The organism is Nocardia sp. NPDC055165, assembly GCF_053606985.1.
Map to the genome: position 1 here is coordinate 111371 of NZ_JBSGSS010000010.1, position 111460 is coordinate 222830.

The window sequence follows — 111460 nt, forward strand, 5'->3', positions numbered from 1 at the left end:
GTCGGCATCCATGACCTGCTCGCTTCGGTGTTGGCGATAGAACACCGCCTTGTCCTGTTCCACTACGACTCCGATTTCGAAACGGTCGCATCGGTAGTGGACCTCGATCACCGCTGGGTCGCGCCTCGGGGGAGTCTCGAGACATCGTGACCAGGTGATGTCACACTCCGGTCGCCTACGTCGTCGTCTTTGTGAACCCGCAAGAAGCGATGAAGGAGTGGATCATGGTGGAGCAGAAGAAGATCGCGGTGGCGGGGGCAACCGGGCGGCTGGGTCGGCACGTGGTGGATGTGCTGGTCGAGCGTGGGTATGACGTTGTCGCTTTCTCGCGCGCCGACGGTGTCGACATCGAGACCGGTGCGGGTCTCGACGAGGCGTTGACCGGGGTCGACATCGTTATCGACGCGTCGAGTACGCCGTCGGCCGATCAGCAGGTGGCGACCGAGTTCTTCACCGCTTCCGCGCGGAATCTGCATGCGGCGGGGGAGCGGGCCGGGGTCGAGCGGCTGGTGGTGGTGTCCATCATCGGGATCGACGGTTCGCTCGCCGGGTACAACGCCGCCAAGCTGGCCCATGAGCAGGAACTGCTCAAAGGTGCACTGCCGGTGCAGATTCTGCGTGCGGCGCAGTTCCACGAACTCGTCGAGGTGATGGTCGGGTGGGGCACGCAAGGCTCCGTCGCCTACGTTGCGGGTATGCGTACCCAGCTGGTCGCCGCTCGAACAGTCGCCGAGGCGCTGGTCGATCTCGCCGCGAATCCGATTGCCGCCGAAGATATTCCGTTTCCCGAGATCGCAGGCCCGCAGCCGGAGACCATGGCCGGTGCGGCCGCCGTTCTGGTCGAGACCCGCGGGGACGCGCTACAGATCATCGAAACCTCCGACTCGGCCAACCCCGACCGCGAGCAATTCGAAAACGGCACCCTCCTGCCGTCCCCGCACGCCACCCTGGCCGGTCCCTCCTTCGCCGAGTGGGTCGCCGCTGCGCTCTAACGCTGCTCGGCGCTCCGGTGCTGCTCGGCACATCAACGACGCTCGCCTGTCCGATGTCGCTTCCCCGGGGAGCTCGTGCAAAGGCTGCTGCTCCCGTTCTCCGACGTCGGGCCGAATTGTGATTGCGTGGTGGACGAAATCTGGGCGGCAACGCAGGGTGCCGGCGGCGCGATGGGGTGAGGCGACACGAAGGCTGGGCCCGGCGGATCGGGGTGATCCGCCGGGCCTAGCCTGTCGTCGAGACGGCTACGACTTCGGTTGGGTGAGGTCGTAGAGCGTTACCCCGTCGACCGTCGTCGCCGAGTAGTTCGCCGTCACCCATGCGGTGATCGCCGAGCTGGTCGATGCGCTGTTCCCGCCGGGACCACCGCGCCCACCGGCGACGAAGTAGTGGATCTTTCCGTCGGCTACGTACTGCTGGAACTGTTCGAGGGTGGGCGACGGGTCGCTGCCGTTGAACCCGCCGACCGGCATCACCGGCAGTTCGGTGGCCAACTGATACCCGGCGGCGCTGTTGGAACCGACGGCCGCCGCGACCCAGGTGTAGTCGGTGCCGTTCGACTCGAGCAGGGTGACGATCTGATCGCTCGGCCGTGATCCGCCCAGCAATCCGCCGGCGCCACCCATTCGCTGGTCGCCGTTCGTTCCCTGCGCGGCACCGTCCGGCGTCGCCGCGCCGTCCTGCCCCAGCGCGGCACCGTCCGGCGCACCCGTGGCTGCACCGTCCGGGGCCGTCCCGCCAGGTGCGGCACCGCCCCTGGCGGATCCGTCGGCGCCGGGCCTGCCACCGTCGCCACCGGGACGCATGCCGGGTCCCCCCATGCCGTGCATCCCGCCGGAACTCGGTCCGGCGGAAGGGATCGCACCGGAATGCGCGGACGCGAGGGTGTCGATCGAGTAGGCGATCGGTCCGGCGAGGCCGAGGAAGGCAGCGGCGAGCGCCACGATCACCGACTGCTTGCGAGCCAGTGGGAACACGAACGCGACGGTGGCGACGACACCGACGACAAGGATCGTCCAGCGCAACCACGGCTGGAAGGAAGCGCTGCGTGACAACAACATCCACGCGGTCGCCGTGGTGAGCGCAATGGCCACCGCGCCCGCGCACCGCGCCCACAGCCGATCACGCGAACCCCAGATCTGCACGGCGCCGGTCCCGACCAGCGCCGCCACGGCGGGCGCGAGCGCCACCGTGTAGTACTGGTGGAAGATCCCCGCCATGAAGCTGAACACCAGCCCGGTGACGAGAAGCCAACCGCCCCAGAGGATCAGCGCGGCCCGTCGAGCATCGGTGCGCGGCGCTCGTCCGCGCAAGGCGAGCCCGACCACGAGCGCGAGCAACGCCGCCGGAATCAGCCACGCGATCTGACCGCCCTGCGCGGGTTCGAACATCCGGGTGATCCCGGTGCTTCCCCACATCCCGTTGCCGCCGGCGGGCAGTTCCCCGCCGGGTCCGACACTGCCGGTCTCGTTGCCGTTCAACCGGCCGAGACCGTTGTATCCGAGAGTGAGCTCGATGATCGAATTGTTCTGCGACCCACCGATCCACGGCCGCGAATCCGACGGCCACAGCTCCACCGCCACTATCCACCACCCCGCGCCTGCCACCATCGCCGCTCCGGCGGCGAACAATTGCGCGACCCGCTTTCCCAGCCTCGGGGGTCCGGCGATCAGATACATCAGGGCCAACGGTGGCACCACCAACAGCACCTGCAACTGCTTGGCCAGGAATCCGAATCCGATGAACGCGCCGGTGAGCAGCAACCATCGCCACCGTCCGTCCGCGACCGCTCGTGTCATCGCCCACGCGGCGGCGATCATCAGCAAGACGAGCAGCGCGTCGGGATTGTTGAACCGGAACATCAGCACCGCGACGGGAGTCACCGCGAGCACCGTGCCCGCGATCAACCCCGCCGCGGGTCCGAACGGCCTGCGCACCGTCGCCCACAACAGTGCGACGCTCGCGACGCCGAGCAGCACCTGCGGCACCAGCATGCTCCAGCTGTTGAGCCCGAACAGCCGGACCGACAGTTCCATCACCCACAGCGAAGCGGGCGGTTTGTCGACGGTGATCGAGTTCGCGGCGTCGGACGAGCCGAAGAAGAACGCCTCCCACGATTGCGAACCTGCCTGTACCGCAGCGGCATAGAAGTCATTGGCCCAGCCGTTGGCGCTCAGATTGATGAGATAGGCGATCAGTGTGCCGAGCAGCAACGCCGCCAATGCGGGTCGCTCCCAACGCTTTCGGGTCGGCGTGGACTGCGCGATGCCGGCGGGTGGGGTGGGTGCGATGGTCGTGGTCATCGACGGACCTCCACCGCGTGCGTGCGCGCTGCCGACTCCGCGCTCTCGGTGGCTGCGAACACCGGCGAGACGCTCGTTGTCCGGTCGGCGCCCGCGTGGCGGAACACCCAGCGCAGGCCGACGAAACGAGCGAGTGTCGCCACGAGATTGGCGGTGATCAGGACGGTGAGTTCCACCGCCACGGGTGCGTCGGGTGCCCAGCGGTGCAGGGCGAACAGGGACCCGCTGGTGACCGCCAGCCCGAACGCGAAGATGGCCAAGCCCTGGAACTGGTGCGAGATCGCGTTGCCGCGTCCGCGCACGCCGAAGGTGAATGCCCGGTTGGCGGCCGTATTGCCCACCGCGGTGACCAGCAGCGATATCAGATTGGCGCCCTGACTGCCGAGCAGCGGCTGCAACAGCAGATACAGGACGATGTAGGCGAGGGTCGAGCTCACCCCGACGATCGCGAACCGCACCAGCTGCCCGACCATGCCGAGGGGTACTCCGGCGACCAGCGGTTCCCGCCCGACAGCGGCCCGCAGCTCGTCCAGCGGGAGGGCGCCGGTGGTCAGCGCCCTGGTCAACCGCCAGATTCCGCGCAGGTCCTTGCGTGCGGTATCGATGATGTCGACCCGGCTGTCGGGATCGTCGATCCAGTCGACGGGCACCTCGTGAATCCGCAGACCCGCCCGCTCGGCCAGCACCAGCAGCTCGGTATCGAAGAACCACTCGCCATCCCGAACCAGCGGCAGCAGTTCGCGCGCGACCTCGGTGCGCACGGCTTTGAATCCGCACTGCGCATCCGAAAAGCCCGCCCGCAGAGTGGTTTTCAGCAGCAGGTTGTAGCAGCGGGAGATGATCTCACGCTTGGGTCCGCGCACCACGCGAGCCGACGCGTCGAGCCTGGTGCCGATCGCGAGATCGGAATGCCCGGACACCAGCGGCGCGATCAGCGGCAGCAGCGCGTCCAGGTCGGTCGACAGGTCGACATCCATGTACGCGACCACCGCCGCGTCCGAGGCTTCCCACGCGGCCCGCAGGGCCCGCCCACGCCCTTTGGCGTCCAGGTGCAGCACCTCGACGCCGTCGAGTTCGGCGGCCAGCAACTCCGCCACCGCGAGGGTGGCGTCGGTGCTGGCATTGTCGGCGATGGTGATGCGGGCTGTGAACGGGAATCCGGCGCGCAGATAGGCATGTAACCTCCGCACGCACAGGCCGAGATCGACCTCTTCGTTGTACACGGGTATCACTACGTCGAGCACCGGCGCGCGGCTGCTCTGCATGGCCTTCTGCTCGGCCTCGGTCTGAGTCATGACACCCAGACTCGATGGCCGCGCTGCCACCGAGCTGGGACCGAGCTGGGAGGTTGCTGGGGATCGTGGTCAGCCGCGACGCAGGCGCAGCACGCTGTCGGCGCGCTCGCCGACCACACCGTCGGGGCTGGTCGAGGGGGTGTGGACCAGCTCGGCGGTCTCGACCTGCCACTCGGGCCCGAGCTCGAGCTGCTCGAGCACCTGCTCGATGGTCGGGAACACATGAGCGTGCATCTGGCTGGAGGCCCAGCTCGGCGCGGCCGCGTGCGCGCCGACCACCAGTACGCCACCCGGCGCGACGGCGGCCGCCGCGCTGCGCAGAATCCCGGCCCGCTCGTCCGGCAGTTCCACCGGGGAGTGCAGGAACTGCGCCGACACCAGGTCGAAGGTGCCTGCCGGGAAGCTCGCCTGGAGGTCGTGGCGCTCCCACACGATCGTCACGCCTACCTCGGCGGCCCGGCGCGCGCCACGCTCCATCGCGGTCGCGGAGATGTCGGCGGCGGTGACCTGCCAGCCGCCCTCCGCCAGCCAGATCGCGTCGGCACCCTCGCCGCAGCCCAGGTCGAGGGCGGTCCCGGGGGTCAGCTCGGAGACCTCGCGCACCAGGAGGGGGTTCGGGTTACCGGTCCAGATCTGCGCACGTTCGCGGTAGAAGTCTTCCCAGAACTCTTCGGCGTTCGCCACGGTCTCGGTCATCGATGCTCCTGGTCAGTCAGGGTGAAAGGATCATCCGATAGTGCATCGGCGGCTCCGACGGGCGCCAGAAATCTTGCTGTTTCAGCAAATGTGTTCCCGCTCTCGGTGGGGTGCGTAACCCGCGGTACGGCCCGCCCTAGTATTACTACCGTGACGCGCGGTTACCCCAAGACGGACGAGGCGCCGCGGCGTCGTGTCGACGCGCGGACCGAACGCTGGCGTGAGCATCGCGTGCAGGTGCGGATCGAATTCGTCGACGCCGCGTTCCGGGCGCTCGATCAGGTCGGGCCCGATGTGAGCATGGGCGATATCGCCAAGGAAGCCGGTGCGGCCAAGCCGAAGCTGTATCGCCATTTCGAGGACAAGACCGACCTCTACAACGCGATCGTCGACCGGGTACGTGACATGCTTTGGGAGCGCGTGCTCACCAGCGTGAATCTCACCGACGATTCGATCAGCGAACTCGTCCATACCGCGGCCACCGAATACGTGGCGGTCGTGTCGGCGCATCCGAACGTCTTCCGGTTCATGCTGCACAGCCATTTCAGCCAGCAGGCCAAGGAAACCGAACGCGCTCTGGTCGCGGCCCGCCAATCGGCGCGGCGGGCGGCGGAATTCTTCGCGGGCCTGCTGCCGACCGAATCGATCGACGTGACCGGGATCGAATTGGTGAACTATTCGATTTTCGGCGCGGTCGCCTCGGCCACGGACTGGTGGCTCGGCGCGAACCAGCGCGAAGTATCGGCGATGCCGGTCGAGCGCTTCGTCGACTATCTGGCCGAGAGCATCTCGGCGCTGGCGCAGGCGCACGCTCGCTTCAACGGGGTCAAGATCGACCCGTCGGAACCGCTGCGCTCGGCTTTCGGTCTCGACTGAGATCTCGCGCCCGACACGAACTCCGTTGTTCTCGTCGATCACGTCGTTGGGGTCGACGGGGGTGCGATGGGTTCAGTATGAACCTGGGTACCGACATGTTCGGGACGCCACGCTAGGCATACCTCGGCCGTGCGCGGCCGCGCCGATCATGCGTCGACGTGAAGTCTCCAGAGCGGTGATACGGGGCCGTGGCCTGCGCCGAGATCGTAGGAGGCGGCGAGGCATCGGTAGGTCCACTCCTTGGCGAACTCCACCGCGTCGGGAACCGGGTAGCCGTTGGCGAGCGCGCTGGCGATCGCCGCGGCCAGGGTGTCGCCGCCGCCGTGATCGTTGCCGGTGGCGATGCGCGGTGCGCTGAACTCGCGGAAGGTGTCGCCGTCGTAGAGCAGGTCGGTGCTGAATTCCGAGGCGCGCAGGTGGCCGCCCTTCACGATCGCCCACTGCGCGCCCAGCGCGTGCAATGCCTCGGCGGCCTTGCGCGCGGTGGCGTCGTCGACCACCTCGATGCCGGTGATCAGACGCACCTCGTCGAGGTTGGGGGTAACGACGGTCGCCAGCGGAATCAGCGTGTTGCGCACTGCCTCCAGGGCCTCCGCGTGCAGCAGTGGATCCCCGTGCATGGAAGCCGCGACGGGGTCGACCACCAGGGGGATGGTGCCCTCGCGCCCGATTCCGAGCTCGCGGCACACCCCGGCGACGGCCTCGATGATCGCGGTGGAGGCGAGCATGCCGGTCTTGGCCGCGCCGATGCCGATATCGCGCACGACCGCCCGTACCTGATCGGCCACGACCTGCGGCGGAATCTCGTGAAACCCGCTGACGCCCACCGTGTTCTGCACGGTCACGGCGGCCACCGCCACGCACGCGTGCACGCCGCACAGCGCCATGGTGCGCGAATCGGCCTGGATGCCCGCGCCGCCACCGGAGTCGGTGCCCGCGATGGTGAGCGCGCGAACGGGGGTCTGGCCATCGGGGGTCAGCGGCAACATCTTCACGCCCCAACCCTACGACCGCACTCGCCGTCGCGAGACCCCACCTGGGCACTGCAAATGAAAACCATTATCATTAACTCGTGACCAACACCCTGACACCTCTGCCCGTCACCGTCCTGTCCGGCTTCCTCGGCGCAGGCAAGACCACACTGCTCGATCACATCCTCGCCAACCGCGACGGCCGCCGGGTCGCGGTGATCGTCAACGACATGAGCGAGGTCAATATCGACGCCGCGCTGATCGCGGGTCAGGGGCACCTCGACCGCACCCAGGAGAAGCTGGTCGAACTCACCAACGGCTGCATCTGCTGCACCCTGCGCGAGGACCTGATCGAAGCCGTCGCGCGTCTGGCACGCGAGGGCCGCTTCGACCAGCTGGTGATCGAGTCCACCGGCATCTCCGAACCCATGCCGGTGGCCGCCACCTTCGACTGGGAGTTCGACGACGGGTTCCGCCTCGGCGACATCGCCCGCCTCGACACCATGGTCACCGTCGTCGACGCCTCGACCTTCCTGGCCGAACTCGTCCGCGGACAGGCGCTCACGGAACGCGACCTCGAAGCCGGCGAGGGTGATGCCCGCTCGATCGCCGATCTGCTGGTCGATCAGGTGGAGTTCGCCGACGTGCTGTTGATCAACAAGACCGACCTGGTCAGCGTGAACGCCGCGGCCACGGTGGAGGCGACCGTACGAAGGCTCAACCCGCGAGCGCACGTGCTGCGAACCGAAAAGGGCGTCGTGGATCTGCGCGAAGTGCTTGCCACGGGACGCTACAACCCGGTGGTCGCGGCCGAATCCGAAGGCTGGGCAGAGGAATTGGCGGGGGGACACGCTCCCGAGACCGAGGAATACGGAATCAGCAGCATCACCTTTCTCGCCGACCGGCCCTTCCATCCGCAACGCCTCGCCGCCGTGCTGGAGCGATTGCGGGGGATGTTGCGCAGCAAGGGATTCTGCTGGATCGCGAGCCGTCCCGAGCTGGCGGCGATCTGGTCGCAGGCGGGCCCGAATCTGACCTTCGAACCCGGCGCGTGGTGGTCGGAACTGGAAGTGCCTGCCGGACAGGAGCTCGTGTTCATCGGAGTGCGCCTCGACGCCCCCGCCGTGCGGCGCGAACTCGACGCCGCGCTGCTCACCGACGCGGAGTTCGCGGCGGGCCCGAGCGCGTGGACCGGCTACGCCGATCCGTTTCCGGCCTGGGCCGACCTGCACGAGCATCACTGATTGGCATCTTTGCTGCGCGTATCACACTGCGCTGGTGCATGATTCGAATGGGTCGCGACCCACGCACCGATGAGGGGAGCGTGGGCCGCGGCACCTGGACGAATCAGGCCAGCCCGGCGAAGAACTCGCGAATGTCGCCGACCAGCACCGCGGGCGCCTCGTGCGCGGCATAGTGCCCGGCCGCGTCGTTCGCGCCGCCCGTACCCGCGCTGGTGTCGTAGGAATTCCAGCTGACGATCTTGCTGTGGTCGCGCTCGGCGAACCGGCGGATCGACTGGAAATCGCCGGCGAACATGGCCAGCCCGGTCGGGACTGTGGTCGGCTCGGTCGGCTGCTCGGTGGCGTGCGCGTCCTCGTAGTAGAAGCGCAGCGACGAACCCGCTGTCCCGGTGAGCCAGTACAGCGCCACATTCGCGATCACGAACTGCGCGTCGAGCGACTCGCCGAACAGCTGCGCGTTCCAGCCGAGCAGACCCACCGGGGAATCGGCGAGCGCGTAGGCCAGCGTCTGCGGCTGCTGGCTGTGCAGGGTATTGAAGGCCATCTTGTTCTCGTGGAACCACTGGAGATGCTGCAGCGCGGCCATATCCGCCTCGGACAGGCCCTCGAACTCGGCCGGGTCGCCGGACGGGAACGAGAACAGCTGGGTGACGTGCACGCCGATCACCGTGTCGGGCGCGATCCGGCCGATCTCCGGGGAGACCATCGAGCCGCCGTCGTTGCCGATGGCGCCGTAGCGCTGGTAGCCCAGGCGCGCCATCAGCTCGGCCCAGGCGCGGGCGGTGCGGTAGCGGTTCCAGCCGGTGCTGCGGGTGGGGCCGGAGAAGCCGAAACCGGGCAGCGAGGGGATGACGAGGTGGAAGGCGGGCGCGTCGGCCGATTCCGGCTCGGTGAGGGGCGCGATCACGTCGAGGTATTCGAGGATCGAACCGGGCCAGCCATGGGTGAGGATCACCGGCGTCGCATCGGCGCGCGAGGAGCGGATGTGCAGGAAGTGGATGTCCTCGCCCTCGATCTCGGTGGTGAACTGCGGGTAGGCGTTGAGCTCGGATTCCAGTGCGCGCCAATCGAACTCCTCGAGCCAGTACTCGGCGAGAGTGCGGACGCGACCGGCCGGGACGCCGTAGGCGTCGCCGACGCCGGGCAGTTCGTCGGGGTACAGGGCGCCGCGCAGCCGGTTGGCGAGGTCGTCGAGGCGGGCCTGCGGAACGTCGATTCGGAACGGGGTGATGGTGGCCATGTCGACTCCTCAAATTGAAACGGAATGTTTCGTTCTGTTCCAACCATAACAGAACGGAGCGTTCCGTTTCAAGTGGTAGGCTGATATTCATGGCGAACCAGACCGAAACCGCAGATCAGCCCCGCTTGCCCGGTCGCAAGGCGCAGGCCGCGCGCAACGACGGACTGATCCTCGACGCCGCCCGCGCGGTGTTCCTCGACGATCCGAACGCACCGATCGCCGCCGTGGCCGAACGGGCGGGCGTCGGGATCAGCGCGCTCTACCGGCGGTATCCGAGCAAGGAGGTGCTGCTGCGCACCCTCTGTCACGAAGGGCTACGGCGATTCAACGCGGAAGCCGATGCGGCGCTAATGGATTCGGATGGCTGGCGCGGGTTCGTCGGATTCTTGGAACGGGTCGTCGAGGCCGACGTGCACTCGCTCACCGTGCGTCTGGCGGGCACCTTCACGCCCGACGAGTCGATGCTGCCCGACGTCGTGCACTCGGGGGAGGCCGGCGAGGAGCTGGTCCGCCGCGCCCACGCCAGCGGTCGCCTTCGGCCCGATGTCGACGCCCTCGACCTCGGCTTGATCCTCGAGGCCTGCTCGGCCATCACCATGCCCGACCCGGCGCGCACCACCGAACTGCGCCAACGTGTCCTCGCGCTGATGGTGGACGGGCTCACCGCCGAGGGTGAGCTACCGGGCCCACCCCCTGCGACCGGCGAGTTCGCCTGGCGATGGGAACGCAAGCCCTGACCGCCGCCGATACGGCTCTGCTCCCGAGCGCGCAGCTGGCAGACTTGGCGCATCACCCGGACTGCAACGCGGAGGCGCGTAGTGAACTGGACCCTGGAAGTTGTGATCGTCCCGGTTTCCGATATCGATCGGGCCAAAGATTTCTACGCGCGTCAGCTCGGGTTCGCCGTCGACCACGACACGGTGATCTCCGACGACGTGCGCATCGTGCAACTCACCCCGCCTGGCTCGGGCTGCTCGATCGTCATCGGCAAAGGGGCGGTGCCGCAGATGCCGCCGGGCTCGCTGAAGGGCCTGCAACTCGTGGTTCCCGATATCGAGCAGGCGCACGCGGAGCTGGTGGCGCGGGGAGTCGAGGTCAGCGAGGTGCGCGAGCTCGGCAAGAATCCGCGGCCCGTCCCGCACCCGCTCGACAATGTCGGTTTCGTCTTCTTCAGCGATCCCGACGGGAATAGCTGGGCGGTGCAGCAGATCTCCGGCCGAGCCGACAAATCCTCGAGCTGATTCGAACCCTGTCGGTATACCGGTTCGGGCGGGCACCATGCTCGCATGCTGTTGGAGAGGCCCACCGAAACCGGCGAGCGACGGATCCCGCTGTACCGTCGCCCCGGGTTCCTGCGCGCGCTCTCGCCGCTCGCGGTGTTGGTCATCTGGCAGCTCGCCAGCGCCAGCGGCTCGATCCCGGCCAAGAAACTGCCCGCGCCGTCCGCGGTGCTGGACGCGGGTCTGGAAACCTACCGATCCGGCCAGCTCACCGAGGCACTGCTGGTTTCCGGCCAGCGCGCGCTGTACGGCTTCGCCCTCGGCGCGGTTCTCGCGCTGGTACTCGGCGTGCTCGCCGGCCTGAGCAAGATCGGTGAGTACGCGGTCGACCCGCCGCTGCAGATGATCCGCACCATCCCGCTGTTCGGCCTGATCCCGCTGTTCATCATCTGGTTCGGCATCGGCGAGGAGCCCAAGGTCTACCTGATCGCCCTCGGTGTGTTCTTCCCGCTGTACCTCAATACCTTCTCGGGCATCCGCCAGCTCGACCCGAAACTGCTCGAACTCGGCAGTGCCCTGCACCTCGGACTCGCCGAACGCCTGCGCCTGCTCGTGCTCCCCGGCGCCCTGCCGCAGATCCTGGTCGGCGCCCGGCAGAGTCTCGGCATCGCCTGGCTCTCGCTCATCGTGGCCGAACAGATCAATGCCAGTGCCGGACTCGGCTTCGTCGTCAACAATGCCCGCGAATTCCTGCGAACCGACATCGTGGTGTTCGGACTGGTGGTCTACAGCCTGCTCGGCCTGCTCACCGACTCGATCGTGCGGCTGCTCGAACGCCGCGCACTGCGCTGGCGCCCGGCGGTGCACCGCTGATGTCCGCTTCTTCCGCCGGCTCGAGGACCCACCCCGTCCCGAGAGCAGGCAGGCCCGCTACCCGCCGCCGTTCGATCGCGAGGTTCACCCCATGACCGCTGCCGCCGCCACGACCGTCACCCCCATCTCGTCGCGATCGGCTCGCGTGCCCGCCGCCCGGATCGCCGCTCTCAGCAAGCGATTCGGTGACCGCACCGTGCTCGACGGGATCGATCTCGAGATCGGCGCGGGCGAGATCGTCGCGCTGGTCGGGCGCAGTGGATCGGGCAAGTCCACGCTGTTGCGGATCATCGGCGGCCTCGATACCGCCACTCGCGGTGCGGCTTCCGTCGAAGGCAGGCCGACGATCGTCTTCCAGGAACCCCGCCTGATCCCGTGGCAGCCGGTGGTGCGCAATGTGGCCCTCGGCAGGCCGAAGCCGCGCAATCGACGTGCCGACGAGCAAGCCGCCCGCGACCTGCTCGCCGAGGTCGGCCTCGCCGGTCGCGCCGACGCGTGGCCGCTCACTCTGTCCGGTGGTGAGGCCCAACGTGCCGCGCTGGCACGGGCATTGGTGGCCGAGCCGACGCTGTTGCTGCTCGACGAGCCCTTCGGCGCGCTCGACGCGCTGACCCGGCTGACGATGCACGAGCTGCTCCTCGGCCTGCACGCTCAGCGCGAGTTCGGCGTCCTGCTGGTGACCCACGACGTGCTGGAGGCGATCACCCTGGCCGACCGCGTTCTCGTTCTCGACGACGGCCGCATCGCCGCCGACGTGCCCATCGAGCTACCACGCCCCCGCACCGCCGCCGCGCCGGAAGTCGCCGAGTACGCGACGCACCTGCTCGCGCTGCTCGGCGTGCACTGAACCCTCCGCACCATCGCACGAAAGTTGTTCCCGTGAAACGCACCCCGATGTCCCGTCTGGCAGGCCTTGCCCTCGCCGTCGTCGCAACGCTCGCACTGAGCGCGTGCGGCGACGACACGGCGACCGACGCCGCACCCTCGGGCCCGGTCGACCTGAGCACCGTCACGCTGAAAGTCGGTGACCAGAAGGCGATTTCGATCGAGGTGTTGCTGAAGGCATCGGGTCAGCTGGAGAACCTGCCCTACAAGATCGAATTCTCCACCTTCACCGCCGGTCTGCCGCTGGTCGAGGCGGCGAGTGCGGGCGGCATCGACATCGCCCAAACCGGCAATACCCCGGTGATCTTCGGCGCGGCCGCCGACGCCGACATCAAGATCGTCGGGGCGCTCTCGGCCACCGGCAAGGGTGACGCGATCCTGGTCGGCAAGGACTCCACGATCGGTTCGGTTGCGGCCCTCAAAGGCAAGAAGGTCGCCGTCTACAAGGGCAGTTCGGCCAACGCGAACCTGCTCCTGCAACTGCAGAAGGCGGGCCTGTCGCTGAGCGATGTCGAGCCGGTCTACCTTGCTCCCGGCGACGGCTACACCGCGCTCACCCGCGGTGACGTCGACGCCTGGGCCACCTGGGACCCCTACACTGCCATCGCGGAGAAGGATATCGGCGCCAAGTCGATCGCCACCGCCGACCAGGCCGCCAACGGCTACAACTTCTGGGTGGCAGGCAACAAGACCGTCGCCGACGCGGGCAAGTCCGCCGCTCTCGCCGACTTCTTCCAGCGCTACGCCGCCGCCACCAAGTGGTCCTCGGACAATCTCGACACCTGGTCGACCAAATACGCCGAGCTGACCCAGATCAGCGTCGACGCCTCCCGCACCACCTGGACCCGCTCGATCAAGGAGCCGATCAAACTCACCGACCAGGTCATCGCCTCCGAACAGGAAATCGCGGATGCCTTCACCAAGGCCAAGGCCATCCCCGGCAAGGTCGATTTCAAGTCGTTCGTCGACACCCGCTTCGACAAGGCGTAAGTCGCGCTGAGCCGTCACGGCGCCGTCGATCCCACCGGATCGGCGGCGCCGCTACGCTTTTCCGAACGCGAGCGCGACATTGTGGCCGCCGAATCCGAACGAGTTACTGAGGGCGTAGTCGATCTTGTGCGGTCGTGGGGCCCCGGCGACGATATCGAGATCGATCGCCGGGTCCGCGTTGTCGAAATTCAGTGTGGGCGGGACGATCTGCTCACGCAGGCTCAGGATCGTGAGCACCGCTTCGAGAGCGCCCACCGCGCCGATCGAATGACCGAGTGCTGACTTCGGGGCGTACACCGAGGCATCGGGAGCGACCGCGGTGATCGCCGCCGCTTCGGAAGCATCGCCGATCGATGTCGACGTCGCGTGCGCGTTCACGTGATCGATGTCGCGAACCCGCAGCCCCGCAGTGTGAACGGCCTTGCGCATCGCCCGCGCCGCACCGGTGCCCGCCGGGTCGGAGGCCACGATGTGAAAGGCGTCGGAGGTGATGCCCGCACCGAGCACTCGCGCGTGGATGCGCGCACCACGCGCCTTCGCGTGCCGTTCGGATTCGAGGACGAGCAGCGCGCCGGCCTCGCCGAAGACGAAGCCGTCGCGGTCGCGGTCGAACGGCCGGGAGGCGCGTTCGGGCTCGTCGTTGCGGGTACTCATCGCCCGCATCATCGCGAAGCCCGCGATGGGGACCGGGTCGATATGCCCTTCGACGCCACCGGTGACCACCACATCGGCCTCGCCGGTGCTGATCAGCCGCCATGCGTGCGCGATCGCCTCCGACCCCGACGAGCAGGCCGACACCGGCGCGAAAACCCCACCCTGCGCGCCGATTTCGAGTCCGACGGTGGCGGCGGGTCCATTGGGCATCACCATCGGCACGGCCAGCGGTGAGACCTTGCGGTAGCCGCCCGCCCGCATCGCGTCGACGGCATCGATCAGTGCGTCGCCGCCCCCGAGGCCGGTGCCGATGGCCACGGCGAGCCGCTCACGGTCGACTTCCGGCGCGCCCGCGGCCTGCCAGACCTGTCTGCCGAGGACCAGGGCCATGCGTTCGACGTAGGAATGCCTGCGCTGCTCGATCCGCGTCAGCTCGGCATCGGGCGAGGTGACCAGTGGTCCGCCGATCCGCACCGGCAGATCGTGCTCGGCGAGGAACCGCGTGGGTAGCGCACGGATTCCGCTCTCGCCGCGCAGCAGGCGCGACCAGGTCTCGTCCATGGTGTCGGCCAGTGCGGTGGTCGCCGCGTACGCGGTCACCACCACGCCGCCCCGAGTTTCTGAAGCGATCGGTACAGTCACGATGACATGAATACCTGTAGCACTCGCTACAGTCAACCCATGGCCCGTCCCCTCGACCACCGCAAGCGCGCCGAGATGCTGGCCGGTGTCGTCACCTACATCGCCTCGCACGGCTTGGCCGAACTCTCGCTGCGACCGCTGGCCGCGGCACTCGGGACCAGCTCGCGCATGCTGATCTACTACTTCGGAACCAAGGAAGAACTGCTGGTCCAGGCGTTGGCGACGCAGCGACCCGACCTCGCCGCGGTCTTCGCCGATATCGCCGAGCCCGCGCAGCTACCCGCGCGGCTGATCGGGTTCTTCGACGTGAATTCCGAGGGTGCCGAGGCCGACAGCGTGCGAGTGCTGCTGCAGGTGCTGGGTGCCGCGTGTGCCCCCGGCTCGCCGTACCAGGACTACGCCGAGGCCGCGATCGCCACCTTCGTCGCCGAACTCGCCGCCGCGCTGCGCCGGACCGGGCTGGCCGAAGATCCCGAGGTGGTGTCCACGCTGCTGGTCTCCGGATTGCGCGGCATCATCCAGGACCGCGTGATCACGGGCGACCGGGAACGTACGGGCCGCGCCGCGCGCACCCTCATCGCGGCGGTCCTGCCGGGCTGAGCGCCCGTCGATGATCGGGTCTCATCCGGCCCGGATCGGCCTTCGCGTGCCCGGATCGCGGCTGGACCTGCCGCGAGCATTGCCGGGCGGGCGTCACTGTTGTGGGTAGCTTGTCGTCAACGGACGTCGAGGGCCGAGCGGCCGGTGAGGTGGCCAGGGTGAGCGAAGCGCGGGACGAGTCCTACGGGTCGGTGCGCTGGGTGATGCTCGGGGTGCTGTGCGCCAGTCTGTTGCTGGTGGCGATGGATGCCACGATTCTCAATGTGGCGCTGCCGTCGCTGATCGAGGATTTGCAGGTCGGGCCGATGGAACAGTTGTGGATCATCGATATCTACGGGCTCGTGCTCGGCGGCTTGCTGATCACCACCGGTGCGCTCGGTGATCGGGTGGGGCGAAAGTTGTTGTTCATCAGCGGGTTCGTGCTGTTCGGCATCGCGTCGGTGGTCGCGGCTACCGCCGGGAGCGCGGCGCAGTTGATCGGCGGGCGGGTATTGCTCGGGATCGGCGGTGCGATGGTGATGCCGTCGACGCTGTCGCTGATCCGCAACATCTTCACCGATGTGCGCGAACGCACCATGGCCATCGGGATCTGGGCGGCGGTCGCCGGGGTCGGCGCCACGGTGGGGCCCATCGTCGGTGGGTTCCTCGTCGAGCACTTCGGGTGGTCGTCGGCGTTCTGGCTCAATGTGCCGGTGGTGGTCGTGACGGTGGTGGTGGGGCTGTGGGTGTTGCCGGAATATCGTGCGCCGCAGGCGGGGAGCCTGGACTGGTTCGCCGCCGCGCTGTCGGTGGCAGGCATCGTCTGTCTGGCGTGGGGCGTCAAGCATCTCGCGAAAGGTGAAGCGAGCGAGGTGGACTGGGCGATCCTGCTGATCGGCATCGCCGCGCTGGCCTGGTTCACCCGACGTCAGCTCACTGCCGCCGACCCGCTGCTGGATGTGCGGCTGTTCCGCAACGGCGCGTTCACCGCGGCGGCCGTCGCGACGCTGCTGGCCATGATGGCGATCGGCGCGGCCATGTTCCTGATCTCACTGTGGCTGCAATACGTCCACGGCTACAGCCCGTCGCAGGCGGGCATCCGGATGTTGCCCGCCGCGCTCACGCTGCTCACCGCCTCCCTGCTCACGCCGTTTCTGATGGAGAGGTTCGGTGTCCGCGCGGTGCTCGGTTTCGGCCTCGGTGCGGTCGCCCTCGGGTTCCTGCTGCTGGCGGTGAGTCCGGAACCCACCACCTATCCGGTGGTCGCGCTGGTGCTGGTGTCGTTCGGTCTCGGCGACGGTATGGCCGTGACCGCGGCGGCCGCAGTCCTGGTCGGCGCCGTGCCCGCGGACCGGGCGGGCCAGGCGGGTGCGGTGGAGGAGACCAACTACGAGGTCGGCGTCGGTTTCGGCGTCGCCCTGCTCGGCAGCCTGCACGCCAGGATCTTCAGTCAGCACATGACGGGCCTGTCCGTCCCCGCCGACAAGCTCGATCAGGCGAGCGGTTCGATCGGCGGCGCGGCCGAGGTGGCCACCGACCTACCCGAACCCGCCCGCGACGAACTGGCCCATGCCGCCGGTCATGCCTTCGACGTCGCCCTCACCACCACGTCCTACATCTCGGCCGCCGTCGTCGCGGTGGTTGCTGTCGGCACGGTTTGGCTGGTCCCGAAAGGGTTCCGCGTCACCGGCGGCCACGGATGACCACACCCTTGACGCAACCCAACGGTTGCAATACTCTGAATTGCAACCAGTCGGTTGCAATATATGAGGAGGCATCATGGGATTTCCTGATCAGATCGTCCGGACCGTCGAGCTCGCGCATCCGCCCGCCAAGGTATGGGCGGCCCTCACCACCGCGGAAGGGCTGGGGAGCTGGTTCGGCAATACCGCCGAGATCGACCTGCGACCGGGCGGGGACATGCGAATGACCTGGAAGGAAGGGTTCGCCGCCGACATGCGGGTGGAGCGGGTCGAGGAGCCCTCGGTGTTCGGCTACACCTGGCCGATCAACGGGCTGCCCGACGACGACCCGCGACGCACCTATGTCGAATTCAGCCTCGAGCCGGTCGGCAACGGCACCCGGCTGACGGTCACCGAGACCGGCTTCGCCCAGCTGCCCGAGGAGGCGCACAAGGCGGCGTTCGAGGGCAATGTCGGCGGCTGGAAGAGCGAGCTGGGCGAGCTCGTCGAGTACCTCGATGCGGCCTGAGCAGGAGGCCACCGCCGAACGGGTCTTCGTCGCGCTGGCCGATCCGAGCAGGCGGTCGGTACTCGCCGCACTCGCCGCGCACGGTCCGGCCACCGCGACCGACCTCGCCGATCGGCTGCCCATCACCCGGCAGGCGATCGCCAAACACCTTGCCCTGCTAGCGGATGCGGGCCTGGTGATCGCGGAACCGGGGGAGCGGCGGCGCGTGCGCTACCGCCTCGATTCCGCTCCGATGCACGTGGCACAACAATTTCTGGCCGCCCTGTCCCGTGACTGGGACGGCCCACTCGACGCGCTCCGCCGGCATCTCGACGGCTGAGCCGGAAGGAAACGCAATGAGCGACAACGATTTCACCGCCACCATCACCGTCGACAAGACACCCGACGAGGCCTTCGCGGCCATCAACAACGTGTGGGCCTGGTGGTCGGAGACCATCGAGGGCAGCACCGGCACGGTCGGTGACAGCTACCTCTTCGAGGTTCCCGGCCTGCACCGCTGCACCATGACGACCACCACGTCGATTCCGGGCGAGCGCCTGGTCTGGCACGTCACCGACTCGCACCTGTCCTTCATCGCCGACACCACCGAATGGGAGGGCACCGACGTCGTCTTCGACATCACCGAGAACGCCGACGGCACCGAAATCCGTTTCACCCATGTGGGTTTGGTGCCCGCCGGGGAATGCTACGAGGTGTGCTCCAACGCCTGGGGCGCCTACATCACCACCAGCTTGCGTGGTCTGCTCACCACCGGTGAAGGCGACCCGTTCCGGCACACGAGCACCGGCGAGTCGGAACTGCTCAAGCACGGCAACGCCGACTTGGTGAAGCCGCGTCCCTGATCAGCCCCGGGGCGCGATGAGCAGCGTCTGGGTGCTGCGCCCGATCGGCCCGGTCTCGTCGAACAGCGCGGATTCGGCGAGGCCGATGCCGTGCGGCTGGGGATGGGTGACCGCGTCCAGGCACACCCACTCGCCGACCGGCTGACGATGCAGGGTCACGGTGAGGTCGGTGTTGATGAACAGGTACTTCGACCAGTCGAGGACCGCGCTGACCCCGTTGCCCGAATCGGCGGCGGCCAGCGTGCGCTCCAGCGGGCTCGGGGTGGTCCCCGCGACGATCGGGTACTTCAACCGGATCCAGCAGATCGCGGGCCCCGGCGCGGCGAATGAGCCTGCGGAGAAACGGTATTCGATGCCGGTGTGGAAACCGATCTCCTGATCGGAGGGAAACTGCTCCGGCTCCGTCGCCGCGGGCAGTGGCCTGGTACCGGTCGGCAGGAACTGGGCGGGCAGATCGAGGGCGGGCTCGGCGAGCTTGAGCCGCCACGCGTTGGCCTGCATCACGGGGCCGCGCTCCGACGACAAAGTCGCCTCGATCAGTTCGACACTGCGCCCCGACCGCACCACCTTCGCCTGCGCGGTGAGCGGAGCCAGCGGCACCGGCCCGAGAATCTCGACGGCGACTCGTCCGACCTGGAATCCCGGCCGGGGCTCGCAGCGCTCGATCACATGCCCGAGCAGAGCGGACGGCGGTCCGGCGTGCTGGGCGTCCGGCGACCACGGGCCCCGGGTCAGCTCGGTCGAGAGGTACCGGTTCGGGTCCGCGGGGTCTCGGCGGTAGAAGGCATCGGCCACCCGGCCGACGTTACCCCGCGCGCCCTGTGGCCTAGGCGCTGCCCGTCAGGAGGGCGGTGAACAGGTCGAACAGTGGGCGTAGGGCGCACGGGCTGGTGTCGGAGGTGCAGCCGATGGACGACGAGCCGGAGTCGGCGACCGGGAGGGACGCGGCCTGGGCGGTGCCGAGCGGGGCGGCGACGGACAGGGCGGCGGCCGCGAGGGCCCCGGCGACGATGCGTTTCATTGATTCACTCCAGTGCTCGGCGTGCCGGTAGGTCGACACGATTGCCAATCGTTACCGATCGCCAGGGTGAGCGAAAGCCCCGAAATTCAGGGTGCACGTGCTGCGACGCCCGCCCGATCGCGAAGATCGGACGGGCGTCGGCGAGGGTGGAGCGGGGTCAGGAGACGACCGGGAGGTACACCTTGCTGCCGTGGTCGGCGAACTCGGCGGACTTCTCGGCCATGCCCGCCTCGATGGCGGCCACATCGGTGAGCCCCTGCTTCTCCGCGTATTCGCGTACGTCGGCGGAGATGCGCATCGAGCAGAACTTCGGACCGCACATCGAGCAGAAGTGGGCGGTCTTGGCGGGCTCGGCGGGCATGGTCTCGTCGTGGTACTCGCGGGCGGTGTCGGGATCCAGCGAGAGCGCGAACTGGTCGTGCCAGCGGAATTCGAAACGGGCCTTGGACAATTCGTTGTCCCGGTCCTGGGCGTGCGGGTGACCCTTGGCGAGGTCGGCGGCGTGGGCGGCGATCTTGTAGGTGATCACGCCGACCTTGACGTCGTCGCGGTTGGGCAGACCGAGGTGCTCCTTGGGCGTGACGTAGCAGAGCATCGCGGTGCCCGCCTGGGCGATGATCGCGGCGCCGATGGCCGAGGTGATGTGGTCGTAGGCGGGTGCGATATCGGTGGCCAGCGGGCCGAGGGTGTAGAACGGCGCCTCTTCGCAGAGCTCTTCCTCGAGCCGCACGTTCTCGACGATCTTGTGCATCGGCACGTGGCCTGGGCCTTCGATCATCACCTGCACGCCATAGGATTTCGCGATCTTGGTGAGCTCCCCGAGAGTCCGGAGTTCGGCGAACTGGGCCTCGTCGTTGGCGTCGGCGATGGAGCCGGGACGCAGGCCGTCGCCGAGGGAGAAGGTCACGTCGTAGCGCGCCAGGATCTCGCACAGCTCACGGAAGTGCGTGTACAGGAACGATTCCTGGTGATGCGCCAAACACCAAGCGGCCATGATGGAGCCACCGCGCGAGACGATGCCGGTGACGCGCTTGGCGGTGAGCGGGATGTAGCGCAGCAGCACGCCCGCGTGCACGGTCATGTAGTCGACGCCCTGCTCGCACTGCTCGATCACGGTGTCGCGGTACATCTCCCAGGTGAGCTTGGTGGGATCACCGTTCACCTTCTCCAGCGCCTGATAGATCGGGACGGTGCCGATCGGGACGGGGGAGTTGCGCAGAATCCACTCGCGGGTCTCGTGGATGTTCTTGCCGGTGGACAAGTCCATGATGGTGTCGGCGCCCCAGCGCGCGGCCCACACCATCTTCTCCACCTCTTCGGCGATCGACGACGACACCGCCGAATTGCCGATATTGGCATTGATCTTGACCAGGAACTTCTTGCCGATGATGGTCGGCTCCAGCTCCGGGTGGTTGTGGTTGGCCGGAATCACCGCGCGACCGAGCGCGACCTCGTCGCGCACCAGTTCGGGCGAGACCCCCTCGCGGGCGGCGATGAACCGCATCTCGGGGGTGATGATGCCCTGACGAGCCCAGGCGAGCTGGGTCGGCGGACCGTCGACGGTCGGGGAGTCCCATTCGTCGCGCAGTTTCGGCAGCCCGGCCTCGAGGTCGATCACCGCGTTGTCGTCGGTGTACGGCCCCGAGGTGTCGAAGACATCGAAGTGGTCGCCGTTGGTGAGGTTGATCCGGCGCACCGGGATGCGCAGTCCGTCTACCTCCTGGTAGTGCTTGACGCTGCCCTGGATCGGACCGGTGGTGACGGTGTCGACCGTCCTGTCAGAAGACGTGTTCGAGCCCACGATATTTCCTCCCTACGCCGGCATTACCCGGTCAGGTTCATACGGTCGACGGCCCTGAACGCCCGAGATGGGCTAGCCGTCCTCTCAGCCCGCTGGTGCGAGCCCCCGTGCTTCTTTGAGCGCTGGCGCGCTCGAGTTCGCGGCCCCTGGTGTCCCGCCGATGGGAGGCCGTTGCTTGCTCCTTCGTCGCCTACGCAACGGCCTCCCATCGGCGGGACGGCCGCGAACCGCCGCTTCGCGGCGAGCCCCTCCTCGAGGTCGGGGCATGCGTGACTGGTGTGCAGTCTAGGCGGCGGTCTGATCGTTCGCTATCGGGTGCCGGATTCGGTCAGCTGGCGCTCGACCGAGGCCGGCATGTCGTCGGCTTCTTGCAGCCCGAACTTGTTGTGCAGTGCCACCAGCGGCTTCGGCGCCCACCAGTTCCAGGTGCCCATCATCCGCATGAGCGCGGGGGCGAGCAGGCCGCGGATCACGGTCGCGTCGCTGATCACTGCGAGTGCGCAGCCGAGGCCGAACAGCTTCATCATCGACACGCCGGAGCTGGCGACGCCGAGGAACACGATGCTCATCAGCAGCGCGGCTGCGGTGAAGATGCGTCCCGTGCGGGCCACGCCCATCGCGACCGCCTCGGTATTGCCCTCGGTGGTCTTCGGCCCGGCCAGCCATTCCTCGCGGATCCGCGACAGCAGGAAGACCTCGTAGTCCATGGACGCGCCGAACGCCAGGCTGAACATGAGGATGGGCATGGCCAGGTTGAGGGTGCCGGTCGCGGTGAAGCCGAGCAGCCCCGACAGGTGGCCTTCCTGGAAGATCCACACCATCGCGCCGAACGTCGCCGCCAGCGACAGGATGTTGAGGATCAGTGCCTTCACCGGCAGCACCACGCTGCCGGTGAACAGGAACAGCAGCACCAGCGTGGTGAGCGCGATCAGCGCGCCCGCCAGCGGCAGTTTGCCGGTGATCGCGTTGACCGAGTCCTGGTTCAGCGCGGCCGGGCCGGTGATCAGGGCTTTCGACGGCGCGGGAACGGCGCGCAGGGTGTCGAGTTGGTCGCCACCCGCGTCGGAGTAGGGGTCGACCGTGGTGGCGACCGACAGGTAGGCGCCGTGCTGCGGGTCCGTCATCTCGGGCACGCCAGGGGCCACCCGCAGCCCGTTGCGGTACACCGCCGCGCTGCTGAGCACGGCCGGTACGTCGGGCACCTTGGACAGGTCGCGGGCGTAGGTGTCGAGTTCGGCTGTGCTGCCCCGGAATTCGGGTAGCACGATGGTCGCGCTCGAGGCCAGGTCGGCATCGAATTCGGTACGCAGGATGTCGCCCACTTCGCGACTGGCGACATCGGTGGGCAGCGACCGGTCGTCGGGGTAGCCGAACTGGACACCCAGGAACGGCGAGCCGAGCAGCAGCAGGAACGCGGTGGTGGCCAGGGCGATCGGCAACGGACGCTTCATCACCGCGTTGACCAGGCGATACCAGAAGGTCTGGCGCGGTTCCTTTTCCGTCCTCGGGGCCAGCCGGAACAGCCGGCGCATCGGTGCGCGCAGGTCGCCCGAATCGATGCGGTGACCTACCAGAACGAGCAGGGCGGGCAGCACGATCACCGCGGCGGCCGCCGCGGCGGCGACCACGGCGATACCCGCGTAAGCGAACGACTTGAAGAAGTACTGCGGGAACACCAGCAGCGCCGACAGCGAGAGCGCGACGACCAGCGCCGAGTACACGACCGTACGACCGGCGGTTTGGATCGCACGGGTCACCGCCGCGGTCGGGGTAAGGCCCGCCGCCAGCTCTTCGCGATATCGACTGACGATGAACAGGCTGTAGTCGATCGCCAACGCCAGTCCGAGTGCCGTGGTCATGTTCAGCGCGAAGATCGACACATCGGCGAGCGCGGTCAGCACCCGAAGAATGCCCAGCGACGCCGCGATGGCGAACAGCCCGATCGCGACCGGCAGCGCGGCGGCCATGAGGCTGCCGAACACCAGCGCCAGCAGCAGGCCGGTGATCGGGATCGCGATCGCCTCGGCGATGATCAGGTCTTTGCTGATCTGGGTGTTGATATCGGCGAAGGAGGCGGCGAGCCCACCGGCCTTGACCGTCACCGGACCGCTCTCGACCTGTAGTTCTTCGCTCAGCTGGGCCGCCCGGACGGGCAGTTCGGCGTCGTCGCCCTCGATGCTGGCCAGGATGAGCGCGTGGGTGCGGTCCTTGCTGAGCATCGCCTGTTTGAGATCGGGGCGCGCGGTCCAGTACGACTGGACACCGCTGACGATCTCGGGATGTGCGCCGAGGACGGCGAGCGCGCGGTCGGCGGCGGCGCGTGCGGCGGCGGAGTCGGCCACACCCTCGGCGGTGATCGTCAGGACGTAGTTGGGCTCGCTGCCGGGGAAGTGTTCGCTCAGGTATTGACTGGCCTGGACCGAATCGAGATCGGAGGTGACGAATCCGCCCGATTTCATGTGCGAGTGCACGGTGGCGCCGATCGCGCCGCACAACACCATCAGCACCAGCGCAACCGCGACCACCCATCGTGGTCGGGCAACGGCGGTGCGGGCGATTCTCGTCAACATCGTCGGGTGCCCTCTGCTCGGAAACGTTCGAACCGTCACCGTATCCCGCGTCGAATTATATCCGATACCGCCTCGGGGTGGAGGTCGGCCGAGTACCATCTCCGCCCCTGGGTGGACGCGGAGGACGGCCCACAACCGCTAGCGGTGTCTCAGGTATCGCGTGCCCGCAGGATTCGGCCGCCGACCGCGCCGAGGCCGATCCGCCTGCCCTCGGTGCCCGGCGCGGTGGCGGTGATCGTCACCTCGTCGCCGTCGGCCAGAAATGTGCGGGTCTGATCCTTCACTGTGATGGGTTGTGTTCCACCCCAGGACAATTCGATGAAAGACCCGCGCTGGGACGGCTCCGGCCCGGAGATGGTGCCGGAGGCGTAGAGGTCGCCGGGCCGGATCGAGGCGCCGTTCGCGGTGAGGTGGGCAAGCATCTGCGCGGGTGACCAGTACATGCGTGAGTAGGGCGGATGCGCGACGACCTCGCCGTTCCAGGCGACGGTCAGATCGATGTCGAGGCCGAAGTCGCCGGTACCGCGCAGGTAGGGGAGAGGTTCTGGGTGCTGTGCGGGTAGCGGCACCCGCGCCTGAGTCAGCGCGGCCAGCGGGGTGATCCAGGCCGAGAGCGACGTGGTGAACGACTTGCCGAGGAAGGGGCCGAGCGGCTGGTACTCCCAGGCCTGGATATCGCGGGCCGACCAGTCGTTGACCAGGGCGACGCCGAACACGTGCTCGGTGAACTCGTCGACGGTGACCGGCGCGCCGAGCGTGGATCCGGAGCCGACGACGAAGCCCAGTTCGGCCTCGATGTCCAGCCGCTGCGACGGTCCGAAATCAGGTGTGCCCGCGGCGGTCCGGCGTTGTCCCCGCGGCCTGATGACCGGGGTATCCGAGACGACGACGGTGCCCGCCCGGCCGTGGTACCCCACCGGCAGGTGCCGCCAATTCGGCAGCAGCGGTGCACTGTCCGGACGGAAGAGCCTGCCGAGGTTGGTGGCGTGGTCGATGCTGGCGTAGAAATCGACATAGTCGCCGATCCGTACCGGCAGTGCCATCCGCACAGCGGACAAGGGATACACGGCATCGATCGGCAGCGCCGTGTCCGCGAGCGCGCGCAACCTCGCGCGGACCTCACGCCAGCGGCCGGAACCCTGCGCCAGGAACGCGTTCATCTCGGGGCGAGCGAACACCGGATCATCCAGCAGCACAGCCAGATCGAGCACCATATCGCCCAAGCGGCAACCGACCCGGAGGGCACCGCCGGGGGGTGCGAATACGCCGTAGGGCATATTCTCCGGCCCGAACAGCGAGTCTTCCGGTACCTCCACGCGCAACACCTGCGCGCCCGTCATCGGCCGCCGTCCACGCCGCTGCGCTCACTCATGCGAGCCCCGGCCCGCGACCGGACCAGGTCCACGCGTACGCGGGATCTTCGCAGGCCAGCGCCCCTTCGCCGAGTTGCAGCGGGCGGAACGTATCCACCATCACCGCCAGCTCGTCGAAGAACTCCGCCCCGATACTGCGTTCATAGGCACCTGGCTGTGGGCCGTGCGCGTAACCACCGGGATGCACCGACACCGAACCCTGGGCGATACCGGAACCCTTGCGCGCCTCATAGCTCCCGCCGCAATAGAACATGATCTCGTCGGAATCCACATTCGAGTGGTAGTACGGCACCGGAATCGACAGGGGGTGATAGTCGACCTTGCGCGGCACGAAATTGCAGATGACGAAATTGGTGGCCTCGAAGGCCTGATGCACCGGCGGCGGCTGATGTATGCGGCCGGTCAGTGGCTCGAAATCGGCGATGTTGAACGTGTACGGGTACAGGCAGCCGTCCCAGCCGACCACATCGAACGGATGCGTCGCGTAGGTCATCCTGGTGCCGATCACCTCGGTGCCCGCCCGATGCTTGACCAGCACCTCCACCTCGGTGTCCTCGACGAGCAGCAATTCGAGTGGCCCGTGCAGATCCCGCTCGCAATACGGCGAATTCTCCAGTAGCTGACCGAACTTCGAGAGATAGCGCTTGGGTGGGGTGATGTGGCTCGATGCCTCGATCACATATGCGCGCAACGGTTCCTCACCCATCGGCAGCCAGCGGTGGGTCGTGGCGCGCGGCATGAGCACCTGATCACCCTGGCGAACCGGCACGATCCCGAACACGCTCTCCACCACGGCCGCACCGGATTCCACGTACACCAGCTCGTCGCCGATGGCATTGCGGTACAGCGGGGACGCGCCCTTGGCGACCACATACGAGATCCGCACATCGGCATTGGCCAGCAGCAACCTGCGCCCGGTCACCGGGTCGGTCGTCGTTGCCGTATCGCCGGGAAACAGCAGCGGCAGCCGCAGATGCCGGTGGTGCAGTGGATGATTCGGCGTCAATGTCTGGTCGGGCAGCTCCCAGACCGTAGCGTCGACGATCGCGGGCGGCAGCGCGCGGTGATACAGCAGCGAGGAGTCCCCGGAGAACCCCTCCTCGCCCATCAACTCTTCGTAGTAGAGGTTGCCGCGCGCATCCCGATGCTGCGTATGCCGCTTCGGCGGCACCGTTCCGACCCTGCGATAAAACGACATGAGGCGCGCCTCCCGCTACGTTGCAGGCTGAAACTTCCACCTCCAACGTAACCGAGAACGCGTGGCGGATCCGTCAGAATTCGGCGATCACCGGTGCGTGGTCGCTGGCGCCCTTGCCCTTGCGTTCCTCGCGATCCACCGAAGCGTCGTTGATCTGGTCGGCGAGGGCGGGGGAGGCGAGGATGAAGTCGATGCGCATGCCCTCTTTGCGGGGGAAACGCAGCTGGGTGTAGTCCCAATAGGTGTAGACGCCGGGGCCGGGGGCGAACGGGCGCATCACGTCGCGGAAGCCGATGTCGAGCATGGACTGGAACGCCTCGCGTTCGGGCGCGGACGTGTGGGTCTTGCCGACGAACAGTTCCGGCGCCCAGACATCGTCGTCGGTGGGGGCGATGTTCCAGTCGCCGACCAGCGCGATCTTCGCCTGCGGGTCGTCGGCCAGCCAGCCTGCCGCCTGCGCGCGCAGGGTCGAGAGCCAGTTCAGTTTGTAGGTGTAGTGCGGGTCGGCGAGCGTGCGCCCGTTGGGGACGTAGAGGCTCCACACCCGCACCCCGCCGCAGGTCGCACCGATCGCGCGCGACTCCACCACCGGCGATTCGATCAGCGAATCGCCGGCGTTCTTGTCGAAGCCGGGCTGATCGGGGAACGCGAGCTCGACATCGGTGAGCCCGACCCGCGACACGATCGCGACACCGTTCCACTGATTGATCCCCACGTGCGCTACCTCGTACCCCGCCGCCTCGAACTGCTCGAACGGGAACTGATCGTCACGGCACTTGGTCTCCTGCAACGCCAGCACATCGATGTCGTGACGGTCCAGAAAAGCGATCGCCCGATCGACGCGGGAGCGGATCGAGTTGACGTTCCAGGTGGCGAGACGCACGGTTGTGACGGTCCTTTCGAGGCTAATGGCTCTGCGGGGCGGCGTAGCGATAGGCGTGGTGTTCCATGAAGCCGAGTTCGCGGTAGAGGGCGAGGGCGCCGGAATTGCCCACCTCCACCTGGACGTAGGCGTGGCTCGCGCCCAGCTCGGCACCCCACCGGATCAGTTCGGCGCACAGCAGCGCGCCGAGTCCGTTGCGGCGGTGCGCGGTCGCCACGGCCACACAGGTGAGCCCGACCCAGCGCCGGCCGTCGGGGGCGGTGGTCACCGCGCCGCGGCCGATGGACAGGGGTTCGGGCAGGCCGAGGGACGCGAAACCGAGAGTGCCGTCCAGGACCGAGGTGAGCACGGCACGGTCCGGTTCGCGCACGGAGGGGTCGAGGGGAATCTCGCCGCGGTAGCGGTGCGTCCGCAACCAACCGTCCTCTGGCTCGTCGGTGATGCGCACCATCGACGGTCCCTGCGGCAGCACGAAATTCGCGATGTCGAGACCGAGGACCACGGTCTCGCTCCAGGTGTTCCAGGTCGGCGGGACGGGAGCGAGCCGGTCGGGCAGTTGCAGCAGCAGCGGCAACCCCCGACTCGTGTACCAGTCCGCGATCTTGCGCATGGTGTCGATCGACAACACCGCGGGCACACCCGACTCGCCCAGCGGCACCGCCGAATTCGCGCGCCCGGTGTAGCCGTTGCCCGCTCGTACCAGCCAGCCGTCGATCCACAGGTGCGCGCTGCCCGGCCAGGCCATGGCCGCCGCGGTCTCCAGCGACCGGATCTCCTTGGTCCGAATGGGCCTGGGCCCCAGCGCCTTCAACGCCACAACGCGATCGGCGGACACCGAGACCAGCTCACCCTCGGCGGTCCGCACCGACGGCGGCGTGAGCGACACCAGTTCGCCGATCACGTCGGTGAGTGGCTGGGGATAACCCGCGGGCAGCTGGTACCGCATCACCACCCGGCGGCCGAGGGGGATATCAGTCGTCATGACCGAACGGATCAGGAACCGTTCCCGGGATCCAGCTCAGACCCGGTGTGCCCCAGCCGTTTCGCTTGATCGCCTTCTTGGCGGCGCGGGCATTGCGGCCGATCAGCACGTCGACGTAGAGGAAACCGTCGAGGTGGCCGACCTCGTGCTGGAGCATGCGCGCGAAGAAGCCGGTGCCCTCGAGTTCCACGGGCTCGCCGTTCGCGTCGGTCCCGGTGACCTTCGCCCAGTCCGCGCGACCGGTCGGGAACTGCTCGCCGGGCACCGACAGGCAGCCTTCCTCGTCGTCATCGGGGTCGGGCATGGTCTCGGGGATCGCCGAGGTCTCCAGCACCGGGTTCACCACCACGCCCTTGCGGCGGAGGGGATTGCCGGTGGCGTCGAAGTCGGGGCAGTCGTAGACGAACAGGCGCTTGCCGACGCCGACCTGATTGGCCGCCAGGCCGACACCCTTGGACTCTTCGAGAGTGTCGTACATATCCGCGATGAGCTCGGCCAGCTCCGCGGGGGTCTCCGTCACCTTCGCGGTGGGGTTGTGGAGAACGGGGTCACCGACGATCACGATCGGGAGAATTGCCATGGTCGCCATTATCGCCGCTGGCGCGGGCGGACGATCGGCGGACCCCTGTGGGCCGCGCCACCCCTACTGGCCTTCAGTCAACACGCCGTGACATGGGTCGAAGGATCGGGGGAACCCGTGGTTGAATGACGACGGTATCTACCCATCTCGTGATACTCGGCGAGGGAGCAAGATGGACGGCGCAGCAGCTCGGCACATCGCGCAGGGCCACACTGCGGGCGAACAGGATTCGGCCGCCGACGAGAGCACCGGTCTGAGTCGTCGTGAACTCGACATCCTGGACTTCGAGCGCAAATGGTGGAAATACGCGGGCGCCAAGGAAGACGCGATCCGCGAGCTGTTCGCCATGTCGGCCACCCGGTACTACCAGGTCCTCAACGCTGTCGTCGACTCCGACGCGGCGCTGGCCGCCGACCCGATGCTGGTCAAGCGGCTGCGCAGGCTGCGAGCGAGCAGGCAGAAATCGCGTGCGGCCCGCAAACTCGGTTTCCAGGTCTGACATGACGGCCACACACCCTTCGTTGCGACTAGGGTTGGGCGGGTGAGCAACCCGAACCCCACCCCCGGCGGCCCGCCGTTGCGCGCGCTGGCGATGGTGTTGATCGCGCTGGCCATTGTCTTCGCCGGTCTGGGTGCGATGTCACTGTCGAACTCCGATGCCGTGGCATCGGATACCGAGCAGACCGAGACCACCACCTCCAGCGCGGTCGCGCAGGCGCCTGCCACTACGCCCGCGCCGAAGACCACCAGCGCGGCCGCCGCCCCGACCACCACCACGACTTCCGTCGCACCGACGACCACCACCACGGCACCCGCGACGGGCGGCACGGATCAGACGGTATCGGTGCGGGTGCTGAACAACAGCCTGGTCGCCGGCCTGGCCGCGCGCACCGCGAGCGAACTGACCACCGCGGGCTGGACCAACGTGAGCACCGGCAACTACAGCGGTGAGAACCTGACCACCACCACCGTGTATTACGGCGGCGGCGCGCGCGACAAGGCCGCGGCCACCGAGATCGCCGAGCAGGTCGGCGGGACGGTCGCGCCCAAGTCGGGGGACACCTCGCCGGGTGTCGTCGTCGTACTGACCGGTCGCTGAACCAGGCGCGGCACGCGGTGCCGTAGGCCGTGTCGCCGCTGTGGCATCATCTTGAGCGGTATAGCCCCAGTCCGATAAGGAGTCCCCTGATGGCCACGTCGACAACTCGTCGCCCGTCCTGGCGCATTGTGACCCCGGTGCTCGCGGTCGCCGCGTTCGGGCTCGCAGCCTGCACCAACAGCCAGGAGTCGAGTGACGTCAAGGGCACCACGCCGCCGGTGTGGACCAGCTCGGCGGCACCCGCGGGCGAAAGCGGCGGTCACGGTGGCGGTCACGCCGCACCGTCGGAGACCGCGGCTCCCGGCCACGGCGACGACCACGGTGGCGTGGCGGGCGGCCTGAAGACCTCGCTCAAAAACGGTGCGGGCGCCGAGGTCGGCACCGCGACCATCGTCCAGGAGGGTGGCCACCTGGTCGTCACCGTCGAGGCGCGCGGTCTGACGCCCGGCTTCCACGGCCTGCACTTCCACCAGAACGGCACCTGTGAGGGCGACTTCGCCTCGGCCGGTGGGCATCTGCAGGTCGGCGGTGCCACCGCGCACCCGGCCAGCGGTGACCTCACCTCGCTGCAGGTCGGCGCCGACGGCTCCGCGAAGCTGGTCACCCGGACCGACTCGGTCACCCTCGACAACGTCAAGGGCAAGGCGCTGATCATCCACGGCGGCGCCGACAACTTCGGCAACATCCCGCCGCGCTACACCCGCGAGGGTGGCACCGGGCCGGACGAAACCACGCTGACCACCGGTGATGCGGGCGCCCGGGTGGCGTGCGGCGTCGTCGGTTAGCGAGACACTCCCATGGCCGGGGCATTCGAGTCGGTTTCGTTTCGCGGTTCGCCCCGGCCGACCATCGGCATCGAATGGGAGATCGCGCTCGTCGACAAGGTGACGCGGGATCTGTCCAACACCGCCTCGGCGGTCTTCGACGCGGTCGGTGACCTGCGCGCCCACGACGGCACCCAGCAGGTCACCAAGGAACTGCTGCGCAACACGGTCGAATTGGTGACCGGCGTGCACGACACGGTCGGCGGCGCGGTCGAAGACCTGCACGGCACCATGAACGCGGTGCGGCGCGCGGCCGATCCGCTCGGTGTCGACCTGTTCTGCGCGGGCACCCACCCGTTCGCGGCGTGGTCGGCCCAACAGCTCACGCGCTCACCGCATTACGACGAACTGATCGAACGCACCCAGTGGTGGGGCCGCCAGATGCTCATCTGGGGCGTCCACGTGCATGTGGGAGTGTCGCACCGGGACAAGGTCTTTCCGATCCTGAACTCGCTGCTGCTGTCGTATCCGCATCTGCTCGCGCTGTCGGCGTCGTCGCCGATGTGGTCCGGCGACGACACCGGCTACGCCAGCAACCGGGCGCTGATGTTCCAGCAGTTGCCGACCGCCGGGCTGCCGTTCCAGTTCGAGAACTGGCGCCAGTTCGAAGGTTTCGTGCACGACCAGATGAAAACCGGTGTGTTCGAACAGCTCGGTGGGATGCACTGGGATATCCGGCCCGCGCCCAAGTGGGGCACCATCGAGGTGCGCGTGTGCGACGGGCTGTCCAGCCGCACCGAACTGGCCTCGGTGGCCGCGCTGATCCACTGCCTGATCGTCGACCTGGACCAGCGCCTCGAGAACGGCGAGCAACTGCCGACGCTGCCGCCATGGCATGTGCAGGAGAACAAATGGCGCGCCGCGCGCTACGGGCTCGACGCGATCGTGATCGTCGACGACGCCAGCAATGAGCGTTTGGTCACCGACGATCTGATGGATCTGCTCACCCGGCTGGAGCCGACCGCGAAGCGTCTCGGCTGCGCCGCCGAGCTGGCCGCGGTGGCTGACATTCCCCGTCACGGTGCCTCCTACCAGCGGCAACGCCGGGTCGCCGCGCAGACACAGGGCGACATGGTCGCGGTCGTCGACGCGCTGGTGCGCGAGCTGGACCAGTAGCGTTCAGCTGCCCGGGGAGATCGCGTTCACCCGCCGTTTACGATGGTCGGATGCTTGTCGAACATCCGCGCGACGTTGCGGGGGGTGCCGCCCTCGGTTCGCGTCTGCGTGAACCACGCACACTCGCCGTCGTCGGGGTGGCCGCAGTGCTCGCGCTGCTGGTCGGATTGCAGATCGTCGCGTGGATCATGGGTTTCGACGGACCGCTGGCCAGCCTGGCTCGCGACTTCGTCGGTACGCCCAAGTCGATGTCGGTGCCGTGGGCGGGACTGGTGCTCGCGCTCGTCGGGATCTCCACGCGCCGCCGGGTGTTCGCGCTGGCCGCCGCGATCGGGATCGACGCGGTGTGGGTCGCGCTGCGACTCATCGACGGCAAGCCGTTCACCGTCGGCAACGGGCCGACGATCGTGCTGGCCGCGCTGGCTGTCGTCGCGGCAGTGCGATGGCGGGGTCGTGAACGCCGCGACGCGTTGACGGCCGTCGCGCTCGGTGCGCTGCTGGTGCTGGCCACCAAGGTCGGCGATGTGTGGCTGCACCTGACTTCGGCGGTGCGGCCCACCGTGCTCGACGAATACGTGCTGCTCGCCGATCACGCGCTCGGTGATCCGTCGTGGGTCGTCGGGCGCGTGCTGGATGTGCTCGGGCCCGAGGTGTACGCGGTGCTGCACTGGGTCTACATCGAATTGCCGGTGGCCGCGATCGCGGTGGCCGTGTGGCAGTTGCGCACCGTGGTCACGTCCGGGCAGTGGCCGACCCACTACCTGGTGCGCACCTTCCTGGTGCTCGGTCTGGTCGGGCCGCTGTTCTACGTGCTGTTCCCGGTGGTCGGGCCGATGTTCGCGTTCGGTGCCGACGGGCACGGCTTCCAGGTGGGCAATTTCTGGCCCGCCGCGATGCCGCCGCTCGATTCGAACCCGGCCGCGCTCACCTTCGACGAGTTCACCCCGCGCAACTGCATGCCCTCCATGCACACCGCGTGGGCACTGTCGCTGTTCATCCACACCCGGCGCGATGTCGACGGGTCGCGAGCCCCGGTCTGGATGCGCTGGGGCGGGGCGTTCTGGCTGGCTGCCACGGTCACCGCCACACTGGGTTTCGGGTATCACTACGGCGTCGACCTCGTGGCGGGCGCGGTGCTGTGCCTGACCGTCGAGTCGGCGCTGCGCGCGCCCGAGCGGGGTTGGGGCGGCTTCCGGATCCGGCTGGTCGGCTTCGGGGCGGCGGTGTTCGCGGGGCTGCTGCTGTCCTACCGGTACCTGGCGGTGCCGATGGCGGAGTATCCGGTGGCGGCGGGCGCGATCGTCATCGGGTTGCTGGCCGCGGTCGCGATCGCCTTCCACAACACCTGGTTCGCCACCGCGCCCGCACCGGCCCTCGAGCGAATCGCGACGCCCGCCACCTAGAACAACCCGTCGCGGTGGCGCTGTTCGCGGTAGGCGGTGCGGCCGATGAGATGGGCGATGACCGGCGCGGTGATGATCGTGAACAGGCCGGTGAGCACGAGCATCCAGACATTGACGTCGTCGCGGATGTCGATGCCGGTGCCGACGAGAACCAGCATGAGGCCGACCACCTGTGGTTTGGTGGCCGCGTGCATCCGAGTGAGGGTGTCGGGGAAGCGGACGATGCCGATCGACGCCGTGAACGCGAGTGCGCAGCCGGTGAGGATCAGCACCGCCGACACCCATTCCCAGACGCTCATCGGTCGTCCCTGACCCGGAATCGGGTGACCGCGGCCGAGCCGAGGAAACCGACCAGCGCGAGCGCCACGATCGCCGGGATCACCGTGGTGTCGCCGCTGTAGGCGGCCCACACCGCGAGCCCGGACGCGGCGATGGCCATCAGTGAATCGATACCGACGACGCGATCGAGGGTGCTCGGCCCCGCGAGGACGCGGTAGCTGGTGATCACCGCGGCGGCCGTGAGCAGGACGGCGGCGATGACGGCGACGACAGTCATGGTTGCACCTCCGGTGGTGTTTCGACGCGGCGGCGTTCGCTCGGTCGTTCGAAGGCATTGATCATCAGGTGTTCCAGGCGCCGGGTGGTGCGGTAGAACTTCACCACCGCCTCGTCGCTGCCCACATCGAGCACGTGGACATAGACCACGCAGCGCGCGCGGTCGAGTTCGAGGACCATGGTGCCGGGGATCAGGTTGAGCAGATCGGTGCACATCACCAGCACCAGATCGGACTGGATGCCCAGATGCACGCGCAGCACGCCGGAGACCGGCGGGCCGCTGGGCCGAATCGCGAACCAGGCCACCTGCAAGCTCGATTCGAGCGCGTAATAGGTACCGACAGCGATCAATTCGAGAAACGACAGCGGATGGAAACGCCCGGACACCGGGACCAACGGGAGGGGAAGGGCGAAGACCACGATCAGTGCGACAACGGCCCCGGCGAGGGTGTTGGCCAGACTCAGATCGCCCCACAGCGCGACCCAGACGGCGGTGAGCCAGATCAGCACGGCGACGCGAAGGATATTGTCGCGATTCTCGAATCGGCTCATCGCAGCACCGGGCCGAGGACCGAGTCGATGTAGACCGACGGGTCGTTCAGGTCGCCGGCGGCGCGCTCGGCGATGCCGAGGACCGGCCCGGCGAACACCGTGAGCGCGAGGCCCGCGGAGACGAGCCCGATGGTGGCCAGCACCATCAGGACCGGCATCCGGCCGGGATCGGTGCGATCCTCGTAGTACACATCGGTCGAATCCTCCACCAGTGTCGGTAGATTCGCCGCGGTGAGATGGCCTTCCGGCGCCTCTTCACGTGGTCGCCAGAACGCTTTGCTCCAGACCCGCGCCACCGCGTACAGCGTGAGCAGGCTCGTGATCACCGAACCCGCGACCAGCACCCACGCCAGGACGCTGCCCTCGGCGGCACCGGCTTCCAGGAGTGTGACCTTGCCGATGAATCCCGAGAAGGGCGGGATACCACCGAGATTCAGGGCGGGGACAAGGAACAGCACGCCCAGCAGTGGACTGGCGGTGGCCAGTCCGCCGATCCGGCGCAACGACACCGAACCGGCCTGGCGTTCGATCAGTCCGACAGCGAGGAACAGCGCGGTCTGCACCAGGATGTGGTGGGCCACGTAGAACACCGCGCCGGTGAGGCCGGCGGTGGTGGCGAGACCGATACCGAACACCATGTAGCCGATATGGCTGACCAGTGTGAACGAGAGCAGTCGCCGGATATCGGTCTGCGCGATGGCGCCGAGGATACCGACGATCATCGTCGCCAGTCCGCACACCAGCAGGATGTCGTCGAACGCGCCGTCGGGGAACCAGAGCGTGTGCGTGCGGATGATCGCGTACACACCGACTTTGGTGAGCAGGCCCGCGAACACCGCGGTGACCGGGGCGGGTGCGGTGGGGTAGGAGTCGGGTAGCCAGCTCGACAGCGGGAACACCGCCGCCTTGATCCCGAACGCGACCAGCAGCACCGCGTAGCAGGCGGTGCGCACGCCACTGGGCGTCGCTTCCAGGCGCACGGCCAGTTGCGCGAGATTCAGGGTGCCCGTCGCCGCGTAGGTGAGGCCGATGCCGATCAGGAAGATCAGCGACGACACCATCGACACCATCACATAGGCGATGCCGGTGCGGATCCGTTCCTCGGTGGCGCCCACGGTGAGCAGCACGAACGAGGCGACGAGCAGGACCTCGAACCCGACGAACAGGTTGAACAGGTCACCGGCCAGGAACGCGGTCGACACGCCCGCGGTCAGGACCAGATAGGTGGGCCGGTAGATCGAGGTCGGCTGATGTTCGCCACCATCGGAGATGTTCTGTCCCGCACCGTAGATCGACACCACGAGCAGCACGAAGGCCGAGACCAGCAGCATCGCGGCGCTGAGCCGATCCACCACCAGCGTGATGCCGATCGGGGTCGGCCAGCCACCCACCTGCACCGCGGTGGTGCCGTCGCGGTCGGCGAGATACAGCAGCAGGGCGCTGATCAGCAGCACCACCGACAGTGCCGTCAGCGTGATCATCGCCTGGAGCCGTGGGCGGCGGCCGAACACCAGCGTCGCCGCGGCGGCGAGCAGCGGAACCAGTACGGGCAGTGGGGCGATGGCGGGCAACAGTTCCGGGGACAGGGTCACTGTTCGGGATCCTCCCGTTCGCGGCGGGCGGCGACCTGGGCGTCCTCGGGGTCGTTGGTCACGTCTTCGGTGGTGGTCAGCATGTAGGAGCGATAGGCCAGCGCGAGCACGAAAGCCGCCAGGCCCATGGTGATCACGATCGCGGTGAGCACCATCGCCTGCGCGAGGGGATCGGCCATGCCGTCGGGGGAGGTGTCGGCGCTGCCGAGGATCGGTGGCTTCCCGTCCGGGCCGCCCATCGTGAGGATCAGCAGGTTCACCGCGTTGCCGAGCAGGATCATCCCCAGCAGCATCTTCGACACCACCCGCTCGAGCAGCAGGTAGACACCGCACGCGGTGAGCACGCCGATGGTGATCAGGAGAACGAGGTCGGCACTCATCGGATTTCCTTGTCCAGGCGGGCGCCGAGGCTGCGCAGGACGTCCAGCACCAGCCCGACGATCACCAGGTAGACGCCGAGGTCGAAGAACATGGCGGTGACCAGTTTGAGGTGACCGAGCAGCGGCAGCGTCACCTCGATGATCGCCGAGGACAGCGGCGGTGCGCCGAGCAGCAGCGACGCGGTCGCGGTGCCCGCCGCGAGGGTGAGGCCGGCGCCGAGCAGGTGCCCGGCGTCGACCGGGAGCGCTTCGCCCAGTTCGTATCGGCCACCCGCCAGGTAGCGCAGGGTCAGGGCCAATCCGGCGACCAGGCCACCCGCGAAGCCGCCGCCGGGCGCGTTGTGGCCGGCGAAGAAGAAGTACACCGACAGCACCATGATGGTGGGGAAGACCAGGCGGGTGGTGATCTGCAGGACCATCGAGCGATCGCGGCGATCGAGGAGGCGGGCGGCGGGCAGCCAGCTCACCGCGTCGGGATCGTAGTTCGGGGAATCGGCGGCGCGGGGTGCGCTGCCGAAGCGGCGGCTGCGGAAGACCAGCGACGCGACGCCGGTCGCGGCGACGACGAGCACCGAGATCTCGCCGAGGGTGTCCCAGGCGCGGATGTCGACCAGCAAGACGTTGACCGCGTTCTTGCCGCCGCCGATCCGATAGGCGGCATCGGGGATGGCGTCCCAGATCGGGTTCCCGTGCTTGGCGGCGATGGCGAACGCGGCGAGTACGGGGACGGTGATGCCGACGCCGACGGCCAGCAGTGCCCGGCGGAACTTGAACGCCGTGCCCTGGCTTTCGGCGATCTCCGCCGGGAAGGCGCGCAACACGAGCACGAAGACGACCAAAGTCAGTGTCTCGACCAGGAATTGGGTCAGTGCGAGATCGGGGGCGCCGTGCAGCGCGAAGATCACGCCGCAGCCGTAGCCCGTCACCCCGACGACGAGCACGCTGGCCAACCTGTTGCGCAAGACGGTGGCGGCCAGCGCCATCGCGATCATGATCGCGCCGATCGCCGCCTGCAACGGTGAATCCCACAGTCGCAGTTGCACTCCGGTCCGCGTGCCGATCGCGAGCATGACCGTCGGCAACACGATGAGCGTGCCGAGGATGGTGGCCTGGCTGGCGGGCAGTGAACCGGACTGCACGGTTCCGGTGATACGCAACGACAGTCGGTCCATCGCGCGCAGGGCCGCGTCGTAGTTGCGATCGGCGTTGCCGAGACGCGGGTGCGCGGGTTCGCCGATCCGGCCGCGGATCAGGAACAGGGCGATACCGGCCGCGACGATGACCACCGTCAGCGCGAGCGGTCCGGTGAAGCTGTGCCAGAGGGCGAGATGGGTGTCGAGCACGCCCGGCAGCGACTCGGCGTAGGGGCTCAACCATCGATCGACCGCCTGGGTGTCGAGACCGCCGGCCAGCCCGGCCACGGCGAGCACCGCGGGTGGACCGAGCAGCAATGGGCCGGGCGCGTGCCAGGTGACCGCGCGTTCGGGATTCGCGGTGACTCCGAAAGCGCCCCAGACGAATCGGATGCTGTAGGCCACGGTGAACGCCGACCCGACGGTGACCCCGGCCAGCAGGGCGAACCGCACCGGCGGACTCAGTATCTCGGCCGACCACAGCGCGCCGAGCGCCGACTCCTTGCCGACGAAACCGAGCAGCGGCGGCAGCCCGGCCATGCTGAGCGTGGCGAGTACCGCGATCGCGCACAGCACCGGCGCACGCCGGCCGAGCCCGGACAGTCTGCGCAGATCCCTGGTCCCCGCGCCGTGATCGATGATGCCGACCACCATGAACAGGCACGCCTTGAACAGTCCGTGCGCCACCAGGAGAGCGAGCCCGGCCAGCGCCGCGTCGGGCGTGCCGATGCCCATCATCATGATCATCAGCCCCAGCTGGCTGACGGTGCCGAACGCCAGTACCAGCTTGAGATCGTGTACCTGGATCGCCCGCCACCCGGCCAGCAGCATGGTGACGATGCCGAGCGGCAGCAGCATCAGATGCCAGGGCGGGGTCTGCGCGAGCGCGGGCGCCAGCCGGGCCACCAGGTAGATACCGGCTTTCACCATCGCGGCGGCGTGTAGATACGCGCTCACCGGTGTCGGCGCCGCCATCGCGCCGGGCAACCAGAAGTGCAGCGGCACGATCGCCGATTTGCTGATCGCCCCGATCAGCACCAAACCGATCGCGACCGGCACCGCGCTCCCGGCCGGGACCGAGCTCGCCGCGAGCAGGTCCGAGAGCAGGAAACTGTCGTAGCGCAGCCCGAGGACGACGATGCCGACCAGCATCGCCAGCCCGCCCGCGCCGGTCACCAGCAGCGCCTGGATCGCGGCTCTTCGACTGACCGCGCGTTCGGCGTAGTGGCCGACGAGCAGGAACGACAGCACCGTCGTGATTTCCCAGAACACGTACAGCAGCAGCATGTTATCGCTGGTGACGAGCCCGAACATGGCACCGGCGAACCCGGTGAGCTCGGCCGCGAACACCCCGAGCCTGGCCTCGTCACGCTCGAAGTACCGCCCGCAGTACGCCAGGATCAGCGCGCCGACGCCGAGCACCAGCGTGCACATCACCGCGGACAGGGCATCGAAGCGCAGATCGATGTCCATCGAGATCTGCGGCGCCCATTGCACATGCGTGCGCACGGTGGTTCCCCAGTGCGCGATCACCCAGCCGAGGCTGCCCAGCGGTACCAGGGCGAGCAGGTAGAAAGCGTTGCGGCCGAGCACTCGTACACACAGCGGGGCCAGGAGGGCGGCCAGTGCGTGAACGAGCAGTACGGCTAGCAACTCCCCCTCCGTCGGGTAGGTAGCGGTCGAGTAGCGCGTCCCGATCCTACGGGCGCGGACGGGATGTTCGGCGGCACCGAGGTTGTCGCGTCGGCCATGTCGCGAGCGGTCCGGCTATGGCTGCGCCGCCCGTGGCTGCGCGGGTGGCCGGATCTGATACAGCACCGCGAGTCCGGCCGCGGCGCCGACGGTGATGGCCAGTGCCACCTGCCCCGGCACTCGATCGGCGACGGCGGTGCTGCCCGTCGGCCAGTGCCGCTGCCCGGTGGGAATCGACCACAGGATCGACGGCAGGTACAGCGCACCGAGCGCCAGCATCGCGCTCGGCAGGTAGCTGACCCGGATCGAGCCGATCGCGAAACCGGTGACACAGGTCAGCAGCACCACCCCGGCCGTCCACACGAATGCCCACGGAAGACGCTCGGCCACAATGGCGAAACCGCAGATCACGGTGACGCCGAGCAACACGCCCCACGGTGTCGCCCACCGCAGGCCCGCCAGGATGGCGACCACACCGACCACCAGGACGAGGACGAGATGCCAGCCGAGGCGGGGTGCGTCACTGAGTGAATCGGCCGCGGCGGCGACGCTCACGGCGATCAGCACACCGGTGCCGTCGCGGCCCGGCAGGAGCGCGGCGGCCACGAACGCCGCCACGAGGGTGACGATCACGGCGAGCGCGACCTGCCAGGAGTTTCCGCGGCGGCCGTCGAACTCGCGGCCCAGCCACTCGGTGGCGATCAGCAGCGACAGCGACAGCACGGTGGTGGCGATGATCGGGGCGATCGGCAGATCCGCCGCCATCCGCGGCACCGCGGGCAGCATGATGCCGTGCCGATGGCGCGCGGTGTTCACCGCCAGCAGCACGACGGCGGAGCCGATCAGCCAGAACGGGGTGTGCACGGCCTTGTCCGCCGTCGCCGCGGCGTTCGAGGTGAACACCGCCACGACTTCGCCGTAGACGAACACCACCAGGACCCCGAGCCCGAAACCGACCGCGGACCAGCGCATCCGCCACGCGCAGATGCACAGCGCCCCGAACAGCACACCGCCGCACAGCGAGTCGATGTAGTTCTGGGTGGTGAGTACGTCGGCGGAGGTCATCGCCTCGCCGATGAAGTAGTTGATCGCCAGCGCCGCCGCCCCGCCCGTCGCGGTGAGCCAGATCAGCCCCGGCCGGGTGATCGGCCTGGCCAGCACGGCGACGACGACAGCGACGATGAGACCGAGTGCGGCCGCGCGGGGAACGCTGTTGATCAGACTGGTGACGCGGTACGGCGAATCGATCGACGAATCGTCACCGAAGCTGAACGGGAGGAACAGCGACATCCCCGCGGCCGCGGCGCCGGCGAACGCCGTGACCACGTCCAGACCATCACCGATCTTGGGCACCGTGCCGACGTTACCGGCGACACACGCCCGCACCGGGGATGTCGCGGCCGGATCAGGGTGGCGAGTTCGGCCTCAAACCCTGCTCTCGGCATAGCGACGCAGCGATTCGACCTGCGCGGGGTCGAGGGACGGCCGCACGCTCGCGCGGGCGGTGGCCACGTCCTCGGCAGTGACGTCGGCGGCGGCCATATCGCGGCGCAGTGCCGAGAGCGCGGCCTCGCGCAGCAGGGCGGCGCAGTCGGCGGCCGAGTAGCCGTCGAGATCCTCTGCCAGCGCGGCCAGGTCGACATCCCGGGCCAGCGGCACCGAGCGTCCCGCCGTGCGCAGGATCTCGAGCCGGGCCGGGCCGTCCGGTGGCGGGACGAAGACGAGGCGGTCGAGCCGACCCGGCCGCAGCAGTGCGGGGTCGATCAGTTCGGGGCGGTTGGTCGCGCCGACCACCACCACATCACGCAGGGGTTCGACGCCGTCGAGTTCGGTGAGCAGCGCGGCGACCACCCGGTCCGACACCCCGGAGTCGCTGCTCTGGCCGCGTCGGGGGGCGAGCGCGTCCACCTCGTCGAGGAAGATCAGCGAGGGTGCCGAGTCGCGGGCCCGCTGGAACAACTCGCGCACCGCGCGTTCGGAGGAGCCGACCCACTTGTCCATCAGCTCAGCGCCTTTCACCGCGTGCACGCTGAGCTGGCCGGTCCCTGCCAGCGCCCGCACCAGGAACGTCTTGCCGCAGCCGGGTGGTCCGTAGAGCAGGACCCCGCGCGGCGGTTCGATGCCGAGGCGGGCGAAGGAGTCGGGGTGGCGCAGCGGCCACAGCACCGATTCGGTGAGTGCCTGTTTGGTTTCGATCATGTCGCCGACGTCGTCGAGGTCGAGCGAGCCGATCGCCAATTCCTCTGTGCCCGAACGGGACAGCGGGCGAATCACGTCGAGCGCGCCGATCAGATCGTCTTGGACGAGTTCGGGTTCGGTGTGCTCCCTGCTGGCCCGGCCTGCCGCGCGCACGGCCGCTTCCCGGCACAGCGCGGTCAGGTCGGCCACCACGAAACCCGGTGTGCGTGCGGCGATCACATCGAGGTCCAGTTTTCCCGCCGGCACCTTGCGCAGCAGCTGTTCCAGCAGTGCCCGCCGGATCGCCGCGGTGGGCAGCGGCAACGCCAGTTCGCGATCACACAGATCCGGAGCGCGCAGACGCGAATCCACCTGTGTCGGATGGGCGGTGGTGGCCAGCAGGGCAACGCACGGTGCGCGCACCGCGGCCCGCAGCTGGTCGAGAACGAGGGTGGCGACGGGTTCGGCCTCGGCGGGCAGCAGCGCGTCGATATCGGTGATCAGCAGCACGCCGCCCTGCCCGGTGGCGACATCGGCCACCGCCTCGGCGACCTCACGCAGCCGGGTGCCGCTCTCGGTCGCGCCGACGCTCGGGCCGTCGAGCTCGACGATACGACGCGGTGCGACAACAGCTTTGGCGAAGGTGGCCTTGCCGACTCCGGCGGGTCCGGTGATGAGGACACCGAGATGCGCCGGTGCGCCGAGCGTCTTCAGCAACTCCGGCTCATCGAGAGCCAGGCTCAGCCATTCGGCCAGCTTGGCCGCCTGGCTCTGCACACCCGCCAGATCCTCGATCTGGACCGGCGTGCTCCCCGAACTCACCTTCACGGCGCCGGATCCCGGCTGATCCGGCTCCGAAAACCACTGCTGGCCGGGCTTGCTCGAAGACTGGCGCACATCGCCGTCACGTTCCACCGTGTGCTGGATCGCTGCCGCACCCGCACCCCAGCCGACGGCCGAATTCGGTTGCACGCTCACCGGTCCCGGCATGGGCTCGATCGCCGTCACGGTGAGCAGTTCGGTGGTCCAGGCGATCCCGAAGGCACGCGAGAGCGCCTGGGTGGCCGCCGAGGAACTGATATCGGGTCCGAGATCGCGCGGCAGCAGCGACACCGTGTCACCGACGGTCACCACCTTGCCGAGCAGCGCCTGCCGCAGGGTGGCCGCCGGGATGCTGGCCACAGCGTGCGCCGAGCCGCTCAGCGAGATCTGTCTGGCGCCGAAGACTGTCACCGGGGCGACCGTCACCGCCGCGTTCTCCCGCAGTCCCACATTCGACAGCGTCACGTCATCGAGCAGCGCCACCCCCGGCGGACTGTCCGCGGGCGCCTTCGCCACCACCGCCGCGGTCCGGCGCGCGCCGATCAGCGCGATGCCGTCCCATTCGCGCAGGCCGAGCGCGGTGAGCGTCTCGGGGTGCAGGCGCACCACCCCGCGACGAGCGTCGGCTGCGGAGGGATTGAGCCGGGCGGTGAGCGAAAGTTCAGCCACCGCCCCATTCTGCCCTTCTCGCCGCGATCAGGAATCGATAGGCCGACGGCAAGGTCAGACGGCCATTCTGGCTGACATGACGAACTATCGCCGCCAGTCGGTACGCTGCACCGGACGCGCCGGAGGTGCCGGCGCCGCGATCTACCGGGGAAAGCAGCAGATGAACCGAATCTCCCTCGCCGTTCTGGCCGCCGGGGCACTGACCCTGACCTTGGTCGGGTGCGGGTCCGACGACTCCGCTGATGCGAGCGGGCTGCGCAAGGGCACGCCGAGCTCCAGCGCGTCCGCCACCGCCACCAAGGCGCCCACGTCGAGTGCGGCGCCGAGCTCGGCCGCGGCGGGCACCGACATCACCTGCACACAGTTCAAGACGCTCGACCCGGACGGCGAGAAGAAGGCCATCGATCAGATCCTCGCGGCACACCCCGGCGGTCCGTTCGAGGGCAGCCCCAACGTGGCGCTCAGCACTGTGAAGCTGGTCTGCCTCGTCCCGGCCAATGCCGACAAGCCGGTTGCCGACGCCGCCGGGATGAAGCCCTAGCCATCGCTCAGCCCAGCAGCGATTGCCAGTTCGCGGGGACCCGCGCGGCCGGTCCGGGGACCGACTGATCGGTGGGATGGCTGGTCGGCGCGGCGAGCTCGGGACCATCGCTGTACATCTCGCCGCTGGCGAAGTTGTAGAACCAGTCCTCGCCCGGTTCGTAGCTCTGCATGAACGGGTGCGCGGTGGCCTCGAAATGCTTCGTCGCGTGCTTGCTGGGAGAGCTGTCGCAGCAGCCGACATGCCCGCACTCGGCACAGCGGCGCAGATGCACCCACCAGCCGCCGCTCGCGTCGCATTCGACGCACCCGGCGCCACTGGGCGGCACGCTCGGATCGATCCCCGCTTCAGCCATCTAGACCTCCTGTAGTAGGTGTGCTGACATCCTCCGCCGCCGGGTGCAACGGCAGGCGGACGATGAAGCGCGTGTTGCCCGGTTCCGATTCCACCCGGATGTCACCGTTGTGCTTGTTCGCCACGATCCGGAACGAGATGTCGAGACCGAGACCGGTACCGTCGCCGACCGGTTTGGTGGTGAAGAACGGCTCGAAGATCCGGCCCCGCGCCTCGGGGGGAATGCCCGGCCCGGTGTCCCCGATTTCGATGGCGGCGCAGTCGTTCTCCTTGAACGTGCGGATCGTCAGGGTGCCCTCGCCGCCCATCGCGTAGACGGCGTTGTCGATCAGGTTGGTCCACACCTGGTTGAGTTCGGCGGCGAAGCAGGGGATCGGCGGCAGCGCGCGGTCGTAGTCCTTCACCACGCGGATGCCGTCACCGAGTTTGCGGTTGAGCATCACCAGGGTGGAATCGAGCAGTTCGTGCAGGTCGACGACCTGATAGGGCGCGCGATCCATCTGCGAATACTGTTTGGCCGCCCCGACGAGAGTGGAGATGCGGGTGGTCGAGTCGAAGATCTCGTTCATCAGCAACTCGGTCTCGATGGTGTAGTTCAGCCAGCGCACGGCGCCCTCGAACACCGGCGCCTGGCAGGCTTCCAAGGTCGCGTGCACACCCTCCAGCCAGTCGGTGTCCAGGCCCGCCTGCACGAAGGTGGGCGCCAGATTCCAGCCGTCGGCGATGCCGCGCTCTTCGAACCAGTCGGCCAGCGCGTCCTCGCGATCGGCCGCTTCCAGTGGGCTGAGGTCGGGTGCCTTGGCGACCTGGTCGGCGGCCTGCTCCTGCATCTCGACGAGCTTGACCAGCGCGTCGGCCGGGAACTTGCCCTCGGCCATCATCTTCAGTTTGTGCCGCATCCCGGCGACGCGTTCGCGCAGGCCGGAGGTGGCGCGCACCGCGGCGGCGGCGGGATTGTTGAGTTCGTGGGTGAGCCCGGCCGACAGCGATCCCAGCGCGAGCAGCCGTTCGCGTTCGGCGATCCGCTGGTTCGACTTCTGCCCGCCGAAGAACGCGCCCTCGAGCAGGTGCACGGCCATCGGGAACCACTCGTGCATGATCCGGGAGAAATCGGCCGCGTCCATGACCAGGAACCGGGAGCGGCGCAGCACGTACATCGAGCCGTTGTAGTCCTGGTTCGCCCGATCGCCCAGGTAGGCCATCCAGGCGCCCGCGTACACCCCGCGATGGTCGGTGCGGTTGATCTCGATCTCCACCCCGCCGGACAGTTTGGTGAGCCGGACCTCGCCGTCGATCAGCACGTAGAAGCAGGTGGCGGGTTCACCCTCGCGAAACACCGGGCCCGGTTCGACGTACTCGATGCGCCCGATGGCGCACAGTTCGGCGAGCTGGGAGTCGTCGAGCTTCTCGAACAGGAACAGGGTGCGCAGTTCTTCCGGATCGCAGATCATAGAGTCCTCACTCACGCTGTCTCAATGGGCATGATCGGGCGGCCTGCGTGGTTACGCTCCGCTACCGCCTCCGGCCGCTGACCTCTCATGCCAGGTACCGGTGGACGAGCATGACCGCCATCGCGCCCTCGCCGACCGCCGAGGCGACCCGCTTGGCGGATTCGGCGTGCACATCGCCCGCCACGAACACGCCGGGGACGCTGGTCTCGAGGTGTTGCGGCGGGCGCGGCAGTTCCCAGCCGGGTGGTCGCGCGCCGTCGACCATCAGGTCGGGCCCGGCCAGCACGTATCCGGCGGCGTCGCGGGTGACGACGCCGTCGAGCCAGCCGGTCTGTGGCGCGGCGCCGATGAACAGGAACAGCCGTTGCGCGTCGACCTTGTCTTCGGTGCCGGTGCTGTTGTCGCGCAGAACGATGCGTTCCAGGTGTGTGTCACCGTCGACGCCGACGACCTCGGTCTCGGTGTGTACGACGATGTTGGGGATGGCCGCGATCTGCCGGACGAGATAGTGCGACATCGACTTGTCCAGCGAGTCGCCCCGGACAACCAGGTGCACGCGACGGGCGTTGCGGGACAGGAACACCGCGGCCTGTCCGGCCGAGTTGGCCCCGCCGACGATGTAGACCTCCTGTTCGGCGCACTCGGCCGCCTCGGTCATCGCCGAACCGTAATACACACCGCGCCCGGTGAATTCGTCCACACCCGGTGCCGGATGGCGTCGATAGTCCACGCCCGTGGCGATCAGAACCGTATGCGCGCACAGCTTTCCACCGTCGGCGAATCGCACGGTGCGCGCCGACCCGTTGATCTCGAGCGCGACCACATCGCGAGTGGTGATGATCTCCGCGCCGAATTTCGCCGCCTGTCGCCGCGCCCGATCCGCCAGCTGTGACCCCGAGACCCCGTCGGGAAATCCGAGATAGTTCTCGATCCGCGAGCTCTGCCCCGCCTGTCCGCCGGTGGCCGTGCGCTCGACCAGCACCGTGCGCAAGCCCTCCGACGCACCGTAGACCGCCGCACCGAGTCCGGCGGGTCCGCCGCCGACCACGATCAGGTCGTAGAAGTCCCCGCTGGGTTCGACAGTGAGCCCGACGTTTTCGGCGAGCTCGCTGTCGGTCGGCTGGATCAGGGCGGTGCCCGCGGCCGTGATCACCACCGGACAGGTCAGCGGATCGGCGCCCGCCGCCTCCAGCAACCGGGTGCCCTCCGGCTCGTCGACCGGATACCACCGATACGGCAACTGATTGCGCGCCAAGAACTCTCGCACCTGCGAAGACCGCGGCGACCAGCGATCACCGACGACCTTGGTCTCGTACACCGGCCGCTGCTCGGCGCTGCGCCACACCTCGAGCAACCCGTCGATCACCGGGTAGAGCTTCTCCTCCGGCGGGTCCCACGGCTTGAGCAGATAGTGGTCGAGATCGATGACATTGATCGCGTCGATCGCGGCGTCGGTGTCTGCATAGGCGGTGAGCAGCACCCGGCGTGCGTAGGGGTGCAGGTCCATCGCCTGTTCGAGGAATTCGATGCCGTCCATGCCGGGCATCCGGTAGTCGGCGATCAGCACCGCCACGGGCTGCCCGCGCAGTTTCATCTCGCGCAGCGCCTCGAGTGCCTGCGGTCCCGATTCGGCCCGCAGAATCCGGTAGTCGGCGCCGTAGCGGCGGCGCAGGTCCCGCACCACGGCGCGCGATACGCCGGGATCGTCGTCAACGCTCAGAATGGCCGGTTTGGTTACCGAGGGAGTGCTCACCCGATCGAGTATCCCCCTGCTGTGAGGTAGCCGTCAGAGCTGGTGGTGGAGGACGAGGTCTAGCTCGGTGGGGGTGAGCAATCGTTCGAGGCGTTCCTCGCGTTTGAGACGGGTGCCGCGGGGCACGAACGCGCTGGGGAGCGCGAAGGCGTCGTCCGGTCCGATGCTCGGCAGGAGCGGGACCTCGTTGATGTGCCTGCGTGGCAGGAGTGAGCGCAGTTTCACGGCCGATCACCTCGGGTTGACGACGGGAACGCTGGAGGCTGAGCTTCGTCGATCAGCAAACGTCGGTAGCGAAAAGTTTGCCAGCATGTCCGAGTTGGTGCAAGCGGGACAAGGTGGACACGGCGAGCCAACCGGTCGGTGGCCTGCTTCGACGCAGGCCACCCCGGTTTTGTGAGAATTTGCTGATCGGTTATTTCCAGGCGGGCATGGTGACAACCTGTGCCGCATAGGACAGCCCGGCGCCGAAGGCGATCAGCAGCGCGGTGTCGCCCGGCTTCGATTCGCCCTTGCGCAACAGCGCCTCCATCGCGAGGGGGACCGATGCTGCCGAGGTGTTGCCGGAATCCTCGATGTCGTTGGCGAGCGCGCAGTGCTCCGGTAGCTCGAGCACCCTGGCCATGATCTCGATGATCCGGCCGTTGGCCTGGTGCGGAATCATCGCGTCGAGGTCGCCGGTGGTCAGGCCCGCGCGGTCGATCGCGTCGCGGCACACCTTCTCCAGCGAGTGCGCGGCCCAGCGGAACACCGCGGTGCCCTCCATCGTGAGATAGGGGCGCACCGCGTCGGTGCCCTTCTCCTCGATCTCGTCGAAGAACTCCACCCAGTCCTTGGTCTGGCGGATGGCGTGGTGCTGAGTGCCGTCCGAACCCCACACGGTCGGGCCGATGCCCTGTTCGGTGGACGGGCCGACGACGACCGCGCCCGCGCCGTCGGCGAACAGGAAGGCCGTCGCGCGGTCGGTGAAGTCGACGGTGGGGGTGAGTTTTTCGACGCCGAGCACCAGCACGTGATTCGAGGTGCCTGCCCGGACCAGGTCCGATGCCATGCCCACCGCGTGACAGAACCCGGCGCAGCCCGCCGAGATGTCGAAGGCGGCCGCGCCGGTCATGCCCAGCTCGGTGGCGATGCGTGGGCCGATGGCCGGGGTGAGCATGAGATGGGTCGACGTCGCCACGATGACGCAGTCGATCTGGTCGACCTGCACCCCGGCGGCGGCGATCGCGTCGCGCGCGGCGGCGACGCTCATGGACTGGATGGTTTCCTCGTCCGAGGCGAAGCGCCTGGTATGGATGCCGGACCGGGTGCGGATCCACTCGTCGCTGGAGTCGATCGGCCCCGCTACCTCGTCGTTGGTGACCACCCGAGCCGGGCGGTAGACGCCCAATCCGAGGATGGCGGTGTGCTCAGTACCCGTCGTCTGGGCGATTCGAGCCATTGTGCGTCTCCTATGTACCTGTCAACCTGCGGCAGTACCGCTGGGTGTACCCGAAGCATCGAAATCTGTCCCTCATCGCCCGTGACCCGTACGTGGACACCATGTGAACGCTCAGACATGAGGCTTCCTCATATTAGCGTCTCATGATCAGAGTGTCGATTGTCACAGTGGAGCCGGGGGTATCTTGGTGACAAGGCGATTGCTCGCCGACCCTTCGAGGGATCGAGGACAGCATGCTCGGACTCGGCATCATCAGTTGGATCATCATCGGCGGTCTGGCCGGTTGGATCGCGAGCAAGTTCATGAAGACCGACGCACAGCAGGGCATCCTGCTCAATATCGTGGTCGGGATCATCGGCGGGCTACTCGGCGGCTTCGTGCTGAGTCTGTTCGGCGTCGATGTGGAAGGCGCGGGCTGGATCTTCAGCTTCATCACCTGTCTGGTGGGCGCCTGCGTGTTGTTGTACCTGGTGAAGCTGTTCACCGGGCGTAAATCGGTCCACTGACCACAGGTGCTTGCCCCGGGCTTCCCGTAAGGTGTGATCGCTTGTAGTCATCACACGAAAGAGGGAGCCCGTGGCACGCCGCCCCACCCCGCCCGGCACGCCCGATACCACCGGCGTCGGACATGTCGTCGACTTGGTGCGGGCCGCTGTACCCCCACTACATCCCGCCGGACTGCCGTTCGTGGCGGTGCCGTTGGCAGTGGCGGTCATCGGCGGACGTAATAAATGGGTGCGGAGGGCCGGTCTGGCCTCGGCCGCCGCCTGCGCCGCTTTCTTCCGGCACCCGCATCGCGTGCCGCCGAACCGGGCGGGCATCGTGGTCGCACCCGCCGACGGTGAAGTGGCGCTGGTCGACACCGCGGTGCCGCCCGTCGAGCTCGGACTCGGCGATCAGCCGTTGCCGCGCGTCAGCATCTTCCTGTCGGTGCTCGATGTGCACGTGCAGCGCGTTCCGGTGTCCGGAACCGTGCGCGAGGTGCTGCATCAGCCGGGCAAGTTCCTCTCGGCCGATCTGCCGGAGGCCTCCGACGCCAACGAGCGCAACAGCATGGTCATCGACACTGCCGACGGTAAGCAGGTCGTCGTGGTGCAGATCGCCGGACTGCTGGCCCGTCGCATCGTCTGCGATGCCCGCGTCGGTGACCTGCTCACCATCGGTGACACCTACGGCCTGATCCGGTTCGGGTCTCGCGTCGACACGTACTTCCCGATCGGCACCGAACTGCTGGTGGCCCCCGGGCAGCGCACGATCGGGGCCGAAACAGTCCTGGCTGTGCTGGGATGATCGAACAGGCTCGCACAGCACCTCGCAAACGACCCCGCTCGGTGCGATTGCTGCCGAGCGTCGTCACCATTCTCGCGCTGTGCGCCGGCCTGTCGGCAGTGAAGTTCGGGCTCGACGGTGAGCTCGGGATCGCGCTGGCGATGGTCGGTGCCGCCGCCGTGCTCGACACGCTCGACGGGCGGCTCGCGCGCATGCTCGACGCCACCAGCAAGATGGGCGCCGAACTCGATTCGCTCTCGGACGCGATCTCGTTCGGCGTCGCGCCCGCGCTGGTCATCTACGTGACCCTGCTCGACGGCAACAGCGCGGGCTGGATCGTCGCGCTGTTGTTCGCGGTGAGCCTGGTCTTGCGCCTTGCCCGCTTCAACACCCTGCTCGACGACGATTCCCGGCCCAACTGGGCGCGTGAGTACTTCGTCGGTGTCCCCGCGCCCGCCGGAGCGCTGATCGCGCTGGTGCCGATCGCGCTGAAGGTGCAGTTCGGCGACGGCTGGTGGGACGGTTTCGCCTTCGTCGCCGCCTGGACGGTCTTCGCCGCGCTGCTGTGCGTGAGCACCATCCCGACCCTGGCGATGAAGTCGGTGTCGGTCGCCCCGCAGGCTGCGGCCGGGCTGCTGGTGCTCACCGCGCTGGCCGCCGCGCTGCTGGTCACGTACCCGATCGTGCTGCTGCTGATCTTGGTTGCGCTCTACCTCGCGCACATCCCGTTCGCCTGGCGGTCGGCCCGCTGGGTGGCCGCGCGGCCGGAGACCTGGCAGCACAAGCCAGCTGAGCGGCGGGCCCAACGGCGGGCGCAGCGACGGATGCCCGCGATCCGCCGACCGGCGATCCGTGGTTCGGCGCGCCTGCGCCTGCGCCGCCCGCGCAACGACGACTGACCAGGCATACGACCCTCGCGACTGGACGTTTCGACATGGAGCAATCAACGCCACCTCCGCCACCCGAGGACCCCACGGCGCCGGCCACCGATATCACTGAGTTTCTGGAGCATCGGCCGCGGCTGTTCTCGCTTGCGTACCGGATGTTCGGTGCGGCGAGTGAGGCCGAGGACGTCGTGCAGGAGGTATACCTGCGGTGGGCGCTGGCCGACCACGCCGAGATCGCCAATACCGAAGCGTGGTTGACGACCGTCACCGTGAATCTGTGTCGTACCCAGCTCGTTTCGGCTCGCGCCCGGCGTGAGACCTATGTCGGGCAGTGGCTGCCGGAGCCGGTACCGACCGGCGGCGGCGCGCTCGGTCCGCTGGGCACCGTCGAGGAACGCGAATCGGTGTCCCTGGCGGTGCTCACCGCGATGGAACGGCTCAGCCCGATCGAACGCGCCGTGTTCGTGCTGCGCGAGGCGTTCGGCTACTCCCATGCCGAGATCGCGGAGATGCTCGACCTCACCGTGGCCAACACCCAGCAGATATTCCATCGGGCCGGTCAGCGGGTGCGCACCGGTAAGCAGCGCTTCGTGGTGTCGGCCGAGCACGCGCGCACGATGATCGAGAAGTTCTTGCAAGCGGCCTCGACCGGCGATGTGGCCGGTCTGCGCGAACTGCTCGCCGACGACGTGGTGTCGGTGGCCGATGGTGGTGGCCGGGTTGTCGCGGCCAAGCGCCCGGTGGTCGGGGCCGACATCGTCGCGCGCTACCTGTCCAACCTGCGGCGCTTCCTCAGCCCCACCGCACGGTTCGAATTCACCGAGATCAACGGTGACGTGGCGCTGGTCCTGTTCCAGGACGAAGCCACGGTGGGTGTGCTCGTCTTCGACTTCGACGAGGCAGGCGCGATCGCGGCGGTCCGCACGGTGGTGAACCCGGTGAAGTTGACTGCGGTCGTGGCCTGATTCGTAGTGTGATGCAGGTCACTGCAAAGACCTGTCAGGAACTCGGGGGCTGATCGGTCTGGTGTGTGTAGGCATTTCGAGAGAAGGAGCCACACCATGACCGGTCAGCATCGGATCGTCGTCCTCGGCGCCGGGTACGCGGGACTCACCGCGGCCCGTGCCCTCGCGAAGAAGACTCGCGACTCCCAGATCACCGTCGTGGACGGCCGCGCCGAATTCGTGCAGCGGGTGCGTCTGCACCAGGCCGCCGCCGGTCAGCCGGTCAAGCGGCTCGACCTGCGGAAGTCGCTGGGACGTAAGGGCATCGAATTCCTCCAGGCGCGGGTCACCGACCTGGACCCGGATCGCAAGATCGTTGCCCTGGACGGCGAGTGGACGTTGCACTACGACACCCTCGTCTACGCGCTCGGCAGCCAGGCCGACCGCGACGCCGTGCCCGGAGCGGCCGAGCACGCGAAGTTCGTCGCCACCGCCGAGGACCTGACGGAACTGTCGGGTCAGATCGTCATCGTCGGCTCGGGCCCGACCGGCATCGAACTGGCCACCGAACTCGCTGAGTCGCAGCCGGATTCGCGGATCAGCCTGCTCGGTAACGAGGACCCGGGCGCTTGGCTCTCGCCGCGCGCGCACCAGTTGATCCGGGACGCGCTCACGCGGGCCGGCGTCGAAATCCGTTCCGGTGTCAAGGTTGTCGAGGTGCTCTCCGATGCGGTTCGGCTCGCCGACGGCACCCTGGTGCCCGCCGATACCACCGTCTGGACCACTGGTTTCACCGTCCCCGATCTGGCTCGTCGCGCGGGTCTGGAGGTCGCCGACGACGGCCGTATCCGCACCGACGACACGCTGCGCTCGGTGTCGCACCCCGACATCTACGCCGTCGGCGACGCCGCGCTGATGGTCGGCGTGGACGGCCGCCCGCTGCGGATGGCTTGCGCGACAGCGATTCCCGCCGGCCAGTACGTTGTCGGGGCCATCACGGCGCGGGCGCGTGGCCGCGAACCCGAGCCGATGAAGGGCCGCTACGTCGCGCAGTGCATCAGCCTGGGCCGCCGTGACGCGGTGTTCCAGGTGGTCAAGGCCGATGACACCCCGACGAGCACGGTGCTCACGGGCCGTGTCGGGGCGCTGATCAAGGAACTGATCGTGCGCGGCACGGCCTTCACGGTCGGCCTGCGATAGTCCGACCGGACTGGCGTAATCGCCCTTTTCGCGGCCGTTGGGTCAGATCTGACCGGGGGCCGCGAAGTGGGGCGATCGCGCCGGGGTCGTCCGGTGTGGTCAGGTGGCGGTGTCTCGTCTGCGGCGCGGCCACCGGCGTCGAGCGTGTCGGGTCAGCGGCCGTGCCCAGGGCGCGATCGCGATCGCGAGGAGCACGCTGAGCCATGGAAGCCGCCACCACCAGCGCACATCTCGTTCGAACGCCGTCGTCGGCTCGGTCAGCAGACGTGCCGTAGACGACCACACCACGAACGCGTCCCCGATGGGCATCAGGCCGAAGGCATACCGCTTGGAGCCGGGCAGGCCGACCGGCAGTCCGAGCAGCTCACCTGCGGAGCCGATCGCGGCCGCCAAGTCGCTGTCGCCGTTCACGCGGGCGGCGCCCTGGGCGACGACAGTGGCGGAAAGGCTGACTCCGGCGACCAACGGTCCCGAATCGACGTCACCGCTCCCGTCGACACCTTTCGGATATTCGCGAATGGCGGGCCCGAAACCGCCTGGATAGGTCAGATATCGGTCTCGGTACCGCGCGTAGTGGCTCCTCGCGAATGCTGGGTCGATCTCGGGCAGGAATCGAAGTATCACTGTCTGCGAGGTTGCCCGGGCGCCGGTCAGCATCGATCCGTCGGTCGGTGAAACCTGATGCGGCAGTAGGCCGGTCGCGGGGTCGAGGCGGGTCTCGGCCTGCGCGAGCCAGCGATCTATCACCGCCGTGTACTGCGCCCCGAACAGCTTGTCGTGCAGGCGAAGGGAAGCCACCGCGACGGTCGAATCGACCGGCCACGCCTGACCTCGATAGGCCTGGAGAAACGGTGTGCCGGCCGCGGAGAACGCCTGTGCGATCTCGGCGCTGTGCGTGGAGAACTGGTGCACCGCAGTGGTATCGGAGCGATCGAGCGACAGGATCGCGCCCCGCAGCCAGTTGGTCCACCCGGCCCAGAACACTCCGTACGCGGGCTGCAACCCGGGGCTGAAAACCGCACGGCCCTCGTCGGATTCGGTTCTGGCCAGCGCCCAGCGTGCTTCGCGGAGCGCGTTGTCACGCAGTCCTGGATCGGTGTGCGCGGCCTGTACCCAGGCGAGACCGTAGAGCACGTTCGAGAAGACGTACCCCTCCGGAAACAGTTGCTGCGCAGCGGTATCCGAGCCGTCGTCGAGCGCGTCACGCACGAAGGCCAGCTGGCGCGCGGTCGACCCGGGCTGCCCGTCCAGGCCCGGTTGCGGCCACAGCAGTCGCCCGGCTCCGATCAGGCACGCCGCCGTCACGATGATCCCCACCACGCGCGGCGCCCAGCGCCGAATTCTCCCCATGGCGACACTCTGCCAGGAATTTGCCGTCAACCAATCGTTGACGATCCGACATCGTCAACCTATGGTTGACGCATGAGCACTCCGAACTTTCGCCTCGACGACCTCATCGACGGCATCAAGAAGGCCCGCCCCGACAACGTCCTCGACCAACTCTCCGACGCGGTGGTCGCCGCCAATCACCTCGGCGAGACCGCCGACCACCTGATCGGCCACTTCGTCGACCAGGCTCGCCGTTCCGGCGCCTCCTGGACCGATATCGGCGCCAGCATGGGCGTCAGTAAGCAGGCCGTGCAGAAACGATTCGTGCCCAAGGGTCCGAGCGACGCGGCCGCCATGGATCCGCAGGCGGGCTTCGCCAAGTTCACCGACCGGGCCCGGCAGGTGGTCGTCGGCTCGCAGGAGGCGGCCCGCGCCTCGGGGAGCAGCCAGATCGCGCTCGGGCATCTGATCCTCGGCCTGATCGGCCAGTCAGAAGGTCTGGCAGCCAAGGAGATCATCGCCAGGGGTGTCGCACTGGACGCCGTGCGCGCTGCCGCGACCGCCTCGCTGCCCGCCGCCGACGGTGACGTGCCCGCGCTCATCCCCTTCGACGGCGACACGAAGAAGGTCCTCGAGCTCACCTTTCGCGAGGCGCTGCGGCTCGGTCACAACTACATCGGCACCGAGCACATCCTGCTGGCTCTGCTGGAACAGGAGAACGGCGCGGGCGTACTCAGCGGTCTGGGCCTTGACAAGGCCGTCGTAGAGGCCGAGCTCGTCGAGCTGCTGAATCAGTTCCTGGCTTCGGTGCAGGACGAGACCTGAGAACGCGGGGGCGCGCCCGGTGTGTCCTGCGCGCTGGGCGCGACCTTGCACTCTCACCACCTGAGTGCTAAAAATGGCTTGGCACTCGTGACTGTTGAGTGCCAGGTCGGGACGGTGAGATCGGGTTCCATCGACACCCTCGGTCGTCCGTCGCGGGCACCTCCTGGCCAGCGTACTTTGGGGCGATCCAACCTGTGGTCGTCTCGTGTGTCAGCCATAGACATGTGGAGGATCTCAACGCAATGGCCAAGACAATTGCGTACGACGAAGAGGCCCGTCGCGGTCTCGAGCGGGGTCTGAACGCCCTCGCCGACGCTGTCAAGGTGACGCTGGGCCCGAAGGGTCGCAACGTCGTACTCGAGAAGAAGTGGGGCGCCCCCACGATCACCAACGATGGTGTGTCCATCGCCAAGGAGATCGACCTCGAGGACCCGTACGAGAAGATCGGCGCCGAGCTGGTCAAGGAAGTCGCCAAGAAGACGGACGACGTCGCCGGCGACGGTACGACCACCGCCACCGTGCTCGCCCAGGCGCTCGTGCGTGAAGGTCTGCGCAACGTCGCGGCCGGCGCGAACCCGCTCGGCCTGAAGCGTGGCATCGAGAAGGCCGTCGAGGCCGTCACCGCCAAGCTGCTCGACACCGCCAAGGAGATCGACACCAAGGAGCAGATCGCTGCTACCGCTGGTATCTCCGCGGGCGACCCGGCCATCGGCCAGCTCATCGCCGAGGCGATGGACAAGGTCGGCAAGGAAGGTGTCATCACCGTCGAGGAGAGCAACACCTTCGGGCTCCAGCTGGAGCTCACCGAGGGCATGCGCTTCGACAAGGGCTACATCTCCGGTTACTTCGTGACCGACCCCGAGCGTCAGGAAGCGGTCCTCGAGGATCCGTACATCCTGCTCGTCTCGTCCAAGATCTCGACGGTCAAGGACCTGCTGCCGCTGCTGGAGAAGGTCATCCAGGCCGGTAAGCCGCTGCTGATCATCGCCGAGGACGTCGAGGGCGAAGCCCTGTCGACCCTGGTCGTGAACAAGATCCGTGGCACCTTCAAGTCTGTCGCCGTCAAGGCGCCGGGCTTCGGTGACCGTCGCAAGGCCCAGCTGGCCGATATCGCCATCCTCACCGGTGGCGAGGTCATCAGCGAAGAGGTCGGCCTCTCCCTGGAGACCGCAGGCATCGAGCTGCTCGGCACCGCGCGCAAGGTCGTCATCACCAAGGACGAGACCACCATCGTCGAGGGTGCGGGCGACGCGGAGGCCATCAAGGGCCGCGTGGCGCAGATCCGCGCCGAGATCGAGTCCTCGGATTCGGACTACGACCGTGAGAAGCTGCAGGAGCGTCTGGCCAAGCTGGCCGGCGGTGTCGCGGTGATCAAGGCCGGTGCCGCCACCGAGGTCGAGCTCAAGGAGCGCAAGCACCGCATCGAAGATGCCGTGCGCAACGCCAAGGCCGCCGTCGAAGAGGGCATCGTTGCCGGTGGTGGCGTCGCGCTGCTGCAGGCCGCCCCCGCGCTCGACGGCTTCAGCGGCCTGACCGCTGACGAGGCGACCGGTGTCAACATCGTGCGCGTCGCGCTGTCGGCTCCGCTCAAGCAGATCGCCTTCAACGCGGGCCTCGAGCCCGGCGTCGTGGCCGAGAAGGTCTCCAACCTCCCCGAGGGCGAAGGCCTGAACGCCGACACCGGTGTCTACGAGAACCTGCTGGCCGCCGGCGTTGCCGACCCGGTCAAGGTCACCCGCTCGGCCCTGCAGAACGCGGCCTCCATCGCCGCGCTCTTCCTCACCACCGAGGCCGTAGTCGCCGACAAGCCGGAGAAGTCCGCCCCCGCGGGCGACCCCACCGGCGGCATGGGCGGCATGGACTTCTGATCCGCTGATCAGCTAGCCCAACGCAAATCACGTAGACCGGTCCACCACTCGGTGGGCCGGTCTTCGGCATGAAATAGGGGAGTGAACATGGCGATCGTCCACACGGTCCGCAAGTACTGGTTGTTCTGTGTACTGATGGGGATAATTTGCGGCTGGGCGATCCTGTCGGGTTTGCTCGACCTGGTCGACGGCACGGTCACATGTCACGACTGGAGCCCCCTCGTCCTGGATTTCACCAGCTACGACATGGCCCCAGACGATAACTCGTGTGCGATGTCGAAGTCCGGCGCCAACTACGCGGACGTGAAGATGATCAACAATGTCCTGGACTCGGTGCGGGTCATCATCGGTGCGGCGATGTTGTGGATAGGTTGTTCGAGCCTGAACGACCTGGCGAAGAAGGATCTCGCACCGCCGTCGGACGGGTAGTCGGGTGAGTCACGTCTCGTGGTCGAATGCGATGACCAGTTGTGGGCGGATGGGGAGCGGGCCAGGGCTGGTGTTGTGGAGCGCTGCTAGGTGCAGGCAACCGTCCGAGGATTCCCACGAGGCTGTTTCGACGTAGAGCATGCCGAGACCGGAGCCGTCGCGTGCGATGCCCGTACGGATTGCAGCACCGACATCGTCGTGTTCGAGCATGCTGGTTCGGTCGAGATCGGTTATGTACAGCGGCATGTGCGGCGCGACTGCCCCCAGTAGGCCTTGGGTACGCCAACTCCGCGCTGCGTCGTACTCGTCCAGGGTGAGGCCGACGACCTGAAGGAACTGGAATCGGCCGTTCGGCGAGTCGACGGGACCGAGTTCGGGATCGGCGGTGAAAGCGAATGCGCGGATCAGCGAATCCTGGCGGTCGAGGAAGATCGGGCCGTTGGCATCGACATGGTCACCAGCTTCGAACCAGTTGCCCGAGGAGTAGACGTAGCGAGCCAGATTCTGAAGGAAGCCGACCAGCCACACCGGCGCCTCGTGTTCTTCGGGCCGACGGGTGAGGCGGAACGTGAATTCGAAGCCCCAACCGGACTCGTCGGGATTCTGGGATTCCTTCTCGTCCAGCTCGGTCATTCCGAAACTTATGTAGTGCAGCCGTGAGGCCGGATAGATCATCCACGCGCCGATCTCAATGAAAGTGATCGGTATGCAGCTGATCAAGCAGGCAAGGTTCGTGCGAGCTCAGCCGACCGGTGTGAGGCGGAGGCGTTCGGCGAGTTCGTTGAAGATGTAGAAGTTGGGGATGGTGCTGACGGGGGCCAGCGACATCCACACGCCGGAGAGTTTGATGCGGATGTGGCCGCTGCGGGCGTCGATGAGCTGGATGTCTTCCCAGGACAGGGCTTCGCTGCGGAAGGTGAGGGCGTCGAGGGAGAGGGAGAGGTCGCCGAAGGGGACGGTTTCGCCGTTGTCGATGGCGGCCACCGCGGCGGGGAGTTGGGTTGCGGTGACGGCGGATTGGATGGCGCGGGCCCATTCGCGGGCGCGGGCGAAACCCTCTTCGTCGATGGTCGCTTCGACACCGCCGGGGCCCGACAGCTCCAGCAGATAGGTGACGGGGGTGGTGTCGTGGAACGGGATCGCGTGCTGACGCACTTCGGTGCTGTCCCACCGGAATCCGGCCACGCGCTGACCCGAGCGGTAGACGGTGACGCCCTGGTCGAACAGGTCGATGCGGGCGGCGCGGTTCTGCCGGTTGATCACCCCGCGGCGCAGTGCGAGCAGGACGGGCGCGCCGGCGATCACGAGCAGTGCCACACCGCCCTGCCAGCCGCCGACGGCCGCGACGATGATGCCGATGGTGGCGATACAGCCCGCGACGATGCCACAGCCGCGCACGAAGGTGTCGTCGGCGGGGGTGGCGAGAAAGGTGTCACGGTGCGCGCCGAGCTGCTGATACTCCGCCATCAGGTGTATCAGTTGGGTCAACGGCACCGCGTGCCGAGCATCGGCTACGTCCTCCGGCCTGTTCGGAGTGATCACTCGTCCCTCCAAGAGGCGTTTTCATCCGCGGCGAAGCGTATGCGAACCGGCGGAATATTGCCACCGGTACGGAGATGAAATTCTGGCCGCGACCGGGCGGAATGGCTCAGCCGATGGCGAAAGCGACGAAGAATCCTGCCGCGGTTGCCATTCCGACCCACCAGCCGCCTTCGCGATAGGCCTCGGGGACGAGCGAGTCGGCCAGCACCGCGATCGTGGCGCCGCCCGCGAACGCTTGGACCGCGCTGATCGCGGTCGTCGAAACCGAGTCGGCGTAAGCGTTTCCCAGCACGGTCACCGCGACGAGCACCGCGGCGGTCACCGCCCAGAGCGCGAAGGTCCGGCCCGCCTCGAACCCGTGCTGCTCGCGCATGAGTACCGCCCCGCTGACCGCTTCGGGCACATTGCCCGCCGCGATCGCGACCACCAACACCAATCCGCCTCCACCACTGAGGGATACACCCAGTGCGAGGTTCTCCGGCACGCCGTCGAGCACCGTCCCGAGCAGCAACGCCCAGCCGATAGCGGCGGGCCCCAGTTTGTTCTCGATGAGATGGTTGGCGACCACGTACACCCCCGCACCGGCGAACAGCGCGCTGCCGGCGAGCAGCGCGCCGTCGCGGTGGAAGGCGGGCGCGAAGAGCTCCTCCGATATCGCCGCGATCATCGTGCCCGCGCCGAACGCCATCATCGCGGCGAGCACGGCTTTCGGCAGCGTCCACCGCAGCCCCACCGCCACCCCGATCAGCAGCGGGACCGCGGTACCGAGGCCGTACAGCAGGGCGGTAGACATGCCAAGAGCCTATTCGGCTGTGCGCGACTAGGGTGGTTGACGTGTTGGTTGTGGACGAAGGCGAACCCACGGCACCGGCGATCGTGTTCCTGCACGGCATCCCCGGCTCGGTCGACTGGTTCGCCGCGGTCGCCGAGCGGATGGTCGCGACCTTCCGGGTGATCCGCGTGGACATGCACGACTTGGGCGCCGACGGCGACTTCAGCGCCGCGGCCCGCACCGCTCCGCTCGTCTCCCTCATGAACGACCTCGACCTCACCGACGTGACGGTGGTCGGCCACTCGTTCGGCGCCGAGATCGCGCTGGAACTCGCCGCCGCGTCGCGTCGGGTGGCTCGCGTCGTGGTCGTCGGCCAGGCCCCGGACTACCGGGCCGCGAGCATCCCGACCGCCGCGAGATGGGTGGTCCGTCCGTGGTCGGTGCGCTTGGCGCAACGGTGGACACCCGGACCGGTGATCCGCCTGGCGAACCGTTCGGTCTTCGCGCCCCGATTCCGTTACGACTCGGCGCCCGGCCTGGCCGAAGCGCTGGTCCGCGATTTCCGCACTGCCCTTCCCGGCGGCCTCGCCTACGCGGTGGGCGGCCGTGCCGCCGACTTCGCTGCCGCCCCGCTCGACATCCGCGCGCAAGCCCTCGACCAGCCCGTCCTCTCCGTCCACGGTCGTCACGACAACCTCTACGACAGCACCGAGACCCTCGCCCGCTTCGCCGCGGCGGGCGCCGACACCCACCTCGTCGAGCACGCGGGCCATTCGCCCCAGGTCGAGCAACCGGACGAGTTCGTCTCCGTGCTGGGCGAATTCATCAGATCCCACTGACGGCGGAGACCACGAACGTCCCCGGCGTGCCCTGCGCCCCCAGCGGTCCGCCCTTGTCGAACTGTGAGGAGACGATCAGCGCCTGCTCGCCCGAATGCACCATCGTGGTAGGAACATTCAGCGCGGGATCGTGGAATTCGCCGGTGCGGGTGGCGGTGGCGCCGTTGTCGCCGAGGGTCCAGCGGCTGATGGTGTTGTCGAGGTTGTGAACGATCCACAGGGTGTCCCCGCGCAGGTCCAAGCCGTCGCCGTGGCGCGCATCGCCACCGGTCAGCGCCACCTTGCGAATCGTTTCCTGGCCGCCGGTGAGGTCGATGCGGTACAGCTCGGCCGCTGACATGGCGACGACGATCAGATACGTCCCGGCCGGGTCGGCGACAATTCCGTTGAGCTCGAACACCTTCGGCTCACGCGGTCCGAGGGTGGCGGTCAGGTCGTAGGCCACGGTCAATTCGTCACGGCCGGAGCCGACGACCGCTCGGTAGACGACATTGCGCACGCTGTCGGTCAGGTAGGCGGACCCGTCCGCTCCGAAATCCAGATCATTGACGAAACGTGGTGCGTCACCGGGTACTGCGAACTTCGCGAGCAGTGCGCGTGACCCGGTGTCGTACACACTCACGCCCACACCGGAATCGATCACCCACAGCCGACCGCTCCGATCGACCTTCACGCCGTTCGCTGTCTTCCTGCCGTCGGCGCCCGCGGGCAGGAACACCTCCGCGCGCGCGGCGTCGGCCGTCGCCCGGTAGACGGCTCCGTCCGCGAACGACCCGACATAGGTGTCACCGTTGCGCGCGTCCAAGCCGATGCCCTCGGGATATACGGCGCTGCCCGGCAGTTCGTAGGCCGTGCTCAGGGTGGGTGTGGCAGGCGAGGTCCCGCACGCGGTCAGGGCCAGGCATGCGGTGGCGACGGCAATGGTTCGCATCATGATGAAGCCTCTCAGTGATGTAATGCCGAACATAAAGCGATAGGCAGTAATGTAAATTAGAGTCGTTATGATCGTCAAGAGAGTTACGAAGTGATGGGCGGATATCATGCACCCATGACGTCCATGCCCGCCGCCGAGAGGCTCGGCTCGTACATCAAGCGCGCCGAGCAAGCCCTGATCGCGACCAAGGCTGCCGCGCTGAAACCGGCCGGGCTGACCGTCGCGCAGTACAGCGCGCTGTTGCACCTCGCGGAGAACCCCGGCATCTCGGCGGCCGCCCTGGCCCGGCTGGCCGGCGTCACCCCGCCGACGATGAACACCGTCCTGACCAACCTCCAGGAGCGCGGCCTGGTGGATCGGACCCCGCACGAGTGGCACAAGAACGTGCTGGAGACCCGTCTGACCGAGGCGGGGCGGTCGGTGATGGCCGATGCCGACACCCGTGCGATCGCGGTGGAGCGCACACTGGCCGATCGATTCACCGCGGCGGAACTGGCGGCGGTGCAGGAACTGCTCACGCGCAGCGCACAGGCACTCGACGAGATCCGCGACAACCTGCCGTGACGAAAAAGAGCCCGCCGGAAAGTTCCGGCGGGCTCAGGCGTAGCTCGGCGTCAGCGCTCGGCGGCGACTTTCACCTTGCTCAGCGTCTCGTGCATCCCCGAGACCAGGTCGGCCTCGAACTTCTCCTCGCCGCCCATGGCGACCTTGATCGTGCCCCGCAGCCAGCCCGGCAGGCCCTTGGCGTCGACGGTGCGCGTCTCGACGACGCGGGTGCCGGTGGCGGTCGGCTCGAGCTCGTAGGCCCAGACCGTGCGGTTCTCGTTCATCCGGAACGCCAGCGCCTTGTTCGGCTCGAAGCGCACGATCCGCGAGGTGGTCGGGTAGACCTTCCAGCCCACCTTGTTGACGTTGACGGTGAAGGCGCCGTCGCGAACGCCGCCGAGCGCGACCATCTTCACGGTTGTCGGGCTGAGCTCGGACATGCGGCGCAGATCGGCGAGTACCGACCAGACCTTCTCCGGCGGTGCGGCGATGTCGATGCTGGCTTCGAGAGTGTTCGGCAACGGTGCCTCCGGGTATGCGTGACGGGCTGTCACGCTCAGCATAGGCACCCTCATGGGGACCGGCCTCCGCCCGTAGGTGAATTCTTGCAGGCTGATCGCAACCCGGGCGCGGCGGCTGAGGCAGCGCAGAACCAACCGCGGCGCGCGCAACGCGGAGGCGAACCCCGCACGGCGGGACCCGTGCTCGAATTCCGCACCGCGATCACCGCAGGGGTGGACAAGGCCGTCGGACTCCCGGCGATCACCGGGCTCCACCGGTTCCACGACGGGCCGGTGGCCGGACGGCCGGCGTGGTGGGCGAGCCTGAAAGCAGGGATTGTCCAGGTCGCCGCGCCGCGGGCGGTGTCCTGCGCCTCGGTCGGGTCGCCGAGCATCGGCAGCGCCACGTAGAGCTGTCCGGCGACGAGAATCCCTACGGCACAGATTGTCGCGGCTGTTCTGCCTGTCGGCGCTCACCCCCGGTCCGTCGTTTCAGTAGTCGCCGACGGGCTCGAGCCCGGCGCTCAGCGGAGTGGTCATGGGAACAGGAGTACCCCGCCCAGCGCTCGGCGGCAATGATTTGTCGCACCCTGCGCTGATCCGATTGCGCCGTATTCGACTGTCCGGCAGTCACATCGGTTGCCGCCGGATCCGTCTGCTCGTGGGTATCGGCGATCAACGGATGTGAGTACCACGCTTCGGTACACTCACGTTTCACATCGCGGTTGCCCCAGCGCGTCGATGACGTGTCGGCGATGCCGATATTCACGATCCCGTGCTGTCGACGGCTTCGTTCTCATGGGTGAATCGGCTCATGTCGGGCCCGCGCGCGCCCCGAGTTCCTTGGTCTTGTGTCCCATGACAAAAAATTCTAGAAAATTCCTTTAAAACACTCCCACTTCACATTGTCACTGGGTATCGTCCGAGACGGCAAATGGCCAGTGACAACGAAGTCACAAAACATCGACTTGGAGTGACACATGCTTTACAACATCACTGACGACAGCAGCGACGGCAACATCCTGACCCTGCTGCTCGGCCTGCTCACCAGCTCGCTGAGCACCGGTTCGGTGCAGGGCTCGGGCAACTGAGCCGTCTGTAGCCATCTTTCGGCTAACGCGCGGTTGGCCGATTGGGCAGCCGAAGGGCCTGATCCATGACGAGGGGATCAGGCCCTTCGGTATTGTCAGCGACAATGTCACAGGATGCGAATACGGGACGAATGTATGCCGGGCAACCCGTAGAGGACCGGCAACGCCAGCGGCGTGCGCGTTTTCTGGAGTCAGGCCTGACGGTCTTCGCGCGCGACGGGTATGCCAACAGTTCGGTCGGTGCGATCTGTAAGGACGCGGGACTATCGTCTCGGCAGTTCTACGAGGAGTTCACCGGTCGCGAATCTCTGCTGCTGGAGCTGTACGAGCAGATCGACCGACATTCGCGCGAGGCGGTGGCCACCGCACTCGAGGACAAGTCCGAGGCGACCGTACTCGAGCAGATCGATGCGGCCGTGCGGGCCTACGTCGAGTCGATCGGCAACGATCCCCGCAAGGCGCGGGTCGCGTTGGTCGAGGTGGTCGGAGCAGGCCCCAAGGTCGAGAAGTTCCGCCTGGAACTGCGCCGGGTGTGGGGTTCGCTGCTGGCCAGCGCCGCCGAGGACGCGGCCATGCACGGCGAAATCCCGCCCGGCGACTACGAACTGCGCGTGCTCGCCATCATCGGCGCGGTGAACTACGTGGTCGACGGCTGGAGCGGTAGCGACCCACGCCCGCCGCTCGACGAAGTGATCAAGGTGCTGAGCCGGGTGATCCTGGGCGCGGTCGGGGCTTGATGGCGCGGGTCGAGATCGTCCCGATCCAGGTACCCGACGGCAGCACCTTGCCGGTGCGTCTCATTCCGGCCACCGGTGCGCACCGGCATCCGGTCACCCCGGACGCACCACGCGCGGTCGTGGTCATCGTCCCCGGTCTGGCCGTGCCCGGCGAGTTCTACGAGTACTTCGGACACCGGCTGGCCGCGTGCGGATTCGATGTTGCCATCGGCGAATTGCGTGGTCAGGGCGAGAGCACCCGCCGCCCCGATGGCGAGAGTACCTACGGCTACCACGAATTGGTCTCGGTGGACTTTCCGGCGATGCTGGCCGCGGTGCGCAACCGGTTCCCCGCCAGCACGCCGTACCTGCTCGGCCACAGCATGGGCGGGCAACTCGCGGCGATGTACGCGGCCAGGGTGCGCGGCAGGCTCGGCGGCCTGATCCTGATCGCCTCCGGCACACCGTATTTCCGGGGGTATCGCGGGGTGTTCGGTCCGGGCGTGCTGGTGGGCACCGCGGCGGTGGCGGTGGCGTCGAACCTGGCCGGGTTCTGGCCGGGGGACCTGCTCGGCAAGCGCGCCTACGGCAGGCAGTCCAAAGTTCTCATGTCGGACTGGGCCAGGCTGGCGCGTACCGGGCGCTTCGTGCCCGTCGGCGCCGATATCGACTACGACGAGCGGATGTCGCGGCTGAAGTTCCCGGTGCTGTCGATCACCGTCGCCGGTGACGACATGGCCCCGCAGACCTCGGCGGATCACCTGCTGGGCAAGCTGCCCGGCACACAGGTCACCCGGTGGTTCCAGCCGGAGGCCCTCGGGCACAACGGCTGGATCACCAATCCGGACTCCACCGTCGACGCGGTGGAGAAGTGGCTGCGCGACCGCTGACCCTCAGGCCGAGCGGCGCCCCTCGATCAGCATCTGGATGAAGAACTCGTAGACCAGCGCGGACAGGTACGCCGACTGCTTGTTGTCGGCGGCGCCGCCGTGACCACCCTCGATGTTCTCGTAGTACCAGACGGTGCGATTCTGGGACTCCAGGAGCGCGGCCATCTTTCGCGCGTGCCCGGGATGGACCCGGTCGTCGCGGGTGGAGGTGGCCAGCAGGATCGGCGGGTACTGCTTGCCGGTGTCGGTGTTCTGATACGGCGAGTACTCGCTGATGTAGGCCCATTCTTCCGGCTTGTCCGGGTCACCGTATTCGGCGACCCACGACGCGCCCGCCAGCAGCAGGTGGTAGCGCTTCATGTCCAGCAGCGGCACCTGGCAGACGATGGCGCCGAACAGTTCCGGGTACCGGGTGAGCATCACGCCCATCAGCAGGCCGCCGTTGCTGCCGCCGATCGCGCCGAGCCGGTCCGCAGTGGTGATGCCGCGGGTCACGAGGTCGCGCGCGATGGCGGCGAAGTCCTCGTAGGCGCGGTGGCGGTGCTCCTTCAGTGCGGCCGTGTGCCATTCGGGGCCGTACTCGCCGCCGCCGCGGATGTTGGTCATCACGTAGGTGCCGCCGCGTTCGAGCCAGTTCATGCCCGCCGAGCCGAGATAGGCCGGAGTCTTGGAGATTTCGAAGCCGCCGTAGCCGTTCATGATCGTCGGGCCCGGCGTGCCGCGCCGGTCGCGATGACGGATCACGAAGTAGGGCACCGCGGTTCCGTCGTCGGAGGTCGCGAAGAACTGCTCGGTCTCGATGCCGGTGGCGTCGAAGTAGCCGGGGGCTTGCTTCAGCGTCACCGCGGTTTCGCCGATCGCGCTGCTGAGCAACGTGGTCGGCGTGGTGAAACCGGTTGTGGTGAGCATGAACTCGTCGCCTCCCTCGAGTGGGTCGAGGTTGGCCACCGAGGTGGACGACATGGCGGGGGAGTCGGCGAGCTCGCTGCTCGCCCAGCCGTCCGGGCCGGGGGTGAGCACGCGGAATCCGGTCTGTACATCGCGCAGGGTGGTGAGGATCAGGTGGTTCTCGGTCCAGCCCCACGATTCCAGTGAGGTGTGCGGATCCGGGGCGAAGAGAACCTCGAATTCCCGCGCCCCGGAGAGGAATTCGTTCAGATCGGTGACCAGCAGGCTGCCGGGAGCGAAGGTGGTCTCGCCCGGTGTCCACTCGGTCTTCAAGCGCACCAGCAGCCAGTCGCGGTACCAGTCCACGTCCGCGTCGGTGGGGGTCTCGATCAGCCGCCACTCCCCGTCGTCGAGCAGCGATACCTCGCTGTTGAAGAAGTCGGTCGACCGGTGCAGATAGTGCCGTTCGTAGCCGGGGTGGCGGTCGTATCCGGCGCCGATCGAGACGTCGCTCGACTTGCCCTCGAACACCGTTTCGGCAGCGGACAATTCGGTGCCACGTTGCCAGCGCTTGGCGATGCGAGGGTATCCGGAATCGGTGAGTGATCCCGGCCCGAAATCGGTGCCGATGTAGACGGTGTCGGCATCGATCCAGCCGATCCGCGACTTCGCCTCCGCGACGAAGAACCCACCGTCCTCGGGCGCGACGAAGTGCCTGGTGGTCAGGTCGAATTCGCGCTCGACGGTCGCGTCGGCGCCGCCACGGGACAGGTGGATGATGGCGCGCTCCTGCGACGGCCGCAGCACCGCGGCGCCCGCCCACACCCAGTTCTCCCCGTCGGCCTCGGCCAGCGCGTCGACGTCGATCAGCACATCCCACTCGGGGGCGTCGGTGGCGTAGGACTCGAACGTGGTCCGCCGCCACAACCCGCGCTGATGCTCGGCATCACGCCAGAAGTTGTACAGCCACGGCCCCCGTCGGCCGGGATAGGCGATCTTGGTGTCGTCGTCGAGCATCGCCAGTACGCGACGCTCCATCTCGGCGAATCGGTCGGTCGCCGCGAACCGCCGCCCCACCACGTCGTTGCGGGCGCGCGCCCAGTCCAGCGCGCCCTCGTCGGTCACGTCCTCGAGCCAGAGATAGGGATCGGTCACGTTCTCTTCAACGCCGCTCATCCCCACATTGTTGCCGATGTGAGGATTCGCATGTCGGGCGCGCTGCGACCCGCGCCGATGTCAGGCGTGTGCGGTCACCAATTGTGGGCGACGTCGACGACCACGCGGGTCGGGTTGTCGAAGGTGCTCACGCGGAAGGGGAGGCGGGCGCGGACGCCGAGGCCGAAGGTGGTCCGGCCTTCGAAGGAGCCGGCGAACGCGACTTGGCGGAAGGTCGGATAGCCGCTCGTCGAGAGCAGGTCGGTGCGATCCGAGGGGTTGTAGGTGCTGTTGCCCGCGTCGTCGTAGGCGGGGGCGAAGACCGCGATCTGGAGGAACCCGCCGCCACGGAGGGGGACGGTCGCGCCGGAGCCGTCCTGGGTGACGGTGCCGACGTACCCGACGAGGTAACCGGCGACGGGGCCGGACAGGTCGATGACGAGTCGGTCGAAGCACTCGTGGCGGCCCGCGCGCACATCGGCGACGGTGGCGGTGGAGTAGTTCGACGACGTCTTGTCCTGTGAACCCCAGGTGAGTCCGCAGTCGGACGGAGCAGCGGCCGCGGGCAGCGTCGAGAGGCCGACGCAGGCGGTGAGTGTGGCGAACAGGACGAGGAAGCGACGCATGTCGCACCGCCTTTGATCTGGGGCCTTCGGGCTAGCGGAGCAGTACCGATTTATCGAACGGATCAGGCATCGCGTTAGCGTCGGTCCGGTGTCGGGTGCGCGGCGAAACGTAGGATCGCAGGTCACGAGTCAACCGGAGGTGGATGTGTTCCTGTGGGAGCAGCACTGCTGTCTGCCGTTGCGGCACACGGCGCGGGTCGCCGAGCTGGCTCGGTATCCGTTGGGGTCGTATCTTTCGGTGAACGTGGGGTATTCGGCGCAGTCCAGGGACGATTCGCTGGCGCTGCTGCACCGGTTCCGCGACGACGCGGGAGCGGATCCGCGGTTCCGGCTGGTGGATCGGGTCGGCGATATCGGTGCGCCGGAGGTGATCTCGCTGGCGTTCGATCTGGAGGATTCCGGGCCGCTCGACGGCGATCTCGACAATGTGGAGCTGTTCTACGACCTCGGCGTGCGTTCGCTGCTGCCCACCTACAACCATGCGAACGCGGCGGGTTGCGGTTGTCTCGACACCGAGGACACCGGGCTCACCGGGTACGGAAAAGACTTGGTGCGCAAGCTCAACGAGGTAGGGATGTTCGCCGACGGCTCGCACTGCTCGCGCCGCACCGGGCTCGACATCGCCACGCACACCTGCGTCCCGATGATCTACAGTCACTCCAATTTCGCCGCGCTGTGGGAGCATCCGCGCAACATCAGCGATGAGCAGGCGCGCGCGTGTGCCGCCACGGGCGGGGTGATCGGTGTGAACGGCGTCGGCATCTTTCTCGGCCGCAACGAGCCCGCCGCCCGTGCCGAGCGGGTCACGGCGGTCGCCGATCACATCAGGTACGGCGTCGATCTGGTCGGGATCGACCACATCGGGATCGGATCGGACTATTCGTTCGACGGCCAGGAGTTCAACGACGAGATCCGCGACAACCCCGGTGCGTTCTCCGAGTCCTACACGAAATGGGGCCCACTCCAGTGGACTCCACCCGAGGACCTGTTCGGCGAATCCGAGGTGCCGGGCCTGGACGAGCTCCTCGCCGCGCGCGGGTTCACGCCCACCGAGCGTGCGGCGATCTTCGGCGGCAACTTCGCCCGGGCAGCGAGCCACGTCTGGCGGGCGTGACCTGTGCCGAAGCCGGTTGATCGACCCCGCCGGACCGTGTTCGGTGCGCGCCGGGGCGTTCCGGGTCTCGCTCAGGCGAGGCGGACGAGCATCTTGCCGGTGTTGGCGCCGGTGAGGACGCCGAGGAACGCGGCGGGGGCCTGGTCGAGGCCCTCGTAGACGGTTTCGGAGGTGGTGAGGGTGCCGTCGGCGAGCCAGCCCGCGGCCTTGGCGATGTACTCGCCGAAGATCGGGAAGTAGCTGGTCACCAGCATGCCGCGCAGCGTGATCTCCTTCGTCGCCGCGAGGTAGAGGTCCGGGCTCTGCTGGGCGGTGGCGCCGTTGTAGCCGCTGATCGCGCCGACCAGGGCGACCCGGCCGTGCTGGTTGAGCGCCTCGATGGCGACCTTCAGGTGTTCGCCGCCGACGCTGTCGAGGTAGACGTCGACGCCATCAGGTGCGGCGGCGGTGAGCTGACCGCCGAGATCACCGGCGCGGTAGTCGATCGCCGCGTCGAAACCGAACTCCTCGAGCAGCTTTCGGGCCTTGACGGGACCACCGGCCGAACCGATCACCCGCTTCGCGCCGAGCGCCTTGGCGATCTGGCCCGCGACGCTGCCCACCGCGCCCGCCGCGGCCGAGATGAACACGGTGTCGCCGGGTTTCACCTGGGCGACATCGGTGAGTGCGGCGTAGGCGGTCAGCCCCGTGGTGCCGAGCACGCTCAGGAAGTGCTGCGGCGCGGCGAGTTCCGGGTCGATCGGGGTGACGGTCGCGGCGTCGACGACGGCGTGTTCGCGCCAGCCCGCGAAGTGCGAGACCGTCGCGCCGACTGCGATATCGGCCGAGCGGGAGGCGATCACCTCGCCGACGGCTGAACCGTCGAGGGCCGCACCGAGTTCGAACGGCGGGATGTAGGAAGCCTTGTCGTCCATCCGGCCGCGCATGTACGGGTCGACCGACATCCAGGTGTTGCGGACCAGGATCTGGCCTTCGCCCAGCTCCGGCAGTTCCCGTTCGACGAGGGCGAAGTCGCCGGCGACCGGTGCGCCGTTCGGGCGAGCGGCGAGGTGGATCTCGCGGGTGCGGGTGGGCAGTGCGCGGGCGGCCGTATTCGACATGATCGAGCCTTCTTTCGAGGTCAGCCGGTGTTTCTCGCCGGTGCTGACTACGTTATGGCGGCCGAGTTCACCTTCCCAGGTCCGCGCACGCCACCGCCCGGTCCGTTCACGACAGACCGGGCGGTGGTGGTTACTCCTAGTCGGCGACGGGCGTCGGCACCAGCGTCATGAACAGGCCCAAGGCCAGCATCGCGTCGGCGAAGACCAGCAGTACGACATCGGCCGTGTACGGCTCGAGCTGGATCCACTCGGTGAGCCACAGGTTCACGTCGAGCAGCACCGCCAGGACCAGCGCCGGAATCATCGAGAGCAGGTAGCCGGCCTTGAATGCCTTGGGTCTGACCAGGAAGGTCAGGCCCAGCATGATGACCTCGAGGATGAGGTTGTAGTTGCCCTGGCTCAGCGGCGTGAACACCAGCGTCATCGTGCGGGTGAGGCTGCTCTGCGGGAGATGCCGATCCCGGCCCTGATGGCGAGGCTGAGGCCGAGCGTGAGGATATAGATTCCGGCGACGTAGGTGATCCAGCGGCGGACCTTGTTTCCGTTGTCGATGGCTGCCGCGTCGTTGTCGTGTTGCATAGCGGTGGATCCCTTGCTCTGGTAGCCGAGGCTATTTCATGAAGCCGAAGCGGTCGAGCGAGATGAACAGGGTGAGTAGCTTGTTGACGACGGGCTCACCTTCGTTGTGGTTGCCCAGCTTCGCCAGTGCGTCGTCGATCGAGCGGGTCGCTTCGACGAGCTCGGCGAGGTCCATATCGGCCATCACTCCGTAGAAGTCGAGCGGCAGAACGGCTTTCACCTGCGCATCCTCGGTCACGACGCAGCCGCCGACCAGACCGTCCAGGTGCCGGAGGTTCTCGCGCATCTCGGTACTGTCGCTGCCGACGACCACGAAATAGGCCGCCGGAGCCGGCCAGAAGGTCGAGATCGCGCCGCGGTCGAGCGAAACGCCGGTGAACAGCGCGTTGACTATGTGGCGCTGCCCGTCGGCATAGCGCTGCACGACCGAGATCCGGTTGAGGCGAACGCCTTCGAGCTCGGGGACGACGACACCGTCGCGCACCGGGACCCAGACCTCCTGCGCGAACTTGAGATGCCCGCGTCCGTACACGTCGAAAAGCAGTACTTTCGCCCGCGTGCCGTCCTCGGAGATCTCGATCGGGGTGAGCTCGAGCTGCTCGGCGCGCAGGTCGGCGAGGCCGGGCCGGGGCTGCTTGGTCAGGACCGAGTAGTCGATGCCGACCGGTTCGAGCAGGCGGCGGTCCTTGGCGACGAGCTTGCCGCCCTTGAACACATAGCGGGGGTTGATCGTGGAGAGGCTGTCGGTGAGCACGATGTCGGCGAATCGTCCCGGGCTCAGCGAACCGAGGTCGCGGTCCTTGTGGAACGAGCGCGCGGTGTACAGCGTGCCCATCTTGATCGCCTGGATCGGCGGCATGCCCATCTCGACGGCCAGCGAGATGACCCAGTCGATATGGCCTTGCCGCAGCACCCGATCCACCGAGATATTGTCGGCGCACAGCTGGAAGTTCTCGGCGGGCCAACGGCGTTTCACGATGGCGCGCAGCATCGTTCGAATGACCTCGGGACTGCCGACACCGAATTTGATCTGGGTATTGAGCCCGTAGCGGATGCTCTTCTCGATATCGTCTTCGTTCCAGACGTCGTGGTTGTTGTCGACGCCGATGGCGGGCATGTAATTCAGCAGCATGTCCGACAGTGAGGTGACGCCCCAGTGGCAGTTCACGAATCCCGCGTTCGCGCGTCCGAGCGCGGACTTGCGGAAATCGTCGGCGTTGCCGGTCATATAGGACAGGTGGGCCAGTTCGCCGAGGCCGATCACCGGATCCATCGCCAGCATCGCCTCGGTGACCTCGGGTGAGGTCTTCTTCCCCGGTGCGAAGGCATAGAGCCGGTACGGCAGCTTCTCGTGGTGGGCGAACAGCGCGCGGGCGGCATCGATCGCATCGTCGCCTGCGGCACTGGCGAAATCGAGCGTTTCCCCGAAAACGGTGGTCGTTCCGCTCGGCACGATCGCCTCACCGAATGCCGCCGGATGCGCGAGCTGGGATTCGAAGTGCAGGTGCGCGTCGATCAGGCCCGGAATCGCGTAAAGGCCCTCGCCGTCGAAGGATTCGCGGTATCGCACGATCGATTCGTCGGGATTCAGCGCGATGATGCGTTCACCGTGGATCAAGAGCGAACCGGGGTAAACGGATTCGGTGTGCACATCGAGGATATGCAGATTGCGCAGCAGCAGGTCGGCTTCTTGCTCCCCTTCCAAGATGCCGAAGATCATCCGTACGTGGTCGTCGTGGGTGGCGACCTCGGTGGTCGAATTCTGCTGGGCCATGGTGGTCCTCACTTCGAAATTCACTGTTGCTTGCCTGTATTGATTGGACGCGACAAACACCGTTGCCCACAAGCATGCGTTTTCGCACGAGGTGTACTAAATTTTCGTACAGTTCCGAGGAGGAGGTGCGCAATGCTCCATTCGCGTTTGCTGCAGTACATCGACGAGGTGGCGCGTCTGGGGTCCATCCGCGCGGCCGGTGCCCGCCTGCACGTGGCGCCCTCGGCGATCAACCGCCAGATCCTGCTGTTCGAGGCCGAACTCGACCAGCCGCTGTTCGAGCGCCTGCCCCGCGGCATGCGCCTGACCCCGGCGGGTGAGGCGCTGCTCGCGCACATCCGGCAGACGCTGCGGCAATACCGGGAAACCGTGGCCGATATCCGCGATCTGCGTGCCCTCGGCAGCGGTGAGGTCGTGATCGCCACGATGACCGGCCTGGCCAGCAGCGTCGTCGCCACCGCTGCGGCGACGTTTCGTACCCGTCATCCGCAGGTCAGGATATCGATCCGCACCATGTCGACCCTCGATATCGTGCAGGCGGTCGAGAACAGCGAGGCCGACCTCGGTCTCGGTTTCAATATTCCGTCTTCCACGCGGCTCGAGACCTACTGGCGGATCAACACCCGGCTCGGAGTTGTTGTCTCCCCGCGTCATCCGCTGGCGGCCATGGACACGGTCCCGCTCGCGCAGTGCACGCCGTTTCCGCTGATCTTCGCCGATCGCTCGATGGTGATCCACGGCATCGTCGCCGAGGCTTTCGCGAAAGCCGATCTCGATATCCAGCCCGCGTTTCACACCAACTCGATCGAGACCATGAAACGGCTCGCGACGTCCGGTGAGGCCATCGCCTTCCTCAGCGAATTCGACATCGCCGAGGAAATGCGCGACGGTCGTCTGGCCTTCCGGCCGGTCCGCGACGCCTTCAGCGACAACGTCATCTCCCTCGTACGACGGGAGAAACACGGTCACGGCCTGGCCAGTCTGCTGCTCGCGGACGAGATCGTGGGAGCGCTGCGGCCCGGTGAGCGCGACTAGCGGGTCGCGGTGGGCGAGGTGCCGGTCCAGCGGTGGAAGGCCTTGCGCAGTGCTCGGTCGTCGGTGAACGCGAGGCGGCCGGCGACGGTGGCGGTGCTGTGTCCCTGGTCCAGCAGGGTTTTCGCCCGTTCGTGACGGAGCAGGTCGAGTTCGTCGCGCCAGGACGTGCCGTGTTCGGCGAGGTGACGTTGCAGGGTGCGCTGGCTCATGGCGAGGCTTTTCGCGACCCGGGGCAGGGCTGGATCGCCCGCGTCCAGAGCCGCGCCGAGGGCGCTGCGAAAGGCGTCGAGGGGATCGGCGATCGGGCGGGCGGAGGCCAGGACCAGGTCGGCGTGGCTGCGCATCAAGTCGGCCAACATCGGGTCCGCGCGGGTGAGCGGTGCGTTGGCGTCGTCGGCGTGGAAGGTGATCGCGTCCGATTCGGCGTCGAATTCGATGTCGGCGGTACCGAATACGGCGACCAGTCCGGAGTGTTCGGCCGGGGCGGCATGACCGAAGCTCACCCGGGTGGGCACGAGCGGTCGGCCGGTCGCTTCGCGCGCCCGGCGCAAGTAATAGGCGAGCACGTACTCGTTGACCACCGAGGCCACCGCCGGATCGCTGGCCGACGTCCGGTAGCCGATGGTGAGATCCCCGTCGCCGGACAGGTCGAAACCCTCGGTGGCCGCGGTGACCAGGCGGTGGTACGGCTGGGCCGCGCGCAGCGAATCCGCGAGTGTCGCACCGGTTGTCACCAGATAGTCCCAGGTGTTCAGTGCGCCGAGTGGTGCGGCGGCGGCGATCGCGGCCCCTGATCCGGCGCCGGGCCGGGCCTGGGCGATCAATTCCCACAATCGCAGCAGCGAACCCATCGGGATTCGATTGAGCTCGCCGCGCAGAGTCGCCTCGTCGATGCCGGCCACGCGGGCCAGCTGGTCCTCGGCCACCTTCGCCTCCCTGGCCGCCTGAACGAGCAGCCGGACGAGGTGGGTGGACGCGGTGCCATCGAGCCGGCTACCGATGCCCTCCGCCGACGCACCACCGCTCACCGGACCGACAGTACTGGGCGCGGTAGTGAGCGGTGGCGGGCCGACGTTGTGCTCAGGCCGAGGTTTCGATGGTCAGGCCCGCGTCGGACCAGTCCTGGATCCCCTCGCGGTACTTGCGAATGTTGGTGTAGCCCAGTGCTCCCAGCTTCATCGCTACGGCCTCGCTGTTGCCGCACGCCGCGTTCGAGCAGTAGGTCACGATGGCGGCGTCACGGTCGGGGAGCAGCTCGGCGGCGCGGTCGGCGACCTCGTCGGCGGTCAGGTTCAGCGCACCTGGCAGGTGGGCTTTCGCGTAGTACTCGGGGCCGAGGGCATCGAGCACGATCACGCTGTTCGCCGCTATTTCCGCGGCCAGTTCGTCGCGGGTGATGAGTGCGGTCATGGCGTTCACCTCATGTCGTTCGAAAGAATTTATGTGCGTGCACACGCTACTAGTTGTGTGCGCACGCACGCAAGTGGTTAAGGTGAGGTGGTGCCGAACGAACAGTCGTCCCGTCGTCCCGCGGTAGCCGCGTGGGCCGCGCTGCTGCAAGTGCACGCCGCCCTCGTTCCCGAGCTCGACGCCGAACTGCGCAAAGCCGCCGGACTCCCGCTGACCTGGTACGACGTCCTGCTCGAACTGGACGCCGCCGGACCGATGCGGATGAGCGACCTGGGCGAGAAGGTCGTCCTCAGTCGCACCAGGGTGAGTCGCCTTGTCGCGGAACTGGAGTCGAACGGCCTCCTGCGCCGCGAGCACAACCCCGACGACGGCCGTTCCGCGATCGTCGCCATCACCGAGCTCGGCAGGCAGCGGTTCCGTGAGGCCGCACCGCACTACCTCGACGGCATCGAACGCCGGCTCGGCGCCCACGCGGACCCCGGCGAACTCGAGGCCCTCGCCGCCACCTTGCGCAAAGTGCTCGGCGCCACCGATCTGGCCGCGCCGCGTCCGCGTCGACGGTGACCGGCGGCCGGTCGGGGCACATCTCACCTATGTGGGGGACGGGTGGGTGAACTCCTCGAAACAGAGTTAGGCTCGGTGACGTGACTTCCCACTACGATGTCGTCGTTCTCGGCGCTGGTCCCGGCGGATATGTCGCCGCGATCCGTGCCGCTCAACTCGGCCTGCGAACAGCGATTGTCGAGCAGAAATACTGGGGTGGCGTGTGCCTGAACGTGGGCTGCATCCCGTCCAAGGCACTGCTGCGCAACGCCGAGCTGGCCCATATCTTCCAGAAGGAAGCCAAGACCTTCGGCATCTCCGGTGAGGTCAGCTTCGACTTCGGTGCCGCCTTCGATCGCAGCCGCAAGGTGGCCGACGGTCGGGTCAAGGGCGTGCACTTCCTGATGAAGAAGAACAAGATCGACGAGTTCGACGGCCTCGGTACCTTCACCGGCCCGAACTCGATCGACGTAGCCCTCACCAAGGGCGGCGCCGAGACGCTCACGTTCGACAACGTCATCATCGCCACCGGCACCACCACCAAGCTGCTGCCGGGCACCCAGCTCTCCGAGAACGTGGTCACCTACGAGGAGCAGATCCTCACCCGTGACCTACCCGGCTCGATCCTGATCGTCGGAGCGGGCGCGATCGGCATGGAGTTCGCCTACGTCCTCAAGAACTACGGCGTCGACGTGCGGATCGTGGAGTTCCTCGACCGCGCGCTGCCCAACGAGGACGCCGACGTCTCCAAAGAGATCACCAAGCAGTACAAGAAGCTCGGCATCACCATCAGCACCGGTGCGGCCGTGCAGTCGATCGACGACGACGGCTCCAAGGTCACCGTCCAGATCAAGGACAACAAGTCCGGCGCGATCGAGACCGTCACGGTCGACAAGGTGCTGCAGGCCGTCGGCTTCGCGCCGCGGGTGGAGGGCTACGGCCTGGAGACCACCGGCGTCGCGCTCACCGACCGTGGCGCCATCGAGATCGACGACTACATGCGCACCAATGTGGGGCACATCTACGCGATCGGCGACGTCACCGCCAAGCTGCAGCTGGCCCACGTGGCGGAGGCGCAGGGCGTGGTCGCGGCCGAGACCATCGGCGGCGCCGAGACGATGACCCTGGGCGACTACCGGATGATGCCGCGCGCCACCTTCTGCCAGCCGCAGGTCGCCAGCTTCGGTCTCACCGAGCAGCAGGCCCGCGACGAGGGCTACGACGTGAAGGTCGCGAACTTCCCGTTCCAGGCCAACGGCAAGGCCCACGGCCTCGGCGACCCGACCGGCTTCGTGAAGCTGATCGCCGACAGCGCGCACGGCGAGCTCCTCGGCGGCCACCTGATCGGGCCCGACGTGTCCGAGCTGCTGCCGGAACTCACCCTCGCCCAGAAATGGGATCTCACCGTCAACGAGGTGGCCCGCAATGTGCACACCCACCCGACGCTGAGCGAAGCGGTGCAGGAAGCGATCCACGGCCTCGCGGGGCACATGATCAACTTCTGAGATATCAGCTGAAACGGCCGGGTGCGCGATCGCGTGCCCGGCCTTTTGGTTTCTATTCGGTCTTTTTCCGGGCGTTGATTTGGTGAATCGGGGTCTTTACCACGATGATCGACAACACCTCCAGGTATCTGTTCCACGCTCGTGTTCGACATGTTTGCGTTCCATGAGATGGTCCCCTCACCCGGGTTGACTCGCGGTGGCGGGCACGGTTGAGAGGTTACGACTCGATGAGCAAGCGCATTCTCGGTTGGACAGCACGATTCGCGGCGGTCGTCGCGGTCGCTGTGGCCGGACTCGGCACGGTGACACCGGCCGTCGCTGAACCTCTTTTCCCCGGTGGCCCGGACGTTCCCGGTGTTCCCGCCATCGTTCCCACCGCATCGCCGTGCCCGGTCGTCGAAGCCAGGGCATGCATGCGGTTGTCGACGAACGAGGCGTGGCTGGTCGACAACGGCCGGGTGATCTTCGGACCCACGCCGATCTCGCACGGCATGGCCGGGTTCGAAACGCCGCCCGCGGTGACCAAGATTTCCTTCAAGCGGGAATTCCACTGGAGCACGATGCACAATGCGCCGATGCGCTGGGCCACGTTCTTCAACGGCGACATGGCATTCCACGTGGGTCCGGTCGATTCGAAATCACACGGTTGTGTGCGCATGACCGAAGACGGCGCCCACCGTTTCTTCGACTACCTGAACCCCGGCGACATCACCCAGGTCATCGCGTAGGTACCCGGACAACTCACCGGGCTGATCCGGCCCGGTGAGTTACCGTCGGTCCATGCGTCGGTGGTTGGTGGGCGGGGTTGTCGGCATCGTCGTGGTTTCGGCGGTGCTGGCCGGTCTGTATGTGTTGGCGAATTCGCGGACCTATCAGGTGGCGGGGCGGCTGGTCGATCGGGTGGAGACCGACGAGAAGGTCGTCGCGTTGACCTTCGACGACGGACCCACCGCGCGGACGCCGGACGTGTTGCGGACGCTGGGGGAATTACAGGTTCGCGCGACCTTCTACCTGGTCGGCGCGGACCTGGCCGCGCATCCCGAATACGGTGCGGCGATCGTGGGCGCGGGTCACGAGATCGGGAATCACTCCTATTCGCACCGGCGCATGGTGCTGGTTTCCGGCGACACCGTGCGCGAGGAGATCGAGCGGACCGACGCCGAGATCCGTCGTGCCGGGTATCCGGGGCCGATCAGCTTCCGCCCGCCGTACGGCAAGAAACTGTGGACGCTGCCGCACTACCTCGCCGACCACGATCGCACCTCGGTGACCTGGGATGTGGAGCCCGATTCCGCGGGGGGCGCGTCACGGGAGGCCATCGTGGGCGACACCCTCGCCGAGACGCGACCGGGATCGATCATCCTGCTGCATGTCATGTACGGGCCCGAATCTCTTGCCGCGGTGCCGGAGATCGTGCACGGATTGCGCGCGCAGGGCTACCGATTCGTCACGGTCTCGGAGCTGCTCGCGCGCTGAGTCGATCCTTGGTCGATGCCGTCTGCGCGGTGGTAGGTGTCCTGCGCCGCGCGGACGGTGTCCATGTTCGATTCCACGACGACGATCAGCGACTTCAGCTGGTTCGCGACCGCCGTGCCCAGTTCCGTGAGCCTGTATTCGACGCGGGGTGGGATCGCTTCGAGCACCTCGCGATGGACCATGCCGTCGCGTTCCAGTGCCTGCAGGGTTTGCGAGAGCATGCGCTCGCTCACGCCGTCGACCCGGCGGCGCAGGGCGCTGAACCGGACCGGACCGTCGAGCAGCGCGACCAGGGCGAGCACACCCCACCGTCCGGTGATGTTCTGCAGGACGGGGCGGGAATGGCAATTGCGCGCGAAGACGTCGGCTTCCAGCGTGGGGTCGTGGTCCTCGTGGGTCGTCTCGGGCATGCCTCCATCGTACCCACTTGACGCAAGTGCCCACTGAAGGCATAGTGCTTACTAATAGTTAGTACTTGTACCGATGGAGGCAGCAATGACCGTGGCAGTGACAGCAGCAGGCGGAAAGCTCGGCCGGTTGGTCGTGGAGGCTCTGCTCGCCGCAGGGGAGCGACCGGTCGCGATCGTGCGCGATCCGAGCAAGGTGGCCGACCTCGCCGCGCGCGGCGCGCAAGTGCGGCAGGCGTCCTACGACGATCCGGCGGCTCTCGACGCCGCCCTGGCCGGTGTGGACCGGGTGCTGCTGATCTCGGGCAACGAGTTCGGCAAGCGGGTAGCCCAGCACACCACTGTGCTTCGCGCCGCCGAGCGCGCCGGGGTCGAACTGCTGGCCTACACCAGCATTCCGCGCGCCGACCGCAATCCGATGCTGCTGGCCGCCGAGCATCGCGGCACCGAAGAGGTGCTGGCAAGCGCCGCCGTGCCGACGGTGCTGCTGCGCAACAGCTGGTACTGGGAGAACTATGCCGGAGCCGTCGCGAACGCGGCCCAGTCCGGTGTCCTGCACGGCGCGATGGCCCAGGGTCGTGTCTCCGGCGCCGCACGCGCCGACTACGCCGAGGCGGCCGCGCGCGTGCTGACCGGCGAGGGTCACGAGGGCCGCGTCTACGAACTGGGCGGTGACGAGGCGCTGACCGGCGCCGACCTGGCGGCCGCGGCCACCGAGGCGAAGGGCTCCCCGGTCCGGTACGCGGACCTCGCCAAGGACGACTACGCGGCAGCCCTGCGCGCGGCGGGTCTCGAGGAGCAGTACGCCGCCGTCCTCGCCGACGCCGACGCCGGCATCGGCGAGGGGCTGCTGGAGGTGACCACCGGCGATCTGACCAAGCTCCTCGGCCGCCCGGCGACCTCGGCGTCCACGGTCTTCGCGCAGTAGTCGCCGCCCCGATGGCGACGGCACAGGGGTAGCTCACCGGGCGCGGGCCCGGTGGGCGACCACCGCCCTGGTTCGGCCGGAGTACCCGGCGAAGCGGTACCGTCGGGGTTGTGGCTGATCAAAATCCCCGTCGACGTTCGCACTCCTGGCTGAGTGGATTGCTGTTCGTCATGGGCACCCTGCACTTCGTAGCGCCCAAGCCGTTCGACAAGATCGTGCCGCCGCAGCTGCCCGGCAACCCGCGGACCTATACGTACGGGTCCGGGGTTGCCGAGCTGGGCGTGGCGACCGCGCTGGCGGTGCCGCGCACCCGGCGGCTCGGCGGGTGGCTGGCCGCGGCGCTGTTCATCGGCGTCTTCCCGGCCAATATCCAGATGACGGTGGATGTGGTCGGTAATCCGAAGGCGCCCAAGGCTTTCAAGGCAGGCGTGCTGGCGCGGCTGCCGTTGCAGATCCCGATGATCGTGGCCGCGCTGCGCGTCGCCCGCCGCTGATCACACCCACTGCACGAGCTGGATGACGATCCCGTTGGGGTCGGTCATCTGGAAGTACCGCTCGCCCCACTCCTCGGTTTCGATGGGCGTCTCGATCGGGACGCCCTCGGCCCGCAGGCGGTCGTATTCGCGGTCGATGTCGTCGACGACGAACACGACGAGCAGTCCCTCGCCCGCGCTGCCGGCGATACGGGCGGGCTTGAACGAGCCGAGGCCGGTGCGCAGGTAGATCACGTCCATGCCCGCATCGGCCCGCGTCACATTGACGAACCCGTCGGCGGCCATCTTCTGGGTGAAGCCGAGGTGCTCGATCAGGAACTGGGCAGAGGTCTGGGGGTCGGCGACATTGAGCGAGAGAGCGGAAGCGCTGATCTGCATGGGGTCTCCTCGGTAGCGGTGAACTCCGTACGTTGTACGCCTTTACTGTGGGAGACTCCGCGCCGACTCGCTATATGACCTGGGTCACACGGTCAGAACGTGTCACGCTCGATCCGCAAGGTCGTGATGGTCGACGCCAGACCCTCGTACTGATTGACCAGCAGCACGATCTCGATCAGCGTCCGCTCGTCGTAGTGCTCGGCCAGCGCGTTCCACGCCGCGTCGTCCACGTTCCGGGTGTTCACCAGCTGATCGGCGACACTCAGCAGGGCCCGCTGCCGCGGAGTCCAGCCCTCGGCCTCGGGACCTGCGGCAACCCGCTCGATCTCGACTGGCGACAGCCCCGCCTTGCGGCCCAGTCGACGATGATGGTCGGCCTCGTAGTCGCATTCGCGCAGCTGAGCGACGCGCAGGATCACCAGCTCGGCCTCGGCGCGCGCCAACCTGCCACCCGGCATGAGCTTGCCGGAGAAATGCAGCCAGCCGCGAAAGAGCCCGCCGGTGCGACCGAGGGTGCTGAACAGATGCGCGTCCTCGGTGCCCGACGCGCGGGAAAGTACTTGCCAGACAACCCAGTTGATCGGCCCGAGTTCGCCGAACCGTCCCGGCGAAACGCGTGGTAGGGGCGCTGAATCCATCTCTGAACCACCTGTCTTCTCGAACATCGTCGGCCAGGATCGGAGCGTACTCGCCGGTATCCGCTCGAGGGGCCACTCCTGTATTCGTGCCGGTTTTCTTTGGTTTCCAGTGGTTTTCGGAACAGTTGCGCGTCATGATCGGTGGGTACCGCAGCGCGCAGCGGCGGTGTGAGGTCGCAGCACTGGTAGGGGAACATCGCACATGCTGGTTCGGATCAGACCGGGTGCCGAGCTCACCGGCGCCGAGCGTGAGCTCGTGGACTGCCTGCGCGCCTATCCGAGTACGGGGCTCGCACTGGTCGACTGCCGGGTGGGTGACCGGCGGCTCGGCGCGGTGATCGTGACGCCGCGCGGGATCACGGTGCTCGAAGTGAAGGGTTTCCGGCGACGGCAGAGCGGGCTGCTCACCGCCGCCGCCGACGGCACCTGGATGATCAGCGACAGTCCGCTGGATTTAGAAGCCGACACGTCGAACGGTCTCACCGACCGGGTCGAACACGGGGTGCACGCGGTGCGGGTCGCGCTGGAGCAGGCGTTGCAGGACAGCAGACACGTCTCCGGCGCGGTGGTGCTCGTGCCGTATCGGGGCGTGGTGGTGCGGCCGGCGCGCACCGCGCTGCGGCCGGGTCTGGACGTACTGGTCGCGAACAGCGTCGATGCGCATGAGCTGCGGGTGTACCTGGAAGGGTTCTCGGCGGGGCCGCGCGAATGGACGGTCGAGCGCGTGCTCACCACCTGTACGGCGCTCGGTGTGGCCGAGGCGCCATCGCGTGCCGAGCTGGTCGAGGAGGGCTTCGACACCCATCGACCCGCGCCGACTCCGGTGGCGCGGCAGGTGCGCGCATTCAGCGAGCCCGCCCCGCCGCCGGATCCGTCGCGGCGGGGAAAGCTCGTCGGCATCGGACTGTTCGCCGCCGCGGTGCTCGGCATCTTCGTGGTCTTCGTGGTCGTCGGCGTGGCGCTGATCCAGGATTCGCCGCATCCGCGCCCGATGTCGGATACCTCGCAGACCTCGACTACCCGTGCGCCCACGTCGGCGACTCCGCGCAAGACCGAGTGCTGGCCGTTCCAGACGGACTGCTGATCAATCCCGCACGGCGCGACCGAGTTTGGTGAAGGCGATCGCCTGCTCGGCGCGCACCCGGACGTGCGCGCGGGAGGAGTCGATGTGGGCGGTGAGGGTGTGCAGGGCCTGTTCGCCGTCCCCGGCGAGCACCTGCTCGGCGATGGTGATGTGATCGGCTGTCATGGCCGCCACCCGCTCGGCGGTCGGCACATCCATCGTGCGCACCGGGCGAACCCGCAGGTAGACGGCGGCTAACGCCTCGGCGAGGGCGGAATTGCCCGCCGCTCTGAGCAGCTCGGTGTGGAACCGCTCGTCGGCGGCGACCAGGTCGGGCCCGGGTTCCGGTGGGGTGTCGCGATATTCGAGCCAACGGGCCAGCTCGGCGCGCACGGTGGGTAGGTCGTGCTCGGCCGGGATGTGCACCTGGACGGAGCCACCCGCGGCGATACGCTGAAAACCACGGGATTCCAGCACGATTCGCAGTTCGTAGAGCTCGTCGAGTTCGTTCAGGCGTGGCCGGTACAGGTAGAGACCGTCGGGATGTCGCTGCACGAGCCCGTCGGCCTGGAGCCGGGCCAGCGCCTCGCGCACCGGGGTGCGCGAGACGCCGTAGCGCTGGGCCAGCCGTTCGGCGCGCAGCCGTTCGGTCGGCGCCAGTTCCCCGGTGGCGAGGTCGTGGCGGAGTTCGTCGTAGACGCGCGCGGCCAGCGGCACCCGCCGCCCGCCGCCGGCGGGACGCGCGTCCTCGCCCGATCCCCTCCCGGCCATGTGCGCCGCTGCGATCAGATCGCCATCGCCGCGCGGACCGCGGATTCCGCACCTGCCCCGCCTGCCCCGGTCGAGCCGAGATGCCCCGAGTGCAGCACGTAGTACTGTTGCGCGGCTTGCAGTGCGAAGCCGATGTGCTGCTCCACCAGCAGCACGCTCAAACCGCCGCGCTGCGTCAATTCGATGATGGTGCGCTCGATTTCGGCGACCACCGACGGCTGGATGCCCTCGGTGGGTTCGTCGAGGATGAGCAGCTTCGGCTCGGTGATCAGTGCCCGGGCGATGGCCAGCTGCTGACGTTGCCCGCCCGAGAGCAGGCCCGCCTTGCGGGTGAGCAGGTCCTTCAACGCGGGGAACAGATCGAGGGATTCGTCGATCAGCGCCTTGCCGCGTTTGCGCCCGTCCGCGACCACCTGCAGGTTCTCGGCGGTGGTCAGCTGCCCGAAGCTCTGCTGGCCCTGCGGCACATAACCGATGCCGCGCTTGACCCGTTGGGAGGGCGAGAGTTTCGTGATCTTCTCGCCGTCGAAGGTGATGGTGCCCGATTTGGTGGGCAGCAACCCCACCGCCGCGCGCAGCAGCGTGGTCTTGCCCGCGCCGTTGTGGCCCATGATCGCGACGACGCTGTCGTCGGGCACGGTCATGCTGACACCGTGGATGACCTCGGTGCGCCCGTATCCGGAACGGATGTCGTGTAGCTCAAGCATCGGCCGACTCCTTGTCTGTCGTAACCAGAGTCGCGGTGCCCAGATAGACCTCTTGCACCTTCGGATCGGCCTGCACCTGTTCGACGCTGCCCTCGCTGAGGACCTTGCCGCCCGCGAGCACGGTGACCGAGGTGGCGAAGGACCGCATGAAGTCCATGTCGTGCTCGACGACGATCACCACGCGATCACTGCCGATGCGGCGCAACAGGTTTCCGGTCTCCTCGCGCTCCTCGGCGCTCATGCCCGCGACCGGCTCGTCGAGCAGCAGCACCGACGCGTTCTGCACCAGCAGCATGCCGATCTCGAGCCACTGCTTCTGTCCGTGCGCGAGCACCCCGGCGGGCTTGTCCCGCAGCGCGGTGAGACCCGTTGTCTCCAGGGCCTGTTCGATGCCCGGCAGCACCGACTTGCGCATGCGCAGCAGCGACAGGGCCGAACGCCCGGCACCCGCCGCGATATCCAGGTTCTGCAACACGGTGAGTTGCTCGAACACACTGGCCGTCTGGAAGGTGCGCCCGATGCCGAGGCGCGCGATCTGGTGCACCTTCTTGCCGAGGAGTTCGGTGCCCGACTTCTGCGCCGAACCGGTCGCCGGGACGAGGCCGGTGATGGCATCGATCAGCGTGGTCTTGCCCGCGCCGTTCGGTCCGATCAGGAACCGCAGGTCGCCTTGCAACACCGTGAGGTCGACATCGGTGACGGCTTTGAAGCCGTCGAAACTGACAGTGAGACCACGGATTTCGAGGTAGTCGCTGTCCATGCCCGCGTTGCCGCCGGCTTTGGGTTCGAGTGTCATCGCGCTTGCACCTTCTCCTCGGTGACGACGGCGGCGGGTTCTTCCGGTGCGGGCGGCAGCTTCTTGCGGCTGTTGAGCCAGCCCTTGAACATCGGCCACAGCCCGGCCAGACCGGCGGGGATGAACCCGACGACCACGATGAACAGCACGCCCTGCATGTAGGTCCAGCCCGACGGGAACGACTCCGACAGTGAGGTCTGCGCCCAGGCGACGCCGATCGCACCGAGGATCGGTCCGAGCAGGGTGGTGCGGCCACCGATGGCGACACCGATCAGGAAGGCGATCGACGGGATGACGCCGATATCGGCGGGCGAGATGATGCCGACGATCGGAGTGAACAGCGCACCGGCGATACCGGCGAGGAACGCCGCCACCACATAGGCGACGATCTTGATATTGGCCGGGTCGTAGCCGAGGAAACGCACGCGCTCCTCGGCATCGCGCACCGCCACCAGCAGTTCGCCGTAGCGGCTGCGGTTGAGCTGGCGGATCAGCGCCACCACCACCAGCAGCGTGCCCGACGCGATGAAGAACAGCATCTGCCGGTTGGCCGGGTCCGACAGCCGGAACCCGAAGAAGGAACGGAAGTCCGACAGTCCGGTGAAGCCGCCGATGGCCTGCTGACCGGTGAGCAGGATCGCCAGCGCCGCGGCCAGTGCCTGGCTCAGGATGGCGAAGTAGGCGCCGCGCACCCGGCGCTTGAACACGCCGTACCCGAGCACCGCCGCGACCAGCGCGGGCAGCACCAGGATGCCGAGAATCGCCACCGGCGCGGAACTGAACGGCTGCCAGAATCCCGGCAGTTCGCTGATGCCGGAGATCTCCATGAACTCGGGAACGTCGTTGCCCAGGCGCGCGGCGTCGGCGAGCTGCATGTGCATGGCCATGATGTAGGCGCCGATGCCGAAGAACACGCCCTGGCCGAGGGTGAGCATTCCGCCACGGCCCCAAGCCAATCCGATGCCGGCGGCCACGATGGCGAAGCAGAGGAACTTGGCCAGAAGGTTCAGGCGGAAATCGCTCAGAACCGCAGGGGCGACGGCGAACAGCAGGATCGCCGCGACGCCGAAGCCGAGTAGTGGTGTGAGGCGCGGGTATTCGCGCAGACGTTCGGTGAGTGCGGTCATGCCAGGCTCCTCGTCCGCACGGTGAACAGGCCCTGCGGGCGGACCTGCAGGAAGATGACGATCAGCACGAACACGATCACCTTCGCGATGGACGCGGTGGTGGAGTATTCGATGAACGAGTTGAGCAGGCCGAGCGCGAACGCCGCGATCACCGTGCCCTTGATCTGACCGAGGCCGCCGATCACGACCACCAGGAACGCGTCGATCAGATAGCTCTGGCCGATGGTGGGGCTCGTCGAACCGATCAGGGTGAGCGCCACACCGGCGACGCCGGCCAGTCCGGAACCGATGAAGAACGTGCTGATATCGGTGAATCTGCTGGAGATGCCGCTGGTTTCGGCCAGTCCACGGTTCTGCACGACGGCGCGAATCCGCCGACCCATCGGGGTGGTCTTGAGCACGGCGGCCAGGGTGGTCACCGCGACGATCGCCAGCACCAGGATGAAGATGCGGGTCTTCGGCACGACCGCGCCCGCGATAGTGATGCCGCCACTGAGCCATTCGGGCACCAGCACGTTCTTGGCGGGGGCGCCGAAGATGTCACGCGCGGCCTGCTGGAGCACGAGTCCGACACCGAAGGTGACGAGCAGGGTGTCCAGCGGTCGGTCGTACATGTAGCGGATCAGGCCCATCTCCAGGGCGGCACCGAGCAGGCCGCCGATGAGGAAGCCCATCAGCAGGGACACGACCAGCGATACTCCGGCCGACGAGAAGACTTGCTGCACTACATATGTGGTGTAGCAACCGGCCATGATGAATTCGCCGTGCGCCATATTGATGACGCCCATCTGACCGAACGTCAGGGAAAGGCCGAGCGCGGCGAGCAGAAGAATGGATCCCAGACTCAGCCCGGTGAAGAGCTGACTGATCAGCACGTCCATTGCAGTGGACTCCTTGGAGATGGGGCGATGTGGGACGCGCGCACTGCGCGTCCCACATCTGTCGGGCTGTTTACTTGAGGCCCTTGGCCCATTCGTAGGACTTCAGGTACGGGTCCGGGGTGATGGCTTTGCCGGAATCCCAGACGGTGTAGATCAGGCCGTCGGGGCGGATCTCGCCGATCCGGGCGGTCTTGGTGATGTGGTGGTTGGAGCCGTCGATGGTGACGGTGCCCTCCGGGGCGTCGAAGCTCACGCCATCGGCGGCGGCCTGAATGTCGGCCACGGCGAACGACTTCGCCTTCTCGACGGTGTTCTTCCACAGGTACACCGAGGCGTACGCGGCTTCCATCGGGTCCGAGGTGGGCTTGTCGGCGCCGAAGGCGGCCTTGTAGTCGGCGACGAACTTCTTGTTCGCCGGGGAGTCCACGGTCTGGTAGTAGTTCCAGGCGGTGAGCTGGCCCGCGATGTTCTGCGCGCCGATGCCCGCGACCTCTTCCTCGGCGATCGATACCGAAACCACCGGCATCTCAGCGGCTTTGAGGCCCGCGTTGGTGTACTCGCGGAAGAAGGCGACGTTGGAGTCACCGTTGAGGGTGTTGAACACCGCGCCCGCCTTGGCGGCGCGCACCTTGTTGACGATGGTGGAGAAGTCGGTGGAGCCGAGCGGGGTGTAGTCCTCGCCCTTGATCTCGATCCCGTTGGCCGCGGCGTAGGCCTTGATCTCGCGGTTGGCGGTCTGCGGGAAGACGTAGTCGGAGCCGACCAGGTAGAGGGACTTGATGCCCTTCTGCTTCAGGTAGTCCAGCGCGGGAATGATCTGCTGGTTGGTGGTGGCGCCGGTGTAGAAGATGTTCTTGGAATCTTCCAGACCCTCGTACTGCACGGGGTAGTAGAGCAGCGAGTTCAGGCTCTCGAACTTGGGCTTCATGGCCTTGCGGCTCGACGAGGTCCAGCCGCCGAACACCGAAGCGACACAGTCGGAGCTGATCAGCTTCTCCGCCTTCTCGGCGAAGGTCTTGGGGTCGGAGGCGCCGTCTTCGAGGACGATCTCGATCTTCTTGCCGAGGACGCCGCCCGCCGCGTTGATCTGGTCGATCGCCAGCTTGGTCGAATTGGCCACGGTGACTTCGGAAATGGCCATCGTGCCCGACAGCGAGTGCAGCGAGCCCACCTTGATGGTGTCCTTGCTGGTGTCGACGCAGGAGGCTGCGGTCGAGCCGGTCGACGCGTCGTCGCGCGCACCACAGCCGGTGAGCAGCAGGCCGGCGACGGCCACCGCGGCAGGCACGACAAGTGCCTTGACCAAACGGGATTCAGACATGGGGCGGTTCTCCTCATCAGGTGTAACGGCGGCGCCACACGCGCCACAACGAATACCGCCGCTGTCTGCCCCGGAGACTGGATGTACACCGAGTTGTATACAGAAGCTGTATTCGTGATTCGAGACAGTAGATGGAACTTGTTGCACCCGAATGTCTCTCGGTCACGTGCCCGTTTCGTCTGTTTCGTCCGTGTGAATTGTTCGTCGGCGACAGCTGGAGAAGGGTCGCCTTGCCTACGGTTGCGTAGGGGCGCGCAGGTGCGGCACGCTTCGATTTGTACAACGTCGAGCCGCCGAGCCACACGGCAATCGGCCGTGTGCGGTCAGTCGAGGAGGGCCCAATGGGGCACTACAAGGCGAACGTGCGTGACATCGAGTTCAATCTGTTCGAGGTCCTGAACCTGGACAAGGTTCTGGACACGGGCGCCTACGGCGACCTGGACTCCGATACGGTGCGCCAGCTCCTCGACGAGGTGAAACACCTGGCCGAAGGTCCGATCGCGGACTCGTTCGCCGAGGCCGACCGGCACCCGGTGGTCTTCCACCCCGATACCCACGACATCACCGTGCCCGATCCGCTGCGCAAGACGGTGGACGTGGTGCACGAAGCGGGCTGGTACCGCCTGGCCATGCCGGCGGGTATGGACGGCACCGCCGCCCCGAACGCGCTGATGTGGGCGATCAACGAGCTCATCATCTGTGCCAATCCGGCGGCCAGCTTCTTCAACATGGGCCCGATGATGGGCTCGGTGCTCTACGAGATCGGCAACGACGAACAGAAGCGCTGGGCACAGGGCGGGTTCGAGCGCGGGTGGCAGGCGACCATGGTGCTCACCGAGCCGGATGCCGGATCCGATGTCGGCGCCGGTCGCACCAGGGCCGTGCCGCAGCCCGACGGGTCATGGCACATCGACGGGGTGAAACGGTTCATTTCCGGCGGTGACGTGGGGGATACGGCCGAGAACATCTTCCACCTGGTGCTCGCCCGGCCGGAGGGTGCAGGCCCCGGCACCAAGGGACTTTCGCTGTTCTACGTGCCGAAGTTCCTCTTCGATCCGCAGACGCTGGAACCGGGCGACCGCAACGGTGTGTACGTGACCGGGGTCGAGCACAAGATGGGGATCAAGTCCTCGCCGACCTGCGAGGTGACCTTCGGCGGCACCGCGGTGCCCGCCAAGGGCTGGCTGGTCGGCGATGTGCACAACGGCATCGCCCAGATGTTCAAGGTGATCGAGAACGCGCGGATGACGGTCGGTGTGAAGTCGTCCGGGACATTGTCGACCGGGTATCTGAACGCGCTCGAGTACGCCAAGACGCGGGTGCAGGGCGCGGATCTGACGCAGGTCGCCGACAAGGCGGCGCCGCGCGTCACCATCACCCATCACCCCGATGTGCGCCGGTCGCTGGCCATGCAGAAGGCCTACGCGGAGGGGTTGCGAGCGGTGTATCTGTATACCGCCGCGCATCAGAACGCGGATGTGGCGCAGCTGGTGTCCGGTGCCGATCCGGAGACCGCGCACCGCGTGAACGATCTGCTGCTGCCGATCGTCAAGGGCGTGGGTTCCGAGCGCGCGTACCAGCTGCTCGCCGAGTCGCTGCAGACTTTCGGCGGCTCCGGCTATCTGCAGGACTATCCGATCGAGCAGTACATCCGTGACGCCAAGATCGACTCGCTCTACGAGGGCACCACGGCGATCCAGGCCCAGGACTTCTTCTTCCGCAAGATCATTCGCGATCGCGGGGTCGCCCTGGCCCACGTGAACGCGCAGATCGGCGGCTACCTGGACAATGACACCGGCCGTTTCGCCACCGAGCGCGCCCTGCTGCGCACCGCCCAGGCCGACGTCGGCGCGATGGCCGCCACCCTCACCGGCTACGCCATGGCGGGCCGGAGCGAGCCCACCGAGCTCTACAAGGTGGGCCTCGGCTCGGTTCGCTTCCTGATGGCGGTCGGCGATCTCCTCATCGCCTGGCGCCTGCTGGTCCAGGCCGACATCGCCGCCGCCGCCCTGGCCTCCGACGCCGCACCGCGGGACCGCCCCTACTACCAGGGCAAAGTCGCCGCGGCGAGTTTCTTCGCCAAGAATGTCCTCCCCGAACTCACCGCTACCAAGAACATCCTCGCCGCCATCGACAACGACATCATGGCGGTCCCGGAGGAAGCCTTCTGAGCAGCTATTTGATGAGGTAGGGCGAGACCGAGCTGCGGTGTTCGCTGATGTCGAGGGCCTTGCCCAGCGGCGGGAAGGCGCGCTGGGGACAGTTGGAGCGCACGCACACTCGGCAGCCCGCGCCGATGGGGGTGGCGTTGGCTTCGCCCAGGTCGATGCCGTCGGCGTAGACGACGCGGCCCGCGTGGCGCAGCTCGCAGCCGAGGCCGATCGCGAAGGTCTTGCCGGGCTGGCCGTAGCGGGTGGCGCGGCGTTCCACGGTGCGCGCGATCCAGAGGTATTTGCGGCCGTCGGGCATCTGGGCGATCTGGGTCATGATCTTGCCGGGGTAGGCGAAGGTCTCGTAGACGTTCCAGAGCGGGCAGGTACCGCCGCTGGCCGAGAAGTGGAAACCCGTGGCGGACTGGCGCTTCGACATATTGCCCGCGCGGTCGACGCGGACGAAGGAGAACGGGACGCCGCGCAGGGTCGGCCGTTGCAGGGTCGACAGGCGGTGGCAGATGGTTTCGAAACTCTGCGAGAAATGCGCCGACAGGCGTTCGATGTCGTAGCGGAAATTCTCGGCTACTTCGTGAAAGTGCGTGTAGGGCAAGACCATCGCGGCCGCGAAGTAGTTCGCCAGGCCGAGCATCGCGAGTTTGTGCGACGCGTCGGAGGCGAAATTGCCCTCGTCGACCAGTTTTTCGAGGAGCGGGCCGCATTCCAGATAGGCGAGTTCGGCGGCGAGTTTGAAGGTGCGCTGTCCACCGGACAGGTGTGGGGAGATCTCGAGCTGTTTGGTCTCGGGGTCGAAATGGTGCAGCACGCCCTCGCCGAGGTCGATGCGCTCGCTGATCCGCACGCCGTGCGCACGCAGCAGGCGCACGATCTCGGTGCTCACCTCGCCACCGTGGAACCGGATGCGCGCGGTGAGATCCTCTGCGGCGGTATCCAATTCGTGGATGTAGTTCTGGCGCTGATAGAAGTAGTCGCGCACTTCCTCGTGCGGCTTGCTGATCGCGGCGCTGCCGGAACCGTCGGCGAACCGGTCCTCGGTGGCGGCGGCCAGCTGGGCGCTGGTGTTGCGGTAGCGGTTGTGCAGGGCCACCAGGGCGCGCGCCATCGACGGATGGGCGGAGACCATGTCGGCGATCTGCTGGGTGTCGGCCTCGATGCCGAGCTCGGCGTCCATCACCACTTCGGACAGCTCGGCGATGAGCCGGGTGTCGTCCTGGGCGGAGAAGAAGGTGGGGTCGACGCCGAAGACCTCGTTGATGCGCGTGAGCACCGGCACGGTGAGCGGTCGCACGTCGTGTTCGATCTGGTTCAGATAGCTGGCCGAGATCTCCAGTTTCTGCGCGAGCGAGACCTGGCTCAGCCCACGTTCGGTCCGCAGCTGGCGCAGCCGCGCTCCGACATAGGTCTTGGCCATATGTCCAGTTTAGGGGCGGTTTCGCAGGCTTGCCAATGGATTCTTAACAGCGGGGCTCGAGCTCTGTGTCACACCCTCGCGATACTGTCGTTGGGTGCTGTTCAGCGATGTCGTCACGGCCTCCGCGGCCGTGCGGGCGACCCGGTCGCGCAAGGCGAAAACCGCCGCGCTGGCCGAGCTCTTCGGCGCCGCGGACCCGTCCGAGATCGGGACCGTGGTGGCATGGTTGTCCGGCGAGCTGGTGCAGGGCCGGATCGGGGCCGGGTGGCGCACGGTGGCCGGGCTCGAGACCCCGCCGAGCGGCGACGCGAGCCTCACCGTCGGCGCGGTGGACGACATCTTCTCCCAGCTCACCGGCCTGAACGGCAAGGGCTCGACCAACCGGCGCCGCGAATTGCTGACCGCGCTCTTCACCGCCGCGACCGAGGAGGAGCAGTCCTTCCTGGTCCGCCTGCTCACCGGCGAACTCCGGCAGGGCGCGCTCACCGCGATCGTGGTCGAGGCGCTCGCACAGTCCACCGGCATCCCCGTCGACGTGGTGCGCCGAGCCCATATGCTCTCGGGCCGGCTGCCCGTCACCGCGATCGCCGCGCTCGCCGGGGGCGAGCAAGCCCTGGCCGCGTTCCGCCTCGAAGTAGGACGCCCGGTAGCGCCGATGCTCGCCGCACCCGGCGGTTCGCTGGACGAGGCCCTCGCCGAGCTGGGCTCCGACATCAGTGTCGAACACAAGCTCGACGGCGCCCGCATCCAGGTGCACCGCGACGGCGACCAGGTCTGGGTCTTCACCAGAACCCTGCGCGACATCACCGCGGGCGTCCCCGAACTCGTCGAGCTGGTCAAGACCCTCGACTGCGCCACCGTGGTCCTGGACGGCGAAACCCTCGCCCTGACCGACGCGGGCCGCCCGCGCCCGTTCCAGGAGACGATGAGCAGGTTCGCGACCATCGGCGATCCACGCCGGTTGCACCCCTATTTCTTCGACTGCCTGCACCTGGACGGCATCGATCTGATCGACGAACCACTGCGCATCCGGCGCACCGCGCTGGAGCGGGTCGCGGGCGATCACAGCATTCCCGCGCTCATCGCGCCGACCCCAGAGGCCGCCGCCGACTACTACGACGACGCACTGGCGGTCGGCAACGAGGGCGTGATGGTCAAGGCGCTGGATGCCCCGTACGCCGCGGGCAGGCGCGGCAAAGCCTGGCAGAAGATCAAACCCGCGCACACCCTCGACCTGCTGGTGATCGGCGCCGAATGGGGTTACGGCCGCCGCACCGGGTTCCTGTCCAACCTGCATCTGGCGGCCCGCGATCCGGAGACCGGTGAGCCGGTGATGGTCGGCAAGACGTTCAAGGGCCTCACCGACGAACTGCTGCGCTGGCAGACCGAGGAATTCCCGCGCCACGAAACCCACCGCGACGGTCAGGCCGTGTACCTGCGTTCCGAACTCGTCGTCGAGATCGCGCTGGACGGAGTCCAGACCAGTACCCGATATCCGGGCGGAGTCGCGCTGCGCTTCGCCAGGGTGGTGCGGTACCGGCCGGACAAGGAACCGGCGGAGGCAGACACCATCGAGGCGGTGCGCGCGCTCGGCGTGGCCGCCGGCTGAGCTCAGCCGCTGGTCGTGCGACTTACCCGCAACAGTTTGGCAATCCGGCGGCAGCATACGACACACTGTTCCGGTGAGCGCCGAACTAATGGTCCTGTTGATCGTCATCGTCACAGCTCTCGCGTTCGACTTCACCAACGGATTCCACGACACGGCCAACGCCATGGCGACCTCGATCGCCACCGGTGCGCTGAAGCCGAAGACGGCAGTCGCGCTCTCGGGCGTGCTGAACCTGATCGGTGCGTTTCTGTCGGTATCGGTCGCGGCGACGGTAGCGAAGGGGATCGTCCAATTGGACGATGTGGGCGGGCAGGACCTGCTGGTCATCGTCTTCGCCGGCCTGGTCGGCGGCATTCTGTGGAACCTGTTGACCTGGCTGCTCGGCCTGCCGTCGAGTTCCTCGCACGCCCTGTTCGGCGGCCTGATCGGGTCGACGATCGCCGCGCTGGGCTGGAACGGGGTGATCTGGGCATCGGGGTCGGACGGTGTGCTGATCAAGATCGTGCTGCCCGCGCTGCTCGCGCCGGTGATCGCAGCCATCGTGGCGGCCATCGGCACGTTCCTGGTGTACCGGATCACCCACGGCGTCGACCGGGAGAAAACCGAAGAGGGCTTCCGCTGGGGCCAGATCGGTTCGGCCTCCCTGGTCTCGCTGGCGCACGGCACCAACGACGCGCAGAAGACGATGGGCATCATCTTCCTCGCGCTGGTCGCCTACGGCTCGCTGGGCAAAGACGACCACATGCCGCTGTGGGTGATGGCCGCCTGCGCCGTCGCGATCGCCCTCGGCACCTATCTCGGCGGCTGGCGGATCATCAGGACCCTCGGCAAGGGCCTGGTCGAGATCGAGTCGCCGCAGGGCTTGGCCGCCGAGTCGACCTCGGCGGCGATCATTCTCACCTCGGCGCACTTCGGTCTGCCGCTGTCGACCACGCAGACCGCGACCGGTGCGATCCTCGGTACCGGCATCGGCAAGGGCGCCGAGGTGCGCTGGCGGGTGATGGGCCGGATGGCCGTGGCCTGGCTGCTGACCCTGCCGATGGCGGGCATCGTCGGCGCGATCTGCTGGGCGATCGCCAACGTCATCGGTGGACTGCCCGGCGTGCTCGTGGTGTTCGGCCTCCTGATCGCCGGGGCGCTCGGAATCTATCTCCGGTCGCGCCGTGACCCGGTCGGCACTCACAATGTGAACGAATGGCCCGATGGCCATCAGCCACCCACCTCGGCACAGGCGCCGATCGACCAGAACCATGCCGGGTAGAGGGGAGCGATCGTGCACACCGTGATCACCAATCTGAGTTCACTGTGGGAAGTGGTGCTCGCCGCGCTGATCTTCGGCGCGGGTGTCCCCGCGGTCTTCGCCTTCGCGGTGCGGTGGTGGGGCAATGCCGAGACCGTCGACGCCGAGGGCCGAGTCCGGCGCAACTATCCGGCGCTGGCGGGCGCGGTGACCTGTCTGGTCCTCATCGTCGTCGTGGTGATCACCGGAATCCTGTTCACCGCCAAGGCGTTCATCGCCCACCAGTTCGGCATCCACCTGTTCGGCCAATCATGAGTGAGGAAGCCATGACCGATCCGAACCCCACCCCCGCGACCCCGCCGGTCCGTGGCAACCTGCTCTCGCGGGTGCTCGGGTGGCTGCGCGCGGGCTATCCACAGGGCATTCCCCAGTCCGACTATGTCGCCTTGTTCGCCGTGCTGCACCGCCACCTCACCGACTACGAGGTGACGGTGATCGGGGAGAAACTGGTGGAGGCGAATCCGAATCGGGAATCGATCAGCGAGGCCGAAATCGCGGCCGCCATCGCCGATTTCGCGAAGCAGCAGCCCGCGCCCGACGACGTCTCGCGGGTGGCTTCGCATCTGGCCGCCGGTGGCTGGCCGTTGGCCGAACCGCTCGACGACGGCGAACCCACTACCGAACAGAATTGATCATCGCCAGTTCGACAATTCCGATACGCCAGCGGAATTCGCTCGCGGCGACAATGGCGAATCGCCCGGCTGTCCGGCGATCGCGCGCTAGCATGCATCCGTGGTTCGGCGTGCGGATGTAACCGATAGTGGTCGTAGTTACGGTGGATTGTCGCGCCAGCAGCGAGTCGCGCTACGCCGCAACAGGTTGACCGACGCGGCGCTGGAACTATTCGGTACCCAGGGATATTCGTCGACCTCGATCGAGCGGCTGTGTTCGACCGCGAATGTGTCGACCCGCAGTTTCTACGAAGACATCGGTAGCCGTGAGGCATTACTGATCGCACTCGTCGACCGGTTGAACGCGGTCGCGTTACGGCGCCTCGACGAGGCATTGGAGCACACCAGCGAACAGCCGCTGGTGGTCCGCGTGGTGGAGAGTTTCCGCGCGTTCCTCGCGGTGACCTGCCGTGATCGCCGGGCGGCGCGGGTGTTCTATGTCGAGGTCGTCGGGGTGAGTCCGGTGGTGGAGGAATGGCGGCGCGCGCAGCGGCGGTCGATTTCGGCACTGCTCACCCGGGAAGCGCAGCGCGCCGCCGAACGGGGCGAAGCGGAATCGCGCAGCCTGCACCTGTTCGGCCTCGCGGTAATCGGCGCCGTGAATTCCCTCGCGCAGGAGATGGTGCACGCCACCGTTCCCGGCGACGCGATCTCGGTCGACGAGATCTGCGAGGAGATCGCCTATTTCATCCGCTCCGGGCTCACGGTGCGCACCGCGGTCGCGCCCACCACGTAGCTGCCGGCAACGCAGAAACGGGAGGCATCCGAATCCGGATGCCTCCCGCTTTCAGTGGGAAATCAGATACCCATGCCCTGTGCGAGCAGCGGCCACGACTCGTGCAGCGCCTGCTCCCAGTACGGCCAGTAGTGGGTGCCCATCGGGGTGAACTGGTAGGTCGCCGGGATACCCAGCGAGTCCAGCTTGGTCTTCAGGTTCTGGCTGCAAGCGTTGGTCGCCGCTTCGATGCCGATACCGAGACCGAGGTTGATCACGCCCATCGGGCCGGGCGAACCGTTGAGGTAGTAGGCCACGTCGGCGTTGGTCGGCATGCCGCTACCGCTGGAGATGTAGAGGTTGGTGCCGCGCAGCTTCTCCGCGTTGATGACCGGGTCGTTCTCGACCCACGCGGGATCGTTGTCCGGGCCGTACATGTTCGCGGTCTTGCCACCGGCCCAGGTCTCCACGGAGAACTTGACGGCCTGCTTGCCCATCGGGTCGGCGATCTGCGCGCAGCCACTGTAGGCGGCGACGGACTTGAACAGACCCGGGTTGGCCTCGGCCAGCTGCAGCACCGAGGTGCCGGAGGTGGACAGGCCGGCCAGCGAGTTCAGGCCGGTGGAGTTCAGTGCGCCGTCGAGCAGCGGCGGGAGCTCCTGGGTGAAGAAGGTGCTCCACTTGTTCAGGCCCAGCTTCGGGTCTTCGGCTTTCCAGTCGGTGTAGTAGCTGCCGCGGCCACCGATCGGCTGGATCACATTGACCTGCTTGTCGGCCAGGAAGCTGAGCGCCTGGGTCTGCGCAGCCCAGCTGGCGGTGCCCTCACCGCCGTCGAGGCCGTTGAGCATGTAGAAGTTGGGGGCCGGCTTGGACTCGTCGACGGGACGCTGCACGTCGATCGTGATGTCCTTCTTCATCGCCGCCGAGTACACCTTCAGATGCCACACGCGTCCGTCTTTGACGATGGACGACACGGCTGAGGGCTTCTCGGGTTCGGCGGTCGCGGCGCCACCGGCGACAACGGCCACCGACAATGCGGCGGTCAGAGCCACGGCGGTGGTGCGCAGCGCGGCCACGGTACGTAGTGCAGAGAGCTTCATCGAACAGTCGGTTCCAGTCCACGGGCCCTGTCGGGCACGTCATCGCAGTGCTTCCCCCGGTCGCCGAGAGCATATGCGCTCGACGCCTGCAGGGCTGTCAGATCCTCCGACACTCTATGTCCTCTCACAGGACCGAATCGTTACCGGTTCACTTTTATGGTGACCTCGAGCACGGTTTACGGGGGCGCAATCTGGGCTGTGATTCGGAAATGCCGCCGCAACCAGGCGCTCTTATGGTGACGAGCATGGGTAAGGAAATCCCCGGTAGCGCGACCACCGGGATCGAGATCAGTGGGTTGAGCAAGACCTTCACAGTGGGCCGCAACACTGTCGACGCGCTGGACTCGGTCGATTTGCGGACTTCTCACGGCGCATTCCTGTCATTGCTCGGGCCCTCGGGCTGCGGCAAATCGACGGTGTTGCGGATTCTGGCCGGCCTGGACGAGCCGAGTGCGGGCACCGCGCGGATCAACGGTATGTCCCCGGAACAATTGCGCGGTGGCGCCGAGCTCGGTATCGCGTTCCAGGATTCGGCGTTGCTGCCGTGGCGCAGTGTGGAATCGAACATCCGGCTGCCGTTGCAGGTGGCCGGGCTGCCCGCCGAACCGGACCGGATCGCCGAACTGATCGCGCTGGTCGGGCTGGAGGGGTTCGAGAAGGCCAAGCCCGCGCAGTTGTCCGGCGGTATGCGCCAACGGGTTTCGATCGCGCGAGCGCTGGTCGTGCAGCCGTCGGTGCTGCTGCTCGACGAACCGTTCGGCGCGCTCGACGACATGACCCGGCAGCGCTTGAACCTGGAACTGCTGCGCATCTGGACCGAGAAGCCCGCGACCACACTGATGGTCACCCACGGCATCGGCGAGGCGGTGTTCCTGTCCGACGTGGTGGCGGTGATGAGTCCGCGACCGGGCCGGGTGCTGGAACTGGTCGAAATCGACCTGCCGCGTCCGCGCACACCCGAGATGATGCGCACACCCGAATTCCACAAGCTCTGTGACTACCTGTCGGAGCTACTCTTCGGGCGGGGTGGGGTGGCATGAGTGTGGCGACAGCCCGGCGGATCCCGGCCGACTTGGGCCGGGTGGCCGGGGCACTGGGTGTGGTGGTGCTGATCGTCCTGTGGTGGGCGCTGGCCGCCGCCGGAACCGCGGGCGGGACGATTCCCTCACCGGGGCGGGTCTTTTCGACCATGTGGTCGGACGGGTGGGGCCTCTACGGGCCCAACTTCCAGGTCACCGCGATCGGGGCGTTGCAGGGCTTCCTCTGGGGCAACGTGCTCGCGATCGGGGTCGCGGCGCTGATCATGCTGGCGCCGCGGATCGAACCCCTCGCGACCCAGCTGGCCATCCTGAGCTACTGCACGCCGCTGGTGGCGCTGGGCCCGATCATCCTGGTGGTGTTCGGCGGGCGCACGCCCACGGTGTTCCTGGCCGCGATGTACTGCTTCTTCACCACCATGGTCGGCGCGGTGAGTGGATTGCGCTCGGCCGATCCGGCGAGCCTGGATCTGGTGCGCGCCTACGGCGGTGGCCGCTGGCAGCAGCTGTATCGGGTGCAGGCCATCGCCGCGCTGCCGAATACGTTCGCCGCCTTGAAGATCGCCGCGCCGTCGGCGGTGCTCGGGGCGATCATCGGTGAGTATCTGGGTGGCGTCGACAGCGGTATCGGGGTCGCGCTCACGGCGGCCCAGACCGCCTACAACGTGCCGCGCACCTGGGGCATGGCGATCGCCGCGGCCGCGCTGGCCGGGCTCGGGTACCTGCTGGTGGCAGGCGCGGCCCGCCTGATCACGCCGTGGACGACGGTGGAGGAGGGGCGATGACCACCACCGTCGCGCGCCGGATCGGCCGCTTCCTGCTGCCGCTGGCGACGTCGCTGATTCTGTTGCTCGTCATCTGGACGCTGTTTCTTCGCCTGTTCCCGCAGATCGGGCCGCGAGTGGGCAAGACGCCGTCGGATGTCTGGGCCTATCTGGTCACTTCGGCGGGTGCGCCTGCGGCGCGGCAGGCGATCTTCGACGACCTCGCGATCACTCTCGGTGACGCGGCTTCGGGGTTCGTCGTCGGGATGCTCGGCGCGATCGGCGTCGCCGCGCTGTTCGTGCTGTATTCGGCTGTGCGGCAGACGTTCATGCCGGTCGCGATGTTGTTGCGGTCGGTGCCGCTGGTCGCCCTGAGTCCGATCGTGGTGCTGATCTTCGGCCGAGGCACGGCGGGGGTGACGGTGCTGACGGCGATCGTCGTGTTCTTCCCCGCCCTGGTGATGATCATGACGGGCCTGCGCGAAGCGCCCAGGCAGGCAATGGAATTGGTGACGGCCTACGGCGGCACACGGTGGACGCGACTACGGATGGTCGCGGTGCCCGCCGCGCTGCCGTCGGTGTTCGCCGCGGCCAGGGTCTCGGTGCCCGGCGCGTTGATCGGCGCCTTGCTGGGTGAATGGCTCGGCAGTGGAACAGGATTGGGCGCGAGCCTGGTACGGGCCATCCCGATGTTCCAGTACAACCGGCTGTGGGCGTCGATCGTGGTGGTGACGGTGGTATCGGTGTTGCTGTACGCGATCGTCGGCGTGATCGAGAACGTGGTGCTCGCGCGCTTCGGCCCGAGCGCCGGAAAGTAAGGAATAGCGGCGGAACGTGGCGGCAAAGAGAACGAAACGCATCGAACCTACATTTTGCGTATGAACAGTATCGACCGTCGTTCCTTTCTCCGCTTTTCCGCATTGACCGGCGCGGCGCTCGGCGGCGCCGGACTGCTCGCCGCCTGCGGCGGTAGTTCGGCCACTTCCTCGAACGGCTCGACCGACGACGGCTCGAAATTCGGCAAGGTCGCTGTCCAGTTGTCCTGGATCAAGAACATCGAATTCGCGGGTGAGTATTTCGCCGATTCGAAGGGCTATTTCAAGGATGCGGGATTCGGTGCGGTAGATCTCGTCGCGGGTGGCGCGGCGTCGACTTCGGTGGAAGCCGGTCTCGATACCGGCAAGATCTGGCTCGGCCTCTCCGCGCCGCAGACCACCGCGCCCGCCGTGCTGGAAGGACTACCCGCCAAGATCGTCGGCGCGACCTATCAGAAGAACCCGTTCGCGATCGTGAGTTCGGCGGGCAAGCCGATCACATCACCCGCGCAGATGAAGGGCCGCAAGATCGGTGTGCAGGACACCAATCAGCTCATCTTCAGCGCCCTGCTGGCGGCCAACGGCATCAGTCCCGGCGATGTCACCGTGGTGCCCGCACAGTTCGATCCGACCCCGCTGGCCAACGGTGAGGTCGACGGCTGGGTGAGTTATGTGACCAACGAGCCGATCACCCTGGCTGCCAAGGGCTTCGCCAACGACCACTTCCTGTTCGCCGACTTCGGTCTGCCGCTGGTCGCGGAGACATTGACGGTGAGCCAGCACACCATCGACAACGAGCGCGACAAGCTCAAGGCCTTCCTGACCGCCCAGATCAAGGGCTGGAAGGACGCTGTCGCCAACCCCGCCGAGTCCGCGCGGTTGGCCGTCGAGGTCTACGGCAAGGACCTGAAACTCGACCTCGCCGAGCAGACCAAGGAGGCCATCGCACAGAACGACCTGGTCGTCTCGGCGTCGACCAGGACCGACGGCCTGTTGACGATGTCGGACGCGCTGATCGAGCAGAACATCGCCGCGCTGCGTACCGCCAAGATCGACATCAAGGCCGACCAGCTCTTCGACCTGTCCGTCCTGCGTGAGGTGTACGCCGAGAACCCGGGCCTGAAATAAGAACTCGGTCGGCGCCGCGAAGCCGTGGCGCCGACCGGTACATCAAATGGCCATACCCACAGCGGCTGTCGACCCGTAGTCGCGCTGAGCCGCGAGGCGAAGGCCCGCGCGGGAGGCGAGGAAGTCGGCGGTGATGAAGACGGCGGTCTCGGCGGGAGTGCGCGGGCCCGCTTCCAGGCCCGCGGGTACGTGCACGCGCGACAGGGTCGGCTCGTCGAAGCCGCCCGCGCGCAGGTCGTCGAGGCGACGAGCCTGGTCGGCAGGGGTGCCGAGGGCGGCTAGGTAGCCGAGCTCGGGTAGTCGTAACGCGACGGTGAGCAGCGGGATCTCGAAGCGCGGCTCGTTGGCCAGCACAACGATGGCGGTGCTGTTGTCGACCTCGCCCGCGGCCGAGAGGGTGTTGAGGTAGCGATGCGGCCAGTCGACGACCACTTCGGCGCCCGGGAACGAGGCCGGGTCGGCGAACTCGGGACGCGAGTCACAGATGGTCACCCGATAGCCGATCATCCGCGCCTGCGCGACGAGCGTGGCCGCGTAGGCGTTGGCGCCGAAGATGATCAGGCGCGGCGGCGGGCAGTACGAGGCGACGAACAGATCCGACTCGGGCAGCGCGACGAGTTCGGTCGCGTGCTTGCGATCGGTGACCAGATGCTGGCCGATGACATCGGGATCCTGATTCCACACCACTGTGAACACGGTGACCCGGCGATGGGCTTGGATATCGGCGGCGATAGTGGGGAATTCGGGAAAATCGCGGCAGGAGAACGGTTCTACGAAGATATCGACGAGCGTTCCGTCGTCGGCGCTCGATTCCAGACCGGTGAGCATGCTGTAGCGACGCAGTTGCCGGACGCCGGTGCGACCCGCTTCCAATGCCGCGTCGTAGACGGTCTCTTCCAGCCGTCCGGAGGCGATCGATCCGAAGACGCCACCGTTGGGGGTGACGAGCATCGAAGAGCCGATGGGCAGGGAATTGGTGCCGATGGTACGGACCACGGTGGCGAGGCCGCCCGTACGGCCCGAATGCCACACTCGCAGAAGGTCATCGACGATATCGCGCATATCTCACAACTCCGATCACCGTGCGCCGACTTCCGGGAAATCGCGATCGGTCCCTGTCGCCAAGTCGTCGCACGTGACGCACACCATATCCTGTCGACCGCCCAAATAGGAACCGGCCCCGATATCGCCTGCGGCTACTTCGGAAATGGCTTCCCAGTGCTTGTTCTCGATCACAACGGGGTGTCCAGGTGTGTTGTGAAACACAGCGCGGGCAAGTCCGCTCTTGCTCGCGCGCGCCGCGGCGAGCACTCTGGTGACCACATCGCCCCCGATATCGGGGATGTCGACGGGCAGAAACGCCACGTAACGGGTGTCGGTTTCGGTGGCGGCGCGCAGGCCCTCGCGCACCGTCGCGGAGAGTCCGGTCGCCCAGTCCGCGACCCACCGGCATCGGGTGCCGTCGGGAAGTCCGAGGGCGGCCGGATCGGGTCCGGTCGCGCCGAGCATGACGATCACCGGATCGCAGCCGCCGTCGCGCAGGGCGGTGATCGCCGAACGCAACCAGGCGCCGTCCTCGGCGAGTGCCTTGGGTTTGCCGTATCGCGTGCCCGCACCCGCCGCGAGGACGATGCCCGTGCACGAGGCGTGCGCGGAACGGTCGAGTGGAGGCATGTGAGCGAAGGTAATGACGCAATGTTGCCGGTCGATTACAGCAGGGGAGCGCACCGGCGACGACACGCCGACGTGATGGACTGCACATCGGTGGCGGCGGGCCGGGGATCGCGCGATGCTGGATCGATGACGAGCGAAGGGCTGAGCCTCGCGGGTTTCAACGATCTACCTGCGAAGACTGCCGAAGATGCGCTGCTTGCCTGTTGCTCGGCGCCACGCTGGGCGCGGGCGATCGCGGCCGCGCGTCCCTATGCCACCACCGACGCGCTGTTGGCGGCGGCCGAGGCGGGAACGGCCGCACTCGACGACGCCGAGATCGACGAGGCGCTGGCCGGTCACCCGCGGATCGGCGACCGCCCGACCTCGGCGGCCTCCGCGCGCGAGCAGTCCGGGGTGGCGGGCGAGGACGTGCGCGTGGCGCTGGCCGAGGGCAATCGCGCTTACGAGGCGAAGTTCGGCCATATCTACCTGGTCTGCGCGGCAGGTCGCAGCGGCGAGGAGTTGCTGGCGATCTTGCGCGCGCGGTTGGACAACGATCCGTCTACTGAAAGGCAGGTCATGCGAACAGAACTGACGAAGATCAACCGGCTGCGCCTGGCGGGGCTGGTGACGCCATGACGAGCGTGAGTACCCACGTGCTCGACGCCGTGCGCGGGGTCCCCGCCGCGGGTGTCGCGGTGTTGCTGATGCGCGGGGAGCAGCGGCTCACCGAGGCGCTCACCGACGCCGACGGCCGGGTGAAAGAGCTGGCGGCCGGACTCAATCCGGGCGACTACCGGCTGTTCTTCGATACCGGCAGCTACTTCGCGGCGCAGGGCACCGAGACCTTCTATCCGGAAGTCTGCGTCGCGTTCACGGTGGGTGAGCAGCCGCATCTGCATGTGCCGCTGCTGCTGTCGCCGTTCGCCTATTCCACCTACCGAGGGAGCTGAGATGGCACTGACCGGTCCGATCGTGTTGACCGACAATCGATATGGCAAAGCCGAGAATCGGGTTGTGCGTTTCTACAAAGAGAACGCGCGCCACGAGATTCGCGACGTGAACGTCTCGACCACCCTGCGCGGTGATTTCGAGGCGGCATACACCGATGGTGACCAGCGTCACGTACTGCCCACCGACACCCAGAAGCACATGGCCTTCGTGTATTCGAAGAAGCCCGGTCTCGACACCATCGAGGACTACGCGATCGCGCTGGGCAAGCATTTCGTGGACTCGGTCGATCCGGTGTCGAGTGCGCGTATCGACGTGGACTCCTATGGCTGGCAGCGGGTTTCGGTCGACGGTGCCGAACACGATCACACCTGGGTGCGTCAGGGCCCCGAGGTGCGCACGGCCGCGGTGACCGTGGCGGGCAAGGGCGCGCAGCAGCAGCGGTGGGTGATCGGCGGGATCAAGGACCTGGTGTTGCTCAAGTCGACCGAATCGGAGTTCGCCGACTTCCTCACCGACGAATACACGACACTCGCGCCGACCCACGATCGCGTGCTGGCCAGTTCGCTGGTGGTCCAGTGGCGGTTCGCCGAGACCAGCGGATTCGACTGGGACGAGGTGTACGCCGGGATCCGCGCCACGCTGCTCGAGCTCTTCGCCACCACGTACTCCAAGGCGTTGCAGCAGACGCTGTACGCGATGGGAACGGCCGCGCTGGAACGCTTTCCGGTGCTGGCCGAGATCCGGTTGTCGGCGCCGAACAAACACCACTTCGACTACGACCTCGCGCGGTTCGAGATCGAGAACAAGGGTGAGGTCTTCTGGGCGGCCGACCGGCCCTACGGCTCGATCCACGCCACCCTGGCGCGAGCGGACGCGCCCGATGCGGGGATCGCGTGGCAGCCGTGAGCGCGCCCGATCTGCTGATTCACGGCTGTGCGGTGATCGCCGTCGACGCGACGGGCACCGAATACCGCGACGGCTGGGTCACGGTGCGCGGCAACAAGATCGACGCTGTGGGCGCGGGTGCACCGCCCGAGTTCGGGCCGGAGGTCGCGCGGATCGACGGGCGTGGCTGCGTGCTCACCCCCGGTCTGGTCAACACCCACCACCACCTGTACCAATGGATCACCCGTGGGCTGGCCGCCGACAACACGCTGTTCGAGTGGCTGACCACGCTGTATCCGGTGTGGGCGCGGATCGATGAGAAGTCGGTGCGGACGGCGGCCACCGGCGCGCTGGTCTCGCTGGCGCGCAGTGGGTGCACGACGTCGTCGGATCACCACTACGTGTTCCCGCGCGGCGGCGGTGACCTACTCGCCGCCGAGATCGGCGCGGCGGTCGAGGTGGGGCTGCGCTTCCACCCGGCGCGCGGGTCGATGGATCTCGGGCAGAGCAAGGGCGGGCTGCCGCCGGACTCCGTGGTGGAGTCGATCGACGACATCCTCGCCGCGAGTGCGGCGGCCATCGAAGACTGGCACGACCCGTCCTTCGACGCGATGGTGCGGATAGCGCTGGCACCCTGCTCGCCGTTCTCGGTGACCGCCGATCTCATGCGCGAGTCCGCGGCGCTGGCCCGTTCCGCGGGCGTCCGGCTGCACACGCACCTCGCCGAAACTCTCGACGAGCAGGACTTCTGCCAGGAGAAGTTCGGGTGCACGCCCGCCGAGTACATGGAGCAGCTGGGCTGGCTCGGCGACGATGTCTGGTACGCGCACGCCGTGCACCTCGACAATCCGGCGATCGCGGCGATGGCGCGCACCGGGACCGGGATCGCGCACTGCCCGACCTCCAACGGCCGATTGGGCGCGGGGATCGCACGGACCGCCGACCTGGTGGCGGCCGGTGTGCCCGTCGGCCTCGGGGTCGACGGTGCGGCCAGCAACGAGTCCAGTTCGATGATCGAGGAACCGCGCAACGCGCTGCTGTACGCGCGGGCGGTCGGCGGTCCGCGGGCGATGACGGTACGCACGGCGCTCGAGCTGGCGACGATGGGTGGTGCGCGGGTACTCGGGCGGGCGGACGAGATCGGATCCATCGAGCCGGGCAAGCTGGCGGATCTGGCGCTGTGGCGGCTGGATACGCCCGCTCACGCCGGTATCGAGGACCCGGTCGTCGCGCTGATCCTCGGCTCGGCGCCGCCGCTGGCCGCACTGCTGGTGAACGGGCGTGAAGTCGTTCGCGACGATGTCGTGCTGACGGTGGACGAGGCGTCGGTGGGTGCCGAGGTGGCCCAGGCCCAGGCCACGCTGCTGGCCGGTGCGTGATCACGCTCGGACCCCGGCGCGTGATCACGCGCGGCGGGGGGGGGCGGGCCGTGACGTCATCCGCGCGCCGGCCGGCACGTGAGCTCGGATGTCGGGCCGACAGCCATGCTCGTCGTCGGCGTGCTGATCTGCGGTTTTGCCTGGATCGGCGCACACTGGATGGCGTACACCGGGTTAACCGCGGCGCAATCTGGCGCGGGTTTCGTGCAACATCGTGGCAACTCCCGGCCCCTACTGTGGCCGGTGAGGTTAGCGAGGTGAACGTGGATCTGGACACTGTTTCCGAGATTGTTCTCGCCCGCGAACGCGCCGATCTGGCGCAGGTCGGAGCGGGCAGCGCGGTGCTGGCGGGCGGTACTTTCCTGTTCTCCGAACCGCACGATCATCTCGACACGCTCGTCGACATCACGACCCTGGGCTGGGCGCCGCTGACCGAGTCCGCACCGGGGCTGGAGATCGCCGCGACGTGCACGCTGGCGGAGTTCGCCGGTGCCCGTCCCGGCCGGGAACTCGGCACCTCGACCATGCGACCGGAGTGGCCGGGTACGGCGCTGTTCGCGCAGTCCTGCCGGGCGCTGCTGGCCTCGCACAAGATCTGGCGTACGGCGACGGTCGGCGGGAACGTGTGTCTGTCACTGCCCGCAGGCGCGGTGCTCGGCGCGCTCGTCGCCTTGGACGCGACCGCGGTGATCTGGCCGCGGGGCGGTGGTGAGCGACGAATCTCCCTGCGCGACTTCGTCACCGGACCGGGAGAGAACCTGCTGGGCTCGGGCGCTGTCGTGCGCTCGTTCGTCGTTCCCACCTCGAGCCTGATGGCGCGCACCAGCTTTCGCAAGGCGGCCTTGGCTCCGCTCGGGCGTTCCGGGTCGGTGGTGATGGGCAGGCGTGCGGCCGACGGCCGGTGCGCGATCACCGTCACCGCGGCGACCGTTCGCCCGATCGTTCTCGACTTCGATTCCGTCCCTTCGCCATCCGAGCTGAACAACGCGCTGGCCGAGATCGACCCCGACGTGTGGTTCGACGATCCACACGGTGCGCCGGACTGGCGCGAGCACGTGACCGGGCTGCTGGCCGCAGAGGTGGCCGCCGAACTGCGGGAGGCGTCGTGAGTTCAGCGCGTGGCGTCGTAGGCGGCGCGGGCGGCGAGCACCCGATCCATGTGCTGCTCGGCCCAGCCCTTGATGGTGCGCATCACCGGCAGCAAGTCCTCGCCGAGCGGAGTCAGCCGGTACTCGACGCGAACCGGCACCTCGGGCAGCACGGTGCGGGTGACCAGGCCGTCGCGTTCGAGATTGCGCAGGGTCTGGGTGAGCATCTTCTGGCTCACCCCTGCCAGCCGCTGGTTCAGTTCGCTGTAGCGCAGCGAACCGTCGGCCAGCGCGTTGATCGTCAGACTCACCCACTTGTCGCCGATCCGGTCCAGCAGCTGACGCGCCGGGCATTCGGCCACGTAGGCGTTGTAGGCCGCGCCCGCCTCGGCGCGGCGCTCGGCGGCGGTCCGCGTACTCATCGCTCTCCCTCGCGTGCGGTAGGCACTTCGCAGTGCGTACTTCCCGATAGAGAGTAGCTCTCCCTAGGTTCGGTCAGTACCTACGGAAGAGAGAGATCATCATGCGCGCAGTTGTCGTCCATACCTTCGGCGGACCGGAAGCACTCGAACTCGTCGAGGTGCCGGTGCCCGCGCCGGGGCCAGGTCAGGTGCGGATCCGGGTGTCGGCGGCCGCGGTGAACCCGGTCGACGCGGTGACCAGGGCGGGTGCGCTGGTCGAAGCCGGTCTGATGGCGCCGCGACCGGTGACCGGGATCGGCTGGGACGTGGCGGGCGAGATCGACGAGGTCGGCGCCGGGGTGCCCGGTTTCGCGGTGGGACAGCCCGTGATCGGGCTTCGTGATCTGCTCGACCGGTCGCTGGGCAGTTACGCGGACTACCTCGTGCTCGACGCGTCGGCGGTGGCAGCGGCTCCCGTCGGCAGCTCGGCGGCGGAGGCCGCGACGCTCCCGCTGAACGGGCTCACCGCTTTTCAGGCGCTCGATCTGCTCGATCTCGCCGAAGGCGACAGTGTGCTGGTGACCGGTGCGGCCGGTGCGGTGGGCGGTTTCGCGGTCGAGATCGCCGCGCGGTGGCGTGGACTCAGGGTGATCGCGCAGGTCGGCGCCGAGGACGCCGGCTTCGTGCGCGGACTCGGTGCGGAGTGGGTAGTGCCGCGTGAGACGCCGGACCTGGCCGAGGCGGTCCGTGCGCTGGTGCCCGGTGGTGTCGATGCCGTCCTGGACACAGCGGGCCTGAGCGCCGGAGCGCTTGCCGCAGTGCGCAACCGGGGGTCGTTCGTCACCGTCGTCGGTGGCGCCGACCCGGTTCCGTTGCGCGGCATTCGCGTTCACCACGCCTGGATCAGCGCCGACGGCGCAGCCCTGGCCACGCTCGCCGGCTACGACCTCGCCCTGCGCGTGGCCGGCACCCTGCCGCTCGAGCAAGCCGCCGATGCGCACACCCGGCTGGCCCGAGGCGGCCTGCGCGGCCGCATCGTGCTGACCACGGAACACGGAGGTGGTTCATGAGGCTCGATATCGACGGCCGCGCGGTCGAAGTAACCGCGCGGCCCGGCCAGTGCCTGCGCACGCTGCTCCGCGAACACGGCGAGCTCGCGGTCAAGAAGGGCTGCGACTCCGGCGACTGCGGAGCCTGCTCGGTGCTGCTCGACGGCGAACCCGTCCACTCCTGCCTGATCCCGGCCCACCGCGCCGCCGACCGCGCGGTGACGACCGCCGCGGGCCTCGGCGATGCGGATACCCCGAACCCGGTGCAGCGCGGCTTCGTCGAGAACGCCGCCTTCCAATGCGGTTTCTGCACCGCCGGAATGGTGGTGACAGCATCGGGTCTGGCCGCCGCCCGCCCCGACACAGCTGTGGACAACTTGCCTGCTCAGGCAGTCACCGACGCCGAACGCGCCGAGCTGCTGAAGGGAAACCTGTGCCGCTGCACGGGCTATCGCGCCATCGCCGACGCCTTGGCCGCACCCTGTGCATCACTGTGTACAACTGGCGAGGCCGACTCGTCGCCGCACCGCGCGGAGGAATCCGGCCCACTGTGCACGGGGAAGGGGCATCGTGCGGCGAACGCCTCGACGCGGACCCATGTCGCGGAAGCGACGTCCGGGCTCGGTGAGGCGACTGCTGACCGATTCGACGATAGTTCGTCAGGCACGCGCAGCGTTGCCGAAGAAGTCGCGAAGCGGGCGGGCGCGGAATCATCCCCCGCTGAAGCTTCGCCCGACGCGTACCCGGCCCCCGCGGTGCGTAGCGATGACGGTCGCTCCGCTCATTCGATCGGTGGAGGAGATGTTCGGCCGGGAAGCGATGAGGTGGCGCGATCCGGTGAGTCGTTCGATGCGGCGGGGCCTGCTGTCGAGTCGTATGTGACACACGGTCACCCGGGCCGGTTGGCCGGTGAGGTCACCACGGTGTCGGCGGCGGAGGGGCCGCAGGTCGGGGTGTCTGCCGTGGTGGGGGCGCAGGCGCGGGTCGGTGGGGTGATGCGGCGGAAGTATCGGGCGGGGCAGATCGGAGACGGTGTGGGGGCGCCCGCTGGGGCGCGGATCGTGCGGGGTGCGGAGGCGTTCACGATGGATGTGGTGCCGGGGGCGGGGGAGCGGATGCCGCCGGTGGCCCCGTGGCATCTGGCCGTGCTGACCAGTCCGCACGCGCATGCGCGGATCGTGTCCATCGACGTGGCCGCGGCGCGGGCTGTTGCGGGTGTGCGGGTGGTGTTGACACATGTGGATGGACCGCGAACCGCGTTCTCCACGGCTCGCCACGAACTGCGCGAGGACGATCCGGACGACACCTTCGTGCTCGACAGCACGGTCCGGTTCGTGGGGCAGCGGGTAGCCGCGGTGGTGGGGGAGACCCTGGACGCCGCACGTGCGGGGGTGCGAGCGCTGCACGTGGAGTACGAGGTGCTGCCCGCGGTCTTCGAGCCCGAGGCAGCGTTGGCCGATGGCGCGCCGGTGCTGCATGCCGACAAGCCGGACTCGGCACGGATCGCCGACGCGCAGCGCAATCTGATCGCCGAGATCCACGGTGGTGTCGGTGATTTCGAAGCCGGTATCGAGCAGGCCGCGAAAGTGGTGAGCGGCGTGTGGAATTCGCCGCGCGTGCAGCATGTGCACCTGGAGACCCATGGCGGGATCGGCTGGCTCGACGACACGGGCAGGCTCGTCGTTCGCTCGAGCACCCAGGTGCCGTTCCTGGTCCGCGACGAACTGTGCCACCTGTTCGGGCTGGGTCGAGACCGCGTGCGGGTGTTCGCGACTCGCGTCGGCGGCGGCTTCGGGGCCAAGCAGGAGATGCTGGCCGAGGACCTGATCGCCCTGGCCGTGCTCCGCACCGGGCATCCCGTGCAATACGAGTTCACCCGCACCGACGAATTCACCTCGGCCACGTGCCGTCATCCGATGCGGGTCGCGGTCACCGCGGCCGCCGACGCGGCGGGCATCCTGAGCGCGCTCTCGGTGGACGTACTCGCCGACGCGGGCGCGTACGGCAACCACAGCGCGGGCGTGATGTTCCATTCCGTCGGCGAATCGGTGGCCGTCTACCGCTGCCCGAACAAGCGGGTCGACGCACAAGCGGTGTACACCAACAACGTTCCCTCTGGCGCGTTCCGTGGCTACGGACTCGGCCAGGTGATCTTCGGTGTCGAGTCGGCGATCGACGAACTGGCTCGTGAACTCGGCATCGACCCCTTCGAATTCCGCCGTCGCAATGTGGTGATCCCGGGTGACCGGTTCACCGCCGCCGAAATCGACGAGTCCGACCTGACCTTCGGTAGTTACGGCCTCGACCAGTGCCTCGACACCGCACAGCGGGCGCTCCTGCGCGGCAACGGTGTCGCCGCGCCCGGACCGGATTGGCAGGTGGGGGAGGGCATGGCGGTGGCGATGATCGCGACCGTGCCCCCGCGCGGGCATCATGCCGATGCCACGGCGAGCCTGCTGCCCGACGGCCGCTACGAAATCGGGGTCGGCACCGCGGAATTCGGCAACGGCACCACCACCGTCCACGCCCAGCTCGCGGCAACGGCGCTGGCCACCGCCGCCGAGCGAATCGTGATCCGCCAGTCCGACACCGACGTGGTCGGCCACGATACCGGCGCGTTCGGCTCCACCGGCACCATGGTCGCGGGCAAAGCCTCCTACGCGGCGGCGCTCGAACTGCACGCGATGATGTTGGCGAGGGCGGCGAAGGTGAGCGGTCACCCCGAACGCGACTGTCTGCTCGAAGCGAGCGGCGTGCGCTGCGGCGACGAACTGATCACCGCGGCGCAACTGCTCGCCGACGGCGAGCTCGTCGCCCACGGCAGCCACGCGGGCACCCCGCGCTCGGTGAGCTTCAATGTCCACGCGTTCCGGGTGGCGGTCCAGCCCTCGACCGGCGCGGTGCAGATATTGCAGTCGGTCCAGGTCGCCGACGCGGGCACGGTGCTGAACCCCGTGCAGCTGCGTGGGCAGGTGGAAGGCGGCGTCGCCCAGGCGATCGGGACCGCGCTCTACGAGGACATGCGATCCGAGTCCGGCGTGGTGACCACGCGGACGCTGCGCCACTATCACGTTCCGCATTTCGCCGATCTGCCCCGCACCGAGGTGTATTTCGCCGAAACCAGTGACGAACTGGGCCCGCTGGGTGCCAAATCGATGAGTGAGTCCCCCTACAACCCGGTGGCCCCCGCCCTGGCGAACGCGATCCGCGACGCCGTCGGTGTCCGCCCTTACCGATTACCGATGACCGCCGATCGTGTGTGGCGGGCCGTCAAGGAAGGAACCGCCGGGTGAATACTCGCCTGCCCGAACATATTCGAGCCCGCATCGACTCGGTGCTCGACTCCGTCGACGCCGAACTGCGCGTGCGCTACCCAGGAGCTGGTGACCGGGTCCAACCCGTGCACACCGCCTACGTGCCGGCCGACCGCGCCACCGCGCAGAGCCCCGCCGAGTGGGGCGCCACCGCCTTGGAGCTACTGCATCGCCACGCCGACTTCCTCGTCGGTCTCGATGTCACCGGTTCGCTCCCGGCCGTGCGCCGTCGACTCACGGAC

Annotated in this window: 116 protein-coding genes (2 of these 116 cut by a window edge); 60 read left to right on the forward strand and 56 right to left on the reverse strand. The window is 67.7% G+C overall.

Going from position 1 to position 111460, the window contains the following annotated elements:
• Positions 1–150: the 3' portion of a PIN domain-containing protein gene (locus tag ACWFRF_RS21555; RefSeq protein ID WP_379222855.1), read on the forward strand. Its footprint begins 282 nt before the window's first position; 150 of the gene's 432 nt are visible here — the last part of the coding sequence; its start codon lies off the left edge, out of view; it ends in the stop codon at positions 148–150.
• Positions 151–224: 74 nt separating this feature from the next.
• Positions 225–992 carry an SDR family oxidoreductase gene (locus tag ACWFRF_RS21560; protein WP_378996100.1) on the forward strand — a complete coding sequence of 256 codons (768 nt, stop codon included), beginning with the start codon at positions 225–227 and terminating at the stop codon, positions 990–992.
• Positions 993–1238: 246 nt separating this feature from the next.
• Here ACWFRF_RS21560 and ACWFRF_RS21565 read toward each other — a convergent pair whose 3' ends face one another.
• The 3 genes from ACWFRF_RS21565 to ACWFRF_RS21575 form a co-directional block, all read right to left on the reverse strand.
• Positions 1239–3296, reverse strand: a complete 2058-nt coding sequence (locus tag ACWFRF_RS21565) for a glycosyltransferase family 39 protein (RefSeq protein ID WP_452451887.1) — start codon at positions 3294–3296, stop codon at positions 1239–1241.
• Positions 3293–4591, reverse strand: a complete 1299-nt coding sequence (locus tag ACWFRF_RS21570; protein WP_379314172.1) for a glycosyltransferase — start codon at positions 4589–4591, stop codon at positions 3293–3295. Before ACWFRF_RS21570 ends, ACWFRF_RS21565 begins: the two co-directional genes overlap by 4 nt.
• Positions 4592–4660: 69 nt before the next feature.
• Positions 4661–5287 (reverse strand): class I SAM-dependent methyltransferase, encoded by a 627-nt coding sequence (locus tag ACWFRF_RS21575; protein WP_378996106.1) that lies wholly within the window; start codon positions 5285–5287, stop codon positions 4661–4663.
• A gap of 90 nt (positions 5288–5377) precedes the next feature.
• Between ACWFRF_RS21575 and ACWFRF_RS21580 the strand changes: the two genes are divergently transcribed.
• Positions 5378–6163, forward strand: coding sequence for a TetR/AcrR family transcriptional regulator (locus ACWFRF_RS21580; protein ID WP_379314173.1), 786 nt, complete (start codon positions 5378–5380; stop codon positions 6161–6163).
• Positions 6164–6309: 146 nt separating this feature from the next.
• On the opposite strand, the gene thiD is transcribed toward ACWFRF_RS21580, so the two are convergent.
• On the reverse strand, positions 6310–7158 hold the full coding sequence (thiD, locus tag ACWFRF_RS21585) for a bifunctional hydroxymethylpyrimidine kinase/phosphomethylpyrimidine kinase (RefSeq protein ID WP_379314174.1): 849 nt from the start codon (positions 7156–7158) through the stop codon (positions 6310–6312).
• Between the two features lie 89 nt (positions 7159–7247).
• Here thiD and ACWFRF_RS21590 point away from each other — a divergent pair, with 89 nt between their 5' ends.
• Positions 7248–8378 carry a GTP-binding protein gene (locus ACWFRF_RS21590; RefSeq protein ID WP_452452054.1) on the forward strand — a complete coding sequence of 377 codons (1131 nt, stop codon included), beginning with the start codon at positions 7248–7250 and terminating at the stop codon, positions 8376–8378.
• A gap of 103 nt (positions 8379–8481) precedes the next feature.
• On the opposite strand, the gene ACWFRF_RS21595 is transcribed toward ACWFRF_RS21590, so the two are convergent.
• A complete protein-coding gene (locus tag ACWFRF_RS21595) occupies positions 8482–9618 on the reverse strand; it encodes an epoxide hydrolase family protein (RefSeq protein ID WP_452451890.1) in 1137 nt (378 codons plus the stop codon).
• Between the two features lie 89 nt (positions 9619–9707).
• On the opposite strand from ACWFRF_RS21595, the gene ACWFRF_RS21600 reads away from it, so the two are divergent.
• From ACWFRF_RS21600 to ACWFRF_RS21620, 5 genes are all read left to right on the forward strand, one after another.
• Positions 9708–10355 (forward strand): TetR/AcrR family transcriptional regulator, encoded by a 648-nt coding sequence (locus tag ACWFRF_RS21600; protein ID WP_452451892.1) that lies wholly within the window; start codon positions 9708–9710, stop codon positions 10353–10355.
• A gap of 81 nt (positions 10356–10436) precedes the next feature.
• Complete coding sequence (locus ACWFRF_RS21605; protein WP_452451894.1) at positions 10437–10859, forward strand: VOC family protein; 423 nt, start codon at positions 10437–10439, stop codon at positions 10857–10859.
• Between the two features lie 45 nt (positions 10860–10904).
• A complete protein-coding gene (locus tag ACWFRF_RS21610; RefSeq protein ID WP_379316477.1) occupies positions 10905–11711 on the forward strand; it encodes an ABC transporter permease in 807 nt (268 codons plus the stop codon).
• 91 nt (positions 11712–11802) lie between these two features.
• The gene (locus ACWFRF_RS21615; protein WP_379316475.1) at positions 11803–12558 is read left to right on the forward strand and encodes an ABC transporter ATP-binding protein; all 756 of its coding nucleotides are present in this window, start codon (positions 11803–11805) and stop codon (positions 12556–12558) included.
• A 32-nt stretch (positions 12559–12590) separates the two neighbouring features.
• Positions 12591–13586, forward strand: coding sequence for an aliphatic sulfonate ABC transporter substrate-binding protein (locus ACWFRF_RS21620; RefSeq protein ID WP_452451897.1), 996 nt, complete (start codon positions 12591–12593; stop codon positions 13584–13586).
• Between the two features lie 51 nt (positions 13587–13637).
• On the opposite strand, the gene ACWFRF_RS21625 is transcribed toward ACWFRF_RS21620, so the two are convergent.
• Entirely contained in the window at positions 13638–14882 is a 1245-nt protein-coding gene (locus ACWFRF_RS21625; RefSeq protein ID WP_452451898.1) for a KasA/KasB family beta-ketoacyl-ACP synthase, read from the reverse strand.
• Positions 14883–14921: 39 nt separating this feature from the next.
• Here ACWFRF_RS21625 and ACWFRF_RS21630 point away from each other — a divergent pair, with 39 nt between their 5' ends.
• From ACWFRF_RS21630 to ACWFRF_RS21650, 5 genes are all read left to right on the forward strand, one after another.
• Positions 14922–15482, forward strand: a complete 561-nt coding sequence (locus ACWFRF_RS21630; protein WP_452451900.1) for a TetR/AcrR family transcriptional regulator — start codon at positions 14922–14924, stop codon at positions 15480–15482.
• Positions 15483–15640: 158 nt separating this feature from the next.
• Positions 15641–17164: an MFS transporter gene (locus ACWFRF_RS21635; RefSeq protein WP_452451901.1), complete on the forward strand. Its 1524-nt coding sequence runs from the start codon at positions 15641–15643 to the stop codon at positions 17162–17164.
• 76 nt (positions 17165–17240) lie between these two features.
• Positions 17241–17672 carry an SRPBCC domain-containing protein gene (locus tag ACWFRF_RS21640; protein ID WP_452451903.1) on the forward strand — a complete coding sequence of 144 codons (432 nt, stop codon included), beginning with the start codon at positions 17241–17243 and terminating at the stop codon, positions 17670–17672.
• The gene (locus tag ACWFRF_RS21645) at positions 17662–17991 is read left to right on the forward strand and encodes an ArsR/SmtB family transcription factor (RefSeq protein WP_378996132.1); all 330 of its coding nucleotides are present in this window, start codon (positions 17662–17664) and stop codon (positions 17989–17991) included. Before ACWFRF_RS21640 ends, ACWFRF_RS21645 begins: the two co-directional genes overlap by 11 nt.
• Positions 17992–18007: 16 nt before the next feature.
• On the forward strand, positions 18008–18514 hold the full coding sequence (locus ACWFRF_RS21650; protein ID WP_452451905.1) for an SRPBCC family protein: 507 nt from the start codon (positions 18008–18010) through the stop codon (positions 18512–18514).
• Here ACWFRF_RS21650 and ACWFRF_RS21655 read toward each other — a convergent pair whose 3' ends face one another.
• From ACWFRF_RS21655 to ACWFRF_RS21695, 9 genes are all read right to left on the reverse strand, one after another.
• Positions 18515–19309 carry a thioesterase family protein gene (locus tag ACWFRF_RS21655; protein WP_378996136.1) on the reverse strand — a complete coding sequence of 265 codons (795 nt, stop codon included), beginning with the start codon at positions 19307–19309 and terminating at the stop codon, positions 18515–18517.
• 31 nt (positions 19310–19340) lie between these two features.
• Complete coding sequence (locus ACWFRF_RS21660) at positions 19341–19535, reverse strand: hypothetical protein (RefSeq protein WP_378996138.1); 195 nt, start codon at positions 19533–19535, stop codon at positions 19341–19343.
• 157 nt (positions 19536–19692) lie between these two features.
• Positions 19693–21336, reverse strand: coding sequence for a phosphomethylpyrimidine synthase ThiC (thiC, locus tag ACWFRF_RS21665; protein WP_452451908.1), 1644 nt, complete (start codon positions 21334–21336; stop codon positions 19693–19695).
• 308 nt (positions 21337–21644) lie between these two features.
• A complete protein-coding gene (locus tag ACWFRF_RS21670; RefSeq protein WP_378991226.1) occupies positions 21645–23906 on the reverse strand; it encodes an MMPL family transporter in 2262 nt (753 codons plus the stop codon).
• A gap of 149 nt (positions 23907–24055) precedes the next feature.
• Positions 24056–25246: a fumarylacetoacetase gene (gene fahA / locus ACWFRF_RS21675; protein WP_452451910.1), complete on the reverse strand. Its 1191-nt coding sequence runs from the start codon at positions 25244–25246 to the stop codon at positions 24056–24058.
• A gap of 28 nt (positions 25247–25274) precedes the next feature.
• Positions 25275–26477: a homogentisate 1,2-dioxygenase gene (locus ACWFRF_RS21680; protein WP_452451912.1), complete on the reverse strand. Its 1203-nt coding sequence runs from the start codon at positions 26475–26477 to the stop codon at positions 25275–25277.
• 73 nt (positions 26478–26550) lie between these two features.
• Positions 26551–27360: an exodeoxyribonuclease III gene (locus tag ACWFRF_RS21685; RefSeq protein WP_452451913.1), complete on the reverse strand. Its 810-nt coding sequence runs from the start codon at positions 27358–27360 to the stop codon at positions 26551–26553.
• A gap of 22 nt (positions 27361–27382) precedes the next feature.
• Positions 27383–28342 carry an N-acetylglutamate synthase, CG3035 family gene (locus ACWFRF_RS21690; RefSeq protein WP_378991221.1) on the reverse strand — a complete coding sequence of 320 codons (960 nt, stop codon included), beginning with the start codon at positions 28340–28342 and terminating at the stop codon, positions 27383–27385.
• A complete protein-coding gene (locus tag ACWFRF_RS21695; protein ID WP_378991220.1) occupies positions 28332–28922 on the reverse strand; it encodes a peptide deformylase in 591 nt (196 codons plus the stop codon). Before ACWFRF_RS21695 ends, ACWFRF_RS21690 begins: the two co-directional genes overlap by 11 nt.
• A gap of 172 nt (positions 28923–29094) precedes the next feature.
• Here ACWFRF_RS21695 and ACWFRF_RS21700 point away from each other — a divergent pair, with 172 nt between their 5' ends.
• The 5 genes from ACWFRF_RS21700 to ACWFRF_RS21720 all read left to right on the forward strand — a co-directional run bounded on the left by ACWFRF_RS21700 (position 29095) and on the right by ACWFRF_RS21720 (position 33364).
• Positions 29095–29421, forward strand: a complete 327-nt coding sequence (locus ACWFRF_RS21700; protein WP_378991218.1) for a DUF3263 domain-containing protein — start codon at positions 29095–29097, stop codon at positions 29419–29421.
• A gap of 42 nt (positions 29422–29463) precedes the next feature.
• Positions 29464–30021 (forward strand): LytR C-terminal domain-containing protein, encoded by a 558-nt coding sequence (locus tag ACWFRF_RS21705; RefSeq protein WP_378991216.1) that lies wholly within the window; start codon positions 29464–29466, stop codon positions 30019–30021.
• 89 nt (positions 30022–30110) lie between these two features.
• A complete protein-coding gene (gene sodC / locus ACWFRF_RS21710; RefSeq protein ID WP_378633796.1) occupies positions 30111–30806 on the forward strand; it encodes a superoxide dismutase[Cu-Zn] in 696 nt (231 codons plus the stop codon).
• 12 nt (positions 30807–30818) lie between these two features.
• A complete protein-coding gene (locus tag ACWFRF_RS21715) occupies positions 30819–31961 on the forward strand; it encodes a glutamate--cysteine ligase (protein ID WP_378991215.1) in 1143 nt (380 codons plus the stop codon).
• A 50-nt stretch (positions 31962–32011) separates the two neighbouring features.
• A complete protein-coding gene (locus ACWFRF_RS21720; protein ID WP_452451917.1) occupies positions 32012–33364 on the forward strand; it encodes a DUF5933 domain-containing protein in 1353 nt (450 codons plus the stop codon).
• Here ACWFRF_RS21720 and mnhG read toward each other — a convergent pair.
• From mnhG to ACWFRF_RS21760, 8 genes are all read right to left on the reverse strand, one after another.
• Positions 33361–33663, reverse strand: coding sequence for a monovalent cation/H(+) antiporter subunit G (gene mnhG, locus ACWFRF_RS21725; RefSeq protein WP_378991213.1), 303 nt, complete (start codon positions 33661–33663; stop codon positions 33361–33363). The genes ACWFRF_RS21720 and mnhG overlap by 4 nt on opposite strands.
• Positions 33660–33920: a monovalent cation/H+ antiporter complex subunit F gene (locus ACWFRF_RS21730; protein WP_067450173.1), complete on the reverse strand. Its 261-nt coding sequence runs from the start codon at positions 33918–33920 to the stop codon at positions 33660–33662. Before ACWFRF_RS21730 ends, mnhG begins: the two co-directional genes overlap by 4 nt.
• Positions 33917–34471 (reverse strand): Na+/H+ antiporter subunit E, encoded by a 555-nt coding sequence (locus tag ACWFRF_RS21735; protein ID WP_452451919.1) that lies wholly within the window; start codon positions 34469–34471, stop codon positions 33917–33919. The genes ACWFRF_RS21730 and ACWFRF_RS21735 overlap by 4 nt, the downstream gene beginning before the upstream one ends.
• On the reverse strand, positions 34468–36063 hold the full coding sequence (locus ACWFRF_RS21740) for a Na+/H+ antiporter subunit D (RefSeq protein WP_452451921.1): 1596 nt from the start codon (positions 36061–36063) through the stop codon (positions 34468–34470). The genes ACWFRF_RS21735 and ACWFRF_RS21740 overlap by 4 nt, the downstream gene beginning before the upstream one ends.
• Entirely contained in the window at positions 36060–36443 is a 384-nt protein-coding gene (locus ACWFRF_RS21745; protein ID WP_378991207.1) for a Na(+)/H(+) antiporter subunit C, read from the reverse strand. Before ACWFRF_RS21745 ends, ACWFRF_RS21740 begins: the two co-directional genes overlap by 4 nt.
• Complete coding sequence (locus ACWFRF_RS21750) at positions 36440–39229, reverse strand: Na+/H+ antiporter subunit A (RefSeq protein WP_378991206.1); 2790 nt, start codon at positions 39227–39229, stop codon at positions 36440–36442. The genes ACWFRF_RS21745 and ACWFRF_RS21750 overlap by 4 nt, the downstream gene beginning before the upstream one ends.
• A gap of 114 nt (positions 39230–39343) precedes the next feature.
• A complete protein-coding gene (locus ACWFRF_RS21755; protein WP_452451922.1) occupies positions 39344–40621 on the reverse strand; it encodes a hypothetical protein in 1278 nt (425 codons plus the stop codon).
• A gap of 72 nt (positions 40622–40693) precedes the next feature.
• On the reverse strand, positions 40694–42937 hold the full coding sequence (locus tag ACWFRF_RS21760; RefSeq protein ID WP_452451924.1) for an AAA family ATPase: 2244 nt from the start codon (positions 42935–42937) through the stop codon (positions 40694–40696).
• Between the two features lie 76 nt (positions 42938–43013).
• On the opposite strand from ACWFRF_RS21760, the gene ACWFRF_RS21765 reads away from it, so the two are divergent.
• Positions 43014–43478: a hypothetical protein gene (locus ACWFRF_RS21765; protein WP_378991201.1), complete on the forward strand. Its 465-nt coding sequence runs from the start codon at positions 43014–43016 to the stop codon at positions 43476–43478.
• Between the two features lie 7 nt (positions 43479–43485).
• On the opposite strand, the gene ACWFRF_RS21770 is transcribed toward ACWFRF_RS21765, so the two are convergent.
• The 5 genes from ACWFRF_RS21770 to ACWFRF_RS21790 form a co-directional block, all read right to left on the reverse strand.
• Positions 43486–43833, reverse strand: a complete 348-nt coding sequence (locus ACWFRF_RS21770) for a UBP-type zinc finger domain-containing protein (protein ID WP_378633825.1) — start codon at positions 43831–43833, stop codon at positions 43486–43488.
• Complete coding sequence (locus tag ACWFRF_RS21775; protein ID WP_378991251.1) at positions 43826–45283, reverse strand: ATP-binding protein; 1458 nt, start codon at positions 45281–45283, stop codon at positions 43826–43828. Before ACWFRF_RS21775 ends, ACWFRF_RS21770 begins: the two co-directional genes overlap by 8 nt.
• Positions 45284–45368: 85 nt before the next feature.
• Positions 45369–47036: an FAD-dependent oxidoreductase gene (locus ACWFRF_RS21780; protein WP_378991198.1), complete on the reverse strand. Its 1668-nt coding sequence runs from the start codon at positions 47034–47036 to the stop codon at positions 45369–45371.
• A 33-nt stretch (positions 47037–47069) separates the two neighbouring features.
• On the reverse strand, positions 47070–47261 hold the full coding sequence (locus tag ACWFRF_RS21785; RefSeq protein WP_378633833.1) for a hypothetical protein: 192 nt from the start codon (positions 47259–47261) through the stop codon (positions 47070–47072).
• Between the two features lie 190 nt (positions 47262–47451).
• Positions 47452–48477: a beta-ketoacyl-ACP synthase III gene (locus tag ACWFRF_RS21790; protein ID WP_378991197.1), complete on the reverse strand. Its 1026-nt coding sequence runs from the start codon at positions 48475–48477 to the stop codon at positions 47452–47454.
• Positions 48478–48710: 233 nt separating this feature from the next.
• On the opposite strand from ACWFRF_RS21790, the gene ACWFRF_RS21795 reads away from it, so the two are divergent.
• From ACWFRF_RS21795 to ACWFRF_RS21815, 5 genes are all read left to right on the forward strand, one after another.
• Positions 48711–48983, forward strand: a complete 273-nt coding sequence (locus ACWFRF_RS21795; RefSeq protein ID WP_101465422.1) for a GlsB/YeaQ/YmgE family stress response membrane protein — start codon at positions 48711–48713, stop codon at positions 48981–48983.
• Between the two features lie 70 nt (positions 48984–49053).
• Positions 49054–49767: a phosphatidylserine decarboxylase gene (locus ACWFRF_RS21800; protein WP_364403759.1), complete on the forward strand. Its 714-nt coding sequence runs from the start codon at positions 49054–49056 to the stop codon at positions 49765–49767.
• On the forward strand, positions 49764–50645 hold the full coding sequence (locus tag ACWFRF_RS21805) for a CDP-alcohol phosphatidyltransferase family protein (protein ID WP_378633841.1): 882 nt from the start codon (positions 49764–49766) through the stop codon (positions 50643–50645). The genes ACWFRF_RS21800 and ACWFRF_RS21805 overlap by 4 nt, the downstream gene beginning before the upstream one ends.
• A gap of 35 nt (positions 50646–50680) precedes the next feature.
• Complete coding sequence (locus tag ACWFRF_RS21810) at positions 50681–51598, forward strand: RNA polymerase sigma-70 factor (RefSeq protein ID WP_452451928.1); 918 nt, start codon at positions 50681–50683, stop codon at positions 51596–51598.
• Between the two features lie 96 nt (positions 51599–51694).
• Positions 51695–52777, forward strand: coding sequence for an NAD(P)/FAD-dependent oxidoreductase (locus ACWFRF_RS21815; RefSeq protein ID WP_452451929.1), 1083 nt, complete (start codon positions 51695–51697; stop codon positions 52775–52777).
• A gap of 99 nt (positions 52778–52876) precedes the next feature.
• On the opposite strand, the gene ACWFRF_RS21820 is transcribed toward ACWFRF_RS21815, so the two are convergent.
• Positions 52877–54127 (reverse strand): hypothetical protein, encoded by a 1251-nt coding sequence (locus ACWFRF_RS21820; RefSeq protein WP_452451931.1) that lies wholly within the window; start codon positions 54125–54127, stop codon positions 52877–52879.
• A 72-nt stretch (positions 54128–54199) separates the two neighbouring features.
• Between ACWFRF_RS21820 and ACWFRF_RS21825 the strand changes: the two genes are divergently transcribed.
• From ACWFRF_RS21825 to ACWFRF_RS21835, 3 genes are all read left to right on the forward strand, one after another.
• A complete protein-coding gene (locus ACWFRF_RS21825) occupies positions 54200–54931 on the forward strand; it encodes a Clp protease N-terminal domain-containing protein (protein ID WP_452451933.1) in 732 nt (243 codons plus the stop codon).
• Positions 54932–55173: 242 nt separating this feature from the next.
• Positions 55174–56799: a chaperonin GroEL gene (gene groL / locus ACWFRF_RS21830; protein WP_266294031.1), complete on the forward strand. Its 1626-nt coding sequence runs from the start codon at positions 55174–55176 to the stop codon at positions 56797–56799.
• An 87-nt stretch (positions 56800–56886) separates the two neighbouring features.
• Positions 56887–57228, forward strand: a complete 342-nt coding sequence (locus tag ACWFRF_RS21835) for a hypothetical protein (RefSeq protein WP_379318224.1) — start codon at positions 56887–56889, stop codon at positions 57226–57228.
• Between the two features lie 9 nt (positions 57229–57237).
• Here the strand turns inward: ACWFRF_RS21835 and ACWFRF_RS21840 are convergent, their stop codons facing one another.
• The 3 genes from ACWFRF_RS21840 to ACWFRF_RS21850 form a co-directional block, all read right to left on the reverse strand.
• Positions 57238–57903 (reverse strand): suppressor of fused domain protein, encoded by a 666-nt coding sequence (locus tag ACWFRF_RS21840; protein ID WP_452451936.1) that lies wholly within the window; start codon positions 57901–57903, stop codon positions 57238–57240.
• Positions 57904–57969: 66 nt separating this feature from the next.
• The gene (locus ACWFRF_RS21845) at positions 57970–58770 is read right to left on the reverse strand and encodes a DUF6585 family protein (protein WP_378991184.1); all 801 of its coding nucleotides are present in this window, start codon (positions 58768–58770) and stop codon (positions 57970–57972) included.
• 106 nt (positions 58771–58876) lie between these two features.
• Complete coding sequence (locus tag ACWFRF_RS21850; protein ID WP_378991182.1) at positions 58877–59563, reverse strand: ZIP family metal transporter; 687 nt, start codon at positions 59561–59563, stop codon at positions 58877–58879.
• 41 nt (positions 59564–59604) lie between these two features.
• Here ACWFRF_RS21850 and ACWFRF_RS21855 point away from each other — a divergent pair, with 41 nt between their 5' ends.
• Complete coding sequence (locus ACWFRF_RS21855) at positions 59605–60381, forward strand: alpha/beta fold hydrolase (protein ID WP_452451939.1); 777 nt, start codon at positions 59605–59607, stop codon at positions 60379–60381.
• Here ACWFRF_RS21855 and ACWFRF_RS21860 read toward each other — a convergent pair.
• The gene (locus tag ACWFRF_RS21860) at positions 60368–61315 is read right to left on the reverse strand and encodes an SMP-30/gluconolactonase/LRE family protein (protein WP_452451941.1); all 948 of its coding nucleotides are present in this window, start codon (positions 61313–61315) and stop codon (positions 60368–60370) included. The two genes, ACWFRF_RS21855 and ACWFRF_RS21860, sit on opposite strands and share 14 nt — an antisense overlap.
• Positions 61316–61429: 114 nt before the next feature.
• On the opposite strand from ACWFRF_RS21860, the gene ACWFRF_RS21865 reads away from it, so the two are divergent.
• A complete protein-coding gene (locus ACWFRF_RS21865) occupies positions 61430–61879 on the forward strand; it encodes a MarR family winged helix-turn-helix transcriptional regulator (protein ID WP_387445573.1) in 450 nt (149 codons plus the stop codon).
• A 50-nt stretch (positions 61880–61929) separates the two neighbouring features.
• On the opposite strand, the gene ACWFRF_RS21870 is transcribed toward ACWFRF_RS21865, so the two are convergent.
• The gene (locus tag ACWFRF_RS21870; protein WP_379313541.1) at positions 61930–62382 is read right to left on the reverse strand and encodes an SRPBCC family protein; all 453 of its coding nucleotides are present in this window, start codon (positions 62380–62382) and stop codon (positions 61930–61932) included.
• Positions 62383–62466: 84 nt separating this feature from the next.
• Here ACWFRF_RS21870 and ACWFRF_RS21875 point away from each other — a divergent pair, with 84 nt between their 5' ends.
• From ACWFRF_RS21875 to ACWFRF_RS21885, 3 genes are all read left to right on the forward strand, one after another.
• A complete protein-coding gene (locus ACWFRF_RS21875; protein WP_452451943.1) occupies positions 62467–62772 on the forward strand; it encodes a hypothetical protein in 306 nt (101 codons plus the stop codon).
• A 784-nt stretch (positions 62773–63556) separates the two neighbouring features.
• The gene (locus ACWFRF_RS21880; protein WP_378916482.1) at positions 63557–64189 is read left to right on the forward strand and encodes a TetR/AcrR family transcriptional regulator; all 633 of its coding nucleotides are present in this window, start codon (positions 63557–63559) and stop codon (positions 64187–64189) included.
• Entirely contained in the window at positions 64189–65058 is an 870-nt protein-coding gene (locus ACWFRF_RS21885; RefSeq protein ID WP_452451945.1) for an alpha/beta hydrolase family protein, read from the forward strand. Before ACWFRF_RS21880 ends, ACWFRF_RS21885 begins: the two co-directional genes overlap by 1 nt.
• A gap of 3 nt (positions 65059–65061) precedes the next feature.
• Here the strand turns inward: ACWFRF_RS21885 and ACWFRF_RS21890 are convergent, their stop codons facing one another.
• Together ACWFRF_RS21890 and ACWFRF_RS21895 are read right to left on the reverse strand one after the other, a co-directional pair.
• On the reverse strand, positions 65062–67122 hold the full coding sequence (locus ACWFRF_RS21890) for a prolyl oligopeptidase family serine peptidase (RefSeq protein WP_452451947.1): 2061 nt from the start codon (positions 67120–67122) through the stop codon (positions 65062–65064).
• A gap of 74 nt (positions 67123–67196) precedes the next feature.
• The gene (locus tag ACWFRF_RS21895) at positions 67197–67727 is read right to left on the reverse strand and encodes an AMIN-like domain-containing (lipo)protein (protein ID WP_452451948.1); all 531 of its coding nucleotides are present in this window, start codon (positions 67725–67727) and stop codon (positions 67197–67199) included.
• 139 nt (positions 67728–67866) lie between these two features.
• On the opposite strand from ACWFRF_RS21895, the gene ACWFRF_RS21900 reads away from it, so the two are divergent.
• A complete protein-coding gene (locus ACWFRF_RS21900) occupies positions 67867–68841 on the forward strand; it encodes a dipeptidase (RefSeq protein ID WP_452451950.1) in 975 nt (324 codons plus the stop codon).
• Between the two features lie 71 nt (positions 68842–68912).
• On the opposite strand, the gene ACWFRF_RS21905 is transcribed toward ACWFRF_RS21900, so the two are convergent.
• The 4 genes from ACWFRF_RS21905 to ACWFRF_RS21920 all read right to left on the reverse strand — a co-directional run bounded on the left by ACWFRF_RS21905 (position 68913) and on the right by ACWFRF_RS21920 (position 72306).
• Positions 68913–69941: an NADP-dependent oxidoreductase gene (locus ACWFRF_RS21905; protein ID WP_452451952.1), complete on the reverse strand. Its 1029-nt coding sequence runs from the start codon at positions 69939–69941 to the stop codon at positions 68913–68915.
• A gap of 136 nt (positions 69942–70077) precedes the next feature.
• Entirely contained in the window at positions 70078–70365 is a 288-nt protein-coding gene (locus ACWFRF_RS21910; RefSeq protein ID WP_452451953.1) for a hypothetical protein, read from the reverse strand.
• Complete coding sequence (locus tag ACWFRF_RS21915) at positions 70362–70520, reverse strand: hypothetical protein (protein ID WP_452451955.1); 159 nt, start codon at positions 70518–70520, stop codon at positions 70362–70364. The genes ACWFRF_RS21910 and ACWFRF_RS21915 overlap by 4 nt, the downstream gene beginning before the upstream one ends.
• Before the next feature lie 31 nt (positions 70521–70551).
• Positions 70552–72306 carry an adenine deaminase C-terminal domain-containing protein gene (locus tag ACWFRF_RS21920; protein WP_452451957.1) on the reverse strand — a complete coding sequence of 585 codons (1755 nt, stop codon included), beginning with the start codon at positions 72304–72306 and terminating at the stop codon, positions 70552–70554.
• A gap of 120 nt (positions 72307–72426) precedes the next feature.
• Here ACWFRF_RS21920 and ACWFRF_RS21925 point away from each other — a divergent pair, with 120 nt between their 5' ends.
• Positions 72427–73329, forward strand: a complete 903-nt coding sequence (locus ACWFRF_RS21925; protein ID WP_378991161.1) for a LysR family transcriptional regulator — start codon at positions 72427–72429, stop codon at positions 73327–73329.
• Here ACWFRF_RS21925 and ACWFRF_RS21930 read toward each other — a convergent pair.
• Positions 73326–74357, reverse strand: coding sequence for an AraC family transcriptional regulator ligand-binding domain-containing protein (locus ACWFRF_RS21930; protein ID WP_452451959.1), 1032 nt, complete (start codon positions 74355–74357; stop codon positions 73326–73328). The two genes, ACWFRF_RS21925 and ACWFRF_RS21930, sit on opposite strands and share 4 nt — an antisense overlap.
• Positions 74358–74409: 52 nt before the next feature.
• The gene (locus tag ACWFRF_RS21935) at positions 74410–74739 is read right to left on the reverse strand and encodes a rhodanese-like domain-containing protein (RefSeq protein ID WP_452451961.1); all 330 of its coding nucleotides are present in this window, start codon (positions 74737–74739) and stop codon (positions 74410–74412) included.
• A 90-nt stretch (positions 74740–74829) separates the two neighbouring features.
• Here ACWFRF_RS21935 and ACWFRF_RS21940 point away from each other — a divergent pair, with 90 nt between their 5' ends.
• The 4 genes from ACWFRF_RS21940 (at position 74830) to ACWFRF_RS21955 (ending at position 78263) form a co-directional block, all read left to right on the forward strand.
• Positions 74830–75303, forward strand: coding sequence for a MarR family winged helix-turn-helix transcriptional regulator (locus ACWFRF_RS21940; RefSeq protein WP_378991156.1), 474 nt, complete (start codon positions 74830–74832; stop codon positions 75301–75303).
• An 80-nt stretch (positions 75304–75383) separates the two neighbouring features.
• Complete coding sequence (gene lpdA, locus ACWFRF_RS21945; protein ID WP_378991155.1) at positions 75384–76787, forward strand: dihydrolipoyl dehydrogenase; 1404 nt, start codon at positions 75384–75386, stop codon at positions 76785–76787.
• 227 nt (positions 76788–77014) lie between these two features.
• Positions 77015–77515 (forward strand): L,D-transpeptidase, encoded by a 501-nt coding sequence (locus ACWFRF_RS21950; protein WP_378991153.1) that lies wholly within the window; start codon positions 77015–77017, stop codon positions 77513–77515.
• 52 nt (positions 77516–77567) lie between these two features.
• Positions 77568–78263 (forward strand): polysaccharide deacetylase family protein, encoded by a 696-nt coding sequence (locus ACWFRF_RS21955; RefSeq protein ID WP_452451963.1) that lies wholly within the window; start codon positions 77568–77570, stop codon positions 78261–78263.
• Here ACWFRF_RS21955 and ACWFRF_RS21960 read toward each other — a convergent pair.
• Positions 78224–78673: a winged helix-turn-helix transcriptional regulator gene (locus ACWFRF_RS21960; protein WP_452451964.1), complete on the reverse strand. Its 450-nt coding sequence runs from the start codon at positions 78671–78673 to the stop codon at positions 78224–78226. The genes ACWFRF_RS21955 and ACWFRF_RS21960 overlap by 40 nt on opposite strands.
• An 85-nt stretch (positions 78674–78758) precedes the next feature.
• Here ACWFRF_RS21960 and ACWFRF_RS21965 point away from each other — a divergent pair, with 85 nt between their 5' ends.
• The gene (locus tag ACWFRF_RS21965; RefSeq protein ID WP_452451965.1) at positions 78759–79598 is read left to right on the forward strand and encodes an NmrA family NAD(P)-binding protein; all 840 of its coding nucleotides are present in this window, start codon (positions 78759–78761) and stop codon (positions 79596–79598) included.
• A gap of 170 nt (positions 79599–79768) precedes the next feature.
• A complete protein-coding gene (locus ACWFRF_RS21970; RefSeq protein ID WP_378991245.1) occupies positions 79769–80092 on the forward strand; it encodes a DoxX family protein in 324 nt (107 codons plus the stop codon).
• Here ACWFRF_RS21970 and ACWFRF_RS21975 read toward each other — a convergent pair whose 3' ends face one another.
• Together ACWFRF_RS21975 and ACWFRF_RS21980 are read right to left on the reverse strand one after the other, a co-directional pair.
• Positions 80093–80470 carry a VOC family protein gene (locus ACWFRF_RS21975; protein WP_452451967.1) on the reverse strand — a complete coding sequence of 126 codons (378 nt, stop codon included), beginning with the start codon at positions 80468–80470 and terminating at the stop codon, positions 80093–80095.
• A gap of 92 nt (positions 80471–80562) precedes the next feature.
• Positions 80563–81108 (reverse strand): carboxymuconolactone decarboxylase family protein, encoded by a 546-nt coding sequence (locus tag ACWFRF_RS21980; RefSeq protein ID WP_452451969.1) that lies wholly within the window; start codon positions 81106–81108, stop codon positions 80563–80565.
• 202 nt (positions 81109–81310) lie between these two features.
• Between ACWFRF_RS21980 and ACWFRF_RS21985 the strand changes: the two genes are divergently transcribed.
• Positions 81311–82192: an NERD domain-containing protein gene (locus ACWFRF_RS21985; protein WP_452451970.1), complete on the forward strand. Its 882-nt coding sequence runs from the start codon at positions 81311–81313 to the stop codon at positions 82190–82192.
• Here ACWFRF_RS21985 and ACWFRF_RS21990 read toward each other — a convergent pair whose 3' ends face one another.
• From ACWFRF_RS21990 to urtA, 6 genes are all read right to left on the reverse strand, one after another.
• Entirely contained in the window at positions 82193–82942 is a 750-nt protein-coding gene (locus ACWFRF_RS21990) for a GntR family transcriptional regulator (RefSeq protein WP_378991144.1), read from the reverse strand.
• A 14-nt stretch (positions 82943–82956) separates the two neighbouring features.
• Complete coding sequence (gene urtE, locus ACWFRF_RS21995; protein ID WP_056814706.1) at positions 82957–83649, reverse strand: urea ABC transporter ATP-binding subunit UrtE; 693 nt, start codon at positions 83647–83649, stop codon at positions 82957–82959.
• Complete coding sequence (gene urtD, locus ACWFRF_RS22000; RefSeq protein ID WP_452451973.1) at positions 83642–84445, reverse strand: urea ABC transporter ATP-binding protein UrtD; 804 nt, start codon at positions 84443–84445, stop codon at positions 83642–83644. The genes urtE and urtD overlap by 8 nt, the downstream gene beginning before the upstream one ends.
• Positions 84442–85572 carry an urea ABC transporter permease subunit UrtC gene (gene urtC / locus ACWFRF_RS22005; protein WP_452451975.1) on the reverse strand — a complete coding sequence of 377 codons (1131 nt, stop codon included), beginning with the start codon at positions 85570–85572 and terminating at the stop codon, positions 84442–84444. Before urtC ends, urtD begins: the two co-directional genes overlap by 4 nt.
• Positions 85569–86453: an urea ABC transporter permease subunit UrtB gene (gene urtB, locus ACWFRF_RS22010; RefSeq protein WP_266293973.1), complete on the reverse strand. Its 885-nt coding sequence runs from the start codon at positions 86451–86453 to the stop codon at positions 85569–85571. Before urtB ends, urtC begins: the two co-directional genes overlap by 4 nt.
• Before the next feature lie 70 nt (positions 86454–86523).
• Positions 86524–87774 (reverse strand): urea ABC transporter substrate-binding protein, encoded by a 1251-nt coding sequence (urtA, locus tag ACWFRF_RS22015; RefSeq protein ID WP_056814694.1) that lies wholly within the window; start codon positions 87772–87774, stop codon positions 86524–86526.
• Between the two features lie 341 nt (positions 87775–88115).
• Between urtA and ACWFRF_RS22020 the strand changes: the two genes are divergently transcribed.
• The gene (locus ACWFRF_RS22020; protein WP_378991139.1) at positions 88116–89945 is read left to right on the forward strand and encodes an acyl-CoA dehydrogenase; all 1830 of its coding nucleotides are present in this window, start codon (positions 88116–88118) and stop codon (positions 89943–89945) included.
• A gap of 4 nt (positions 89946–89949) precedes the next feature.
• On the opposite strand, the gene ramB is transcribed toward ACWFRF_RS22020, so the two are convergent.
• Complete coding sequence (gene ramB, locus ACWFRF_RS22025; protein ID WP_378991138.1) at positions 89950–91356, reverse strand: acetate metabolism transcriptional regulator RamB; 1407 nt, start codon at positions 91354–91356, stop codon at positions 89950–89952.
• A gap of 94 nt (positions 91357–91450) precedes the next feature.
• Between ramB and ACWFRF_RS22030 the strand changes: the two genes are divergently transcribed.
• The 5 genes from ACWFRF_RS22030 to ACWFRF_RS22050 all read left to right on the forward strand — a co-directional run bounded on the left by ACWFRF_RS22030 (position 91451) and on the right by ACWFRF_RS22050 (position 95672).
• Entirely contained in the window at positions 91451–92965 is a 1515-nt protein-coding gene (locus tag ACWFRF_RS22030; RefSeq protein ID WP_452451977.1) for an ATP-dependent DNA ligase, read from the forward strand.
• 73 nt (positions 92966–93038) lie between these two features.
• Positions 93039–94226: an inorganic phosphate transporter gene (locus tag ACWFRF_RS22035; RefSeq protein ID WP_378991135.1), complete on the forward strand. Its 1188-nt coding sequence runs from the start codon at positions 93039–93041 to the stop codon at positions 94224–94226.
• Positions 94227–94238: 12 nt separating this feature from the next.
• Positions 94239–94520 carry a hypothetical protein gene (locus ACWFRF_RS22040; protein ID WP_378991133.1) on the forward strand — a complete coding sequence of 94 codons (282 nt, stop codon included), beginning with the start codon at positions 94239–94241 and terminating at the stop codon, positions 94518–94520.
• Between the two features lie 11 nt (positions 94521–94531).
• Entirely contained in the window at positions 94532–94897 is a 366-nt protein-coding gene (locus ACWFRF_RS22045; protein WP_378633940.1) for a DUF3349 domain-containing protein, read from the forward strand.
• Between the two features lie 100 nt (positions 94898–94997).
• Positions 94998–95672: a TetR/AcrR family transcriptional regulator gene (locus ACWFRF_RS22050; RefSeq protein ID WP_452451980.1), complete on the forward strand. Its 675-nt coding sequence runs from the start codon at positions 94998–95000 to the stop codon at positions 95670–95672.
• 62 nt (positions 95673–95734) lie between these two features.
• On the opposite strand, the gene ACWFRF_RS22055 is transcribed toward ACWFRF_RS22050, so the two are convergent.
• Positions 95735–96751, reverse strand: a complete 1017-nt coding sequence (locus ACWFRF_RS22055) for an alpha/beta hydrolase (RefSeq protein WP_378991131.1) — start codon at positions 96749–96751, stop codon at positions 95735–95737.
• A gap of 245 nt (positions 96752–96996) precedes the next feature.
• Here ACWFRF_RS22055 and ACWFRF_RS22060 point away from each other — a divergent pair, with 245 nt between their 5' ends.
• Genes ACWFRF_RS22060 through ACWFRF_RS22075 form a run of 4 tightly spaced genes read left to right on the forward strand, consistent with a single transcriptional unit; the run spans position 96997 to position 100495 of the window.
• Complete coding sequence (locus tag ACWFRF_RS22060; RefSeq protein ID WP_378991129.1) at positions 96997–97791, forward strand: ABC transporter ATP-binding protein; 795 nt, start codon at positions 96997–96999, stop codon at positions 97789–97791.
• Positions 97788–98573 (forward strand): ABC transporter permease, encoded by a 786-nt coding sequence (locus ACWFRF_RS22065; RefSeq protein ID WP_452451983.1) that lies wholly within the window; start codon positions 97788–97790, stop codon positions 98571–98573. Before ACWFRF_RS22060 ends, ACWFRF_RS22065 begins: the two co-directional genes overlap by 4 nt.
• Positions 98570–99370 carry an ABC transporter permease gene (locus ACWFRF_RS22070; protein ID WP_378633951.1) on the forward strand — a complete coding sequence of 267 codons (801 nt, stop codon included), beginning with the start codon at positions 98570–98572 and terminating at the stop codon, positions 99368–99370. Before ACWFRF_RS22065 ends, ACWFRF_RS22070 begins: the two co-directional genes overlap by 4 nt.
• A 60-nt stretch (positions 99371–99430) precedes the next feature.
• A complete protein-coding gene (locus tag ACWFRF_RS22075; RefSeq protein ID WP_452451985.1) occupies positions 99431–100495 on the forward strand; it encodes an ABC transporter substrate-binding protein in 1065 nt (354 codons plus the stop codon).
• 42 nt (positions 100496–100537) lie between these two features.
• Here the strand turns inward: ACWFRF_RS22075 and ACWFRF_RS22080 are convergent, their stop codons facing one another.
• Positions 100538–101557, reverse strand: a complete 1020-nt coding sequence (locus ACWFRF_RS22080; RefSeq protein ID WP_378991121.1) for an XdhC family protein — start codon at positions 101555–101557, stop codon at positions 100538–100540.
• A gap of 15 nt (positions 101558–101572) precedes the next feature.
• A complete protein-coding gene (locus ACWFRF_RS22085) occupies positions 101573–102169 on the reverse strand; it encodes a nucleotidyltransferase family protein (protein WP_452451987.1) in 597 nt (198 codons plus the stop codon).
• Here ACWFRF_RS22085 and uraD point away from each other — a divergent pair, their 5' ends adjacent.
• From uraD to ACWFRF_RS22110, 5 genes are all read left to right on the forward strand, one after another.
• Positions 102170–102787, forward strand: a complete 618-nt coding sequence (gene uraD, locus ACWFRF_RS22090) for a 2-oxo-4-hydroxy-4-carboxy-5-ureidoimidazoline decarboxylase (protein WP_449967634.1) — start codon at positions 102170–102172, stop codon at positions 102785–102787.
• Positions 102784–103101, forward strand: coding sequence for a hydroxyisourate hydrolase (uraH, locus tag ACWFRF_RS22095; RefSeq protein WP_379312377.1), 318 nt, complete (start codon positions 102784–102786; stop codon positions 103099–103101). Before uraD ends, uraH begins: the two co-directional genes overlap by 4 nt.
• Position 103102: 1 nt before the next feature.
• A complete protein-coding gene (gene pucL, locus ACWFRF_RS22100; protein WP_452451990.1) occupies positions 103103–104008 on the forward strand; it encodes a factor-independent urate hydroxylase in 906 nt (301 codons plus the stop codon).
• Positions 103996–105366, forward strand: a complete 1371-nt coding sequence (locus tag ACWFRF_RS22105; protein ID WP_452451992.1) for an 8-oxoguanine deaminase — start codon at positions 103996–103998, stop codon at positions 105364–105366. The genes pucL and ACWFRF_RS22105 overlap by 13 nt, the downstream gene beginning before the upstream one ends.
• Positions 105367–105623: 257 nt before the next feature.
• Positions 105624–106475: an FAD binding domain-containing protein gene (locus ACWFRF_RS22110; RefSeq protein WP_452451994.1), complete on the forward strand. Its 852-nt coding sequence runs from the start codon at positions 105624–105626 to the stop codon at positions 106473–106475.
• A gap of 2 nt (positions 106476–106477) precedes the next feature.
• On the opposite strand, the gene ACWFRF_RS22115 is transcribed toward ACWFRF_RS22110, so the two are convergent.
• The gene (locus ACWFRF_RS22115; protein ID WP_452451996.1) at positions 106478–106876 is read right to left on the reverse strand and encodes a winged helix-turn-helix transcriptional regulator; all 399 of its coding nucleotides are present in this window, start codon (positions 106874–106876) and stop codon (positions 106478–106480) included.
• A 101-nt stretch (positions 106877–106977) separates the two neighbouring features.
• Here ACWFRF_RS22115 and ACWFRF_RS22120 point away from each other — a divergent pair, with 101 nt between their 5' ends.
• The 3 genes in view from ACWFRF_RS22120 to ACWFRF_RS22130 are tightly spaced (each overlapping or abutting the next) and all read left to right on the forward strand, a layout consistent with a single transcriptional unit that may run on beyond the window.
• The gene (locus ACWFRF_RS22120) at positions 106978–107925 is read left to right on the forward strand and encodes an NADP-dependent oxidoreductase (RefSeq protein ID WP_452451998.1); all 948 of its coding nucleotides are present in this window, start codon (positions 106978–106980) and stop codon (positions 107923–107925) included.
• The gene (locus ACWFRF_RS22125) at positions 107922–111197 is read left to right on the forward strand and encodes a molybdopterin-dependent oxidoreductase (RefSeq protein ID WP_452452000.1); all 3276 of its coding nucleotides are present in this window, start codon (positions 107922–107924) and stop codon (positions 111195–111197) included. Before ACWFRF_RS22120 ends, ACWFRF_RS22125 begins: the two co-directional genes overlap by 4 nt.
• Positions 111194–111460 carry the 5' portion of a DUF6986 family protein gene (locus ACWFRF_RS22130; RefSeq protein ID WP_452452002.1) on the forward strand. 957 nt of this gene lie beyond the right edge of the window, so 267 of the gene's 1224 nt are visible here — the first part of the coding sequence; it begins with the start codon at positions 111194–111196; its stop codon lies off the right edge, out of view. The genes ACWFRF_RS22125 and ACWFRF_RS22130 overlap by 4 nt, the downstream gene beginning before the upstream one ends.

Excerpts from the sequence above, each read along its gene's own strand:
- ACWFRF_RS21630 (WP_452451900.1), top strand. The coding sequence starts at position 14,922 with ATGGCCCGTCCCCTCGACCACCGCAAGCGCGCCGAGATGCTGGCCGGT.
- ACWFRF_RS21765 (WP_378991201.1), top strand. The coding sequence starts at position 43,014 with ATGACGAACTATCGCCGCCAGTCGGTACGCTGCACCGGACGCGCCGGA.
- urtB (WP_266293973.1), bottom strand. The coding sequence starts at position 86,453 with ATGGACGTGCTGATCAGTCAGCTCTTCACCGGGCTGAGTCTGGGATCC.
- ACWFRF_RS21775 (WP_378991251.1), bottom strand. The coding sequence starts at position 45,283 with ATGATCTGCGATCCGGAAGAACTGCGCACCCTGTTCCTGTTCGAGAAG.
- ACWFRF_RS21610 (WP_379316477.1), top strand. The coding sequence starts at position 10,905 with ATGCTGTTGGAGAGGCCCACCGAAACCGGCGAGCGACGGATCCCGCTG.
- urtD (WP_452451973.1), bottom strand. The coding sequence starts at position 84,445 with ATGACACTCGAACCCAAAGCCGGCGGCAACGCGGGCATGGACAGCGAC.
- ramB (WP_378991138.1), bottom strand. The coding sequence starts at position 91,356 with ATGGCCAAGACCTATGTCGGAGCGCGGCTGCGCCAGCTGCGGACCGAA.
- ACWFRF_RS21700 (WP_378991218.1), top strand. The coding sequence starts at position 29,095 with ATGGACGGCGCAGCAGCTCGGCACATCGCGCAGGGCCACACTGCGGGC.
- ACWFRF_RS22120 (WP_452451998.1), top strand. The coding sequence starts at position 106,978 with ATGCGCGCAGTTGTCGTCCATACCTTCGGCGGACCGGAAGCACTCGAA.
- ACWFRF_RS22045 (WP_378633940.1), top strand. The coding sequence starts at position 94,532 with ATGACCGATCCGAACCCCACCCCCGCGACCCCGCCGGTCCGTGGCAAC.
- groL (WP_266294031.1), top strand. The coding sequence starts at position 55,174 with ATGGCCAAGACAATTGCGTACGACGAAGAGGCCCGTCGCGGTCTCGAG.
- ACWFRF_RS21720 (WP_452451917.1), top strand. The coding sequence starts at position 32,012 with ATGCTTGTCGAACATCCGCGCGACGTTGCGGGGGGTGCCGCCCTCGGT.
- ACWFRF_RS21955 (WP_452451963.1), top strand. The coding sequence starts at position 77,568 with ATGCGTCGGTGGTTGGTGGGCGGGGTTGTCGGCATCGTCGTGGTTTCG.
- ACWFRF_RS21835 (WP_379318224.1), top strand. The coding sequence starts at position 56,887 with ATGGCGATCGTCCACACGGTCCGCAAGTACTGGTTGTTCTGTGTACTG.
- ACWFRF_RS21970 (WP_378991245.1), top strand. The coding sequence starts at position 79,769 with ATGGGCACCCTGCACTTCGTAGCGCCCAAGCCGTTCGACAAGATCGTG.
- urtE (WP_056814706.1), bottom strand. The coding sequence starts at position 83,649 with ATGCTTGAGCTACACGACATCCGTTCCGGATACGGGCGCACCGAGGTC.
- ACWFRF_RS21895 (WP_452451948.1), bottom strand. The coding sequence starts at position 67,727 with ATGCGTCGCTTCCTCGTCCTGTTCGCCACACTCACCGCCTGCGTCGGC.
- ACWFRF_RS22075 (WP_452451985.1), top strand. The coding sequence starts at position 99,431 with ATGAACAGTATCGACCGTCGTTCCTTTCTCCGCTTTTCCGCATTGACC.
- ACWFRF_RS21745 (WP_378991207.1), bottom strand. The coding sequence starts at position 36,443 with ATGAGTGCCGACCTCGTTCTCCTGATCACCATCGGCGTGCTCACCGCG.
- urtC (WP_452451975.1), bottom strand. The coding sequence starts at position 85,572 with ATGACCGCACTCACCGAACGTCTGCGCGAATACCCGCGCCTCACACCA.
- ACWFRF_RS21825 (WP_452451933.1), top strand. The coding sequence starts at position 54,200 with ATGAGCACTCCGAACTTTCGCCTCGACGACCTCATCGACGGCATCAAG.
- ACWFRF_RS21885 (WP_452451945.1), top strand. The coding sequence starts at position 64,189 with ATGGCGCGGGTCGAGATCGTCCCGATCCAGGTACCCGACGGCAGCACC.
- ACWFRF_RS21915 (WP_452451955.1), bottom strand. The coding sequence starts at position 70,520 with ATGCAACACGACAACGACGCGGCAGCCATCGACAACGGAAACAAGGTC.
- ACWFRF_RS21815 (WP_452451929.1), top strand. The coding sequence starts at position 51,695 with ATGACCGGTCAGCATCGGATCGTCGTCCTCGGCGCCGGGTACGCGGGA.
- ACWFRF_RS22055 (WP_378991131.1), bottom strand. The coding sequence starts at position 96,751 with ATGAAGCTCTCTGCACTACGTACCGTGGCCGCGCTGCGCACCACCGCC.
- ACWFRF_RS21695 (WP_378991220.1), bottom strand. The coding sequence starts at position 28,922 with ATGGCAATTCTCCCGATCGTGATCGTCGGTGACCCCGTTCTCCACAAC.
- uraH (WP_379312377.1), top strand. The coding sequence starts at position 102,784 with ATGACGAGCGTGAGTACCCACGTGCTCGACGCCGTGCGCGGGGTCCCC.
- ACWFRF_RS22020 (WP_378991139.1), top strand. The coding sequence starts at position 88,116 with ATGGGGCACTACAAGGCGAACGTGCGTGACATCGAGTTCAATCTGTTC.
- ACWFRF_RS21990 (WP_378991144.1), bottom strand. The coding sequence starts at position 82,942 with ATGGCCGGGAGGGGATCGGGCGAGGACGCGCGTCCCGCCGGCGGCGGG.
- ACWFRF_RS21790 (WP_378991197.1), bottom strand. The coding sequence starts at position 48,477 with ATGGCTCGAATCGCCCAGACGACGGGTACTGAGCACACCGCCATCCTC.
- urtA (WP_056814694.1), bottom strand. The coding sequence starts at position 87,774 with ATGTCTGAATCCCGTTTGGTCAAGGCACTTGTCGTGCCTGCCGCGGTG.
- ACWFRF_RS21890 (WP_452451947.1), bottom strand. The coding sequence starts at position 67,122 with ATGAGCGGCGTTGAAGAGAACGTGACCGATCCCTATCTCTGGCTCGAG.
- pucL (WP_452451990.1), top strand. The coding sequence starts at position 103,103 with ATGGCACTGACCGGTCCGATCGTGTTGACCGACAATCGATATGGCAAA.
- ACWFRF_RS21650 (WP_452451905.1), top strand. The coding sequence starts at position 18,008 with ATGAGCGACAACGATTTCACCGCCACCATCACCGTCGACAAGACACCC.
- sodC (WP_378633796.1), top strand. The coding sequence starts at position 30,111 with ATGGCCACGTCGACAACTCGTCGCCCGTCCTGGCGCATTGTGACCCCG.
- ACWFRF_RS21950 (WP_378991153.1), top strand. The coding sequence starts at position 77,015 with ATGAGCAAGCGCATTCTCGGTTGGACAGCACGATTCGCGGCGGTCGTC.
- ACWFRF_RS22060 (WP_378991129.1), top strand. The coding sequence starts at position 96,997 with ATGGGTAAGGAAATCCCCGGTAGCGCGACCACCGGGATCGAGATCAGT.
- ACWFRF_RS21840 (WP_452451936.1), bottom strand. The coding sequence starts at position 57,903 with ATGATCTATCCGGCCTCACGGCTGCACTACATAAGTTTCGGAATGACC.
- fahA (WP_452451910.1), bottom strand. The coding sequence starts at position 25,246 with ATGACGGGCGCGCAGGTGTTGCGCGTGGAGGTACCGGAAGACTCGCTG.
- ACWFRF_RS21965 (WP_452451965.1), top strand. The coding sequence starts at position 78,759 with ATGACCGTGGCAGTGACAGCAGCAGGCGGAAAGCTCGGCCGGTTGGTC.
- ACWFRF_RS21805 (WP_378633841.1), top strand. The coding sequence starts at position 49,764 with ATGATCGAACAGGCTCGCACAGCACCTCGCAAACGACCCCGCTCGGTG.
- ACWFRF_RS21960 (WP_452451964.1), bottom strand. The coding sequence starts at position 78,673 with ATGCCCGAGACGACCCACGAGGACCACGACCCCACGCTGGAAGCCGAC.
- ACWFRF_RS21560 (WP_378996100.1), top strand. The coding sequence starts at position 225 with ATGGTGGAGCAGAAGAAGATCGCGGTGGCGGGGGCAACCGGGCGGCTG.
- ACWFRF_RS22070 (WP_378633951.1), top strand. The coding sequence starts at position 98,570 with ATGACCACCACCGTCGCGCGCCGGATCGGCCGCTTCCTGCTGCCGCTG.
- ACWFRF_RS21865 (WP_387445573.1), top strand. The coding sequence starts at position 61,430 with ATGACGTCCATGCCCGCCGCCGAGAGGCTCGGCTCGTACATCAAGCGC.
- ACWFRF_RS21810 (WP_452451928.1), top strand. The coding sequence starts at position 50,681 with ATGGAGCAATCAACGCCACCTCCGCCACCCGAGGACCCCACGGCGCCG.
- ACWFRF_RS21980 (WP_452451969.1), bottom strand. The coding sequence starts at position 81,108 with ATGGATTCAGCGCCCCTACCACGCGTTTCGCCGGGACGGTTCGGCGAA.
- ACWFRF_RS22125 (WP_452452000.1), top strand. The coding sequence starts at position 107,922 with ATGAGGCTCGATATCGACGGCCGCGCGGTCGAAGTAACCGCGCGGCCC.
- ACWFRF_RS21860 (WP_452451941.1), bottom strand. The coding sequence starts at position 61,315 with ATGATGCGAACCATTGCCGTCGCCACCGCATGCCTGGCCCTGACCGCG.
- ACWFRF_RS22085 (WP_452451987.1), bottom strand. The coding sequence starts at position 102,169 with ATGCCTCCACTCGACCGTTCCGCGCACGCCTCGTGCACGGGCATCGTC.
- ACWFRF_RS21660 (WP_378996138.1), bottom strand. The coding sequence starts at position 19,535 with ATGAAACGCATCGTCGCCGGGGCCCTCGCGGCCGCCGCCCTGTCCGTC.
- ACWFRF_RS21985 (WP_452451970.1), top strand. The coding sequence starts at position 81,311 with ATGCTGGTTCGGATCAGACCGGGTGCCGAGCTCACCGGCGCCGAGCGT.
- ACWFRF_RS21910 (WP_452451953.1), bottom strand. The coding sequence starts at position 70,365 with ATGACGCTGGTGTTCACGCCGCTGAGCCAGGGCAACTACAACCTCATC.
- ACWFRF_RS21850 (WP_378991182.1), bottom strand. The coding sequence starts at position 59,563 with ATGTCTACCGCCCTGCTGTACGGCCTCGGTACCGCGGTCCCGCTGCTG.
- ACWFRF_RS21770 (WP_378633825.1), bottom strand. The coding sequence starts at position 43,833 with ATGGCTGAAGCGGGGATCGATCCGAGCGTGCCGCCCAGTGGCGCCGGG.
- ACWFRF_RS21670 (WP_378991226.1), bottom strand. The coding sequence starts at position 23,906 with ATGTTGACGAGAATCGCCCGCACCGCCGTTGCCCGACCACGATGGGTG.
- ACWFRF_RS21565 (WP_452451887.1), bottom strand. The coding sequence starts at position 3,296 with ATGACCACGACCATCGCACCCACCCCACCCGCCGGCATCGCGCAGTCC.
- ACWFRF_RS21935 (WP_452451961.1), bottom strand. The coding sequence starts at position 74,739 with ATGACCGCACTCATCACCCGCGACGAACTGGCCGCGGAAATAGCGGCG.
- ACWFRF_RS21925 (WP_378991161.1), top strand. The coding sequence starts at position 72,427 with ATGCTCCATTCGCGTTTGCTGCAGTACATCGACGAGGTGGCGCGTCTG.
- ACWFRF_RS21975 (WP_452451967.1), bottom strand. The coding sequence starts at position 80,470 with ATGCAGATCAGCGCTTCCGCTCTCTCGCTCAATGTCGCCGACCCCCAG.
- ACWFRF_RS22065 (WP_452451983.1), top strand. The coding sequence starts at position 97,788 with ATGAGTGTGGCGACAGCCCGGCGGATCCCGGCCGACTTGGGCCGGGTG.
- ACWFRF_RS21615 (WP_379316475.1), top strand. The coding sequence starts at position 11,803 with ATGACCGCTGCCGCCGCCACGACCGTCACCCCCATCTCGTCGCGATCG.
- ACWFRF_RS21645 (WP_378996132.1), top strand. The coding sequence starts at position 17,662 with ATGCGGCCTGAGCAGGAGGCCACCGCCGAACGGGTCTTCGTCGCGCTG.
- ACWFRF_RS21690 (WP_378991221.1), bottom strand. The coding sequence starts at position 28,342 with ATGACGACTGATATCCCCCTCGGCCGCCGGGTGGTGATGCGGTACCAG.
- ACWFRF_RS21680 (WP_452451912.1), bottom strand. The coding sequence starts at position 26,477 with ATGTCGTTTTATCGCAGGGTCGGAACGGTGCCGCCGAAGCGGCATACG.
- ACWFRF_RS21795 (WP_101465422.1), top strand. The coding sequence starts at position 48,711 with ATGCTCGGACTCGGCATCATCAGTTGGATCATCATCGGCGGTCTGGCC.
- ACWFRF_RS22115 (WP_452451996.1), bottom strand. The coding sequence starts at position 106,876 with ATGAGTACGCGGACCGCCGCCGAGCGCCGCGCCGAGGCGGGCGCGGCC.
- ACWFRF_RS21880 (WP_378916482.1), top strand. The coding sequence starts at position 63,557 with ATGTCACAGGATGCGAATACGGGACGAATGTATGCCGGGCAACCCGTA.
- mnhG (WP_378991213.1), bottom strand. The coding sequence starts at position 33,663 with ATGAGCGTCTGGGAATGGGTGTCGGCGGTGCTGATCCTCACCGGCTGC.
- ACWFRF_RS21640 (WP_452451903.1), top strand. The coding sequence starts at position 17,241 with ATGGGATTTCCTGATCAGATCGTCCGGACCGTCGAGCTCGCGCATCCG.
- ACWFRF_RS21820 (WP_452451931.1), bottom strand. The coding sequence starts at position 54,127 with ATGGGGAGAATTCGGCGCTGGGCGCCGCGCGTGGTGGGGATCATCGTG.
- ACWFRF_RS21730 (WP_067450173.1), bottom strand. The coding sequence starts at position 33,920 with ATGACTGTCGTCGCCGTCATCGCCGCCGTCCTGCTCACGGCCGCCGCG.
- ACWFRF_RS21575 (WP_378996106.1), bottom strand. The coding sequence starts at position 5,287 with ATGACCGAGACCGTGGCGAACGCCGAAGAGTTCTGGGAAGACTTCTAC.
- ACWFRF_RS21600 (WP_452451892.1), top strand. The coding sequence starts at position 9,708 with ATGGCGAACCAGACCGAAACCGCAGATCAGCCCCGCTTGCCCGGTCGC.
- ACWFRF_RS21570 (WP_379314172.1), bottom strand. The coding sequence starts at position 4,591 with ATGACTCAGACCGAGGCCGAGCAGAAGGCCATGCAGAGCAGCCGCGCG.
- ACWFRF_RS21715 (WP_378991215.1), top strand. The coding sequence starts at position 30,819 with ATGGCCGGGGCATTCGAGTCGGTTTCGTTTCGCGGTTCGCCCCGGCCG.
- ACWFRF_RS21595 (WP_452451890.1), bottom strand. The coding sequence starts at position 9,618 with ATGGCCACCATCACCCCGTTCCGAATCGACGTTCCGCAGGCCCGCCTC.
- ACWFRF_RS21905 (WP_452451952.1), bottom strand. The coding sequence starts at position 69,941 with ATGTCGAATACGGCCGCCCGCGCACTGCCCACCCGCACCCGCGAGATC.
- ACWFRF_RS21735 (WP_452451919.1), bottom strand. The coding sequence starts at position 34,471 with ATGAGCCGATTCGAGAATCGCGACAATATCCTTCGCGTCGCCGTGCTG.
- ACWFRF_RS22080 (WP_378991121.1), bottom strand. The coding sequence starts at position 101,557 with ATGCGCGATATCGTCGATGACCTTCTGCGAGTGTGGCATTCGGGCCGT.